Source organism: Pseudomonas sp. B22(2017), assembly GCF_002113105.1.
GTDB classification, from domain to species: domain Bacteria; phylum Pseudomonadota; class Gammaproteobacteria; order Pseudomonadales; family Pseudomonadaceae; genus Aquipseudomonas; species Aquipseudomonas asiatica.
In genome coordinates, this window is the sequence record NZ_NEJN01000008.1 from 56,066 (window position 1) to 169,984 (window position 113,919).

A 113,919-nucleotide genomic window follows, 5' to 3' on the forward strand; every position below is an offset into this window, starting at 1 on the left:
GGGGCGCTGCCCTGCAGCACCAGGTCGGCACCAAGGAACTCGCTGGCGCGCAGTTGCATGGCGCCGTTGAGGCGGGCACCGAAATAGCCGATGGCAGTGCTGGCCGCGACCGCCACCAGCAGGGCGAAGAACAGCACGCGCACTTCGCTTGCGCGAATGTCGCGCAGCAGCTGGCGCAGGGCCAGGCCGCACAGGCGGGACAGCGGCATGTGGGTCATCAGGCCTCCGCCGGGGCCACCAGGCGGCCCGCATCCAGGCGAATCTGGCGGCGGCAGCGCCGGGCCAGGCGTTCGTCATGGGTAACCAGCACCAGGGTGGTGCCGCGCTCCTTGTTCAGTTCGAACAGCAAGTCGCTGATGCGTTCGCCGGTGTGGCTGTCGAGGTTGCCGGTGGGTTCGTCGGCAAACAGCACTGCCGGTTGCGCGGCGAAGGCGCGGGCGATGGCCACCCGTTGTTGTTCGCCGCCCGAAAGCTGGCGCGGAGTGTGGCTCAGGCGCTTGCCCAGACCGACCCGTTCGAGCAGGGTGCGCGCGTGTTCGCGGGCATCGCGGCGGCCATCCAGCTCCAGCGGCAGCATGACGTTCTCCAGGGCATTGAGGCTGTCGAGCAACTGGAACGACTGGAACACGAAACCCACATGTTCGGCGCGCACCCGCGCGCGCTGGTCTTCATCCAGCGGCCCCAGGTCGTGGCCAGCAAGGATGACCTTGCCGGCACTGGGCTGGTCGAGGCCGGCGAGCAGGCCGAGCAGGGTCGACTTGCCCGAACCCGAGGCGCCGACGATTGCCAGGCTGTCGCCTTGGGCCAGGTCGAGGGACAGGGCGTGCAGGATGGTCAGGTCACCTTCCGCGCTGGGGACCACTTTGCTAAGGTTCTGCGCAACGAGAATGCTGGGGCCCATGGAGAATCCGATGCGAGTGTGGTGGTTGAGTGCCGGTCTGGCCCTGTATTGCCTGGCCCAGAGCGCGGCGGCGGGAACACTGCTGGTTGTCGGCGATAGTATCAGCGCCGGTTTTGGCCTGGATACCCGCCAGGGCTGGGTTTCCCTGTTGCAGACCCGCCTGCGGGACGAAGGTTTCGACGACAAGGTGGTCAATGCATCGATCAGCGGCGACACCAGTGCAGGTGGCCAGGCGCGGCTGCCGGCGCTGCTTGCAGCGCACAAGCCGAGCCTGGTGGTACTGGAACTGGGCGGCAACGATGGCCTGCGTGGGCAGCCGCCAGCGCAATTGCAACAAAATCTTGCCTCGATGATCGAGAGCTCGCGCAAGGCCGGTGCCAAGGTGGTGCTGCTGGGCATGCGCCTGCCACCCAATTATGGCGTGCGCTACACCACCGCCTTCGCCCAGGTGTATGAGCAGCTGGCGACGGAAAAACAGGTGCCGCTGGTGCCGTTTTTCCTCGAGGGGGTAGGGGGCGTGCCTGAGTTGATGCAGGCGGATGGCATTCACCCGGCCCAGGCCGCCCAGCAGCGCCTGCTGGAAAATGCCTGGCCGGCGATAAAACCCTTGCTGTGACGCTTTAAACGGCGCCGGCTTTCGGCTAATGTTGCGCCCCCCGTTTCGAGTGCCACCGATGCCGCGCCCTGCCTGGTCCCTGTATGCCTACCAACTGATCGAGCCTGATGAGCAGCTCGACCTGTTCGCCTGCCAGGAAATCCGCGTCCACCTCGTGGCCCGCCAGCTGGAGCTGGGCGTGCCGGCCGACCGCACTTTGTGCGGTGGCCTGCTGCCGGCGCAACCGCGCTGGTCGGGGGTGCCGCGCTCGATCTACCGCGATGGCCGCCTGTGCGACCTGTGCCGCGCCATCCTCGATGCCCAGCGGCGCGGCATGCGCCCGGTGTGGCCAGAGCTGCAGGGCGGCTGAACGCCGCACCTTTCATCATCTGAAACGCTTGCATGGCGCCAATGCCTCCCGCTTGCATCGGCGCGGGTGTACAATCGATTCTCTTGACCCACCTTTCGAAGGATTTACCGGATGTTGCCGCGCTTTCCTGCCGTCACCCGTAGCCTGTCCCTGGCCGCCCTGCTGGTAGCAGGCCCCGCTGCTGCGCTGGAGCTGCCACTGCCACCACCCGGTGAAGACATCATCGGCCAGGTGCATGTGATCAAGGCAAAGTACGAGGACACGTTCGCCGATATCGGCACTGCCAACGACCTCGGCTACCTGGAAATGATCGCCGCCAACCCGGGCGTGGACCCGTGGTTGCCAGGTGCCGGCACCGAGATCATCCTGCCGACCCGCTACATCCTGCCGCCTGGCCCGCGTGAAGGCATCGTCATCAACCTGGCCGAATACCGTATGTACTACTTCCCGAAAGGGCAGAACGTGGTGCATACATTCCCGCTGGGCATCGGTCGTGAAGGCTGGGGTTCGCCGATCGCCAATACCAAGATCACTGCCAAGACGCCAAACCCGACCTGGACTCCGCCAGCGTCCATCCGTGCCGAGCACGCGGCTGACGGCGACATCCTGCCGAGCGTGGTGCCGGCTGGCCCGGACAACCCGCTGGGGCCGTTCAAGTTCACCCTCGGCGTGCCGGGCTACCTGATCCACGGTTCGAACAAGAAGTTCGGCATTGGCATGCGTACCAGCCACGGTTGCTTCCGCATGCTCAACAACAACGTGCTGGAACTGTCGAAGATGGTGCCGGTGGGTACGCCGGTGCGCATCATCAACGAGCCCTACAAGTTCGGTATCAGTGGTGGCAAGGTCTATCTGGAGGCGCACACGCCGCTGGACGACCAGGGTAATCCGTCGGTGGTCGATAAACACACTGCTGTTATCAATGCCTTGCTCAAGCGAGAAGACCTGGCCAATAACCTACGCATGAACTGGGACATGGTGCGTGATGTGGTGGCCGCGGAAGATGGCATGCCGGTGGAAATTGCCGTACCGACCGAAAACCAGGGTGGTGCGCCAATGGTTTCGAGCATTCCGCCCGAACTGCAGTAAGGTAATTGCGACACACCCGGGCCTGCCTTAGTGCAGGCCTTTTCGTTTCTGCCTGGCGCGTTTGCCTTGTGCGCAGGCAATAAAAAAGCCGACCCACAAGTGGGTCGGCTTCATAACAATCCGTGAGGATTATTACTTGCGGCTGGCTTTGTCCAGCATACGCAGAGCGCGCTCGTTGGCTTCGTCAGCGGTCTGCTGAGCCTTCTGAGCGGCTGCCAGTGCGTCGTCAGCCTTACGGTAGGCTTCGTCAGCACGAGCTTGAGCGCGAGCTGCTGCGTCTTCAGTCGCAGTCAGACGAGCTTCGGTTTCTTTGGATACGCTGCTGCAACCGGTAGCCAGAACTGCGGCCAGAGCCAGAGCAGAGAATTTCAGAACGTTGTTCATCGTGTTCCCCTTCAAGGACTTTCTATTAAATAGCCATCTCTCGGAAAAGAGAAACTGGCCGGCGTACATAGTACCCATTACTTGTAGTAAGTAAACTGACTAAGCGCAAGAACTGCAAAAAAAATGTTGCCTGACGCCTTTTCGACAAGATTTGCGGCACGCTCCGTGAAAAAAACGTGCAGGGCTCGCAAGCGACTGTAGTACAGGAACTTTTTTGTTGAACTAAGGGTGACTCTAACTGTCTGCCAGCGTCTTAAGCCCTAGTACATCCGGTTGCTGCAGGGCGCGCGGTCAAGAATGGCATTTGGCTGCATTTTCGCCATTTTTAACCGCCACCACCTTGAGCAATCCTGCCTGCGGCGCCTACTATCTTGTGAGTGCCAGAAGATCCGAACGATTGCAATCGTCCAGTGGTCGAAGTGGGCAACAGGTGGCGTAGAGGATTCTGTGCCGGATAAACCACCATCGGTTAAGGTATGGGTCTGCCGAGAAGACCTGCGAGGAGTAGTGATGAGCGAAGCGCTGACCATCCATCATGACCAGGCCGGTCATCAGTTCGAGACCAGCGTGGACGGTCATCGTGCCTATCTGACGTACATGGACCTGGGCAAGCAGACGCTGGACATCTATCGCACCTTCGTACCCAACGCCCTGCGCGGCCGCGGGATTGCTGCCGCCCTGACCGAGCGGGCCCTGGAGTATGCTGAGCAGATGGGCTACACGGTGATTCCGTCCTGCTCGTACGTGGAACGCTACATGGAGCGCCAGCAGCGGCATTCGAGCAAGGTCTGATTCTGTATAAAAAAGCGGGGCCGCTTCGCGCCCCATCGCGACACAAGGCCGCTCCTACAGGAAATCGCATAACCCTGTAGGAGCGGCCTTGTGTCGCGATGGGGCGCGAAGCGGCCCCGCTCTTTTATTGCATCAGCCGCGCTTACGCTGCGGCAGCACATCCTTAAGCTTGGCACGCATGCTGCGCAGGGTCTTCTCGGTAGCCGACCAGTCGATGCAGGCATCGGTAATCGACACGCCATACTGCAGCTCGTCCAGGTTCTTCGGAATCGACTGGCAGCCCCAGTTCAGGTGGCTCTCGACCATCAGGCCGATGATCGACTGGTTGCCTTCGAGGATCTGGTTGGCAACGTTCTCCATCACCAGTGGTTGCAGGGCCGGGTCCTTGTTGGAGTTGGCGTGGCTGCAGTCGACCATGATATTGGCCTTGATCTTGGCCTTGGCCAGGTCCTGTTCGCAGAGGGCGACGCTGACCGAGTCGTAGTTCGGCTTGCCGTTGCCGCCGCGCAGTACCACGTGGCCGTACGGGTTGCCCTTGGTGGTGACGATCGACACGCCGCCTTCCTGGTTGATGCCGAGGAAGCGGTGCGGCTTGGATACCGACTGCAGGGCGTTGATGGCAACGGTCAGGCCGCCGTCGGTGCCGTTCTTGAAACCGACTGCCGAGGACAGGCCCGAAGCCATCTCGCGGTGGGTCTGCGATTCGGTGGTGCGGGCGCCGATGGCCGACCAGCTGATCAGGTCCTGCAGGTACTGCGGGGAAATCGGGTCGAGCGCTTCGGTGGCGGTCGGCAGGCCCATTTCGGCCAGGTCCAGCAGCAGCTTGCGGCCGATGTGCAGGCCATCCTGGATCTTGAACGAGTCATCCAGGTACGGGTCGTTGATCAGGCCTTTCCAGCCGACGGTGGTACGCGGTTTTTCGAAATACACGCGCATGACCAGGTACAGCGTGTCGGACACTTCCTCGGCCAGCACTTTCAGGCGCTCGGCGTACTCGTGGGCGGCCTTGATGTCGTGGATCGAGCAAGGGCCGACCACGACGAACAGGCGATGGTCCTTGCCGTCGAGAATATTGCGCACCACTTCACGGCCGGCAGTCACGGTCTGCAGGGCCTTGGCGCTGAGGGGGATTTCCTTCTTGAGCTGATCGGGTGTGATCAGGGTCTCGTTGGAGGCAACGTTCAAGTCATCGATCGGTAAATCAGCCATCGTGTTACTCGTCAGGTCACGGGTGCCGGCCGCCAACTATCCCCGTGCGGCCCAGCAGCAAGAATAATCGCAGCGGGGAGCCGAACCTTAGCGCGTTACAGGTGGCGCGACAATGGGCTGGGCCCAGTCCGTGTGGGGTTTTTCCGAGATGGCAGGTGTTTGCCGAGCATGGGCTGCCCAGCGCCGCGCAACCTGTGTAAAAAGAGGGCTAACATTTACCAGGAGATCGGCATGCATCCGCACACACCACGTATCGGCATCATCGGCAGTGGCGCCATCGGCGGCTTCTATGGGTTGATGCTGGCCCGGGCCGGCTTCGATGTGCATTTTCTTTTGCGCAGCGAGTACGAGGTTGTCCGCAAGCAGGGGTTGACCCTGGAAAGTGCCGAGCATGGCAAACTGCAGACAAAGGTGCAGGCCTATTCCAGTGCCGCTGGCATGCCGCCCTGCGACTGGCTGCTGGTGGGTGCCAAGGCCACCAGCAATGACCAGTTGGCGCCGCTGATCGTGCAGGCGGCTGCACCGGGCGCCAAGGTGGTGCTGTTGCAGAATGGTCTGGGCGTGGAGGAGCAGTTGCGTCCCGCCTTGCGCAGCGACATGCACCTGCTCGGCGGCCTGTGTTTCATCTGCGTCAACCGCCAGGCGCCCGGCGTGATTCGCCACCAGGCCCTGGGCGCGGTCAACCTCGGCTACCACAGCGGGCCGGCAAACGATGGCGGTGCCGCGCTGGTCAATGAGGGTGCTGAGCTGTTCCGGGCTGCGGGCATCGACTCGCAGGCCATGCCCGACCTGGCCCAGGCACGCTGGCAGAAGCTGGTATGGAATGTGCCCTATAACGGCCTGTCGGTGCTGCTCGGAGCCAGCACCACGCCGTTGATGGCCGACAGTAATGGCCGTGCCCTGATCCAGGCCTTGATGGCGGAGGTAGTACAAGGCGCGGCGGCATGTGGCCATGTGTTGCCCGAGGGATATGCCGAGCACCTGTTCCAGGTGACCGAGCGCATGCCCGACTACTGGCCCAGCATGTACCACGACCATGTCCACAAGCGCCCGCTGGAGCTGCAGGCCATCTATGCCGAGCCGTTGGCACAGGCGCGTGCGGCAGGCTGCCACTTGCCGCGCATGGAGATGCTGTATCAGGCGCTGGCTTTCATCGACCGGGGCGAACAGCCCCGCTGAGGGTGGCTCTGGCCCCGTCGGGGCGCTCCAGCCCGCATCGGCAGCGCGCCGGACGGCAAAGCGTGCGTCCGGCGCGCTGCTAAGCTGAAGCTTGCTCTGCCGCAGCGGCAGTCGAGGAGGTCGAATGATCCACTCCATGCTGTATGCCACCGACCTCGGTGTCTACGCCCCTTTTGTCATGCAACACGCGCTGGCGCTGGCGCGCACATTTGGCGCCGAGTTGTATGTGATCCATGCGGTGGAGCCCATGGGCCAGTTCGCTGAATCTCTCCTGCAGAGCTACCTGGATGAACAGACGCTCGACCAGTTGCACAGCCAGGGGGTGAATACGGTGATGGCCAATATCGAGCAGCGTGTGCTGGAAAACTTTCGCGACGAACTTGGCGAGGAGGCTGACCTGGCAGTGATCAAGGCAGTGCGGGTACGCCAGGGCGACCCAGCGCAGGTGATCCTCGACCAGGCACAGCGGCTGAGCGTCGATCTGCTGATTTTCGGTAGCCATAGTGCCGGCGCCGGCGTGGATGTGCCATTGGGGCGCACGGCGGTACGGCTGCTGCAGCTGTCGCCGGTACCGGTATACATGGTGCCGCTGGCGCAGCATTTGGGGCGTAGGAAAGCATGAAGATGGCCGTAGGCCATTTCGGGGTGGTATGTAACAAAATAGTTCTAGATTTATTTCCAGAACCACTAATATAGTTATATATCGTCGCCGCCTGCTGCCGCGGACTCATCGCTGAACCGAGGGAAACCTATGAAGCTTCAACAACTGCGCTACATCTGGGAAGTGGCGCACCATGACCTCAACGTCTCCGCGACGGCGCAGAGCCTGTATACCTCCCAGCCAGGTATCAGCAAGCAGATCCGCCTGCTCGAGGATGAACTGGGTGTTGAAGTCTTTGCCCGCAGCGGCAAGCACCTGACCCGCGTTACCCCGGCCGGTGAGCGCATCATCAATACCGCCGGCGAAATCCTGCGCAAGGTCGAAAGCATCAAGCAGATTGCCCAGGAGTTCTCCAACGAGAAGAAGGGCACGCTGTCCATCGCCACCACCCACACCCAGGCGCGTTATGCCTTGCCGCCGGTGATCAGCAACTTCATCAAGCAGTACCCGGAAGTGTCCTTGCACATGCACCAGGGTTCGCCCATGCAGATTGCCGAAATGGCTGCGGACGGTACGGTCGACTTTGCCATCGCCACCGAGGCGCTGGAGCTGTTCGGCGACCTGATCATGATGCCGTGCTACAAGTGGAATCGCTGCGTGGTAGTGCCGCAGGGCCATCCGTTGACCAAGCTGCCAAAGCTTACCCTGGAAGCGGTCGCCGAATACCCGATCGTTACCTACGTGTTCGGTTTCACCGGGCGTTCGAAGCTGGACGAAGCGTTCAACCACCGCGGCCTCACGCCGAAAGTTGTGTTTACCGCGGCTGACGCCGACGTGATCAAAACTTATGTGCGCCTGGGGCTGGGCGTGGGAATCGTCGCCAAGATGGCGGTGGACACCAAACTCGACAGCGACCTGGTGGCCCTGGATGCCAGCGAGCTGTTCGAAGCCAGCATTACCAAGATCGGCTTCCGCCGCGGCACTTTCCTGCGTGGTTTCATGTGCGACTTCATTGAGAAGTTCGCCCCGCACCTGACCCGTGAAGTGATGGCCAAGGCCATTCAGTGCCATAACAAGCAGGAGCTGGAAGACCTGTTCGAAGGCGTCGAGCTGCCGGTGCACTGATCTAGAATCGTACGGGGCCGCTTTGCGGCCCAATCGCCGGCAAGCCAGCTCCCACAGGATTACCATTGCCTGAAGGCTTGTGATGTTCCTGTGGGAGCTGGCTTGCCGGCGATTGGGGCGCGAAGCGGCCCCAGCTGTGTTATGCCTTGCTGATCAGGTTGCCCGCGTGCAACCCGCATTCCTTCTGCGTCGACTCTTCCCACCACCAACGCCCTTCGCGCTCATGCTGGTTTGGCAGCACCGGGCGGGTGCAGGGCTCGCAGCCGATGCTGATGAAGCCGCGCTCGTGCAGGCTGTTGTACGGCAGCTCCAGCATGCGGATATAACCCCACACCTCCTCGCTGGTCATCTGCGCCAGTGGGTTGAACTTGTACAGGGTGCGTTCGGGCGTGGAGAACGCGCTGTCGATTTCCACTGCAGCCACCTGGCTGCGGGTGCCCGGGCTCTGGTCGCGGCGCTGGCCGGTGGCCCAGGCGCTAACGGTGGCCAACTTGCGACGCAGCGGCTCGATCTTGCGGATGCCGCAGCACTCGCCGTGGCCGTCCTTGTAGAAGCTGAACAGGCCCTTTTCCTTGACGAACGGGTCGAGTTTGGCGCGGTCGGGGCTAAGGATTTCGATCGGCAGGTTGTACTGCTCGCGGACCTGGTCGATGAACCGGTAGGTCTCCGGGTGCAGGCGGCCGGTGTCGAGGCTGAACACCTTGACCTGCTTGTTCAGCTTCCAGGCCATGTCCACCAGCACCACGTCCTCGGCGCCGCTGAAGGAGATCCACAGGTCATCACCGAAGTGCTCGAAGGCAAGCTTGAGGATGTCCTGCGGGGACTTGTTGGCATAGGTCGCGGCCAGGGCGGCGACGTCGAAGGGTTGGCTCATCAGGCGGTTTCCATCTTGGCTGTGGCGCTGTGCGCTCGTAGTGAGGTGATGGTAACAAAAAATGCCGGGTTAGGCGGGCTTGGAGTCGGTGGCGCCTGCTCCCACAGGTACAGCACACATCTGCCAGTTGTGGGTGCGGGCGAGCCCGCGAAGCAGGCGTCGCCGATTACAAGCCCTGCAAGGTCTCCATCAACACCCGCACCTTGGCAATCGACTCTTCATATTCGGCCTGCCACTCGGAGTCGGCCACCACCGCGCCGCCGCCCCAGCAACTGACCTGCCCACCCTTGACCAGCAGGCTGCGAATGGCAATCGAGCTGTCCATCTCGCCGCGCACATCCACGTAGAGCAGTGAGCCGCAGTACAGCGCCCGGCGTGCCGGCTCCAGTTCATCGATTATCTGCATGGCGCGGATCTTCGGCGCGCCGGTGATCGAACCGCCGGGGAAGCTGTCGCCGATCAGGTCAAGGGCGTCCTTGTCGCTGGCCAACTGGCCGGTGATGCTGCTGACCAGGTGGTGCACGTTGGGGTAGCTCTCCAGGCTGAACAGCTCCGGCACCTTCACCGAGCCGATCTCGCAGGTACGCCCCAGGTCGTTGCGCAGCAGGTCGACGATCATCAGGTTTTCCGAGCGATCCTTGGGGCTGTGCAGCAGTTCCTCGGCATTGCGCATGTCTTCTGCCGGGTTGCTGGCGCGCGGGCGGGTGCCCTTGATCGGCCGGGTTTCCACCTGGCGCTGGCTGACGCGGATGAAGCGTTCGGGCGAAAAGCTCAGCAGGGCGCTGCCGTCGGCCAGTTGCTGGTAGCCGGAGAAGGGGGTGGGGCAGGCTTTGCGCAGGGCCTGGTAAGCGTGCCACGGGTCGCCCTGGCAGGGCGCGCGGAAGCGCTGGGTAAGGTTGATCTGGTAGCAGTCGCCGGCCTGGATGTAGCGCTGCACCTGGTCAAAGGCGGCCTTGTACTGCTCGGGCTGCAGGTCGCCGGCCATCGGCGCGAGTAGCTGGAAGCTGCCGCTTTCCGCGTTGTCGACACCTTCGAACAGGGCGATCAGGCGTTCCCGTTCGCTGTCCGGCAGGCTCGGGTGGAACACCAGTTGGCTGGTCGCGCACTGGTGGTCGGTCACCAGCGCCCAGGCATACAGCCCCAGTTGCGCGTCCGGCAGGCCAAGGTCGTCCACGGCCAGGCTGGGCAGGTGTTCCAGGCGGCGGCCGAAGTCATAGCTCAGGTAGCCGATCAGGCCGCCAGCAAACGGCAGCTCGCTGCCTGCGGGCAACTGCGCATGGCCCAGTCGTGCCAGGCCGGCGCGCAGGCGCTGGAGGAAGGTGCGGCCATCTTCGTCGGGCTGCGCTTGCAGGTGTTGCAGCGGCCAGGCGCTGAGCAGGTCGAAGCGCCCGCGTTCGGCGCCGGGGCGGGCGCTGTCCAGCAGGATCGCACCGGGGGCCTGGCGCAGGCGGGCGAAAAAGGCGGCAGGGTCGGGCTGGTAGGGCAGGGGGTGGAGCGTACAGGTCGGCATCAGTGTGGACGGCGATGTAAAAGCGAGGAGGGCGATTGTAGACCTGTGCAGGAAATGCGCCTAGCGCTGGGCGCGACATTCACCATTGTGTTTGGCGCCGGGGGCTGCTTTGCAGCCCATTCGCAGCACAAGGCTGCTCCTGCAGGAGATAGCGTAAACCTGTAGGAGCAGCCTTGTGCTGCGAATGGGCCGCAAAGCGGCCCCCCGGGTTGCTAGCGCGGATGCACGTGCCCGAACAAACCTTGCGATACTCGCACGCGCTGTACGGCATCTTCGCTGATGCCATCCTTGGCCAGTGCTTCCAGGTGCGCTTCGATGGCGTGGGTGCGCTGGGTCAGGCCGCAGTCGTTGGCGATCTGGATGTTCAGGCCCGGGCGGGCGTTGAGTTCGAGGATCAGCGGCCCCTTGTCCTGGTCCAGCACCATGTCGACACCGATGTAGCCCAGGCCGCACAGCTCGTAGCAGCCGGCCGCCAGCTTCATGAAACCGTCCCAGTTCGGCAACTGCACGCCATCCACCGCATTGGTGGTGTCCGGGTGCTTGCTGATGATGTTGTTCAGCCAGGTGCCGCGCAGGGTAACGCCGGTGGCCAGGTCGACACCCACGCCGATGGCGCCCTGGTGCAGGTTGGCCTTGCCGCCGGACTGGCGGGTCGGAAGGCGCAGCATGGCCATCACCGGGTAGCCCATCAGCACGATGATGCGGATGTCCGGCACGCCTTCGTAGCTGATGCTCTTGAAGATCTGGTCGGGGGTGACCCGGTACTCGATCAGTGCGCGGTCGCGGTGGCCGCCCAAGGAGTACAGGCCGGTGAGGATGCTCGAGATCTGGTGTTCGATCTCCTCGTGGCTGATGATCTTGCCCGATACCGTGCGGTAACGGTCCTCGAAGCGGTCGGCGATCACCAGGATGCCGTCACCGCCAGCGCCCTGCGCCGGCTTGATGACGAAATCGTTGCGCCCGCCGATGATCTGGTCGAGCTTCTCGATCTCTTTCTCGGTCTCGATGATGCCGTACATTTCCGGCACATGGATGCCGGCCGCCAGGGCGCGCTCCTTGGTGATGATCTTGTCGTCGACGATCGGGTACAGGTGGCGCTTGTTGTACTTCAGCACGTAGTCCGCGTTGCGCCGGTTGATACCCATGATGCCCCGGGCCTCCAGGGCTTTCCACGTCTTGATCAGGCCAAACATCAGGCGTCAGCCTTCTTCAGGAATGCCTTGAAGCGCACGAGCTCGGTCAGGCGGTAGCCGCGGTAGCGACCCATTGCCAGCATGAAGCCCACCAGGATCAGCAGCACGGCCGGGAAGGTGAACACGAAGTACACCAGCTCCGGCACCATCATCAACAGGTGCGCCAGGGAAGCGGCGAACAGGGTGCCGATGGCCACTTTCATGGCATGGCCGCCGCCACGCTCTTCCCAGGTGATGGACAGGCGCTCGATGGTCATGGTCAGGATCACCATCGGGAACAGCGCTACCGACAACCCGCGCTCCAGGCCCAGCTTGTGGCTGAACAGGCTGATGGCGGCAATCAGCACCACGACGAAGGTCAGTACCACAGACAGGCGTGGCAGCATCTGCAGCTTCAGGTGTTCCAGGTACGAGCGCAGCGACAGGCCCAGGGCGGTGATTACCGTGAACAGCACGATACCGAAGCCCAGCTGGGTCTCGCGGAAGGCCAGGGCGATCAGTACCGGGGTGAAGGTACCCAGTGTCTGCAGGCCGACCAGGTTGCGCAGCACCAGGATCACCAGCACACCGATCGGGATCATCACCATGATCATGAAGGTTTGCTGGGTCTGCAGCGGCAGGCCGTACAGCGAATATTCGAGGAAGTCGGCGTCGGTATTCTCGTCGGTCAGCTTGGCCAGACGGATGGCGTTCATCTCGCTGTTGTTCATGCTGAAGGTAACGTTGGCCTTCTTGCCGCCATCGACGGTGATCAGGTTGTCGTCACCGGTCCACCACAGCAGGCGATCGCTGGGCAGGCCCTGCTCGCCGGTGTCCGGGTTGAAGTACAGCCAGTCGGTACCGTTGAAGCTGCGCAGCCACAGTTCCGGGGTTTGCGGGGTGTCGGCCACCAGGCGGATGGTGTGCACCTTCTCCATCGGTACGTGGGCGATCGACAGCAGCAGGTCGATGACCTGGGCCTTCTTCATGGCCGAGGTGTCGCCGGCCAGCAGAAGCTTGACGTTGTCGTCGTTGAGGTTGTTGACCCGCTTGATGGTCTCGCTGACGAAGGTCTCGACGTCGGCCGAATGCTGGCGGATCGGCGCCATCAGGGCCTCGGCGGCGATCTTTTCGGGGCCTTCCACTGCCAGGCTGTCACGGAAGGTCGGGCCTTTGACCGTGGTCTTCTCGTTGCTGTAGCGCTTGGTCAGCACCAGGCGGTAGTAGAGGGTCTGGTTGCCGCTGGCGCGGCGGGCCGACCAGGTAACCTTGCGGTTGCCGTCGGCACGGTTGACGCTCACCCCGTAGTTGTTGGAGATGAAGCTCTCGTTGAGGCTGACGTAGTCGCGGTTCAGCGGTGGCACGAACATCTGCACCTTGACCGGGTCCTTGGTGCTGGCCACGAACTCGACCTTGGCGTCGATGTTCCACAGGTCGTCGGTTTCATCCTCGGTTACCGGGATGCCGAGTACGAAGATCTGATAAGCCGTGACCGCCACGCCCAACAGCACCAGCACGGTGATCAGGACTTTAAGATGGAGGGTAAGAGAGCGCATCGGGATTACTCTGCTTTGGGAGCGTCGGTGGCACAGGCAGGTTTGCCGGCCGCGTATTTAAGGCTTGGGTCGACCAGCGCGTCGAAGTGCTTGAGCGCCTCGGAGCCGATCAGCAGCGGGAACTGGAAGGCGCTGCGGTCGGTGAGGTTGACTTCGATGGTGCGCATGGCCTGGCCCATGCAGATTTCAAGTTCGATGACCGGGCGCGCGGTGTAGGCCTTGCCCGATTCAGCATCATAGTCGCCGGCCCGGCGCTTGATCTTGCTTACGCGTGCCAGCGGGCGTTCGATAGGGTGCGAATGGGCGGCGTCGATGGCCAGGTAGAAGCGCACCCAGCTTTCGCCGTTGCGCTTGAAACGCTTGATGTCGCGGGCGCTGAGCGACGCGGTCTTGGCGCCGGTGTCGAGCTTGGCGGCCACTTCCAGGTCCAGGTCGCCCAGGCGTGCATATTCGTTGAGACCGTACACGGTCTTGCCTGCGGCCTGGCCAAGGGCCGGCAGCAGGGTGAGGCAGAGCAGCAATGATGCGGGTGTAAGTCTCATATTCCTGGCGCGGTGCAGTGCAAGGTTCGGGGCTGTTTTCAAAGCCATGTTCAGAGCCGTGTTCAGGGCAAGGCGACTGGCAGCGACTGCGCAAGCTTCCTCGTTCATCTGTCAACAGCATGAATGGATGACAGACAGGCTATCCATACTCCATCGGAGGCGCGGCATTCTATCACGCCGGCGCCTTGACGCCAGCGGTGCGCGATCTGACAGCACCGGGCTGGCATTAGTTCGTTCTTAGACGATTGTCGACAATATTGATTTTGTCTTTGACTGCTTCGGTCTAATTCGCTAATTTCTGGCAAAGAGATTTTCAAGGTGTCGACAATATGCAGGACCTATCCACCCCCAGCCCGGTGCTGACAGACGAAACGGAAACCTTGTCCGAAAACGTCTTCCGGCGCATCCAGGCGGCCATCGTCAAGGGCGATATCGCCCCCGGCAGCAAGATTTCCGAGCCGGAGCTGGCGCGTACCTATGGCATCAGCCGCGGGCCGCTGCGCGAGGCCATCCACCGCCTCGAAGGCCAGCGCCTGCTGGTGCGCGTGCCGCATGTGGGGGCGCGGGTGGTGTCGCTCAATCATGCCGAACTGATCGAGCTGTACGAAATTCGCGAATCGCTGGAAGGCATGGCTTGCCGCCTGGCCGCCGAACGCATGAGCCAGGCCGACATCGACGAACTGCGCCGGGTGCTCGACACCCACGAGCGCGATGCCGCGTTCCAGGCCGGCCTGGGCTATTACCAGCAGGAAGGCGACTACGACTTTCATTACCGGATCATCCAGGGCAGCGGTAACCAGACCCTGGTCAAGATGCTCTGCGGCGAGCTGTACCAGCTGGTGCGCATGTACCGCATCCAGTTTTCCGCCACGCCCAACCGGCCGCGCCAGGCCTTTGCCGAACACCACCGCATTCTCGATGCCATCGCCGACCGTGACGGCGAGCTGGCCGAACTTCTGATGCGCCGCCACATCGGCGCGTCCAAGCGCAATATCGAGCGTCACTATCTGGACGCCCACAACAACAGCCCACGAGGTGAGAAATGACTGTGAAGAGCACCCCCGGTCAGCGTTTCCGCGACGCCGTTGCCGCTGAACATCCGCTGCAGGTGGTTGGCGCCATCAATGCCAATCATGCCCTGCTGGCCAAGCGCGCCGGCTTCAAGGCCATCTACCTGTCCGGTGGCGGCGTCGCCGCCGGTTCGCTGGGCCTGCCGGACCTGGGCATCAGCGGCCTGGACGATGTACTCACCGATGTGCGCCGCATCACCGACGTGTGCGACCTGCCGCTGCTGGTGGATGTCGACACCGGTTTCGGTGCCTCTGCCTTCAACGTCGCCCGTACCGTGCGCTCGATGAGCAAGTTCGGCGCTGCCGCCATCCATATCGAGGACCAGGTTGGCGCCAAGCGCTGCGGCCACCGCCCGAACAAGGAAATCGTCAGCCAGCAGGAAATGGTCGACCGCATCAAGGCCGCAGTCGATGCCCGTACCGATGACAGCTTCGTGATCATGGCGCGTACCGACGCCCTGGCCGTGGAGGGCCTGAACGCCGCCCTGGACCGCGCCGCCGCCTGCGTCGAGGCCGGTGCCGACATGATCTTCCCTGAAGCCATCACCGAGCTGCAGATGTACAAGACCTTCGCCGACCGGGTGAAGGCACCGATCCTGGCCAACATCACCGAGTTCGGCGCCACGCCGCTGTACACCACCGAGGAGCTGTCCTCGGTCGACGTGTCGCTGGTGCTGTACCCGCTGTCGGCGTTCCGCGCCATGAACAAGGCAGCCGAGAACGTGTACACCGCGCTGCGCCGCGACGGCACGCAGAAGAACGTGATCGACACCATGCAGACCCGCATGGAGCTCTACGATGCCATTGGTTACCACGCCTTCGAGCAGAGCCTCGATGCGCTGTTTGCCCAGAAAAAAGGTTGAGCCTGTGAGGGCCTCATCGCCGGCAAGCCGGCTCCCACAGGTACCGCACAAGGTTCGAGCCCTGTGCAGGACATTGTGGGAACTGGCTTGCCGGCGATAGGGCCGATACAGCCACCCCCGAATTAGCCAGAAAGAATCCATAACAAGTTCAAGAAAGGAGAAACACCATGGCCGAAGCAAAAGTACTCAGTGGCGCAGGCCTGCGCGGCCAGGTGGCCGGCCAGACCGCGCTGTCGACCGTGGGCCAGGCCGGTGCCGGGCTGACCTACCGCGGTTACGATGTGCGTGACCTGGCAGCCGGTGCCGAATTCGAGGAAGTCGCCTACCTGTTGCTGTACGGCGAGCTGCCGAGCAAAGCCGAACTGGCCGACTACAAGCGCAAGCTCAAGGGCCTGCGCGACCTGCCGCAAGCCCTGAAGGAAGTGCTCGAGCGCATCCCGCGTGACGCCCACCCGATGGACGTGATGCGCACAGGTTGCTCGGTGCTGGGTACCCTGGAGCCCGAACTGACCTTCGAGGCCCAGCGTGACAAGACCGACCGCCTGCTGGCACTGTTCCCGGCGGTGATGTGCTACTGGTATCGCTTCACCCACGATGGCGTGCGTATCGACTGCACCAGCGACGAAGACACCCTCGGTGGCCACTTCCTGCACCTGCTGCACGGCAAGAAGCCGAGCGAGCTGCACGTCAAGGTCATGAACGTGTCGCTGATCCTCTACGCCGAGCACGAGTTCAACGCCTCGACCTTCACCGCTCGCGTCTGTGCCTCGACGCTGTCCGACCTGTACTCCTGCGTCACCGCTGCCATCGGCTCGCTGCGCGGCCCGCTGCACGGCGGTGCCAACGAGGCGGCGATGGAATTGATCGAGCGCTTCCAGAGCCCGCAGGAAGCCACTGCCGAGCTGCTGCGCATGCTCGAGCGCAAGGACAAGATCATGGGCTTTGGCCATGCCATCTACAAAGAGTCCGACCCGCGCAACGAGGTGATCAAGGGCTGGTCGAAACAGCTCGCCGACGAAGTCGGTGACAAGGTGCTGTACCCGGTCTCCGAAGCCATCGACAAGACCATGTGGGAGCAGAAGCGCCTGTTCCCCAACGCCGACTTCTACCACGCCTCGGCGTACCACTTCATGGGCATCCCGACCAAGCTGTTCACCCCGATCTTCGTCTGCTCGCGCCTGACCGGCTGGGCGGCGCACGTCTTCGAACAGCGCGCCAACAACCGCATCATCCGCCCGAGCGCCGAGTATGTCGGCGTCGAGCAGCGCCAGTTCGTGCCGATCGAACAGCGCTGACAGGCCGTACCTGTGGGGGTCTGTTCCGGCCTCATCGCCGGCAAGCCGGCTCCCACAGGGACTGCACCAGCCTCAGGAGCAGTGCAATACCTGTGGGAGCCGGCTTGCCGGCGATGAGGCCGGAACAGCTGACACAGGGCTGCAACTAGAAAGCTATCCACGACCGTACCGTGACCGAGCCTGATAACGATATGAACACTGCATTCCGCAAGCACCTGCCAGGCACCGACCTGGACTACTTCGATGCCCGCGCGGCGGTCGAGGCCATCAAGCCCGGCGCCTACGATGGCCTGCCTTACACCTCTCGCGTACTCGCCGAAAACCTGGTGCGCCGCTGCGACCCGGCTACCCTCGACGCCTCGCTGGGCCAGCTGATCGAGCGCAAGCGCGACCTCGACTTCCCGTGGTTCCCGGCCCGCGTGGTGTGCCACGACATTCTCGGCCAGACCGCACTGGTCGACCTCGCCGGCCTGCGTGACGCCATTGCCGACAAAGGCGGCGACCCGGCCCAGGTCAACCCTGTGGTGCCGGTGCAGCTGATCGTCGACCACTCGCTGGCCGTCGAGTGCGGTGGTTTCGACCCGCAGGCCTTCGAAAAGAACCGCGCCATCGAAGACCGCCGCAACGAAGACCGCTTCCATTTCATCAACTGGACCAAGAAGGCGTTCAAGAACGTCGACGTGATCCAGCCGGGCAACGGCATCATGCACCAGATCAACCTGGAGAAGATGTCGCCGGTGATCCACAACGACCGTGGCGTGGCCTACCCGGATACCTGCGTCGGCACCGACAGCCACACCCCGCATGTCGACGCCCTGGGCGTGATCGCCATCGGCGTGGGTGGCCTGGAGGCCGAGAACGTGATGCTCGGCCGTGCCTCGTGGATGCGCCTGCCGGAAATCGTCGGCGTCGAGCTGACCGGCAAGCTGGCGCCGAACATCACCGCCACCGACCTGGTGCTGGCCCTGACCGAATTCCTGCGCAAGCAGAAAGTCGTCGGCGCCTACCTGGAGTTCCACGGCGAGGGTGCACGTGCCCTGACCCTGGGCGACCGCGCCACCATTTCCAACATGGCCCCGGAATATGGCGCCACTGCGGCGATGTTCGCCATCGACCAGCAGACCATCGACTACCTGCGCCTGACCGGTCGCGAAGAGCAACAGGTCAAGCTGGTGGAAACCTATGCCAAGGCCACCGGCCTGTGGGCCGACAGCCTGGGCGGTGCAGTCTACGAGCGCACCCTGAGCTTCGACCTGTCGAGTGTGGTGCGCAACATGGCCGGCCCGTCCAACCCGCATGCCCGCGTCGCCACCAGCGACCTGGCGGCCAAAGGCATCGCCGGCAGCTGGGAAGAAGTGCCAGGGCAGATGCCAGACGGCGCGGTGATCATTGCTGCCATCACCAGCTGCACCAACACCAGCAACCCGCGCAACGTGATTGCCGCAGGCCTGCTGGCGCGCAATGCCAACAAACTGGGGCTGGCCCGCAAGCCGTGGGTCAAGTCGTCGTTGGCGCCTGGTTCCAAGGCCGTGCAGCTGTACCTGGAAGAAGCCGGGCTGGAGAAGGAGCTTGAGCAGCTCGGCTTTGGCATCGTCGCCTTCGCCTGTACCACCTGCAACGGCATGTCCGGTGCCCTGGACCCGGTGATCCAGCAAGAGATCATCGACCGTGACCTGTACGCCACTGCCGTGCTGTCGGGTAACCGCAACTTCGACGGGCGCATCCACCCGTATGCCAAGCAGGCCTTCCTCGCTTCGCCGCCACTGGTAGTGGCCTACGCCATCGCCGGTACCATTCGCTTCGACATCGAGAAGGATGTACTGGGCGTGGTCGATGGCAAGGAAATCCGCCTCAAGGATATCTGGCCCAGCGACGAAGAAATCGACGCCGTGGTACGTGCCGCGGTCAAGCCGGAGCAGTTCCGCAAGGTGTACATCCCGATGTTCGCCATCGAGGAAGACCGTGGGCCGAAGGTGGCGCCGTTGTATGACTGGCGCCCGATGAGCACCTACATCCGCCGCCCACCGTACTGGGAGGGTGCCTTGGCCGGTGAACGGACCCTGCGCGGCATGCGCCCGCTGGCAGTGCTGCCGGACAACATCACCACCGACCACCTGTCGCCGTCCAACGCCATCATGCTCGACAGCGCTGCCGGCGAGTACTTGGCGAAGATGGGCCTGCCGGAGGAGGACTTCAACTCTTACGCTACCCACCGTGGCGACCACCTGACCGCCCAGCGCGCCACCTTTGCCAACCCCAAGCTGTTCAACGAAATGGTGCGCAAGGAAGACGGCAGCGTGAAGCAGGGCTCGCTGGCGCGTATCGAGCCGGAAGGCAAGGTCACCCGCATGTGGGAGGCGATCGAGACCTACATGGAGCGCAAGCAGCCGCTGATCATCGTCGCCGGTGCCGACTACGGCCAGGGTTCGTCCCGTGACTGGGCGGCCAAGGGTGTGCGCCTGGCCGGTGTCGAGGCGATCGTCGCCGAAGGCTTCGAGCGTATTCACCGTACCAACCTGGTGGGCATGGGCGTGCTGCCGCTGGAGTTCAAGCCGGGCACCGACCGCAAGACCCTCGGGTTGGACGGCAGCGAGACCTATGACGTGCTGGGCGCGCGTACGCCGCGGGCGACGCTGACCCTGGTGATCACCCGCGCCAACGGCGAGCGCCTGGAGGTGCCGGTGACCTGCCGCCTGGACACCGCCGAGGAAGTGTCGATCTACGAAGCCGGCGGCGTGCTGCAGCGCTTCGCTCAGGACTTCCTCGAAGCGACCGCCTAATTGCAGGGGGCCGCTTTGCGGCCCATCGCCGGCAAGCCAGCTCCCACAGGGATTGCACAATCCTGCAGCCAGGTGGGTTCCTGTGGGAGCTGGCTTGCCGGCGATGGGCTGCATGGCAGCCCTGGGTTTTCATGTCTATCAGACAGGACAGCACATCCATGGCTCATGTACCGCAAGTAAAAATCCCCGCCACCTACATCCGTGGCGGCACCAGCAAAGGCGTGTTCTTCCGCCTGCAAGACCTGCCCGAGCAGGCGCAGATCCCCGGCCCGGCCCGCGACGCACTGCTGCTGCGGGTGATCGGCAGCCCCGACCCTTACGGCAAGCAGATCGACGGCATGGGCGGTGCCACTTCGAGCACCAGCAAGACCGTGATTCTGTCGCAGAGCATCAAGCCTGAGCACGACGTCGACTATCTGTTCGGCCAGGTCAGCATCGACAAGGCCTTCGTCGACTGGAGCGGTAACTGCGGCAACCTCTCCGCCGCGGTCGGTTCGTTCGCCATCAGCAGCGGCCTGGTCGACCCGGCGCGCATTCCGCGCAATGGCATCGCCACCGTGCGCATCTGGCAGGCCAACATCGGCAAGACCATCATCGCCCATGTGCCGATCACCGAAGGTGAAGTGCAGGAAACCGGCGACTTCGAGCTGGACGGGGTGACCTTCCCGGCCGCCGAGGTGCAGCTGGAATTCCTCGATCCGGCGGCCGACGAAGATGGCGACGGCGGGGCGATGTTCCCCACCGGCAACCTGGTCGATGACCTCGAGGTGCCGGGTGTCGGTACGTTCAAGGCGACCCTGATCAATGCCGGCATCCCGACCATCTTCGTCAATGCGGCGGATATCGGCTACACCGGCACCGAACTGCAGGACGCCATCAACGGCGATCCGCAGGCGCTGCTGCGCTTCGAGACGATTCGCGCCCATGGCGCCGTGCGCATGGGCCTGATCGACAACGTCGACCAGGCTGCCGGGCGTCAGCACACACCGAAAGTGGCTTTCGTCGCGCCGCCGAGCACCTACACTGCGTCCAGTGGCAAAGCGGTGCAGGCAGGTGATATCGACCTGCTGGTACGGGCCTTGTCGATGGGCAAGCTGCACCATGCAATGATGGGGACGGCCGCGGTGGCCATCGGTACCGCGGCGGCCATTCCGGGCACGCTGGTCAACCTCGCCGCAGGCGGGGGCGAGCGCAGCGCCGTGCGTTTCGGCCACCCCTCGGGCACCCTGCGGGTGGGGGCCGAGGCGCGCCAGGTGAATGGTGAATGGACAGTGACCAAGGCAATCATGAGCCGCAGTGCTCGCGTGCTGATGGAGGGCTGGGTTCGCGTGCCTGGCGATAGCTTCTAACGCACCACTGGCGCTCGGCTTTAGTTCGTTGGGGCCGCTTTGCGCCCCTTCGCGGGCAAGCCCGCTCCTACACGGTTAGCGCGGTACCTGTAGGAGCGGCCTTGTGTCGCGAAGGGCTGCAAAGCAGCCCCGGCAATTCTGAAGGGAGCTGGATATGAGCGCCAACGTAGACCTCAACGCCCGCCCGGACTACGACCGGGTGCTGCAAACCCTCGCCGATTACGCCCTTACGTACCGGGTCGAATCCGCCGAAGCCCTGGACACCGCGCGCAACTGCCTGATGGATACCCTCGGCTGCGGCCTGCTGGCCCTGCGCTTCCCCGAATGCACCAAGTTGCTGGGCCCCCAGGTTGAAGGCACCGTGGTGCCCAACGGCGCCCGCGTGCCCGGCACCGCCTACCGCCTCGACCCGGTCAAGGCTGCCTGGGACATCGGCTGCACGGTGCGCTGGCTGGACTACAACGATACCTGGCTGGCCGCCGAATGGGCCCACCCCTCGGATAACCTTGGCGGAATCCTGGCCGTTGCCGATCACCTGTCGCAGAAGCACGTGGCCGCAGGTGAGGCACCGCTGCTGATGCGTGATGTGCTCGAAGCCATGGTCATGGCTCACGAGATTCAGGGCGTGATGGCGCTGGAAAACGCCTTCAACCGCGTTGGCCTCGACCACGTGATACTGGTCAAGGTGGCCTCAACCGCGGTGTGTGCCAGGCTGATGGGGGCCAACCGTGAGCAGATGCTGAGCGCTCTTTCCCATGCCTTCGTCGACGGCCAGGCGCTGCGTACCTACCGCCATGCACCCAACGCTGGTTCGCGCAAATCGTGGGCCGCCGGGGATGCTTCCAGCCGTGGCGTGCGCTTGGCCGACATTGCCCTGCGTGGCGAGATGGGCGTGCCTGGCGTGCTCACCGCGCCGCAGTGGGGCTTCTACGATGTGCTGTTCAGCCACACCAACAAGGACCTGGCGCTCAAGCCGTCCGAGCAGCAAGAGCTGCGCCTGCCGCAAGCCCTGGGTAGCTACGTGATGGAAAACGTGCTGTTCAAGGTCAGTTTCCCTGCCGAGTTCCACGCCCAGACCGCCTGTGAGGCTGCGGTAACATTGCATCCGCTGGTGCGTAACCGCCTGCACGAGATCGACCGTATCGTCATCACCACCCAGGAGTCGGCGATCCGCATCATTTCCAAGAGCGGTCCGCTGGCCAATGCCGCTGACCGCGACCACTGCCTGCAGTACATGGTGGCAGTGCCGCTGATTTTCGGGCATCTGGTGGCCGAGCATTACGAAGACGCCTTCCATGCCAACCATCCAAGCATCGACCGCCTGCGCGAGAAGATGGAGGTGGTTGAAGACCCGCGCTTCAGCCGTGAGTACCTGGAGGCGGACAAGCGCTCGATCGCCAACGCACTGCAAGTGTTCTTCAAGGATGGCAGCAGTACCGAGCAGGTGGTGGTGGAATACCCGATCGGGCATCGCCGGCGGCGAGGGGAGGGCATACCGTTGCTGGAGGCCAAGTTCAGGGAAAACCTGGCGACGCGGTTTGCGCGGCAGCGGTGTGGGGAGATCGTGGATGTGTGCAAGGACCAGCAGAAGCTGGAGCAGATGGCGGTGCACAGGTTTGTCGACCTGTTCGTGATCTGAGTCGGCCTGCACAGCGCTCAAGGCCTGTGCAACCCCTGTAGGAGCAGCCTTGCGCTGCGAAGAGGCCATTAAAGCTCAGGAGAGTCTGTCGCCTTGCTGGCCTCTTCGCAGCGCAAGGCTGCTCCTACAGGGATCTCGGCTGGTGCGGGCAAAACAAGAAAGCCCCGACATTTCTGCCGGGGCTTTCTTTTACATCTTTACAACTCAGCTTACGCCTGAACCACCGGGATCTTGGCGTTGGCTGCCGCTTCGCGGAACTCGGCGATCTGGTCGAAGCTCAGGTAGCGGTAAACGTCGGCAGCCATGCTGTCGATGTCCTTCGCGTACTGCATGTACTCTTCAACGGTCGGCAGCTTGCCGATGATCGAAGCGACAGCGGCCAGCTCGGCCGATGCCAGGTACACGTTGGTGGCGTCGCCCAGACGGTTCGGGAAGTTACGGGTCGAGGTGGAGACCACGGTCGAACCGGTCTGCACACGTGCCTGGTTACCCATGCACAGCGAGCAGCCTGGCATTTCCATGCGTGCGCCGGCCTTGCCGTAGATGCCGTAGTAGCCTTCTTCGGTCAGCTGGTGAGCGTCCATCTTGGTTGGCGGAGCCAGCCACAGACGGGTCGGGATGCCGCCCTTGACCTTGTCCAGCAGCTTGCCGGCAGCGCGGAAGTGGCCGATGTTGGTCATGCACGAGCCGATGAACACTTCGTCGATCTTCTCGCCCTGTACCGAAGACAGCAGGCGGGCATCGTCCGGGTCGTTCGGTGCACAGAGCACAGGCTCTTTCACTTCGGCCAGGTCGATTTCGATGATTTCGGCGTATTCGGCATCGGCGTCGGCCGACAGCAGCTCAGGCTTGGCCAGCCAGGCTTCCATGGCCTGGGCGCGGCGCTCCAGGGTGCGGGCATCGCCGTAGCCTTCGCCGATCATCCAGCGCAGCAGGGTGATGTTGGACTGCAGGTACTCGGCGATGGCCTTCTCTGGCAGCTTGATGGTGCAACCGGCAGCGGAACGCTCGGCAGAGGCGTCGGACAGCTCGAAGGCTTGCTCGACGGTCAGCTCGTTCAGGCCTTCGATCTCGAGGATGCGGCCGGAGAAGATGTTCTTCTTGCCCTTCTTCTCGACGGTCAGCAGGCCCTTCTGGATGGCGTAGTAAGGGATGGCGTGGACCAGGTCACGCAGGGTGATGCCTGGCTGCAGTTTGCCCTTGAAACGCACCAGCACGGATTCTGGCATGTCCAGCGGCATGACGCCGGTGGCGGCGGCGAAGGCCACCAGGCCGGAACCGGCCGGGAACGAGATGCCGATCGGGAAGCGGGTGTGCGAGTCGCCACCGGTACCTACGGTGTCAGGCATCAGCATGCGGTTCAGCCAGCTGTGGATGATGCCGTCGCCCGGGCGCAGCGACACGCCGCCACGGGTGCGGATGAAGTCTGGCAGGGTGTGGTGGGTGGTGACGTCGATCGGCTTCGGATAGGCCGCGGTGTGGCAGAACGACTGCATCACCAGGTCAGCGGAGAAGCCCAGGCACGCCAGGTCCTTCAGCTCGTCGCGGGTCATCGGGCCAGTGGTGTCCTGGGAGCCGACGGTGGTCATCTTCGGCTCGCAGTAGGCACCTGGGCGCACGCCCTGGCCTTCTGGCAAGCCGCAGGCACGGCCGACCATTTTCTGTGCCAGGGTGAAGCCCTTGCCCGAATCGGCAGGCTGCTCCGGCTTCTTGAACAGGTCGGAGGCGCCCAGGCCCAGTTCGGCACGGGCCTTCTCGGTCAGGCCACGGCCGACGATCAGCGGGATACGGCCGCCAGCGCGGACTTCATCCAGCAGCACTTCGGTTTTCAGCTCGAAGGTGGTGACCAGTTCGTCGCTGCCGTTACGGCGCACTTCGCCCTTGAACGGGTAAACGTCGATGACGTCGCCCATGGCCAGGTTGGTGCAGTCGAATTCGATCGGCAGGGCGCCGGCGTCTTCCATGGTGTTGTAGAAGATCGGGGCGATCTTGGTACCGAAGCAGAAACCACCGGCGCGCTTGTTCGGTACGTACGGGATGTCGTCGCCGAAGAACCACAGCACCGAGTTGGTGGCGGATTTGCGCGAAGAGCCGGTACCGACCACGTCACCGACGTAGGCAACCGGGTAACCCTTGGCCTTGACCGCTTCGATCTGGGCCAGCGGGCCGACCGAACCAGGCTGCTGCGGCTCGATGCCGTCGCGGGCCATCTTCAGCATGGCCAGTGCGTGCAGCGGGATGTCAGGGCGCGACCAGGCGTCCGGGGCAGGGGACAGGTCGTCGGTGTTGGTTTCGCCAGGCACCTTGAACACGGTCAGGGTGTACTTGTCGGCGATGGCCGGACGCGAGGTGAACCACTCGCCGGCAGCCCAGGATTGCAGCACGGCCTTGGCGTGAACGTTGCCGGCCTTGGCTTTTTCGGCCACGTCATGGAAGGCATCGAACATCAGCAGGGTGTGCTTGAGCTGTTCGGCCGCGACGGCGCCCAGTTCGGCGTCATCCAGCAGTGCGACCAGCGTTTCGATGTTGTAGCCGCCCTGCATGGTGCCCAGCAGTTCGGTGGCGTGCTTGCGGTCGATCAGAGGCGACTTGGCTTCGCCTTTGGCGACGGCGGAGAGGAAAGCGGCCTTGACATAGGCAGCTTCGTCGACCCCTGGCGGTACGCGGTGGGTGATCAGGTCTACGAGGAAGGCTTCTTCGCCGGCCGGCGGGGTTTTCAGCAGCTCGACCAGGCCTGCAGTTTGTTCGGCGTTCAGCGGCTGGGGCACGATACCCAGGGCGGCACGCTCTTCGATGTGTTTGCGGTAGGCTTCAAGCACAGTTATTTCCCTCATCAGTGGTCCCTAAAGGGGGTCCGGGACGCTCATCCAGCATTCAATGCACCCATGCGCTGCCACGGCTTTGTGGGCCGCCCAGCCAGAGTCGCAAAGAATCCTTACAGAAGCTGCTTTCAAAGTTTTACGCCAGCAGAACGGGGAGCTGATGAGGGCTGGCACGGGCATGCGAGGGATGCATGGCCCGGGCCAACGCCGTTCTACCGGATGAACTGTGCTCGTGACGCTTTGAAAACAGCTTCCAACGGACATTGTTGCCTTTGAAAAGGCGGGATGATTCTACGGCAAAAAAAGCCCGAAGGTAAGGCGGCGAAGATGACTTTAACGAGTGACCCTGGTTAGACAAAGGGCTAACATGGGTTCGTGTTCCATCGCCAAGCTGTTGTTTTTCATGTCCAACAAGTCCATCAAGACCCCTTGTGTCGGCCTGTGCTCCACGGTTTACGGAGACACGGTTTGCCGTGGCTGCAAGCGGTTTCACCACGAAGTGATCAGCTGGAACGGCTACGACGATGCGCAGAAGCGCGCCGTGTGGCTGCGCCTGGAGCAACTGCTGGTGCAGGTGATGATGGCCAAGCTGGAGGTGTTCGACAAAGGTTTGCTGCGCCAGCAACTGGAGCAGCGTTCCATCCGCTTTGTCGAGCAGCAGTCGGAATATTGCTGGGCGTACCAGCTGATTGCCCGCGGGGCGCGGATGATCCGTGACCTGGAAGCCTATGGCATGGTGCTGTTGCCGGAATTTCGCGACTGGGAGCTGCCGCAGTTGCGCGACGCCATCGACCGCGAGTTCTTCCTGCTGTCCGAGGCGCATTACCAGCGCTACATCGCCCCCGGTTTCCTGCGCGATGCCTTGGAGGCGGGGCAGGGCTGAAGCTTTGTTGGGGAAGCTGCCGGCCTCTTCGCGGGCATTGCCCGCGAATGGGCTGGTGCGTTTACCAAATCAGTCGCCGGTATATTCGCAACCGCTGGTGCAGGTTTCGTGGATGCGCACCTTCGACAGTTCCGGCAGCAGCGGCTTGACCTGGTCCCAGATCCACTTGGCGATCACTTCGCTGGTAGGGTTTTCCAGGCCCGGGATGTCGTTCAGGTAGTTGTGGTCCAGTTGCTCGTAGATCGGCTTGAAGACCGCCTTGATCTCGGCGAAGTCGCGGATCCAGCCGGTGTGCGGGTCGAGCGGGCCGGTCAGGTGCAGGCCGACCTTGAACGAGTGGCCGTGCAGGCGACCGCATTTGTGCCCGGCAGGGACGTGCGGCAGGCGGTGGGCCGACTCGAATGTAAATTCTTTAAAAATTTCCACGCTGTCATAACTCTGTGTGAATCAAGAATGCGCGCAGTCTACCAGCATGGCCGCTACAAGGCTTGCAGGCGTTCATGCAACCGCCCGGTGGCAATCAGCTCCAGCAACTCGTCGCCCAGCCGCTGGCTCTCGGCAATGGCCTTGTACCAGTAGCGCTTGCGGCCAGGCGCATCGCCCATGAAACGCTTGAAGTCATTGCGGTCGGGCAGCTTGCCGTAGGGCAGGGCCGCCAGGTACTGCGGCGAGGGCGTCATCAGCAGCACGTTCTGCAGGCGCGTGGCATCGCCCTTGCGCCAGGGCAGGGCCTTGTCGAACCAGCCGGGTACGACCTTGTCGGTGAAGTGCGGGTACAGCACCAGGTCGTCGCCGCGGTAGGGCAGGTCGAGGTGGTAGTCGAGCAGGCCGCCGTCGCGGTAGGTGCCTGCACCTGCGCCAGGGATGTCTTTCACGCCTTCCATGACCATGGGGATGGAGCCCGAGGCAAGCAGGGCATGGCGCAGGTTGGCCAGGTCCAGCGGCAGGCAGCGCGAGGGGAAGTCGGTCAGTGCGTCGAGCGGCGGCGTGGCGCGGCCGTCGTGCAGGATGATGCGCTCGAAGTGCCGTGCCAGGCGCGAGCGGCCGAGCAGGTTGCTGGCGATCACCGAACCCAGGCCGAGGCCCAGGCGGCCGCGATGATCGTGGGCGAGCTGGCCATGGCTCTTCACCACCAGGATGTTCAGGCGATAGTGCGGGTTGGCCAGCAGCTGGCCGTCGCGGCCTTGCAGCAGGTCATCGAGCATGTGTTGGCAGCTGCGGCTGATTTCGGCCGGGGTGACGCCCTTGGCGAAATCCTGCTCGGTGTACAGTTCGCCCAGGCGACGGATGCCTGCTACCGGGTCGTCGAGGCAGGCACTGGCAAAGCGCCAGGCGCCGATCGAGGCGCCGATCAGCGCACGTTGGCGTGGCGCCGACGGCAGCCACTCACCGAACAGCGCCAGGTCCAGGCCCTGGATGCCCAGCGGCTTCGGCCCGCCAGCCGCACCCGGCAGCACACCGACATCGGCCGCCTGCAGGCCGCGCTCGCGGACCTGCCGCAGGGCACGTTGGCCGGCCTTGAAGGTGAGGGCGGGGTATTTCATGTGAATGGCGCTCATGGCGGGTCTCTTGGGCGGCAGGCGAGTCATTGTAAAGGGTTCAAGGCATGCACAGGTATTTGTGCCATTGCCGAGGCCTGTGATGAACGGGTGGGAGCTGCGCTATCATGGCGCCAGTTGTTTTCAGGTTGAATTAAGGACCGGTGGTTAATCTTAACCCCGTAGACAACTTGTACAGTTCTCAGGAGAGAAGAACGATGAAACGCATGACTGCCCTGTTCACCGTAGCCGCCGCCCTTGCCCTGGGCGCCCATTCCGCCATCGCCAAGGATGTGCAGCCCGACGAAGTGGTCAAGCTGGTAGATGCCAAGACCGTCAAGTCGCTGGACGAACTCAAGGCCGCCGCCGTGGCCAAGCACCCAGGTGCCACCGTCACCGACTCGGAACTTGAAGATGAGTACGGTCGCTACATCTACAAGGTCGAGCTGCGCGACACGCAGAACGTCGAATGGGACGTGGCGCTGGACGCCAAGACCGGTGAAGTGCTGAAGGACGAGCGGGACAACTGATGATCCACCTACTGCGGCCGGCGCGCTACTTCGCGCTGGCGCTGCTGGCCGTGTGTTCCCTGGCCGTTGCCCGAGACCTCGATCAGGACGAAGCCCTGGAACTACGCCAGAAGGGCATCATCCTGCCGCTCGAGCATCTGCTGGAAACCGCCCTGGGGCGTCACCCCGGGGCGCGCCTGCTGGAGGCCGAGCTGGAAGAAGACGACAATCGCTACGAATACGAAGTCGAGTTGCTGACAGCTGAAGGCGTGGTGCGCGAGATCAAACTCGATGCCAGCAGCGGTGCCCTGCTAAAAGACGAGGAAGACGACTGAATGCGCCTGTTGCTTGTCGAGGACAATGTACCGTTGGCCGATGAACTTACCGCAGGCCTGCAGCGCCAGGGCTACGCCGTGGACTGGCTGGCCGATGGCCGCGACGCGGTGTACCAGGGCCAGAGCGAACCCTACGACCTGATCATCCTGGACCTTGGCTTGCCGGGCCTGCCGGGCCTGGAGGTGCTGGCCCAGTGGCGTGCCGCCGGCCTGGCCACGCCGGTGTTGATCCTTACTGCCCGTGGCTCGTGGGCCGAGCGTATCGAAGGGCTGAAGGCCGGGGCGGATGACTACCTGAGCAAACCCTTTCACCCCGAAGAGCTGCAGCTGCGCATCCAGGCGTTGTTGCGCCGTGCCCGTGGCCTGGCCAACCAGCCGACGCTGGAAGCGGCCGGCCTGCACCTGGACGAAAGCCGGCAGTGCGTGAACCGTGACGGCGTGGATATCCAGCTGACCGCCGCCGAGTTCCGCCTGCTGCGCTACTTCATGCTGCATCCGCAGCAGATCCTGTCCAAGAGCCACCTGGCCGAGCACCTCTACGACGGTGAAACCGAGCGCGACTCCAACGTGCTGGAAGTGCACGTCAACCACTTGCGACGCAAGCTGGGCCGCAGCGTCATCGAGACCCGCCGCGGGCAGGGCTACATCTACGCCGGGAGCGCCGCGTGAAGTCGATCCAGGCGCGCCTGAGCCTGGGCCTGGTGGCGGTGCTGGTGGTGGTCGGCCTGGTGCTTGCGCAGCTGACCCTGTGGTTGTTCGAGGTCGGCCTGCAGCGCTACCTGGAGAATGGCCTGCGCAAGGAAAGCGAAAACCTGCTGGTGGCCCTGGTGCGCGGGCCTTCGGGCCTGCAGCTGGATGAGCGGCGTATCTCGGCCGCCTACCAGCGGCCGTTTTCCGGCTATTACTTCCGCATCGATTTCGATAAAGGCACCTGGCGTTCCCGGTCGTTGTGGGATCTGGACATGCCCAAACCCGCCGCGCCGGGCCTTTCCGACAGCCACGAACTCGGCCCGGAAGGCCAGCAACTGCTTGCCCTGCGTGCCGACTACCGGCGCCTGGGCCAGGACATCTCGATCAGCGTGGCACAGGATTATTCACCGGTACGCGAAGGTTTCCGGCGCCTGCAGCAAATCGGCCTGGGCATGGGCCTGGTGGCGCTGATCCTGGTGCTGGTGTTGCAGCGCATCACCGTGACCCGCTCGCTGCGGCCGCTGGAGCGGGCACGCCAGCAGATCGCCCAGTTGCAGCAGGGCCAGCGCTCGCAGCTGGATGCCGAAGTGCCCAGCGAACTGGCGCCGCTGGTGGGGCAGATCAACCACCTGCTGAGCCATACCGAAGACAGCCTGCGCCGCTCGCGCAATGCCCTGGGCAACCTGGGCCATGCATTGAAGACGCCGCTGGCGGTGTTGCTGAGCCTGGCCTCCAGCGAGCGCCTGAAAGACCTGCCGGATGTTCGCGCGCAGATGCGCGAGCAACTGGAGCAGATTCAGCAGCGCCTGGCGCGTGAGCTGAACCGTGCGCGGCTGGCGGGGGATGCGCTGCCTGGGGCGCAGTTCGACTGCGACGTCGAGCTGCCGGGGCTGCTGGGGACACTGGGCATGATCCATGGCGAGGGCCTGCTGTTGGCCAGGGATGTGCCGCCCGGGCTGCTGCTGCCGTGGGACCGCGAGGACTTCCTGGAGCTGCTCGGCAACCTGCTGGACAACGCCTGCAAGTGGGCCGACAGCGAGGTGCGGCTGGGTATCGCGCCCTATGCCGAGGGCTATCAGGTGTGGGTCGATGATGATGGCCCCGGTATCCCCGAGGGCCAGCGGCAGCAGGTGCTGGAGCGCGGTTCGCGGCTGGACGAGCAGGTAGACGGGCACGGGCTGGGGTTGGGCATCGTGCGCGATATCGTCGAGGCCTGGGGCGGGCGCCTGGCGCTGCTGGATAGCCCGTTGGGCGGCTTGCGGGTAAGCATCGACTTGCCGCGCAAGGCTCGGTAATGCCGGGGGCGCTTTGCAGCCCATCGCCGGCAAGCCAGCTCTCATAGAACAACACATGACTCATTGGTTCGGCGAGGTTCTGTAGGAGCAGCCTTGTGCTGCGAAGAGGCCGGTACTGACAAAGCCTGTCTGTTGCTTGTACCGGCCTCTTCGCAGCACAAGGCTGCTCCTACTAAAGGACGCGTCAGACGAGCGATATTTGTTCTCTGCGCGACAGCGCAGCCCAAAAGGGCTGGGTAATCTCCCACAGGGATCGCGCCAACTTTTAGAATTTGAGCAAGACAGTTGCTCCCGCGCCACCCGCATCGACCTCAAGCCATGTGCAGGACCCTGTGGGAGCCGACAAGCATGACCCCATGGGCCGTATCACCACTGCAAAAAAATTGCAGTACAGCCGCATTTTTTTGAATTAGCCCAATCTCACCCCACCCGGCAAAATTCCCCCACGAAACCCTGTGGTTTCCATCTCTCCACGGACGGAGCCCCTTGTGCTATTGCGACCGCAATACGAGGCCCAGGCCACCTCGGCTGGGCTTTCTTTTTAACCAGAAAAAACTACAGATTCCGATTACCTACATGCCTGCCTCGCGTTTCGAAAGTCGTTTGCAGCGGCTGTTGCCAGCGCCCCTGAATATTCCCCCCAAAGAATGGTTGCGTGCCGGTATCGGCGCGTTGTTCGGCCTTTTCCTCGCCGGCTGGCTGACCAGCATGGCCTACGGCCCCAGCATTGCCTTGCACCTGCTCGGCCCGCTGGCGGCTTCGGCCGTGCTGGTGTTCGCCGTGCACTCCGGCCCATTGGCCCAGCCCTGGCCTGTGCTGGGCAGCTACGCCTTGGCCGGTGCGGTCGGCCTGGCCATGCGCCAGGGCTTCGGCCCGCAGCTGTGGGTTGCCGCTGCAGCCCTGGGTATCTCGATTCTGGTGATGTGCCTGCTGCGCTGCCTGCACCCGCCAGGCGGCGGGGTGGCGGTGAGCGCGGTGCTGGCCGACCCCGGGCTTACCGCCATGGGCGACCACCTGCTGGAGCCGGTGCTACTCAACGCGTTGATCCTGGTAGCGGTGGCGATCCTCTACAACCGCCTCACCGGCGTGCGCTACCCGAAAGGCGCGGTGCCGCGCAAGGACCTGCACCACACCCATGACCCGCTGCCCAGCGAGCGGGTCGGCATCCGTGGGGAAGACCTGGACCAGGCTCTGGAAGAACTGGGCGAGTTCGTCGATGTCACCCGTGACGAACTGGAACGCATCATCCTGGCCACCGAGCAACACGCCCTGCAGCGCAGCCTCGGCGGCATCACCGCGGCCTCGGTGATGTCCCGCGACGTGCAGTTCGCCACGCCCGACACTACCCTGGAGCAGGCCTGGAAACTGCTGGCCAGCCACCACCTGAAAACCCTGCCGGTGCTGCAGCAGGGCAAGCTGGTGGGAGTAGTCAGCCTCAGCGATCTGGTCGGCCCGGCCATGCAGCGTGGCCGCTTCAGTTGGCGTGGGTTGTTCGGCCGCAAGACGGTGCGCATGGAGCAGGTGATGAGCCGCCGGGTAATCAGCGTCAGCAGCCAGCACCCGCTGGAGCGCTTGCTGCCACTGCTGTGCGAACAGGGCCTGCATTGCCTGCCGGTGCTCGATGCCGACCAGTTGGTGGGGGTGATCACCCAGACCGATCTGATCGCCGGCCTCAAGCGCCAGTTGCTCAGCGAGGCCGAGGCTTCAGATAAGCGGGTCCCAGCGTTGTGACCAGTCGCTGGCGCCGGCGGCCACCAGCCGGCGCAGGATGGCGAAGGCCTGTTGCAGGGCTTCGCTGTCGCGTTTACGCGGGTACACCAGGAAGGTCGGGTAGGTGAATTCCGGCGCCTGCGGTACTCGTTCGAACACCCCGCTGTCCAGATAGGCCTGCACTACCCGCGTGCGGAAGTAGCCACTGCCGCCCTGGTCGAGTATGAACTGCAAGGCCAGCGGGCCCAGGTTGAAGCTCAGCGCCGGGCGCGCGCAGTCGGGCAGGGCGGCATCGTGCTGGCGACGGAAGGCTTCTCCCCAGTCGATATAGATGTACGGGTCCGGCTGGTCGACGCGGCGCACACGGATCAGCTTCTCCTCCATCAACTGCTCCACCTGCAGGCCCGGGCCGTAGATCGGCTGGTAGACCAGCGCGGCATCCAGCAGGCCCATCTCGACCTTGCGCAGCAGCGATTCGCCGTCGCTCACCTCGCTGCGGATGGCATGGCTGGGCAGTTCGCGGTGCAGGGCACCGACCCAGTCGAGCAGCATCGGGTTGCCCAGGCTCACCTCACCGCCCACGTGCAGCACTTGCTGGCAGCCTTCGGGCAGCGGCAGGTCGCGGCGCGCCGCTTCCCAGGTTTGCACCATCTGGTTGGCGTAACTGACGAATGCCTCGCCGTCGCTGGTCAGGCTGGCGCCGTTGCGGCTGCGCACGAACAGCTGGCAGCCCAGTTGCTGCTCCAGGCGCTGCACCCGCGCGGTGATCGCCGTTTGTGACACGAACAGGCGTTCGGCGGCGGCGACCAGGCTGCCGCAACGCACGATTTCCAGAAAGGTACGGGCCTGATCGATGTCCATGAGCTGCTCGGTGGCTGAAGGGGTGGCCTATTCTAGAGGCTTTGCACCGTTATGGGGCGTTTTTGCGTTGTCTGCAAATTTGCAGGTCGGTTGTGACTTTAGTCCCATGGCGGCGCGGGTGTAGCGGTCCATACTCAAGTTTCGCCCTTCAATAACAACAAGTACCGGGTTTCTTTCGATATGAGCTACCAGCACAGCTACGCCCATTCCATTTCCGACCCTGCCGCTTTCTGGGCGGAGCAGGCCGCGCACCTGGCCTGGCACCGCAAGCCAGCCCTCACGCTGCAAGAAAATGCCGACGGTACCCACCGCTGGTTTGCCGATGGCCGCCTGAACAGCTGCTACCTGGCCCTCGATCACCAGATCGAGCAGGGCCGTGGCGCGCAGCTGGCGCTGATCTACGACTCGCCGGTGACCGGTGTGCAACAGGCCTACACCTACCACCAACTGCGTGACGAGGTGGCGCGCCTGGCCGGGTTGTTGCGCCAGCTGGGGGTGAACAAGGGCGATGGCGTGATCATCTACATGCCCATGGTGCCGCAGGCGGCCATGGCCATGCTGGCCTGCGCGCGGATTGGCGCAGTGCACTCGGTGGTGTTCGGTGGCTTTGCCGCCAACGAGCTGGCCTTGCGCATCGACGACGCCCGGCCGACGCTGCTGCTGACGGCGTCCTGCGGGCTGGAGTTCGACCGGGTAATCGAATACAAGCCGCTGGTCGATCGCGCCCTGCAACTGGCCCGCCACCAGCCGCGCAACGTGCTGGTGCTGCAGCGCCCGCAGGCGCGTGCCCAGCTGCAGCCAGGCCGCGACCTGGACTGGCAGGCGGCATTGGCCAAAGCCGAGCCGGTGCCACCGGTGGAACTGGATGCGGGTGATCCGCTGTACATCATGTACACCTCTGGCACCACCGGCAAACCCAAGGGCATCGTGCGTGAAAACGGCGGCAATGCCGTCGCGCTGTGCTACGCCATGCGCCATATCTACGGCATGCAGGCCGGCGATGTGTGGTGGGGCATATCCGACGTGGGCTGGGTGGTTGGCCATTCGCTGATCGTCTATGGGCCGCTGATGAGCGGCTGCACCACGGTGTTCTACGAAGGCAAGCCGATCCGCACCCCGGATGCCTCGGCCTACTGGCGGGTGGTTGAGCAATACAAGGTCAACGCATTGTTCTGCGCCCCTACGGCCATGCGCGCCATCCGCAAGGAAGACCCTGAGGGCGAGCTGATCCGCAAGCACGACCTGAGCTCGCTGCGCCAGCTGTTCCTGGCTGGCGAGAAACTGGATTCCAGCACCCACGAATGGCTGGAACGGGTCAGTGGCAAGCCGGTGCACGACCATTGGTGGCAGACCGAGACCGGCTGGCCGGTCACCGCGCCATGCGTAGGGCTGGAAGGCAGTGCGGCGAAGCCCGGGTCGAGCAACCGGGCGGTGCCGGGCTATCACGTGCGCGTGCTGGATGACGAGGGCAACCTGCTGGGGCCGAACCACCAGGGTTCGATCGTCATCGCCTTGCCATTGCCGCCCGGGTGCAGCCAGACGCTTTGGGGCGACCACGAGCGTTACCTGCAGGCTTACCTGCGGACTTACCCGGGGTATTACCACACGGGTGACGGTGGCTACCTGGACGATGACGGCTTCGTCTACATCATGGGGCGCACCGATGACGTGATCAACGTGTCCGGGCACCGGCTGTCCACCGGCGAGATGGAAGACCTGGTGGCACGCCACCCGGCAGTGGCCGAGTGCGCGGTGATTGGCGTGCATGACGAGATCAAGGGGCAGGTGCCGTTGGCGCTGGTGGTGCTCAAGGACGGCGAGGGCATTGCCGAGGCGCAGTTGCTGGTGGACCTGGTGGGCAGCGTGCGTGAGGAGATTGGCGCGTTGGCGTGTTTCAACCGGGTGCGGTTGGTGAAGCGACTGCCCAAGACCCGCTCCGGGAAGATTCTGCGGGCGGTGCTGCGCAAGATTGCCGACGGGCAGGACTATGTGCCGCCTTCGACCCTGGATGACCCGGCGGTGCTGGGGGAGATCGAGGCGGTGCTGGCGGATTTGCCCAGGGCTGGCTGAGGGTTTGACCTTGCTGGCCTCTTCGCGGGTAAACCCGCTCCTACAGGGATGTCACAGGCCTTGAGAACTGTGCAATACCTGTGGGAGCGGGCGTGCCCGCGAAGAGGCCGGCCCGGGCAAAGCAGTTCTAGGGTCCTACCTGATGCAGCTGGCCCAACCGGCTGCGCGTACGCATCAGGTCGGCAAGCGGCCCGCCCAGGCTTTCTTCCAGTGGCCGCTTGCCGATCACCAGCACCTGCCGGTCCTGGTCATACAGCACATCCACCAGGTTGACGAAGCGCTGCTGCGCCGCCAGGGAACATTCCGACAAGTCATCCAGCCCATCGATGATCCACTCATCGTATTGCCCGGCCAGCACCAGGTAGTCGATCACTGCCGTGGCCTTTTCGCACAGGTCGTCAAAGCCCAGCACCACCCGCCGGCCGTCCACCGCCAGTGCGCGCAGCGGGCGCTTGTTCACTTCCAGCATCACCGGCTGCGGCTCGGGCACATTCAGCGCCTGGCGCTGCGCTGCATTGCCCGGCCAGACATAGTGGCCCCGGGTAAAGCGCTGATGTTCGCGGTTGGCCGGCAGGCTGCGGAAATCGGTATCGCCACCCACTTCCAGCACTTCCATCGCGCTGTTGATCAGGCGGATCACCGGCAGGAAGCGCTCGTGGTACAGCGGGTTTGGCAGCAGCCCTTCGGGTGCATAGTTGGACGTCACCAGCAGGAATACGCCACGGCTGAACAACGCATTGAACAGCCGTGTGAGCAGCATGGCATCGCCAATGTCGTGCACATGGAATTCGTCGAAGCACAGCACCTGGCAATCACCCACCAGCTCGTCGAGGGTCGCGCCCAGTGCATCATCCAGCGCCCGGTGGCGGTGCATGCCCTGGTGCAGGCGGGCAAAGAAGTCATGGAAGTGCAGTCGCAGCTTGGCCTGCACCGGCACGGCTTGGAAAAAGCCGTCGAGCAGCCAACTCTTGCCACGGCCCACCGAACCGTACAGGTACAGGCTGCGTGGCTGGCCTTGTTCGAGCTGCGCCAGCTGTTCGGCCATGCAGTGGATTACCCGGCGTTGGCCGTCGCTGAGTTGGTAACCGCGGCTGTGCGCCTTGTCCTCGAACCAGCCGAGCAGTTCGCTCTGGTTGGCGGCGGCGCCGCGCAGGCGTTGGCCAAGCTGGCGTAGCGGGGTAGGGATCCAGGCAGGCAAAAGCAAAGCTCCTTGGGCGATGGCAGGGCAGGGTGCAGCTTGCCCGAGGGCGGCCATTTTGACTAATACAGAAAGTGCGCGGCAATCATCGCCTGACGAGATAGGTTCGCCATGCAGGCGTACAGTAAAGGCTGGAACCGGTGCGAGGAGGGGCGAGCATGCACGCCGACTTTGATCTGCAGCGCTTCGTAGAGGCGCAGAACCCTGTGTATGACCAGGTGATGCAAGAGCTGCAGGCCGGGCGCAAGCGCAGCCACTGGATGTGGTACGTGTTTCCGCAGCTCGATGGCCTGGGCCACAGCGCCATGGCCGAACGCTATGCGCTGGCCGGTATCGACGAAGCCCGTGCCTACCTGGCTCATCCGCTGCTCGGCCCGCGCCTGCAAGCGTGCGTGACTGCGCTGCTGCAGCACCATGACAAGAGTGCCCGTGAAATGCTCGGCAGCCCTGACTACCTCAAGCTGCGCTCGTGCCTGACCCTGTTCGCCCAGGCCGCGCCCGGCAACCCGTTGTTCCAGCTGGCGCTGGTGCAGTTCTACGACGGTGAGCCGGACGCCCTGACGCTGGCCATGTTGCAGGGTTAGTTCAGGCCTTTTGCTCCAGTTGGCGCTCGATCATGTACTTCACTGCCAGCCGACGTTCTTTCAGGCGGCGCAAGTCTTCATCCTCGAAGTTGCCCGCCGAAATCGACTCGGCGGCCAGCACCTGATTGTCGATGTCCATGTATTCGTCCAGCAGACGGTCCAGTGCCTTGTCCTGCTGTCGGCGCTGCTGGACGATTTCGCGCGGGTAGTGCAAGTCCTGGTAAAGATCGTGGGAGACAGGCATGGGGTCCTCCTTGGTCAATGCAGATGGTTCATCTGATTGGAAGGGAGGAATGCGATTGTGTTGAAGCCAAGCGGGCGGAAAGCGACGGATGGTCGCCTCGCCAACCGCGAAAATGACTAACTCGCTGTTTTTTGGTAATTTTTTTTCATCAGGGGGTTCACAGACCGAAAGTTTGTTGTTAAAGTGCCGCGCATTCCAAGACAACAACCCAGTTGTCACTCAGTTGGAATTGTCAGAGCAGCAGATGCTGCATCCGATACAGGGGCGTCGCCAAGCGGTAAGGCAGCAGGTTTTGATCCTGCCATGCGTTGGTTCGAATCCAGCCGCCCCTGCCATTTTCTTGCTTCAAACGTATCTCGGTCCGGTGCTTGGAAATACAAGCGCTGGGCTTTGTCGTTTCCACAGGTTTTGCCGAAGGCTCTGTTCGGTCACCTGGCCGTTCCAAGCATCTCGTTCAGCAAGCGGGCCAGTTCATCGGCCTGTACCGGCTTCTGGATCACCAGGCTGCCCGGCAACTCCAGTCCCTGCAACTCTGCATAACCGGTAAGAAGCACCACCGGCAGGTGCGGGTAGCGCTCGCGCGCCGCCAGGGCCAGTTGCGCACCGTTGAACTCGGGCATGGCGAAATCGCTCAGTAGCAGGTCGATCTGCTCATCCAGCAAGGCCAAAGCCTGTTCGCCACTGTGCGCCTGGCGTACCTGGTAGCCGTACTGGCGCAACACATCACCAAGCATGTCGCGTACCAGATGGTCGTCATCCACCAGCAGCACGGTGCGATTACAACCGCTTTCGCTAGTCGAGTGGCTGAGCAGCGACGGCATCGGTTCGTTGACGGCTTCACCCTTGACTGCCGGCAGATACACGGCCACCTGCGTACCACGCCCCGGCGTGGTGTCGATGCGCACGCCACCCCCGGACTGTTTGGCGAAGCCGAATACCTGGGCCAGGCCCAGGCCCGAACCCTTGCCGATATCCTTGGTGGTGAAGAACGGTTCGAACACCTTGGCCAACACCTCTTCGCTCATGCCGCAGCCGGTATCGCGGATACTCAGCATCACGTACTCGCCAGGGTCCGGGTCTTCCGGGCGCTGTGGACGTGCGTCGATCCGGGTGTTGCGGGTCGACAGCGTCAGCTGGCCACCGTCGGGCATGGCATCGCGGGCATTGATCGCCAGGTTGAGAATGATCATTTCGGTCTGGGTCGGGTCGGTCAGGGCCTGCCACAAGGTTGGTTCCAGGTCCAGGCGCACCGAGACATTGCCGCCCAAGGTGCGGCGCAGCAACTCTTCCAGCCCGGCCAGGGTGCGGTTGAGGTTCAGCGCCACCGGCTCCAGGCGCTGGCGGCGGGAGAAAGCCAGCAACTGCGAGGTCAGCTTGGCGCCGCGCTCGCCGGCTTCGCGGATGTGCTTGAGCCGCGCACTGGCCTTTTCCAGGTCGGCTTTGGCCAGGTCGCGCTCAAGGAAGCTGGCGCCGGTGAGGATTACCGTCAGCAGGTTGTTGAAGTCGTGAGCCACACCGGCGGTAAGCTGGCCGACCGCTTCCAGGCGTTGCATCTGCTGCAGCGCGGCCTCGATGCGTTCGCGTTCGGCGATCTGCTCGCGCAGGCGGGCGTTGGCTTCGGCCAGGCCCAGGGCGGCTTCGCGCTCGCTGGTGATGTCGCGTGCCACCACGTACAGCAGGGTGTCTTCCGGCACCACCACCCAAGACAACCAGCGCTGCTGACCACCGGCATCCAGGATACGCCCGACAAAGCGGGCGCTGGTGCGACCATGGGCGAGGGCGGCCAGTTCGGTGAGCATCAGTTCCTGGTCATGCTCGGGCAGCAGGTGCAGCAAGGACGACTGGCTCAGACGTTCGCGGGACAAGCCCAGGCTGGCTTCCCAGGCGGGGTTCAGCGCGACTGGGGTCAGGTCCTTGTTGAGCACGGCCAGCAAGTCTTGCGACAGCTCCCAGGCACGGTCGCGTTCGCGGGTGCGGCGCTCGACCCTTTCCCCCAGCATTTCGTTGAGCTGGCGCAGTGCCTGGGTGGCCAGGCGTTGGGTGTGGATGTCCTGCAACACCCCGGAAAAGCGCACGCACTGGTCGTTGACGAACCGGCTCTGGCCGCTGCTGAGCAACCAGCGCGGTTCCAGGCCGTCGGGTTGGGCGATGCGGAATTCGACCCGATACAGGCCGCCACCTTCCGGGCACATGGCCTGTTCCACCGCCTCGCGCACCTGCGGCAGGTCGTCGGGGTAGATGCCGGCATAAAACACCTCGAGGCTCATTTCAGTATCGATGGGTAGACCGAACAGGGTCTTGCAGCGGTCATCCCACAACAACAGGCCTTCCTGCGGGCGCATGTCCCATGTGCCCATGCCGGCAGCGTCGATGGCAATGCGTGCACGTGCCTCGACGTCTGCCAGGGCCTCTTCGGCGCGGCGCCGGCGCTGGCGCTCCTGCACTTCGGTCAGGGCCCGGCGCACGGCCTTGGGCAGCAGAGGCAGGTTCTTCTTCAGCACATAGTCGGTGGCGCCCAGGCGGATCATTTCCACCGCATGTTCTTCGCCATAGATACCAGACAGGAAAATGAACGGAATGTCGGGTGCCAGGCGCTGGGCGATGGCCAGCACATCGGTGCCGGACGAGCCCGGCAGCACGCAGTCGCACAAGATCAGGTCGTAGTGGGCCTCGCTCAGGGCTTGCTCGACACCGGCATGGTCGAACACCAGCTGCGCCTGCACCTGCAACCCGCTGCGTTCCAGGCGCATCAGGGTCAGCTCGGCGTCCATCGAGTTGTCTTCGACCATCAGCAGTTTCAGCGGCGTTGGCTGCATCGTCGCGGGCACCTCAGATGCTGCCACGCCGGTTCAGGCGCAGCGAGCCGGGCGGTGGTTCGTTGAGTACCGCCCAGAATATCCCCAGGTCGGAAATGGCGGCGACGAATTCCTTGAACTCCACCGGCTTGACCACGTACGCGTTCACCCCCAGCTCGTACGCGCGCAGCAGGTCGGGCTCCTCGCGCGAGGACGTCAGCATCACCGTCGGGATACTGCGCAGCTCGGCGGTGGCGCGCACTTCCTTCAGCACCTCCAGGCCGTCGACCTTTGGCAGTTTCAGGTCCAGCAGCAACACGGCGGGGTTGCCATCGTCACGTTCGGCATAGGCATTGCGCCGAAGCAGGTAGTCGAGTGCCTCGGCACCGTCACGCAGCACGATGACCTCGTTGGCCAACTGGCTGCGCTCCAGCGCCAGGAGCGTCAGCTCCAGGTCCCGTGGGTTGTCTTCGACCAGCAGGATGGGTTTGAGCATGATGGTAGCGGTGCCTCAGGTAGTTGCGGGATGGCGCGGGAGGGTGAAGTGGAAGGTTGCACCCTGGCCAACCTTGCCATGGGCCCAGACCCGGCCGTCATGGCGTTCGATGATGCGACGCACGCTGGCCAGGCCGATCCCGGTGCCTTCGAAGTCTTCCATGCGGTGCAGGCGCTGGAACACGCCGAACAGTTTGTTGGCGTAGGCCATGTCGAAGCCCACGCCGTTGTCGCGAATGCAGATCTCGGTTTCGCCCGGGTGTTGCACGGCGCTGATGCCGATGCGCGCCGGGGTGCGCCCACGTGTGTATTTGATGGCGTTGGCCAGCAGGTTGTGCAAGGCCATGTTGATGAACGCCGGGTCACCGACCACCTTGGGCAACTGGGCGATGTCCCAGACAATTTCGCGGCTTTCGTAGTCGGGCGCCAGCTCGCTGCGAATGGCCTCGACCAAGGCGTTGAGGTCGACCTCGGACAGGCGCAGGGCCGAGCGGCCCATTTGCGAGAAGTTGAGCAGGTTGTCGACCAGGCTTCCGGCAAAATGCGCGGCTTCCTCGATGTGCTGCAAAAAACGCCTGCCGCGCTCGCTGAGGCTCTGGCCCTCGATTTCGCCGAGCAGTTCGGAGTAGCCGGCAATATGGCGCAGGGGGGCGCGCAGGTCATGGGACACGCTGTAGGAAAACGCTTCGAGCTCCTTGTTCGAGCGGCGCAGCTCCCCAGCCAGCTGCGCCAGTTCCTCGGCCTTGCGCAGGACAATGCCGAGCACTGCCGTGCGCAGCTCCTGCACGCCTTCGATGACCAGCGGGTGCCAGGGTTCACAGTAGCCGCGCAGTTTTTCCTGCCAGCTTTCGAAACTGTGCCGCGGGTCGAGGTTGCCCTGCGGCCCGACCTGTTTGTTCGGCTGCCCGGCCCAGTTCACCGTGCGCACCTGCTCGGGACGGAACCACAGCAGGTAGTGCGAGTGGATCTGCGAAATGGCCACTGCCAGCACACCGCCTGCATGGGCCGCGAGCTCGGGCAGTTCATCGATGTCGCGGCACAGGTTGTCGCTGTGGAACACGCTGTCTTCGCCACGCTGGGAGAGCCAGTGCACCAGGGCGTTTACCTGCGCGGCTGGAGGGGTCTTGCCGATCAGGTCGCAACGTTCGGCGGATATGACCGCGGCACCTTGGGCGCCGGCGAAGGCCAGCAGTACTTCGGGCAAGTCGCGCAGGCCGTCGCCGACACTGTCATGGTCGGCCATGGACGAGATCATGCGCACGATGTGCTGGCGCAGCTCCAGCAACTGGCGAGTGTTGGCGTGGGACTCGCGCGACTCGATCTGCAGCGACAGCACACTGGCCAGCAGTTCGCAGGCGGTACGGGTGCGCAGGTCCACCGGGCGTGGCTGTTCGTGGTGACAGGACACCAGCCCCCAGAGTTGCCCGTCGACCACGATCGACAGCGACATCGATGCCAGGGTACCCATGTTGCGCATGTACTGCAGGTGCACTGGCGACACGCTGCGCAGCGCGGCAAAGCTCAGGTCCAGCGGCTTGCCGGTGCGTGGGTTGGCAGCGGGCAGCAACGGCGAGGCCTGGTAGTTGGCATCCTCGATCACGCGGATGCGGTTGATTCGGTACAGCTCGCGCGCCTGGCGCGGTATGTCCGAAGCGGGGAAACACAGGCCCAGGTAGCTCGGGTAGCCCGGGTCGGCCACCTCGGCCAACACCTGGCCGTTGCCTTCGGCATCGAAGCGATAGGCCTTGACCCGGCCAAAGCCGGTGATGCGCTTGAGCTGCAGCACTGCTTGCTGCAGCAGTTCCTCGAGGCTGCCGGCCTGGTGCAGGCGGCCCACGAAGCTGCGCACCAGCGGGTAGTAGTCGCCTTGCCCGACAAGATCGGCCGGCAGGCGAGGGGGTTCGAATTCGGCGATCAGCACCTGGTCGTGACGATGGACCAGCAGGTGCAGGTTGCCACGATATGGAGCGACCTGGCGCAGGTGCACATCGCTGATGTGGAACGGAAAGACCTCGTCCTGCGGCAGGCGGGCCAGGTGCAGGCGCAAGTCGAAGGCACCGCTGACCAGTTCGGCGAACTCGCGACCTATCAGTTCACTGGCCGGTATGCCCAGCCAATGCTCGACATTTTCACTGGCCTGGAGTACCCGCATGTCGGTTTCGTCCAGCACCAGCAGAAAACCGTGGGGCTGGATGCTGCCAGGTAGCTGGATCGGCTCCTGGGCGCAGCGCTCGAGGGCTTGGGTGAGCGTGCTGTCTGCAATCATCTATGAAAACGCTCCTGTCGTGTCCTTCCATGCATGCCGCATGAGTCTAGGCAGGATGAAAGGGATACACCCTAACAGAATATCGGTCCGGATAACGGCCTTTGGCCATTTGAGGAGAATGTCGGCGATGCGTTCTGTGTTGTGCGGCTTTTTTTTAGTGGTAGCGCTTTTTGGCTAATACAAAAAAATGGCTCGATGCCAGCATCGTGATGCCACCTCGCTGCTACGCTCAAGGCAGCAGATATCGACAAGGATAATAAGGTGAAGGAGCGCTACCTGGCCGCCCTGTTGGGCCTTATGTTGAGCAGCAGCGCCATGGCGGCGGACTTCCTGGTGGAGGTACGGGTGCTGGTGCAGCGTGGCTGCATGCTGGTCAACCAGCCCCGCGATGCCGGGGCACAGGCGCTTGGGCGCATCGACCTGGGCGCTACTGCACGGCTGGATGGCCCTGGCGCGCCGCTCACCGGCGCGCTGTTGAGCCAGCGCCCGCCACGCCTGGAATGCAATCCCCACACCCCCTATCAGGTCCGCGTCGATGGTGGGCAGCATGGCGGCGTCGGCGAGTTGCGCTTTCTGGCCAGTGACGATGACACGGCCCGGCTCATCCCGTATCGCCTCTACCGCGACGCTGCCTGGCGCGAGCCGCTGGCGGTGAATGTGGCGCACTCGGCGCGGGTGCCGGACAGCGGCTCGGTCGAGCTGCCGTTGTACGCACGGATCGACAAGCTGGCCTGGGTACCGCCTGCAGGCCTGTACGCCGATCTGCTCAAAGTCACGGTCACCTGGTAGGGATGCAACCATGCTCAAGGACGCGACGCCATGAACCGCACCTCGATCCTGCTGCTTTCCCTGGGCCCGTTGCTGGTGCCCGGTGGAGCCGCGCATGGCACCAGCACCGGTTTCATCCAGGCGCGGCTGGTGATCAGCACCGCTTGCCAGATCAGCAGCAACGAGACGCAACCGGCAACGGTGGGTAACCCCGGCGTGATGGACTTCGGCGAGCGCGGACCGAACTGGGACCAGCCGCTGCGCAGCCGGGTTGATGATGTGAGCGGCGAAGGCAGCCTGCAGATCAGTTGTACGCCCGAGGTGCGGGCGTTCAACGTGCGCATCAACGGCGGCCTGAATGGCAGTGACGGCATACGGCGGCTGAGCAACGGCCGCGAGCTGATCCCCTACCAACTAGCGATCGACCCAGGTGGTAACAGCCGCTACGGCATCGGCCAGGCGCGTGCCTTCACCATCAGCAGTACCCGGCAGATCCCGATCCCCATCTACGGTGTGGTAATGGCGCAACCGCGTGCGCTGCCAGCCGGCCTGTACCGTGACACCCTGAGGGTGACCCTGGACTGGTAACGACACAAGGAGACTTCGATGCGAACGAACCTTTCACGCTGCATCCTCGCCGGTCTGGGGCTGATGCTGACTTACCAGGCGCAGGCCGCCACCACCGGGACTATCGAGTCGACGCTGACCTTGACCGCAGCGTGTCAGGTCAACGGCAGCTCAGCCACATCGGGGACCGACTTCGGTACCTTGGACTTCGGCACTCACGATGCCTTGTTCAACACCGCCGACGGCCAGGTAATCGGCGGCGGCGGTGGGGCGATCAGCATTCTCTGTTCGGCTGGCACGGTACCAGTCATCCGCGTGGGTGCAGGTTCCCACGATGGCCAGTCGGCCGGGGGCAGCCGTGCGCTGGCGGATGGCGTCGGCAACTTCGTGCCGTACGACTTCTACACCGATGCCGGGCGTACGCAGGTGTTGGCCATCAACGGCACCATCACCTTGCCGCTCAGCAGTGGTGTGGCCCAGACCGTCAACCTTTATGGCCAGGCGCGCGGCAAGGTCGGCCTGCCGGCGGGGGAGTACACCGACACAGTGTCCGTCGAGCTGTCGTTCTGAACCATGCGCAGCTGGCTGGCGGGCGGCCTGAGCGGCCTCGGCGTGCTGCTGGCCGCGCCTCTGGATGCGGCGACCACCAGCAGCTTCCAGGTGACGGCGCAGATCGTCGCCGGGTGCCTGGTGGTGGGCGGCGTGACCAGCTACGGGACGCTCGACTACGGCTCGCAGTCGGCACTGGCCACCGGAACTCTCGGCACCTCGTTGGGCGGTACCACGGTGACCTTCCAGTGCACCCCGGGCGTGGCCTTGAGCATGAGCGTGGATGGCGGGCAGAACAGTGCCAGTGGCACACGCAACCTCAAACGCACGGGCGGCACGCAGGTGCTGGCCTACCAGTTGTACCGGGACGCGGCATACAGCCAGAGCCTGGGGATCGGCCAGAGCGTGGCCGTGGGCTATACCGACCCGACGGCGATCAAGCTGCCGGTGTACGGGCGGGTTCAGCTGACCGGCACGATGCCGGCGGGGACTTACACCGATGTGGTGCAAGTGACGGTGACCTGGTGAATGCATCGGCACCAATGACCAGTATCCAAGGAGAGCTTCATGGGGGCAGGCGCGAAGTGGGCGCGAGGATTGATCGGGGTATCGTGGCTGGCGAGCCTGCCAGCCTGGGCGGCCACCTCGGTGCTGATCTGGCCGATCGACCCGGTGTTGGAGGCTGACCAGAAGGCTGGCGCACTGTGGCTGGAAAACCGCGGAACCGCACCGGCCAACCTGCAGGTGCGGGTGTTCGCCTGGCGCCAAGGTGATTACCAGGAACAGTATCAGGCACAGCGTGAGATCATTGGCAGCCCGCCGGTGGCCAACGTCGCCCCCGGGCAGAAGCAATTGATCCGCCTGACCCGCACCGGCCCCTCGCCAGTCGGCCAGGAGCAGGCCTACCGCATCATCATCGACGAAATCCCGCCCGCCATCCCGGTCGACAAGGCCGAGCCCGGCACCACCGCGGCGATCCGCCTGCAGATGCGCTACTCGGTACCCCTGTTCGTATACGGCGAAGGCCTGTGGGGCAAGGCAGGCCCTGAGGGCAAGCGCAATGCCGAGGGCGTCGGCAAGCCGCAACTCAGCTGGCGCGCGGTGACCGTGCAGGGCAAGCCGTACGTGGAACTGCGCAACACCGGCCCGGTGCATGCACGCCTGACTGATGTGGTGGTGCAGCAGGGCAGCCAGAGCAAACCACTGGCCGATGGCTTGCTGGGTTATGTGCTGCCGGGGGCCAGCATGCGCTGGCCGGCACCGCTAACACCGAGTGCCGGCAGTGTGCTGAAGGGGAGGGTAAACGGCCAGAGCAGCGCGGACGCCATCCGCCAAAGCCAATGAGCCTGCGCCTGAATGCCGCGCAGAGGCCGTGGAGAACCCGGCAATGGTTGGAAACCATGTGTGATGTGGCTGACCCACCGTTGGTGCCTGGGGCTTGCCCTGGTCGGCCCTGGCCTGGTGCTGGCCGACGACCTGCCGCCACCACCTACGGAGATGTCCGCTATCGCCGATGCCACGTTGTACCTCGAGTTGCTGGTGAACCAGGTGCCCAGGGCTGAGCTGGTACCGGTGCAGCAGCGCGCCGGGCAGTTGTACCTGGACAGCGAGGTGTTGCGGGCGGCCGGCGTCTCGCTGCCAGGCAACCCGCAGGGCGAGGTGGCCCTGGAGGCCATCGTGGGGATGCATGCCGACTACGACAGCCAGAACCAGCGCCTGCTGCTGCAAGTGCCGCCGGCCTGGCTGCCCGACCAGCAACTGGGCGACCGCAACCTGTACCCGGCCAGCGATGCGCGCAGCAGTTTCGGCGCCTTGTTCAACTACGACCTGTACCTGAACGACACCGATGACGGCGGCAGCTACCTGGCGGCCTGGAACGAACTGCGTCTGTTCGACAGCTGGGGTACGTTCTCCAGCACCGGGCAATGGCGCCAGTCGTTCAATGGTGCGCCGACCGACGACACGCGCCAGGGCTTCTTGCGCTACGACACTACCTGGCGTTTCACCGACGAGCAGCGCCTGCTGACCTACGAAGCCGGTGACCTGGTGACCGGGGCCTTGCCCTGGACCAGCTCGGTGCGGGTCGGTGGCCTGCAGTTGTCGCGCGATTTCGCTGTACGCCCCGACCTGGTCACCTATCCGCTGCCGGCGTTCTCCGGTGAAGCGACGGTACCGACCTCGCTGGACCTGTTCATCAATGGCTACAAGTCCAGCACCAGCGAATTGCAGCCGGGCCCCTACACGTTGACCAACGTGCCGTTCATCAACGGTGCCGGGGAGGCGGTGGTGGTCACCACCGATGCCCTTGGCCGGCAGGTGTCGACCACCTTGCCGTTCTACGTCACCAGCAGCCTGCTGCAGCAGGGCCTGGCGGATTATTCGGTAGCGGCCGGCAGCCTGCGGCGTGACTACGGGGTGCGCGATTTTGCCTACGGCCCCGGGGTTGCTTCGGCCAGCCTGCGCTACGGGGTCAGCGACGTCTTCACCCTGGAGACCCATGCCGAAAGCGCCGAATCGCTGATGCTGGGAGGCCTGGGTGGCAACATGCGGCTGGGCAACTTCGGTGTGCTCAATGCGGCGCTGGCGCAGAGCCGGCTCGACGGCGACAAGGGCCACCAGGTCGCCCTCGGCTACCAGTACAATAGCCAGCGCATCGGCTTCAGCTACCAGCGCCTGCAACGCCATGGCGACTATGCCGACCTGACCCGGGTCGACAGCCGGGACATACAGCTGAGCCAGCGCAGCGAACAGGTCACGCTGAGCCTGAACCTGAACGAATACGGCAACATCGGCGCCGGCTATTTCGATGTGCGCGCCGGCGACGGCACACGTACCCGGCTGATCAACCTGAGCTACAGCAGGCCGCTGTGGGGCAACAGCAGCGTTTATCTGTCGGCCAACCGTGAAGTGGGGGACAGCCAGTGGGCAGTGCAGGCGCAACTGGTGATCCCGTTCGACCTGCACGGCACCCTGGCCCTGGGCATGGAGCGCAGCCAGCAAGGCGAAACCCTGCAGCGGGTCAACTACAGCCGCGCGACGCCGGTGGGGGGCGGTGTCGGTTACAACCTGGGCTACGCCGCCGGTAGCGAGCGCGATGCCTACCGCCAGGCCGATGTCACCTGGCGCCTGCAGTCGGTGCAGTTGCAGGCCGGTTTGTATGGCAGCAGTGGAGAGATGACCCGCTGGGCCGACGCCAGTGGCTCGCTGGTTTGGATGGATGCCGGGCTGTTCGCTGCCAACCGTATCGACGATGCCTTCGTGTTAGTCAGCACCAGTGGTTACGCCGACGTGCCGGTGCGCTATGAAAACCAGGAGGTCGGCCGTACCGATGCCGATGGTCACCTGCTGGTGCCGTACAGCAGCGGTTACTACCGCGGCAAGTACGAGATCGACCCCATGGGCTTGCCGCCGGACATCCTCGCGCCGGAAGTGGAACAGCGGGTGGCGGTGCGCCGAGGCAGCGGCTACTTGCTGGAGTTCCCGCTCAGGCGCGTGCTGGCGGCCAGCGTCGAACTGGTGGACGCCGAACAGCAGGTACTCAAGCTGGGCAGCCGTGTCACCCATGCAGAAAGTGGCAGCCAGGCGGTGGTCGGTTGGGATGGCCTGGTTTATCTGGAGAACCTGACGCCGCATAACCGACTGCTGGTTGAGTTGCAGGGGGGCGGGCATTGCCAGGTGGCGTTCGACCTGCCTGAGTCGCAAGGCTCGATCCCGTTGATTGGCCCGTTGGTGTGCAAGTGAAGGCCTGCTGGCGTGGTTTGTGGGCATGCGCCTTGTTGTTGTGGGCGGGCTCGGCCTGGGCCAAGTGCACGTCAGTGTTGACTGCGCCGGCGGCGTTTGGTTCGCTCAACTCGACTCTGGTACGTGGCACGGTCCAGACAGCTTCCAGCACCAACTCTGGCCTGCAGTGCAACGGTTCGGTGATCAGCGTGCTCAGTAGCACCGACTCCTTCAAGATCAAGATCACCTCCACCACCAGCGGCCTGGTAGGGCCTACCGGGGATGTGATCCCCTACACGCTCTATGCCGACGCCACAACCAACTATCCGATCACCCGTGGCACCCCCTTCGAATTCAGGACCACCGGCATCCTCGACTTGCTCGGGTTGCTCAACGGTACACCGAAGAACGTGCCCATCTACATGCGCACGCAGGTGGGCAGCAACGTATCGGCGGGGCTATATCAGGAACTCCTCGATGTCGAGTGGACCTGGGACTATTGCGACGGGATTGGTGTTGGCGGGCTTTGCATAGGGCGAGACCAGGGCTCCGGTACCAGGACCCTGCTGGTAAGCATGACGGTGACCAACGACTGCCAGATCACCACGCCCAGCATCAACTTCGCCAGCGCGCCGGTGGTGGCGGGGTTCGGCACGGTGAGCCAGAGCCTGAGCGTGTCGTGCACCAAGGGCAGCAACTACACTGTGGGCCTGGATGACGGGCAGAACGTGGCCAATGGTCGACGGCGGATGAAGTCGGCGGCCAACAATTACCTGGCCTATGACATTTTCAAGAGCGCCGGGGCGGTGCGCTGGGGTTCGACAGGGGCTGCGCGACGGGCCAGTGCCGATGCCGATGTGAACCCTGGCACGGGGACCGGCACCGGTAGCCAGGTGTTCAACTACAACGCCAAGGTCTACACCGACCAGGCTACACCACCGGCTGCGACCTATACCGACAGCGTGATTCTGGATGTGCAGTTCTGAGCGCAGGATTGCTATCGGCCGAGGGACCTTGTGGGAGCGGGCGTGTCGAGGCGTCGAACCGCCGCGAACACCGGCGAAGCCGGTGCCATACACCGTATTGGATTCTTCGCGGGCACGCCCGCTCCCACAGGGGACGCGTCAGCCAGGGGCCTCAGCGCAAATCGCCAACCATCTTCGCCAAGGTCTCAAGCACCGCCCCGGCCAACGCCTTCGAACGTGCCCCCGACCACCCGGTGACGGCATCCGGCGCGTCGTCATGGTCCTTGAACGGCATTTCCAGGGTCAGTGACAGGCAGTCATGCGCCATCCCCACCGCATTGCAGGCCAGCGTCGTGTTGGCTTGCCCCGGTTCGTCGCGGGTATAGCCATGCACGGTCTGGAAGTCGCGGGTCAGGCTGCACAGGGTGCTGCGGAACTGCTCCTCCAGTTTGGCCAGACGCGGCGTGTAGCCCGGGTTGCCCTCGCAGGCCGCGGTGAACACATGGGGGATCTCTTCGTCGCCATGCACGTCGATGAACGCATCCACGCCGTGTTGCTTCATCTGTGCCTGGGCGAAGAAGACCTCGGGGCTGAGCTCGACGCTGGCGTCCTGCCAGGCACGGTTGAGGTCCTTGCCCTTGAAGTTGGTGCGCAGGTGGCCGAGGAAGGCACCGTCGGGGTTCATGTTGGGGATCAGGTACAGGTCGGCCTTGGCCAGCAACTGCCGGATCACCTCGTCGTTGGCCTGCAGGCGGTCGATCACGCCCTCCATGAACCATTCGGCCATGTGTTCGCCCGGATGTTGCTGGGCAATCAGCCACAGCTTGCGCTTGCCTGCGGCACCATCACCGGCACGCAGCAGGGGAATGTCGCGGCCCTGTACGCTGCGGCCACTGGCGAGCAATTCCACCCCCGGCAGTTGCCGTGCACGTTCGATCAGCTGGTTGTGACGAGCGCGCGGGTAGGGCTCGAAGTAGGCGAACCAGATGTGCGGCTGTTCGGCCTTTACCTCGAACGACAGCGCCGTGCCGTCGAACTGGCTGGGGACGCGGAACCAGGTTTGCTGGTCGTAGGAGGCCACGGCGTTGTAGCCGCTCCAGGCGTTCTTGTAGGAGGAACCGGAGGCATTGTCGAGGCTGAAGCGATGGACCTGGCCTGGCGTCAGCCCGCTGACCTTGAAGTGGAACCACTGGTAGTGGCCGCTGTGGGTGTCCGGGCGGATAGCCAGGTGCACCCGGGCCGGGTTGCTGGCATCCAGCACCTGAATGTTGCCGGAGTCGAAATCGCAGTCGATCTGCAGGGGGGACAGCGTCACTGTCATGTGCCGGGCTCCTTCTGGGGGCTTTGTTGTGAGGGTACTGTACACGGCTTGACAGGGTTGCTGTGCGAGATCAGGCGACGCGGGGGCGATCTCATATGTTTCCTACAGGCTATTTGAAGAACTGACTCGGCGTGATACCGAACTGGCGCTTGAACATGCTGGCGAAGGCACTGGGGCTGTCATACCCCAGCGTCCCCGCCACATCGATGATCCGCTCGCCCAGGGCGATCCGCTCCAGTGCCTGCATCAGCCGCGCCTGCTGGCGCCACTGGCCGAAGGTCATGCCGGTTTCCTTGCGGAACAGGCGCTGGATGGTCTTTTCGTCCACCCCCAGCTGCTGGCCCCAGTCGGCCACGGTGGCGTTATCGTCAGGCCGCTCGTGCAGCGCGGAGCAGATCGCCTGCAGGCGCTTGTCGCCGGGCTGCGACAGCTTCAGCGGCAAGGTCGGTAGCACGCAGATCTCGTCGAGGATCAGGCGCATCACCCGGGCTTCACGCGAGTCTTCGGCAAACGGCGCGGTAAAGCCTACGGAAGCCTTGATCAGCTCGCTGAGCAATGGCGAGATGCTGATCGCCTTGCTCTGCAGGGGCAACTGCACTGCCGCGTCGGCGCGCACGAACACACTGCGCATTTTCACATCGCCCACGCAGCGGATCGCGTGCACCTGGCCGCAGGGCATCCATACGCCGCGGCTGGGTGGCACGGTCCAGCGTTCGTTACCGGACTCGACGATCATCAGGCCTTTGGTGGCATAGATCAGTTGGTGTTTGGCATGGCTGTGGGGCTCGATGAACCAGTCGGTCGGGTAGTCCGTCGCACGGCTGCCCACCTCCCAGCTCCATTCATCCACCTCCACCAGCAATTCGTGCTGCGGCTTCAGCATTTCGACCTCTTGTACGGGCAGCCTGGCACGCCCACTTTAACAGCAGCGGCTGGGGCGGGCTTGCGAGCGGGTTGCCGGCAGCAGCGCGGTGGCCAGCCCCAGCAGCGGCAGGAACGAGATGATCTGGTACACCCACTCGATGCCATGCCGGTCGGCCAGTTCGCCAAGCCCGGCGGCGCCGATGCCGCTGATACCGAACATCAACCCGAACATCACCCCCGACACCATGCCGACCCGGCCCGGCACGGCCTCCTGGGCATACACCACCAGGGCGGCGAAGGCCGAGGACATCACCAGGCCGATGCCCACCGCCAGTACCGCCGTCCAGGCCAGGTTGGCGTAGGGCAGGGCGAGGGCGAATGGCGCCACGCCGAGGAACGAGACCCAGATCACCGCCTTGCGCCCGATACGGTCACCCACCGGGCCACCAGCGAAGGTGCCCAGGGCCACGGCCGCGAGGAACACGAACAGGTACAGCTGGCTGTGCTGCACGCTCAGGCCGAAATGCTCGATCAGGTAGAAGGTGAAATAGTTGGTGAACGAGGCGATGTAGACGAACTTGGCGAACATCAGCACGGCGATGACCGCCACGGCGCGCCACATGGCGCCACGCGACAGGCCGGGGGCCTGCTGGCCGGCGAAGGTCTTGAGCCGGGTCTGGCCGTGACGCACGGTCCAGCCGGTCACCCGCAGCAGCACGAATACCGCCAGCGCGGCCGCCAGCATGAACCAGGCGATGGCCGGCTGGCCGTGCGGAATGACGATGGCAGCGGTCAACAGCGGGCCGAGGGCCGAGCCGGTGTTGCCACCGACCTGGAAGGTCGATTGCGCGGTGCCAAAGCGCCCGCCGGAGGCCATCCTGGCCACTCGCGAGGCTTCGGGGTGGAAGGTCGCCGAGCCCACGCCGACCACCGCGGCGGCCACCAGCAGCATTTCATAGCTGCTGGCGAAGGCGAGCAGGGCGATGCCCACCAGCGTCACCAGCATGCCGGCCGGCAGCAGGTAGGGCTGCGGGCGCTTGTCGGTGTACAGGCCGACCCAGGGTTGCAGCAAGGACGCGGTCACCTGGTAGATGAGGGCGATCCAGCCGATCTGGGCAAAGCTGAGTGCGAAATCGCTCTTGAGCATCGGGTAGATGGACGGCAGCACGGCCTGGATCAGGTCGTTGAGCAGGTGGGCGAATGCCGCAGCGCCGACGATGCGGACCAGAAAGCCCTGGGGTTGGTCGGCAGGTGTGGTGGCGGCCATGGAGGCGGTGGAGGTCGTCATGGGCGATCTTCTTCTGGCGAAAGGGAACAAGGCATTTGCCGAAGAAGGGTAGCCAGTGCCCGGTTTGCCTGTCTCACGCCGAACAGGCAGCCACTGTCGCGTTTCGGACATATCCGTTGAGGCTGGGGCTTTATAGGGGCTGCTTTGCAGCCCTTCGCGGGCACGCCCGCTCCCACCGGAACCACGTATTCTGTGGGAGCGGGCGTGCCCGCGAAGGGCCGCAAAGCGGCCCCAATTTCACTGTCCCTGCCGCGCCACCCAGCGCAGCAATGCTGCAATCGGTACGCTGCGGTGAGCCTCGTGTCGGTAGGGCTTGCCCTCGGCGGTAAAGCGTTCGCGATAGCGGCTCAGCACCAGGCTCCGGCCATCGGCCGAAACCCGGGCCTCCAGTTCATGCAGCAACAGCGGTTGCCGGGCAGCGCCTTCCAGGCGCCTGAACAGCAGCATGGCGCCTTGGGCATCATTCTTCATGGGCACCCCCTGCGCAATCCACTGGCCAGGTGCCCGGCTCGCCGGCCTTGCCTTCTGCCACCCGGTTGCTGCGCCGCTGCGCGGTGTAGTCACGCATCGCAACGTAGTAGTCAGGCCAGGTGCGCAGCAGGTCGGTCAGTGGCAGTGCTTCGGCCCGTGCATCGACGATGCCGCCGGCCATGGCTACGTTGCCCATGGTTTCGACGGTATCGCTGTTGCCACCAAACGGGTCCAGTGCCAGGCCCAGCAGCGTGCCGGTGGCATCGCGCAGGTTGTGGGTGCCCAGCAGCGGCAGCTCGACGATGGGGCCAGAGGCGATGTTCCACACCCCGAAAGTCTGGCCAAAGTCCGAGCGATGCTGGCTCAGCCCCATCTTGCCAGACACGTCGACCAGCCCTGCCACACCCAGGGTGGTGTTGAAGATGAAGCGGGAGAGGCTGGTCATCGCCCGTTCGCCATTGCCCTGCAGCAGGTCGTTGACGAACACCTTCGGCTCACCGAAGTTGCTGGCAAAGTTGTGCATGCCCTGCCGGGCAAAACCAGGCAGCGCGGTGTAGCCCCGTGCGACGGGGGCCAGCAGATAGTCGTCGACCGTGCGGTTGAAGGCGAATACGGCGCGGTTGGCGGGCTCCGCCGGGTCACTGACCTGATAGGCGACATTGCCGCAGGCCGCCGTGGCTGGTGCACGTTGGCTGCAGCCTCCCGCCGCAAGCAGCGACAAGGCCAGCGCGGCTGAGCGCGCTGAGCGGGAGGCGGATGATGAACGGGACATAGATACATTCCTGGCAAGAACTGGCAGCGATGCTGCGCAGTTTTCTTTGCCTGGTAATGTCCGGATTGTCTCGGCGTCGACACTTTGTTTCCGGGTTGAAATATATGACGGCTACGTGGGGATGGCCTTAAAGTACGGCCTGATAACCTTGTTTTGCGGTGCTTTTTTGTGAGCCATTTGCTGATAGTCGACGATGATGTCGAGGTGCTCGACCTGCTGCAGAAGTTTCTCTGCCAGCATGGCTACGAGGTTGACGTGGCCAGGGATGGCAAGGCGCTGTGGCAGGCCGTCGAGCGGCGGGTGCCGGACCTGGTCATTCTGGATGTGATGCTGCCTGGCGACAGTGGCCTGGTGTTGTGCCAGCGCTTGCTGGCCGAGCACAAGGTGGCAGTGATCATGCTCACCGCCATGGGCGAGTTGAGTGACCGGGTGGTTGGCCTGGAGCTGGGGGCAGACGACTACCTGACGAAGCCGTTCGCCGCCCGTGAACTGCTGGCCCGGGTGAGGGCAGTGCTGCGCCGTGCCGGCGAAGCGGCCGGGAGCGTGGCGGGCCATGCCTGCGCGACCCTGGAGTTTGCCGGCTGGCGGCTGGATGTGGTGCGGCGCGAGCTGCGTTCGCCGGACAACGTCATGATCCCCTTGTCCAACGGTGAGTTCGAGCTGCTGCTGGTGTTCGCCGAACATCCGCGGCGGGTGCTCAGCCGCCAGCAGTTGCTGGACATGGCCCGTGGCGATGCCTACGACGCCTATGATCGCAGCATCGACGTCCAGGTCAGCCGGCTGCGCCGCAAGCTTGAAACCGACAACGGCAACGAGCCCTTGATCCGTACCCTGCGCAACGCCGGTTACCTGTTCACGCCCACGGTCGCGAAGCGATGAAGCTGCTCGCCAGGGTTCGCCAGGCCCTGCCACGGCCCAGGATCACCATTGCCCGCTGGATCGCGCTGACCACCCTGACGGCGATGCTGTTCCTGTTGCTGCTCAAGGGGCTGTTCAGCCTGTTGCTGAGTGTCTGGGCGCAGCCACCGCTGCTGGAGAGCGGGGTGATCGAGAAGGTTGCAGCGGTCACTCGCATCCTCGACGTCGCGCCCATGGCGCAGCGCGCCAACATCGCCAGTGCGGCGGGCGACGGCTCATACTCCGTGCGCTGGCTGCGCCGCCATGACGAAGCGGGCGTACCCGTGCTGGTCGATGCCGAGTTCAGCGAGGGCACGCCTATCCTGCGCGCATTGCTCAAGCGCCCGGATGCCAGGGTCGAGGCCTTCGCACCGTCCGACATGCCGGAGTACGCACCTGAACGTGGTTATGCGCTGATGATCGAGCTGACCGACAAGTCCTGGGTGCTGTTCCGTGCCACCAGCCGTAGCTGGGGCCTGGACGAACTGCCGCGCAACCTGATCATCCTCGGGCTGATGCTGGTTTCCAGCCTTGTCGTCGCGCTGCTGGCCACCCGCTACCTGGCCAAGCCGCTGGAACGCTTTGCCGAAGGTGCGCGGCGTTTTGGCAAGGACTTCAACGCCCCGCCCATTCCGGTGGTTGGCCCGCACGACCTGCGTCAGACCATTCTTGCGTTCAATGCCACCCAGGCGCAGCTCAAGCATTTTCTCAACGACCGCACCCAGATGCTCGCGGCCATCTCCCATGACCTGCGTGCACCGCTGACCCGCATGCGCTTGCGCGCCGAGTTCATCGACGATGCCCAGCTACAGGCCAAGTTGTTCAAGGACGTCGACGAGATGCAGGCGATGGTCGATGCGGCGTTGGGGTTCTTCCGTGATGACGTGCGGCTGGAACAGACGACCGTATTCGACCTCGGCGAATTGCTGCTGACCGTGGTGGACGACTTCAAGGATGCGGGGGTAGAGGTCGGCCTCAGCGGGCCGCGTCGCTGTGTGTATACGGGGCGGCCGGTGGGTATCAAGCGGGTGCTGGTCAACTTGATCGACAATGCAGCGAAATACGGCTGCGAGCCCACGGTGGTGTTGGCGGTAAACGCCAGGCAGATCGAGATTACCGTGCAGGATCGCGGGCCGGGCATCGCGCCGGAGCTGCACGAGCAGGTATTCGCGCCGTTCTACCGTATCGAAGGTTCACGCAACCGCAATACCGGTGGCGTGGGGCTGGGCCTGCCCGCAGCACGTGCCATCGTGCTGGAGCAGGGGGGCAGCATGTCCCTGGGCAACCGCCCGGGTGGCGGGCTGGAAGTCAGGATCATGCTGCCGCAGGGCTGATCAGAGCCCCAGTTCGCTGAGCCCGGGGTGATCATCCGGGCGCCGGCCCAGCGGCCAGTGGAACTTGCGCTCGGCTTCACTGATAGGGTGCTCGTTGATGCTCGAATGGCGGTTCTGCATCAACCCGTCCTCGGCAAACTCCCAGTTCTCGTTGCCATAAGCGCGGTACCACTGGCCACTGTCGTCGTGGTACTCGTAGGCATAGCGCACGGCAATGCGGTTGCCGGTGAAGGCCCAAAGCTCCTTGATCAGGCGGTACTCCAGTTCATGGTTCCATTTACGCGTCAGGAACGCCTCGACCTCGGCACGACCGCGCGGGAACTCGACGCGGTTGCGCCACACGGTGTCGATGGTATAGGCAAGCGCGACCTTGGCCGGGTCGCGGCTGTTCCAGCCATCCTCGGCCAGACGGACCTTTTCGATGGCGCTTTCGCGGGTGAAGGGCGGCAGGGGTGGGCGGGACATCGGGGTTCTCCTCAGTTCGATTGGCTGGTAGGAGAGTAGTAGCCGCTGGCTGAACAGAGAATGGGTGTGCCTGGCACATCATAATTGCAGTGCGTGGAACAATTGAGACCGCTCGAGATGGGGCAACTGTCTTGCTCAAATCTGAAAGCTTGCGCAATCCCTGTGGGAGCGGCCTTGTGTCGCGAAAGGGCCGCAACGCGGCCCCGGGATTTCAGCTGTGATGCATAGGTTGCCGGGGCTGCGATGCAGCCCTTTCGCCAAAGGCCGCTCCCACAGGGGGGGGCTCTATCAGGCTGGGTCGGCTGCGGTTTTCCCGGCAGCCTTGCTACGCCCGCCCAGCCACACCAGCAGCAGCCCGGCAGCCGCCAGCACGCCACCTGCCATCGGCACTGCCGCATAGCCCAGGCCCAGGCTGATCACCGCACCACCCAGCGCCGCGCCCACGGCATTGCCCAGGTTGAACGCGCCGACGTTGATCGACGAGGCCAGCCCCGGTGCTTCGATGGCGGCGATCATCACCCGCATCTGCAGCGGCGGTACCACGGCAAAGGTGAACATGCCCCACACCAGCAAGGCGATGGCGGCGCCGATGTGGCTGCCGAGCACCAGCGGCATCAGCAGCATGATCACTGCCAGTGCCGCGAGGAAGATCCGCGCCGCTCCATCCAGCGACCAGTCGGCCAGGCGGCCACCCAGGCTGTTGCCCAGGGTGAAGCCCACACCGATCAGCACCAGGCCGAGGGTGACGAAACTGTCCGAGGCGCCGGTCAGTTCGGCCAGTACCGGTGCCACGTAGGTGTACAAGGTGAACATGGCGCCGGCACCGAGCACGGTGGTGGCCATTGCCAGCAGTACGCTGGGGCGTGCGATGACCGCCAGCTCCTTGCGCACGTGCGGCACGCTGCCGCGTTCACCCTTGGGCAGGGCATACCACAGCGCGGCCATGGCCAGCAGGCCCAGCACGGCGGTACCGGCAAAGGCCATGCGCCAGCCAACCTGCTGGCCGATCCAGGTGGCGGCCGGCACGCCGCCGATGTTGGCGATGGTCAGGCCCATGAACATGGTGGCCACGGCGCTGGCCTGTTTCTCCTTGGGCACCACGCTGGCGGCCACTACCGCGCCAAGGCCGAAGAACGCGCCGTGGTTGAGGCTGGTGACCAGGCGCGAGGCGAGCAGGGTGTAGTAGTCCGGCGACAGCGACGACAGCAGGTTGCCGAGGGTGAAGATGGCCATCAGCGCCATCAGCGCGGCGCGCTTGCCGAAACGGCTGAACAGCAGGGTCATGATCGGCGCACCGACCATCACCCCGATGGCATAGGCGGTAATCAGCATGCCAGCGCTGGGGATGCTGACATCGACACCTTGGGCGATCACCGGCAGCAGGCCCATCGGGGTGAACTCTGTGGTGCCGATGCCGAAGGCACCGATGGCCAGGGCAAACAGGACGCGCCCGGCTTTCATTGCGCGTGTTCCTGTCATGGGGTGGCCTCCATCAGTTGGGCTTTTGTCTCATGGAACTGTGGCAATACGTATTCGGCGATTTCGCGCAGGGTTTCGTCCAGCGGCCGCACGTTACGCCGCAGGTGCAGGCCGATATGGTCGACGCTCGCCGCCCGCAGGGCGCCGAGTTCGGTCGCCAGCGCCTTGCGGCCGCCGCGGAAACCGAAGCGCCAGCGTTGCAGCGGTTCGTCGGGGTTGTCCGCCAGGTCCAGGTGGATGAAGCTGCTGTAAGGCTTGTTGCCCGCCACCGCGCGCCAGGCGGCGACCCGGTGCCGGTGGTCGTCCGCTGTGCCGGGGTAGGCCAGGCAGCCGTCCAGGTTGCTGCCGATCCATTCCGGGCTCTGCTGGGCCAGGCCGGCTACCAGCAACGGTAGCGGCGAAGCGGTGCTGGGTAGCACGGCCACCCCTTCGGGCAGGTGGCCGTTGGCACCATCACGCAGCAGCGCGACCTGTTCGCGGAATGTGTTGCCACGCCCCTCGAAATCCCGACCGAACAGTGGGTACTCCACCGGCCGGTCACCACTGGCCACGCCCAGCAGCAGGCGGTTGCCACTGAGGCGCTGCACGCTGTTGGCCGATTTCAGGGTCAGCAGCGGTTCGCGAATCGGCAGCACCACGGCAGCCGTGCCAAGCAGGATGTCGCGGGTTACCCCGGCCAGGTAGCCGAGGTAGGCAAACACCTCGAACACCTGGGCGGCGTCGCCGAACGACGGGTCGTACAGCGGCACATCGCGGACCCACAGGGCGCGGTAGCCCAGGCGGTCGGCCAGTTGTGCCAGTTCTGCGTGGCGGGCCAGGTCCGGCTCGCCGAACTGGCGGCCATCGCGGCGCCGCGCCTGGTCGCCGGCGGGCGTCCAGTCGTGGTCCAGCGGTGCTTCCAGGCCGATGCTGAAGCCGCCAGCGGTCAGGCGTTCGAGGGGCGTGGTCATGGTATCAATCCCAGATTGGCGCCAGGCCGTCAGGGCTGACTTCGCGGCCATTGCGTTCGAGCTTGGCGATGCGTGCCATGTCGTCGGCGTCCAGCTTCAGGTCACGGGCGAGCAGGTTGCTGGCCAGGTTTTCGCGCTTGGTCGACGACGGAATCACCGCGTAGCCCAGCTGCAGGGCCCAGGCCAGGGCAACCTGGGCGACGGTGGCCTTGTGCTTGGCGGCGATGTCGGCCAGAACCGGGTCCTTCAGCACCTTGCCGTAGGCCAGGGTCATGTACGAGGTGACGGTGATGCCTTGCTCCTTGAGGAACGCGGTCAGCTTGCCGTTCTGCAGGTAGGGGCTGAGTTCGATCTGGTTGGTGGCGATTTCGCCTTCTCCGACCACTTCGATGGCCTGGCGGGTCAGTTCGATGTTGAAGTTGGATACACCGATCTGGCGGGTCAGGCCCAGCTTCTTGGCTTCGGCCAGGGCGGCCATGTACTCGGGCAGCTCAACGCCGTTGCCTGGGGCTGGCCAGTGGATCAGCAGCAGGTCGACGTAGTCGGTGCGCAGTTTTTGCAGGCTGTCGCGCAGGCTGGGGACCAGCTTGTCGGCGGCGTAGTTTTCGACCCAGATCTTGGTGGTGATGAACAGCTCGCCGCGCTTGACGCCGCTTTCGGCGATGGCCTGGCCGACGTCGGCTTCGTTCTTGTAGATCTGCGCGGTGTCGATGACGCGGTAGCCAAGTTCCAGGGCCGACTTGACCGAATCGATGACGGCTTGGCCGGTTAGGCGAAAGGTGCCGAGGCCGAAGGATGGAACGCTCATGGATCTGCTCCTGGTGAGTGAGGGGGTGAGCCGAATCGAGCTTGGTCGCTCGGGTTCGATCGCTCTTCGTGTGGGGGAGCAGTGTGCGGCTTTGAGGGGGATTGATTAAGGTGGGGCGGGGCCAAGGTCATTTGACCGGGAGGCAAGAATAGGTCGCTGTGCCGTGACTGTTGCTGGGGGAATGCAGGATAAACCTGTACCGGCCTCTTCGCGGGTTCACCCGCGAAGAGGCCGGTACAGGAAAATGAAACGGCCCGCCATATAGGCGGGCCGTCTGGCATTGCAAGGTGACGATCAGCGCCGGCGGAACAGCGGCAGCGGCTCGTCGGTGGCAGCCTGGTAGGTCACCGAGAAGTCCTTCAGGCTTTGCAGCGCGTCTTCCGGGTCCTTGTCGGCACGGATGGCGAACGCGTCAAAGCCGCAACGGGCCATGAAGAACAGCTGGTCGCGCAGCACGTCGCCAATGGCGCGCAGCTCGCCCTTGAACTTGTAGCGGTCACGCAGCAGGCGCGCATTGGAGTAGTTGCGCCCGTCGGTGAACGCCGGGAAGTTCAGTGCGATGACCTGGAAGTGCTGCACGTCTTCGCCGATTTCTTCGGCTTCTTCGTCACTGTCCAGCCATATGCCCAGCCCGCCGTCACGGGCTTTGAGCGCATGGGCATGGTCGCGCCACATCTGCAGCGGGACGATGTAGTCGTCGCAGTTGGTCAGCTCGTCAAAGGACGTTTCCTTGGGCAGCAGATGCCAGGTTTCGTCGACGATCTGGTTGTTCTTAATGATTCGCTGCATAGACGCGTTCCTTGAAGGGGTCGATGCCGATACGCTGGTAGGTGTCGATGAAACGCTCTTCCTCGGTACGTTGCTCGACGTACACGGCGATCAGCTTCTCGATCACATCGGCCATGTCATCCTGGGCGAAGGACGGGCCGAGGATCTTGCCAAGGCTCGCGCCACGCGCGGCATTGCCGCCCAGCGACACCTGGTAGAACTCCTCACCCTTCTTGTCCACGCCGAGGATGCCGATATGGCCCACGTGGTGGTGGCCGCAGGCGTTCATGCAGCCGGAGATGTTCAGGTCGATCTCGCCGATATCGAACAGGTAGTCCAGGTCGTCGAAGCGGCGCTGGATGGATTCGGCGATCGGGATCGACTTGGCGTTGGCCAGCGAGCAGTAGTCACCGCCCGGGCAGCAGATGATGTCGGTCAGCAGGCCGATGTTCGGCGTGGCGAAGCCGTTTTCACGCAATTCCAGCCACAGGGCATGCAACTGACGCTGCTCGACGTCGGCAAGAATGATGTTCTGCTCGTGCGAGGTGCGCAGGAAACCGAAGCTGTAGCGCTCTGCCAGGTCGGCCACGGCGTCCAGCTGCTTGTCGGTGATATCGCCAGGTGCAACGCCGGTGGGCTTCAGCGACAGGGTCACGGCCACGTAGCCCGGGCGCTTGTGGGCGCGGGTGTTGCGCGAGCGCCAACGGGCGAAGCCTGGGTACTCGGCGTCCTGCGCGGCGTAGTCGACGTTGTCCAGGGCCAGGTAGGCCGGGTCGACGAAGTGGCGCGATACACGCTGCACTTCGGCTTCGGTCAGGGTGGTGCTGCCGCCGCGCAGGTGGACCATTTCGGCCTCGACCTTCTCGGCGAACACTTCCGGGGTAAGGGCCTTGACCAGGATCTTGATCCGCGCCTTGTACTTGTTGTCACGGCGACCGTAACGGTTGTACACGCGCAGGATGGCGTCGAGGTAGCTGATCAGGTCCTGCCACGGCAGGAACTCGTTGATGAACGAGCCCACCACCGGGGTACGGCCCAGGCCGCCACCGACCAGTACCCGGAAGCCCAGCTCGCCAGCGGCATTGCGCACCGGCTCCAGGCCGATGTCGTGCACTTCGATGGCGGCGCGGTCTTCCTGCGAGCCGTTGATGGCAATCTTGAACTTGCGCGGCAGGTAGGCGAATTCCGGGTGGAAGGTGGTCCACTGACGGACGATTTCGCACCACGGACGCGGATCGACGATTTCGTCTGCGGCCACACCGGCGAACTGGTCGGTGGTGGTGTTGCGCAGGCAGTTGCCGCTGGTCTGGATCGCGTGCATCTGCACGGTGGCCAGTTCGGCGAGGATGTCCGGGATGTCCTCCAGGGCCGGCCAGTTGAACTGCACGTTCTGGCGGGTGGAGATGTGGGCGTAGCCCTTGTCGTAGTCGCGGGCGATCCTGGCCAGGGTGCGGACCTGGGTGGCGTTCAGCTGGCCGTACGGCACGGCGACGCGCAGCATCGGCGCGAAACGTTGGATGTAAAGGCCGTTCTGCAGGCGCAGAGGGCGGAATTCTTCTTCGCTCAGCTCACCGGCCAGATAGCGGCGGGTCTGATCACGGAACTGCTTGACGCGGTCCTCGATGATCCGCTGATCGTACTCGTCGTATACGTACATAAAAGTCCTGTCTCAGGCATGCAGCTATTCGCGCGCACGGCCGCGCACTCCGCTTCGGAGCCGGGGAACGATAGCAGGTTGCGTTTATGCGCTAAAGTGATGTTTTTGCATATGAAAAGAACCAAATGGACTATGTGAGACTGACTGCCATTTGTGCGCTGGGCGTGGCTTGGCGTTTATAATCCGGCGTTTGCTTCGCAGGGATGTCAGCCCATGCTCAAGGCGTTGTGCCAAAGCTTGTGTCTTGCCTTGCCGCTGGCGGCAAGTGCGCAACCGGCTTCGGTGGTTTTCCTCAACCCGGGGCTGTCCACCGAAACGTTCTGGACCAGTTATACCCGCTTCATGCAGGCCGCTGCAGACGATCTGGGCATGACCCTGCACGTGGAATACAGCGAACGCCGCGCCGACCTGGCGCTGACCCAGGCCAGGGCGATCCTGGGCGGACCGCAGCGGCCGGATTACCTGGTCCTGGTCAATGAGCGGTACGTGGCGCCGGAGATCATCCGCCTGTCGCGTGGCACCGGTGTCAAACTGTTCCTGGTCAACAACGGCCTGACTGCCAGCCAGGCCCGTAGCATCGAGGCCCAGCCGGACAAGTATGCCGAGCTGCTGGGCACCTTGACGGCCAACGACGAGCAAGCGGGTTTTGAGATGTTGCACCAGATGGTCGCGCAATTGCCCCGCGACAGTGGGCCGGTGGACCTGCTGGCGTTTGCCGGGGTCAAGACCACCCCGGCCTCGCAGCTGCGCGAGGAGGGCATGCGCCGCGCCCTGGCCGACTTCCCCCAGGTGCGCCTGCGCCAGGTGGTATATGGTGGTTGGAGCCGCCAGCGCGCCTACGAGCAGGCGCAGCAACTGGTGGAGCGCTACCCGGCCACCCGCCTGGTATGGTCGGCCAACGACGAAATGGCCTTTGGTGCCATGCAGGCGTTCGAGGAGGCAGGGCGCAAGCCGGGGCGCGATGTGCTGTTCAGCGCCATCAACAGCTCGCCCGAGGCCCTGCATGCCCGTATCGACGGGCGTCTTAGCGTGCTGATGGGCGGGCATTTCACCCTCGGCGGCTGGGCCATGGTGATGCTGCACGATGATGCCCAGGGACTGGCGGTGAACCGCGACGGCCTGCGCGAGCATCGCATACCGGTGTTGCAGTCGATTGACCAGGCCAAGGCAACCCGTTGGCTGAAACTACTGGAACGGCCCGACTACGGTATCGATTTCCAGCATTACAGTGCCGAAGGGCGGCCGCCCGACTACCAGTACCCATTTCTGACATCACCGATCAATTATTGAAAGACCCTGCTTGAGGGAAGGGCATTGCTCGTCTTAACTGCTGGTGGTGAAGTGCATTCCCATAACCACTACAAGAGGCAATGCAATGGGAAACTCAACCAAGGTCCGCAAAGCTGACAGCAGCGTCGATGCCTGGGCGATCCTCTGCCTGATCATTCTGGTGGTGGTCACTGCCGTGTATTGGGTCAGCCACCAGTAGACTTGTATTCAAGACCGTGATGCAGCCAGAGCGCCTGCGGGAGGGAGTCCCGCAGGCGTTCTTGCTAGCGCGCAAGGTGCAGGGCCAATTGCACCAGGCCGATCAGTACGGCAATGAACACCAGGGTGAACAGCGTCCCCAGCGCAATGAAATGGCTGGCCTTGCCGTGGGTGAAGTCGCGGGCGCGGTTCTTGCCGCTTTGCACGCCGAAGGCGGCAGCGAGGATGCTGTGCAGCATCTGCCAGAAGGTAGGGGGCTTGCCCTGGCTGGAATCGTCCATGGTGGCTCCTGAGGAAATCAGAGGCAATCAGGGACAGTGTAGGTGGCTATTGGGGCTGCTGTGCAGCCCATCGCGACACAAGGCCGCTCCTACAAGGGATTGCATTCTCCTGTAGGAGCGGCCTTGTGTCGCGATGGGCCGCAAAGCGGCCCCAAGGGTCTTAGCTGTCGTAACCCAGGTTAGGCGCCAACCAGCGCTCGCTGACACTCACATCCTGGCCCTTGCGCGCGCTGTAGCGCTCGATCTGGTCCTTGTCGACCTTGCCCACCGCAAAGTACTGCGCCTGCGGGTGGGCAAAGTACCAGCCGCTGACCGCCGCTGCCGGGAACATCGCAAAGTGGTCGGTGAGGAACACGCCGCTCGGCCCGGTCTCACCGATGGCAGTGCCATCAAGCAGGCGGAACAGGGTTTCCTTCTCTGTGTGGTCCGGGCAGGCCGGGTAGCCGGGGGCCGGGCGGATGCCGCGGTACTGCTCCTTGATCAGCGCCTCGTTGTCGAGGTGTTCGTCGCGGGCATAACCCCAGTGCTCTTTACGCACCTGCTCGTGCAGCCATTCGGCACAGGCCTCGGCCAGGCGGTCGGCCAGGGCCTTGACCATGATCGAACTGTAGTCGTCGCCCTTGTCCTGGTAGGCCTTGGCCACTTCCTCGGCACCGATGCCGGCGGTAGTGATGAAACCGCCCACGTAGTCGGTAACGCCAGTGGCCTTCGGCGCGACGAAGTCGGCCAGCGACCAGTTGGGCTTGCCGTCCGGCTTGATGGTCTGCTGGCGCAGGTGGTGCAGCGTAGCCAGGGCCTGGCCGTCCTCGCCGTACACTTCGATATCGTCATCGGCAACCTGGTTGGCCGGCCAGAAGCCGAACACTGCGCGGGCGCTGATGAGTTTTTCGTCGATCAGTTTGTCGAGCATCTCGCGGGCATCCTTGTACAGCGCCGTCGCCGCCTCGCCGACCACTTCGTCGGTGAGGATGCGCGGGAACTTGCCGGCCAGGTCCCAGGAGATGAAGAACGGGGTCCAGTCGATGTACTCGGCCAGCGTGCGCAGGTCGATGTCTTCCAGCACCTTGACGCCGGTGAAGGAGGGCACCGCTGGCTGGTAGCCAGCCCAGTCGTACTGCGGCTTGGCGGCGATAGCCTGGGCGTAGCTCAGGCGCTCGGTGCGGGCACTGCGGTTGGCGGTGCGCTCGCGTACTTCTTCGTATTCCTGGCGGGTCTTCTCGACGAAGCCGGCTTTCAGCTCCTTGGACAGCAACTGGGTGGCAACACCTACCGCGCGCGAGGCGTCGGTGACATAGACCACGGCGTCATTGCTGTACTTGGGCTCGATCTTGACCGCGGTGTGCGCCTTGGAGGTGGTGGCGCCGCCGATCATCAGCGGCAACTGGAAGCCCTGGCGCTGCATTTCGCGGGCCACGTGGACCATCTCGTCCAGCGACGGCGTGATCAGGCCGGACAGGCCGATGATGTCGCACTTCTCGTCGCGGGCGGTTTGCAGGATCTTCTCGGCCGGCACCATCACGCCGAGGTCGACGATGTCGTAGCCGTTGCAGCCCAGCACCACGCCGACGATGTTCTTGCCGATGTCGTGCACGTCGCCTTTTACCGTGGCCATCAGGATCTTGCCCTTGGCTTCCGGCTTGTCGCCTTTCTCGGCTTCGATGAACGGAATCAGGTGCGCTACCGCCTGTTTCATCACGCGGGCCGACTTGACCACCTGGGGCAGGAACATCTTGCCCGCGCCGAACAGGTCGCCGACCACGTTCATGCCATTCATCAGCGGGCCTTCGATCACTTCGATCGGGCGGGCGCACTGCTGGCGGCATTCTTCGGTGTCTTCGACGATGAACGCGGTAATGCCCTTGACCAGCGCGTGCTCCAGGCGTTTTTCCACCGGCAGCGAGCGCCACTCTTCGTTTTCCACTTCCCTGGTTGCGCCGCCGCCCTTGTAGTCGTCGGCAATGGCCAGCAGTGCGTCGGTGCCATGCGGGGTGCGGTTGAGCACCACGTCCTCGACCTTTTCACGCAGTGCAGGCGGGATCTCGTCGTAGATCTCCAGCTGGCCGGCGTTGACGATACCCATGGTCAGGCCGTTCTGGATCGCGTGGTACAGGAACACCGAGTGGATGGCTTCCCGCACCGGGTTGTTGCCACGGAAGGAGAACGACACGTTGGACACACCGCCCGAGCTCAGGGCGTGCGGCAGGTGGTCGCGGATGTAGGCGCAGGCCTCGATGAAATCGACGGCGTAGTTGTTGTGCTCTTCGATGCCGGTGGCGACGGCGAAGATGTTCGGGTCGAAGATGATGTCTTCCGGCGGGAAGCCCACTTCATTGACCAGGATGTCGTAACTGCGTTGGCAGATCTCTTTCTTGCGCGCGGCCGTGTCGGCCTGGCCGACTTCGTCGAAGGCCATCACCACCACGGCAGCGCCATAGCGCTTGCACAGGCGGGCGTGGTGCTTGAACTGCTCGACGCCTTCCTTCATGGAAATGGAGTTGACGATGCCCTTGCCCTGTATGCACTTGAGGCCCGCTTCGATCACTTCCCACTTGGACGAGTCGATCATGATCGGCACGCGCGAGATGTCCGGCTCGCCGGCGATCAGGTTGAGGAAGCGGACCATGGCGGCCTGGGAGTCGAGCATCCCTTCGTCCATGTTGATGTCGATCACCTGGGCGCCGGCCTCGACCTGCTGCAGGGCGACTTCCAGGGCTTCGGTGTAGTTCTCTTCACGGATCAGCCGGGCGAACTTGGCGGAGCCGGTGATGTTGGTGCGCTCGCCGACGTTGACGAACAGCGACTGGCGGTCGATGGTGAACGGCTCCAGGCCCGACAGGCGGCAGGCCTTGGCGATTTCCGGAATCTCGCGCGGCTTGTACTTGGCCACGGCCTCGGCGATGGCCTGGATGTGGCCAGGGGTGGTGCCGCAGCAGCCGCCGATGATGTTGAGGAAGCCGCTGGCGGCGAACTCCTCGACCACCACGGCCATTTCCGCCGGGGTTTCGTCGTATTCACCGAAGGCGTTCGGCAGGCCGGCGTTGGGGTGGGCCGAGACATGGGTGTCGGCCTTGGTCGCCAGCTCTTCCAGGTACGGGCGCAGGTCCTTGGCGCCGAGGGCGCAGTTCAGGCCCACGGAAATCGGCTTGGCGTGGCGCACCGAGTTCCAGAACGCTTCGGTGGTCTGGCCCGACAGGGTACGGCCCGAGGCGTCGGTGATGGTGCCGGAGATCATGATCGGCAGTTCGATGCCGTCTTCCTCGAACACCTGCTGCACGGCGAAGATCGCCGCCTTGGCGTTGAGGGTGTCGAAGATGGTCTCGATCAGCAGCAGGTCGGCGCCGCCCTCGATCAGGCCGCGGGTGGCCTCGATGTAGTTCGTTACCAGCTCGTCGAAGGTGACGTTGCGGTAGCCGGGGTCGTTGACGTCCGGGGAAATCGAGCAGGTGCGGCTGGTAGGGCCGAGCACGCCGGCGACGAAGCGCGGCTTGTGCGGGGTTTCCAGGGTCTTGGCATCGGCCACCTGGCGGGCGATGCGCGCGCCCTCGACGTTCAGCTCGTAGACCAGCGACTCCATGCCGTAGTCGGCCTGGGAAATCTGCGTGGCGTTGAAGGTGTTGGTTTCGAGGATATCGGCGCCGGCATCCAGGTAGGCCTTTTCGATGGCGGCGATCACATCCGGGCGGCTGAGCAGCAACAGGTCGTTGTTACCCTTGACATCGCTTGGCCAATCGGCGAAACGCGTGCCACGATAGTCGTGTTCCTCGAGCCGGTAGCTTTGGATCATAGTACCCATGCCGCCGTCGAGGATCAGGATGCGCTCTTTGAGTGCGTTCTGGAGTGCTTGGAGACGAGCGCTGCGGTCGGACATAGGAACTACCTGGTCGGGCAAATTTCAGAAGGTGCAGAATCATAACAAAGCTGCGCGGTTTTTAGGCGTATCGCCCATTTGCATGAAAATGGCTCATGTTGGGCGGGCGTCGGCGAAGCAGGGCACCCAAGGACGACCAGGCAACAAATCGTGATGGCTTTCAATACCCAGGACTTTCCGCACATGGTGCATCGTATTCTTGCCGGCGTTTTCGCCCTGCTCATCAGCAGTGTGGCGTTCGGGCAAGCCCCCCAGTCGAGCCCGGCTATTTCCTACACCCGGGACATTCAACCGATCTTCACCGAGAAATGCGTGGCCTGCCACGCCTGCAACGACGCCGCCTGCCAGCTGAAGCTGGAAAGCCCCGAAGGTGCAGTGCGCGGCGCCACCAAGGTTCCGGTGTACCAGGGCGAGCGCAGCAAGGCAGTGCCCACCACGCGGCTGTTCTACGACGCCCACAGCGAGGGCGAGTGGCGCAAGAAGGGCTTCTACTCCGTGCTCGACAACCAGGGCAGCCAGGCCGCGCTGATGGCGCGCATGCTCGAGCTGGGGCACAAGACCCCGCTCACGCCAAACGCCAAGCTGCCCGAGGAAATCGTCCTGGGCCTTAACCGCAACAACATGTGCCCGTTGCCGCATGAGTTCGATGCCTATGCCGGCGCCCACCCCAAGGAAGGCATGCCACTGGCGGTGACCGGCCTGACCGACAAGGAATACGACACCATGCGCCGCTGGCTGGCCGCCGGTGCGCCGGTCGAGTACCAGCCGATCAAGCCAAGTGCGGCCGAAGCCAAGCAGATTGCCGACTGGGAAGAGCTGCTCAACCGCCCGGGTTCCACCGAGGCGCTGGTCGGCCGCTGGCTGTACGAGCACCTGTTCCTGGCGCACATCTATTTCGTCGGTGGCGAGCAGGGCCACTTCTTCCAGTGGGTACGTTCGCGTACACCGAGCGGCCAGCCGGTCGACCTGATCGCCACGCGCCGCCCCAACGACCCGCCGGGCACCGACTTCTACTACCGGTTGATCCCGGTGCAGGGCGTGATCGTGCACAAGACGCACATCACCTACCCGATGGGGCCGCAGAAGCTCAAGCGGGTCAAGCAACTGTTCTACGCCGGCGACTGGCATGCCACCGCGCTGCCAGGCTACGGCCCGCGCCACCGGGCCAACCCGTTCGAAACCTTCGAAGCGATCCCGGCCGTGGCGCGCTACCAGTTCATGCTGGATAACGCCGAGTACTTCGTGCGCACCTTCATCCGTGGCCCGGTATGCCGTGGGCAGATTGCCACCGACGTGATCCGCGACAACTTCTGGGCGTTGTTCCAGGAGCCGGCCCACGACCGCTACGTCACCGATGCCAAGTACCGTGGCGAGGCCACGCCGCTGCTGGCCATGCCTGGGCAGATCGATGACGTGGGCAGCGTGCTGAGCCTGTGGCACGCCTACCGTGACAAGCGCAACGAGTACGAAAAGCTGCGCCGCGAAGCCTATGCCGACATGCCGGCACCGGGCTGGGCGACGCTGTGGGCCGGTAACGACAACGCGTTGCTGAGCATTTTCCGCCACTTCGACAGCGCCTCGGTGACCAAGGGCCTGATCGGTGATGTGCCGCTGACCGTGTGGCTGTTCGACTACCCGTTGTTCGAGCGCACCTATTACCAGCTGGCGGTCAACTTCGATGTGTTCGGCAACGTCTCGCACCAGTTGCAGACGCGCCTGTACTTCGACCTGATCCGCAACGGCGCCGAGGTCAACTTCCTGCGCCTGATGCCGGCCGACCAGCGCAAGGCGATCCTCGGCGACTGGTACCAGAACAGCGGCAAGGTGAAGATGTGGATGGATTATGAAGACATCGACACCGACACCCCGAGCGGCATCCAGCTCGACCCGCGCAACCCCAAGCGCGACTTCGGCCTGAAGCTGTTGCAGCGTACCGGCAGCCTGAATGCCGCGCCTGACCCGATCAACCGCTGCCAGGGCGCGTTCTGCTCGCGGCCACAGGTGAGCGAAGAGTTCCGCAATGCCGAGCAGTCGCTCAGCCGCCTGGTGTCGCGCCCGGCTGCCGGGTTGAAGGTGATCAACCAGCTGCCCGAAGCGACCATGCTGCGCATCGAAGGGCAGGGCGGCCAGCGCCAGGTGTACAGCCTGCTGCGCAACCGCGCGCACAGCAACGTGGCGTTCCTGCTGGGCGAGGCGTACCGCTACCAGCCGGGGCTGGATACCCTGACCCTGTACCCGGGTGTGCTCAGCAGCTACCCCAACTTCATCTTCAACATCCCGACCAGGGATGTGCCGGAGTTCGTCGAGGACATGGAGTATGCGAAAGATGACCCGGCCAGGTTCGAGCGCATCGTCATGCGCTGGGGTGTGCGTCGCAGTCACCCAGAGTTCTGGCGCTACTTCCATGACCTGAACAGCTTCATCAAGGAGACCGAACCGGTCGAGGCGGGCGTGCTGGACATGAACCGCTACGAGAACCTCTGATCGGTTGGGCTGACCTTTCCGATTACCCTGCGGTCGGAACCGATGGGTGGTCCGGGGGCTGCTGTGCAGCCCAATCGCCGGCAAACCAGCTCCCACAAGGGCCGCACATGCCTGAAGGCTGCGCAGTACTTGTGGGAGCTGGCTTGCCGGCGATGGAGCGCAACGCGCTCCCCAAGGCCTCAATGCACCGGCAATTGCAGGGTTCTCCATGCTGTATTCGCTTCAAGCACTGCGGGCGTTCGCCGCCTGGGTGGTGGTCTGCCACCATTTCATGCAGATCTTCTTCGACTTCCAAGCCTCCGGCCCCATCGGCCAACTGCTCACTGACCGCGGCGCCGCAGGCGTCGACATCTTCTTCGTCATCAGCGGGCTGGTCATCTACCTGTCGACTTGCGACAAGGCCATCGAGCCTCGCCAGTTCCTGCTCAACCGGGCGCTGCGTATCGTCCCGGCCTACTGGTTCTACACGGCGCTGATGGCAACCCTGCTGCTGGCCTTCAGTCAATGGATGCCGCACCAGGCATTCACCTGGCACCACCTGCTGCTGTCGCTGCTGTTCATTCCGGCAGAAAACCCCGGTGGCTACGGCTTGTACCCGACCCTGAACGTGGGCTGGACGCTGAACTTCGAGATGTTCTTCTACCTGCTGTTCGGCCTGGCCTTCCTGGTGCGCCAGCGTCATCACCAGTTGCTGGTCACCGCCGCGCTGCTGCTGGCCAGCGAGATACTGGGCCGACTGGGCGTGCTCAGCCGCTTCTACAGCAACGACATCATCTACGAATTCCTGCTCGGCATCGGCCTGGGCGTGCTGCACCGTCGCGGGCTGATCCACCAGGGCCGCTGGCTGCCATTGGCATTGCTGGCGGTGGCAGGCCTTGCCATCTACCACCTGGACGCTTCCCGGCGCTTGCTGCACTGGGGCGTGCCGAGCGCAATGATCGTGCTGGCCTTCGTCGCCCTGGAGCCGGTGTTCCGCGGCAACCGGGTGCTCAAGGCGCTGGGCGACTGTTCGTATTCGGTGTACCTGGTCCATGTGCTGGTGCTGTACGCCGGCTGGTTCGCCAGCCAGCGCCTGCAGTTGAACCCGTACCTGGTGTTCGCCCTGTGCGTGCCGTCCATTGGACTAATGTCGTGGTTCAGCTACCAGTGGCTGGAGCGCGGCCTGTACCGGCGCATGCAGGCCTGGCTGGCGGCGCCACGGGGGCAGGCCCCTGAATATGCGCTTTCCCGAGTCAAATACTAGGACTTTGTTCGAAGGCCGGGTTGGCGTACACTTGGCCGCAAGTCTGTGAGGAACCTACATGAGCGCTATAACCATTACCGACGCCGCCCATGACTACCTGGCCGATCTGCTCTCCAAGCAGAACACGCCTGGCATCGGCATTCGCATTTTCATCACCCAGCCGGGCACCCAGTACGCCGAAACCTGCATCGCCTACTGCAAGCCGGGCGAAGAGAAGCCTGACGACACCGCCGTGGGTCTGAAGAGCTTCACCGCTTACCTGGACGCGGTCAGCGTGCCGTTCCTGGAAGACGCACTGGTCGATTATGCCACCGACCGCATGGGTGGCCAGCTGACCATCAAGGCGCCGAATGCCAAGGTGCCGATGGTCAACGAAGACAGCCCGATCAACGAGCGCATCAACTATTACCTGCAGACCGAGATCAACCCCGGCCTGGCCAGCCACGGCGGCCAGGTGAGCCTGGTGGATGTTGTCGACGACGGTATTGCCGTGCTGCAGTTCGGTGGTGGTTGCCAAGGCTGTGGCCAGGCCGACGTGACCCTGAAGGAAGGCATCGAGCGCACCCTGCTCGAGCGTATTCCCGAACTCAAGGGCGTGCGTGACGTGACTGACCACAGTCAGAAAGAGAACGCCTACTACTGAGGCAGACGCGGTCTGTTGCGTGTGGGAGCGGCCTTGCGTCGCGAAGGGCTGCGGAGCGGCCCCAGCAATATCAGCTTCGCCGCCAATACCCCGGGGGCTGCTACGCAGCCCTTTCGCGACGCAAGGCCGCTCCCACAACGACCGCACAACCTGGTCAGGCCTTAGCAACAAAGTGTTACTGTTTCAACCCCTGCGACAACAGGCCGCAGCCCGTATTCAAAGGGCTGCAGCCGATCCTTGCCTTCGTCGGGTAGAACCCCTCGGGGTGTCGTGCCAGAATGCCCCGGTTTTTCGACCGGCCCGTCCCGAGGGCCGGCACCTTCCCTGTAAAGGATGGTTTCATGAATGATCTATATACCCGGCGCGCAGTTGTCGCCGGGATGGGCGTTCTCGGGCTTGGCCTGCTGGCAGGCTGCAGCCCGGCCCGGGGGCTCGAGTTCAAGTACGGCAAGAACATGAGCAACGAAATCCTTGGGCGCAAGTTCAGCCTCAAGGACACCCAAGGCAATGTGCGCACCCTGTCGAGTTTCTACGGCAGCATGCCGATGATCTTCTTCGGCTTCACCCAGTGCCCGGCCGTGTGCCCGACCACCCTGGCGCGCGCGGCGCAAATCCGCAAGCTGCTGCGCGGCCGCGATCGCGACCTGTTCCAGGTGGTGTTGATTACCCTGGACCCGGAACGTGACACCCCCGAGGTGCTCGATGCCTACGTGAAGGCGTTCGACCCGTCGTTCACCGCGCTGACCGGCACCCCCGAGGAAATCGCCGCGGTGGCCAAGGAATTCAAGGTGTTCTACGAGAAAGTCCCGGCCGGTGATACCTATACCGTCTCTCACTCGTCCACCAGCTACGTCTACGATACGCGTGGCACCCTGCGCCTGAGCCTGGGCCATTCCCTTACCGCCCAGGAATGCGCCGAAGACCTGGTCACCCTGATGGAGATCTGCTGAATGTCGATGCAACCGATCAAGCGCGGCCTGGCTGCCCTGGTCCTGATGGGCCTGGCGCTGCCGGCCCTGGCCCAGACCACCGTAAGTGACGCCTGGGTGCGGGCGACCGTGCCGCACCAGCAGTCCACCGGTGCCTTCATGACCCTGACCGCCAGCAGCGACAGCAAGCTGGTGGGCGTGGCTTCGCCTGTGGCCAAGACCGTGCAGGTGCACGAGATGACCATGAACGGCGATGTGATGGGCATGCGTGAGGTCAAGGCGGTCGAGTTACCGGCCGGCAAGGCGGTGACCCTCGACCCGAATAGCCTGCATGTGATGCTGATGGGCCTGAACAACCAGGTGAAGGAAGGCGAGAAAGTGCCGCTGACCCTGACCATCGAAGATGCCAAGGGGGCCAAGGAAACCCTGGACGTGCAGGCCGAAGTGCGTGCGCTCAACGCCGAGGCGGGCGGCGGGCATGATCACATGCACATGAAGCACTGATCAGGCTGAACCCTTTGGGGGCTGCCAGGCAGCCCCCGGTTCAATCAGCTGCGAAACTTGGGCAGCGGTCTGTCCAGGGTCAGCGAGGTCAGGGTCTTGCGGACCTGGGCCTCATCAGCCTCCAGAGCCTTGAGGCTTGCGCGGATCTTGCCGGCGGCGGGCACGTCGCCCTGCCGGTCGATCCAGTCGGCTATCTCCTTGCAGGCACTGCTCAGGCAGGCCTGGCGCTGGTTCATCAGCGACAGGAGGGTGGTGAGCTCTCTTTCGGACATGGCAGGATCCTCCATTCAGCCTTGTCAGTGTAGCAGTGGCTGGCCGGCCTGCCTGAGGCCGGCTGTCGCAGCTCAGCCTTGCAGGCAGGCGCTGCGATAAGCCCCTGGCGTTACCCCGTAGGCCTGCTTGAACTGCCGGCTCAAATGGCTCTGGTCGGCAAAGCCCAGGTCGAACGCCACTTCCGAGGCCACCCAGCCACGCTTGAGCATTTCCCGCGCACGGGCCAGGCGCCGCTGTTTCAACCAGGCATGTGGCGGCAGGCCAGTGGCCTGGCGGAACACCCGGGCGAAGTGGAACGGTGACAGGTTGACCGCCGCCGCCAGGGCTTCGAGCGAGGGTGGGTCGGCCAGTTGGCTTTCCAGCAGCTCACGGGCGCGGGCCACTGCCAGCGGTTCGTGGCCAGGGGTGGCAGGATCGGCGCATTGCCCGTGCCGTTGCACCAGGGCCAGCACCGCCTGGCGCCAGGCGGTCTGCTGCTGCAGGGCACTGGCGCCGGCTTCGGACAGCTGGTGCAACTGGCTGAAGGCAAGCGCCAGGGCCGGGTCGTGGATCACGCTGTCCTTGAAGCTGGGCATGCCGTGGCGGCCCAGTTCCAGTTCGTCGAGCACCCCGGTTACCCGTTCATGTTCCGGGTAGAACCCACGGTAGCGCCAGCCCGCTTCGTGGGCGGTGGCACCGGTGTGCAGCTCGTCGGGGTTGATCAGCACCATGCTGCCGACCGGCGCCAGGTGCTCACTGCCGCGATGCCAGAAGCGCTGTGCGCCCGACTCGATCACGGTGAACACATAGCCTTCATGCACATGCGGGGCGAAGCGCTGCTGGAAATAACGCGCGTGCAGCATCTCGACGTCGCCCAGTGCCGGCGCCTGCCAGAGGTGTGTCTGTTCGCGCAGGGGCGTGCTCATGCCAGCCAGCTGCGCAAAAGGAAGAAGATCAACATGCTCACCAGCATGCTCAGCAACACGCTGCGGGTCAACAGCACCAGGGCGATGGCCACCAGCGAACCCAGCAGGTAAGGGTTGAGCAGGCTCAGGTTCAACTGATGCTCGGGCATGAAGATGATCGGGCCGCAGATTGCGGTGAGCATGCCCGGCACGGCAAAACCGAGGAACTGCCGGGCGTTGGAGCTCAGGCGCAAGGGCAGGCGCGGCTCCAGGAACGCATAGCGGTTGAGGAACACGATGGCGCCCATGGCAAGAATCAGGACCCAGGTCATGCGCGGGCTCCGGCGAATTTCTGGCAGACGAAACCGGCGCTCATGCCCAGCAGGCCTGCGGCCACCAGGGCGGTTTCCCAGTGCCAGTAGCTGAACAGCACCGAACAGAACAGCGACACCGCCACGCACACCAGCGTGGCCAGGTTGCGCACCAGCGGCGCGATCAGGGCGACGAAGGTGGCGACAATGGAAAAGTCCAGGCCGAGCTGGTCCAGGTGCGGAATGTTCTGCCCCAGCAGGATGCCGGCCAGGGTGAACAGGTTCCAGGCGACGTAGAAGGTCAGGCCCACGCCCAGGGCGTACCAGCGGTTGAACTGCTGCTGGTCGTACTGGCTGGTCAGGGCGAAGAACTCGTCGGTGAGCAGGAAGCCCAGGCCCAGCCGCCAGCGCAGCGGCTGGCTGGACAGCACCGGGCGCATCGTCAGGCCATACAGCAGGTGCTGCGAGGTCAGCAGCAGGGTGGTCAGCAGGATCGACGCCAGGTTGGCGCCGCCCTTGAGCATGCCGATCGCCACCAGTTGCGCGGCACCGGCGAAGACGATGGCCGACAGCCCTTGCCCCTCCCAGGCGCTGAGGTTGGCCTCGATGGCCATGGAGCCGGCCAGCAGGCCCCAGGGGGCGACGGCCAGGGACAACGGGAGAATGGCGATGGCGCCGTGGAGAAAGGCTTGGCGGGCGATGTGGGGCATGGTGGCTGCAGTGCGTGTACGTTGGCAGGCCAGCATGCCAGACGGGGCGGGGGATGGCTTGAACGATCTTGCTATGCCTGGGCACGGTCCCTTGTAGGAGCGGCCTTGTGTCGCGATGGGGCGCGCAGCGGCCCCGGCAATATCTGCGGCGAAGCTGAAATCCTGGGGCCGCTGCGCGCCCCATCGCGACACAAGGCCGCTCCTACACAGAAACCGCGTCCGTGTTACGGATGGCTGGTCAGGTGCTGCTGCGCCGTCACGCAGCCGTTGGTGTCCACGGCCTTCTGCAGCAGGCTCTGGCGGTGCTGCGGGTCCAGGTCGCCGAGCAGGCGGTATACCTCGGCCTGGTAGTCACGCTGGCGCCCCCACTGCATTTCCAGGCCTTGTGGCCGGTTGCGGTTGCAGGCCAGGTGCGTGGCCGGTTGCGGGTAGTAGGGCGCATACACGGTGGCCATGTTGGGGATGGCCTCCAGCGCAGTACGGTACTCGTTGCTGGCGTTGTAGGGAGGGCACCAGGTGGCGATGGCCGGCGCTGGTGCGGCAAAGCCCTGCCTGAGGCTGGCTTCGAGCAACGGGCAGGCGGCATCCGGGATTTGCGCGGCGGGCAGGTAGGTCATGTAGTACAGCGCCAGGCGGTACTGTGCGACCGGGTGGCCCAGCTCCACGGACTTTTTCAGCAAGGCGACCGCGGTCGGCAGGGTGTGGGCCATTGCCTGGCCCTGGCGGCTGAGCTCCGGGTCGCCGCCGATGGCCGTGCGCAGCGTGCTGGCGCCGTCGTCCTGGTTGTCGGCCTGCTCCAGCAGGGGCAAGGCCTGGCGGTAGAGCAGGTCGGCATGAGGGTCGATGCGCACTTCCAGCGCGTGCGCAGCCAGTGGCATCAGGGCGATCAACAGCGGGGGCAAGCGAAGCATGCGGCTCACAGGCAAGCTCCAGAGGGTGCCAGGTACTGATGGAAGGCTTCGATGTTCATGGCGGTCAAGCGTGCGCCTCGGGCAGATCGGAACGACGGCCTATTCTAGCCACCCAAGGGGCCTGGCCGAAAGACCACCCGGCAATTCTCAGACGAGCTTGATCGGCGTGACCTTGCGCTGGGCATGTTTTTCCTGGGCCAGGCCAAGCTTGGCGGTAATGACCTTGGCAAGGGCATTGTTGCCCAGGTCGTTCAGATGCAGGCGGTCGATGAACAGGTCGGCGCCGAACACCGGTGAGCTGCTGAGCATGCAATTCATGTCGTAGCAAGGCACCGGGTCGGCCTGGCTCTTGATACGGCGGAAGAAGGCCGAGTGCAATTGGCTGTCGAATGCGCCGTCCAGCAGCCGGTCGAAATTCGCCGGTTGCCGCTGAAGCGCATCCAGCATCGCCTCCTCGCCAGCGGGCACGCTATCCCGGCACCAGGGCAGCAACGGCTGCAGGATGAAGGTGAGGGTGGAATGGCTGTCTGCCAGCAGCCGGTCCCATTGGCGCAAGGTCCGACCAATGTTGTCGGCGGCTCGGGTGAGGCGCTTTTCCGGAGGCGACAGCGACCAGGTGGCAGGTATCGCGGCCGGGGGCGTGACCAACGCCTGACCGATGCGCCGCCACAGCGATTGCCGACGTGGCGTTGTCGTGGGCTGCATGCCTTCGCTGAAACTGTTGAGAAAGTCCTGATAGGCCTTGGCGTGCCGCGGGTCGTTCAGGTTTTCGAGGACTTCGCAGAGGGCTTCGTGTGCCAGGGTGTTGAGGCCGCTGAGCACCACCACATGGCCAAGCTGGCCAAGGCGGTGCTGGTGGGTCAGGAACATCAGCAGCTCCTGGCTCGCATTGAGCCCGCAGCCGGCCAGGCTCAGCCAGACTTCGCCAGTAAGCATCGACAGGTGCGAGGCCACCGTGTGTTCGTCGGAGCTGGCACCGATGCCCAGCGCCGCGGAACCGCCGACCAGCAGGTTGACACGTGATGCACCACCGCGTTCGGCCACCGAAAAACGCTTGCCGGCGCAATGGCTGTAACGCAGGCCAAGGGCATCGGTATTGATGGTGCCGGAGCGGTAGCCGGTTTCGTGCACACGCACGGTGTGCGGTGCACGCCGGCTGCCCAGCAGCAGAAAGCGCTGGTAGTCCTGTTGCAACGGCGAAGGTGAAGGGCTCGTGTCAATCGCAGTCATGGGTTCTCCTTCTCTCGCAGCGGGCACCGTGCATCACATTCAGGCCGCCAGCTCCCTGACGTTGTACAGCAGGCCGCCGGCGGCAATCAGCAGCAGGGCGACCCCTGAGGCCAGGCTGATCATGCGGTTGCTGCGTTGCGAGGCGATCTTGCCGATGGCGAAGATGTAAAGGCTGAGCACGGCAAAATCGATGGCCACCCACAGCAACGACAGCACCACCATGCTCTTGCCGAATGACTCGGTGATCTGGATGAACTGCGGGAAGAAGGCGATGAAGAAGATGATGTCCTTCGGGTTGGAGATGCCTACCATGAAACCTTGCAGCAGCCCGCCGCGGCCAGGCTTGGCGAGGTCGCTTGGCGCCTCGGTTGCAGGCGCCTGCAGGGCTTCCCGCAACGTGCCGACGGCGATGTAGCCGATGAACAGGCAACCCAGCAGGCTCATGGCGCTGAGCCAGGCCTTGTCGATGGCGGCGCTGGTGAGAATGATCCAGGCCGCTGCGCCGATCAGCACCAGTGATGCCCAGTTGGTGCCGACAGCGGTGAACATGGCCTTGCGTGAGCCGGAGGCGGCCGCGGTGTTGACGATCAGTGCCACCACCGGGCCGGGGGTGGCGATCAGTAGCAGGACAGTCAGGGCGTAGGTAGCGGTGAGTGCGGTATTCACGGTCAGGTCTCGATCAGTATGTCGGGTGTTGCCGGCTGTACGGCATGGGCGTGGAACGGGCAGCGGGACGGGTTGAGCGACCCTGCCTCCTGCAGTTGGTACTGCTTCCACTCGTAGTTGTCGGCATCGCCGAAGAAGCCAAGGGTGTCGGGCATGACGCCGTCGTTGTAGTGGTGCACGCGTTCGCGGATGCGTTCGCGGATACGATGGCCGCTTTCGGTGTTGACGTTGGCCACTTCGTCGAAGTTCGCCCGCGGGTTGATGACGAAGGTGATGTGTGGTCCCAGGTTGCGGCTTTTCATCTGCTGGTGGCCGGGGAAGTTCATGTTGATGAACAGCGGCATGCCGGCAAAGCAGAACGACCAGGCATTGTCGTCGGGGTCGGTCGGGATGCCCTGCGGCCAGGGATGCGGGTCGCGCGCGTGCACACCACGCAACACCTTCCAGGCCAGCGCCTGTTGCTCGGCCAGTGTGTAGTCGGCGGCGGTTTCGAGAAACACCACCAGTGGGCTGCCGATACGCTGCTTGGGTGGGATAGGTGCGACGGTGCGCACGTAGTCGGCCAGGCCCATGGCGATGTCATCGGCCAGTTGCCCGGCTCGGGCGAAGAGGATGTGGCAGGTTGCGCCGTTTACCGCCTTGCGGCCGAACAGGCAGGGAAACTCGGGGTTGGCGAGGACACTGCGAAAATGTTCTACGGCTTTGTAGGTCCAATGTCGCGTGTTGCGCACATGGTCAGCGGCCAGCTCTAGCGCATCCAGGCGATAGCAAGTTCCATAACCCGTCGACATGATTTCCCCAGGCGTAAATTTGATGAACGTTCAAGTCACATGCAGGCAGGATCTTGGTTATGTTTATTATTTACCTGCATTTTCCGAGACGTCCTTGACGTTGTAAAACGCGTGGAACTATGACCTACTATTAGTCTTACTCATGCTCGGGGCGTCGCCATGTCGGAACGGATTCAGGCTTTGCACGCGCTGCGTGCCTTCGAGGTAGCCTCTCGCTATGGCTCATTTACCCGTGCCGCGGAAGAGCTGGCCCTGACCCAGGGCGCCGTCAGCCACCACATCAAGACCCTCGAAGCCATGTTCGGCTGCGACCTGTTCGAACGCCGCGGGCCGAAGCTGGCCCTGACCGAGCACGGCCGCCTGCTGGCGCAGGAACTCAAGGTTGGCTTCAAGATCATCGAAAATGCCTGCGCCCTGTTGCGCCAGGACCGCTACGGCCTGCGTCTGAAGGCACCGTCCACGCTGACCGTGCGCTGGCTGCTGCGTGCGCTGGATGCGTTCAAGAAGACCGAGGACAACTGCAGCGTGCAGCTGTCCAGCGTGTGGATGGACATCGACAGCGTGGACTTCTATTCCGAGCCCTACGACTGTGCGATCCTCCTGGCCAACGGGCGTTTTCCCGCCGATATCGAGAGTTTCAAGCTGTTCGATGAATGGCTGATCCCGGTGTGCCACCCGGATTACATGGCCCAGGCGCAACCGGACCTTGCCGATCTGGCCCAGTGCGAATTCCTGCACCCGTCCCCTGACCGGCGCGACTGGCGGCGCTGGCTGGCTCGCATGGACGCGCTGGACATCAGCATCGACCACGGGCAAGTGTTCGATACCCTCGACCAGGGCATCTCGGCCGCACAGCAAGGCCTGGGTATTTCGGTGGTCGACCTGGTGCTGGCCAGTGCCGACCTGCTGGCCGGGCGCCTGGTTACGCCGTTCAAGCACGCGGTGGCCACCGGCGACGGCTATTACATGACCTGGCTCAAGGCCAGCCCCAAGGCGCGGCAGATGCACAAGCTGCGCGAGTTCCTGCTTGGCCAGGTGCCACCGCTGCCCTGCAAGGACATCAATTACCTGTACGGCTGAACACGCGTTCGAGCATGCGCCCGGCCGCCGGCAAGCGCCCGGCGCTGAAAATATTTCGGCAAACACCTGCTGGCCCCAACAAAATGCGCTGCGACGGTGCGTCAGCGGTAGAATCGCCGCAATCAGCACAACAAACGATTCAGAGGTCGACGCGGTGGAGTTGCAGCAGGGCTTTGTCCTGACCCGACATTGGCATGACGCGCCCGAAGGCACCTTCGTGGAGTTCTGGCTGGCCACCGACCAGGGGCCACGGCAGCTGCGCCTGGCGCCACAGGCATCGGTGGCATTCATCCCCCAGGCGCAGGAAGCGCACGCACGGGTGCTGCTGGCCAACGAAGCCGGTGTCGAGCTGCGGCCGCTGCAGCTGAAGGACTTTGACCACCGCCCGGTGCTGGGCCTGTACTGCCGCCAGCACCGGCAACTGATGCAGTTGGAGCAACGCCTGCGCACGGCCGGTATCGAGGTGTTCGAAGCCGATATTCGCCCGCCCGAGCGCTACCTGATGGAGCGCTTCATCACCGCCCCGGTGCAGTTCACCGGCCAACCGGATGCCCAAGGCGTGCTCTGCGATGCCCAGCTCAAGCCCCTGCCGGGTTATCGCCCGCCGCTGCGCCTGGTGTCGCTGGACATCGAGACCAGCGAGCGGGGCGAGCTGTACAGCATTGCCCTGGAAGGCTGTGGCCAGCGCCAGGTGTACATGCTCGGGCCGGCCAACGGCACGGCTGATGGCCTGGACTTCGACCTGCACTACTGCGCCGACCGCGCCGACATACTGGCCTGCCTCAACCTGTGGATGGCCGAGCACGACCCGGATGCAATCATCGGCTGGAACCTGATCCAGTTCGACCTGCGCCTGCTGCACGAGCACGCCAAGCTGCTGCGGGTACCACTGGCACTGGGACGCAATGGCGCGCCGATGACCTTGCGCAGCCATGCCGGTGGTGGCCACGTGTTCGCCGATGCCCCGGGGCGGCTGCTGATCGACGGCATCGAGGCGCTGCGCTCGGCGACCTGGAGCTTCCCGTCGTTCAGCCTCGAAAGTGTCGCCCAGACCTTGCTCGGTGAAGGCAAGGCCATCGATACGCCGTACCAGCGCATGGATGAAATCAACCGCCGCTTCGCCGAGGACAAGCCGGCGCTGGCGCGCTACAACCTCAAGGATTGCGAGCTGGTGACGCGCATCTTCGCCCACACCCGCCTGCTCGAATTCTTGCTGGAGCGGGCCTCGGTCACCGGCCTTGCGGTGGACCGCAGCGGTGGTTCGGTGGCTGCGTTCTGCCACTTGTACATTCCGCAGATGCACCGCCTGGGCTTCGTCGCGCCCAACCTCGGTAGCCGCCCCGACGAAGCCAGCCCCGGTGGCTTCGTCATGGATTCGCGCCCGGGCCTGTACGACTCGGTGTTGGTGCTGGACTACAAGAGCCTGTACCCGTCGATCATTCGTACCTTCCTGATCGACCCGGTGGGGCTGGTCGAAGGTTTGCGCCTGCCCGACGATGAACACTCGGTGGAAGGCTTCCGGGGTGGGCGTTTTTCCCGTAGCGAGCATTGCCTGCCGGCCATCGTCGAGCGGGTATGGCAGGGCCGCGAAGCAGCCAAGCGCGAGGGCAACGCGCCGCTTTCGCAGGCGCTGAAGATCATCATGAATGCCTTCTACGGGGTGTTGGGTTCGAGCGGCTGCCGCTTCTTCGACCCGCGCCTGGCTTCCTCGATCACCATGCGCGGCCACCAGATCATGCGCCAGACCCGTGCGCTGATCGAAGCCAGGGGCTACGAGGTGATCTACGGCGATACCGACTCCACTTTCGTCTGGCTCAAGGGCGCCCACGGCGAGGAGACTGCAGCACGCATCGGCCGTGAGCTGGTGGCCGAGGTCAACCAGTGGTGGCGCGAACACCTGCGCGAGCAGATGAACCTGGATAGCGCGCTGGAGCTGCAGTTCGAGGTGCATTACCGGCGCTTCCTGATGCCCACCATCCGCGGTACGGACGAAGGCAGCAAGAAGCGCTACGCCGGGCTGGTGCAGCGGGCCGATGGCAGCGAGCAGATGGTCTACAAGGGCCTGGAGTCGGTGCGTACCGACTGGTCGCCGCTGGCCCGGGAGTTCCAGCAGGAGCTTTATGGCCGGATATTCCGCGGGGAGCCTTACCAGGCGTATGTGCGCGATTATGTACGGCGCACCCTGGCGGGCGAGCTGAATGAGCTGATGGTGTACCGCAAGCGTTTGCGCCGGCCGCTAGTCGATTACCAGCGCAATGTGCCACCGCACGTGCGTGCGGCCCGGCTGGCCGATGACTACAACCGCCGCCTTGGCCGCCCGTTGCAATACCAGCGCGGCGGCTGGATCAGCTATCTGATCACCCTGGCGGGCCCCGAACCCCTGGAAAACCTGCAAGCGCCGGTGGACTACGAGCATTACCTGACGCGGCAGCTGCAGCCGGTGGCCGATGCCATCCTGCCTTTTGTTGGCGACAGTTTCGAAGGGTTGACCGGCCAGCAGCTGGCGCTGTTCTGAAGAGGTGGTACCTATCTAGCTTATCGCTTGGCAAGCCTGCGTCTAGTGTCGGGCCTTTTGATCAGCCCGAGGCGCAACAACGTGACTACACCCAGCCAGGAACAACCGCCAACTGCCGATACGCTGGCCATGGAGCAGGCCTATCAGGACAACCTCATCGTCAAGCGACTGCCCAGATGGATTCGCCGGCTGCGAATCGTATCGCTGACCGAGCAGAACATCCCGGCCAACGGTCTGTATGAATCGCAGCATGCTGCATTACGCGACGCGTTGAAAGACAGCCTGGCCTGTCGACAGTGGCTGGAAAAGGAGCTTGCGCGAATCGAGGGCATCGACCGTTTCGTCAAGCCGCTGCTTCAACACGCCATGCAGGAAGAATTCGGTACCACGGAAAATGTCGATGGCCTGTATTTCAGGCGCTGGTACACCTACACCGCTCCCAGCCAGGGCACCGTGTGGGGGCGCTACCCGGTGGTGGAAAAGGACTATTTCGACGTACCGCTGATCGAGGCGGCACTGGACAACTTCACGCCGGGCGAGGGGCGGAACGAACAGCACAAGGACAACTGCATCGTCGACAGCCTGTCGCAACGGCTCGCCGCACCAACCGCGCCAGCCTTCGCACGCTTGTGCCGCAAGCTGGATCTGGGCAGGCGCTATCAACAGCACCTGGACACCGTGCTCAAAGCGCCGAGCAGCCAGGCAAGCGGCTGGCGCAGCATGGCTTCGACGCTTGCCCAGCTTTACAGCTCGGTCATGCTGATCGATGCGTGCAAGGCCAAGAGTGATGGCGTACTGAACGCCGCTGAACTGGAACTGGTGGTGGACCTGTGCAAGCACGGACGCCCCGGCACGCTCTACGAATCGAAAGTGGTGGCCCGGCAACTGAAGGCGTTCGGCTGCGACTTGCAACAGATCGTGATACTCGATGTATTTCATGACAAGGTCAGCCGCAAGATCATTGTCTATATTCCCGATGACCCCCACGGTCCCTGGACCGCAAGCCCCGACCTGGAAAGCTTCACCCGCAAGGTCTTGGGCAAGCGTCTGCGAGACAAGCGCTATCAGGATTTCTTCAAACGCTTCGTACGCCGGCGCGACAGCCAGCAGTTCTTCTCCAGGGTTGCCAAGGAACTGGTGGGCGTCGCCGATTGGGCAACTCGGGAAATGGACCAGCACATGCGGGACTACCCGCTGCCGTTGTTCGCCCAACTTGCCGCCGCGCGCATTGCCCATATCAAGGACGATGCTGCGCTGATTGCAACGCCGGTGTCAGACCTTGACCGCAAGGCCCAGGAAGCCCATCGGCAAAGGTTGGTTGCCGAGGGTTGGACCCTGGCCACTGTGGCGGGCGTGTTCATCCCCGCACTCAATGCACTGCTGCTGGCGGTAATGGTCTGGGACCTGCTGGGCGAGCTGTTCCAGGCCGTTGAAGACTGGCGCGAGGGCGATACCAGCGCCGCAATGGAGCATGTGCTCAACGTGACCAAAGACCTGGCCGTGATCGGTGTCACCGCCGTGGTATGGCGGGAAGCGAGCCGGGCTTGGGCCGCATTGGACCAGTGGGTGCCAGCGCGCCTGGAAGACGGCAGCGAGAAGCTCTGGAATGGAGACCTGGTGCCGTTTCGCAGCGCTGCACCTCCCGCTGGGGAAATGGCCGATGCAATGGGCATCTACCGTGCCCAGGACAGAAGCTGGATGATCATGGACGGCCACAACTACGAAATCGTCCAGCGCGCAGATGAAGAGTGGCAACTGGCACCACGAGGTGGTCATGGACCTTTGTTGCGTCACAATGACGCCGGTGCCTGGCGGCTATGGACCGAGCAACCGGCCAGCTGGACAGACAAGCACAGGATGTTCCGCCGCCTTGGTGAGCGTTTCGCTCGCCTGGATGATGAACAGATTGACCAGGCCATGGCCGTCCATGCCCTGGATGCAGACCATCTACGGGCGCTGCATGTGTACGGCCGGCCACCTGAGGCCGAGCTGGTCGATACCGTGGAGCGCCTGCTGATCGACCGCCGGCTGCAAACCCTGCTGGACGATTTGAAGCTCGGGCGGGTGCCGGAGGACGCGCCATTGCTGGCGAAGGCCCGCGCCCTGCCTGGCGTCACCGAGCAGGGCGGGCCAGCATTGGCGGCGCAGGTCTCGGCAAGGCGGCGCCAGCTGTTTCAACAGGTGTATGACGGGCAGCAGGAGCCAGACGATGCGGCGGTGGCAACCTTGCGCAAGGCATTCCCGAGTCTGCATTGCCGAGCGGCGCGCGAGCTTGTGGGCGAGCTGTCGGCAGAAGGTGCGGAATTTCAGGCACTGGTCGGCGGCACAGTGCCGCTCCGGTTGGTCGAAAGGGCCAGGCTGAGCGTACTGCGCATACGCGTTGCGCGTGCCTGCGAGGCGCTGTTCATCGAGACGCCCCAGACCCTGGACCAGGCCAAGGTCGCGCTGACACTGTTGGAGACTCTGGATGTCAGGGAGACCAGGCCGCGCTGGCGGCTGTACGATGGCGGTAGCCCGCAGCCGATAATGACTACTGCTGGCGACGGGCAGAACTACAGGCTTGTGCATGACAACGGGCGGTTCGAGCTTGAGGACGCGTTAGGCCTCGAGCTGCGCGGCCCCGGCGAGCTGTTCGAGACCTTGGCGGAAGCGTTTGCCCCGGCCGATCATGCGGCACTCGGTATCACTGAACCCTACGCCCCGAGTTTGAGAGCAGTGTTGGCTCGGCAAATGCCTGGGCACAGCAGGGTACTCGCCCAGGTGTTGGGCAAAAACCCTCGACAGCCATGGATGCTGGCGCCAGTGCGCCTGGAGGATGGCAGGGTCGGATACCCGCTGGGCGGCTGCCAGGGATGCTTTGCCCGGTCTGCGTCTCGACCCCGGGCGTTCGAGGCGCGTCTGCGCGACCTTTACCCAGCGTACAGTGACGAGCAGATCGAAGCCTGGCTGACCACCTTGCATGCTTCGGGGCGTGATACCGACACCGAACTCGGTGTGCTCGAAGAGCAGGCCCGCAGGTTGAACGACCACTTGAAAAGCTGGGAGTGGCGAGGGTTGCTGAATCGCGATCGACCCGAGCGCAAGCGGTTTCGCAAAGCACTCATGCAATGCTGGCGGGAACGGGTGCCCGCTCAGGTTCTCGCTCAGCATGAACGTCTGACGGTAACTTGGCAGTTCAGCGCGTATGACCTGCGCTCATTGCCTGAATTGGGCCCACTCTTCAGCTTCCCGCACGTTACCGAGCTTTCCCTGCGCAGCCTGTTGCTGAAGGAGGTACCAGAGCAATTCCTGCTTTCATTCCCCAATCTGAGCTCGCTGGAACTGAGCTACAACAAGTTGCAACGTCTGCCAGAGAGCCTGTCGTTGCTCAATGACTTGCGCATACTCGACTTGTCCGGCAATCGCATCTCTCTGGACGAGTCCCAGGCTCAAGTGCTGGCGCAATGCAGCCGGTTACGCTACCTGAACCTTTCGCACAATCGCTTGAACATGACCTTTTCTGTGGCGCAGATGAACCAGTTGGCCGAACTGCGTTTGCGCAATGCCGGGTTGGTATTGCTGCCCGAGGGCATCACGGATTGTCAGACGTTGTACATGCTCGATGCTTCCAACAACTTCATCAATCTGTTGCCCCCTAACTTCATCCAGTCCCGGTTGTGGCGGGAAGGCTACGTGGCGCTGTCAGGCAATCCTGTGCTGCTGCAACAGGCTGAAGATGTGCAGGAGGCCTGGAACATTCCGGAGGACAGTTCAGTCCCTCACAGGTTTCGTTGGATGGACCGCCTGGACGGTGTGGAGCGCGAAAATCTGGGTATCCGCTGGAGCACTATCGAGCAAATGGATGGGGTGACGAACTTCATGCAACTGCTGAAACAGCTTACGCGCTCGCAAGACTTCACCCATCCTCGATATGGGGAAATGCTGGCCTCACGCGTTCTGGCCATGATGGAAAAGGTGGACAAGTCAGCAGCACTGGCCAATGAAATTTTCGCCCATGCACTGGTCGAGAACTGCGCCGACAATGCCACGGTGGTCTTCCAGCAGCTTGAAATCCGATGCCTTGTGTGGGACGCCGAGCAGGCTGCCCCCTCTGGCAGCCAGGAACAAGCCCTGGTGAAACTGGCGCGGCAGTTGTGGAGGCAACAGGAGGTTGACTTCATCGCCTTGCGCGAGGCTGAGGCTGCAGGTGCGGGCAATGAGTCGATCGAATGGGCGCTGGCCTACTCGATCCGCTTGCGCGAGGACCTGGGCCTCCCTGGCAACGCGCGGAGCATGCTACACGCGGGCATCCCGGACCTGGATGACGCTTCGGTGATGCGCGCGGCTGATCAAATCAGGCGTAACGAGACAGACCAATCGGTGGCAGTGTGGATGGTCCAGCAACCGTTCTGGAGAAATTATCTCGAGAAACGCTACGTGCGTGAACTGGAAGTGCCGCCAAGTTTTCAGAACCAGTTGGCAGAGGATGCCAATGCCGAGGACGCCGCCAGGTTGATGGCGGAAATCAGGCTGTGGACCGAGAGGACCGAGCTTCAACTGACCATCGAGGCTCTGCAACGGCCGGTATGACCAGGGCGCATTGGACTATGCTCAAGCTACAAGTGATAGAGGTACTTTTTCGGGCTCGGGACGGGGAGCGACCGCACTTGGTAACCGCCGGTTACTGTTCATTCAAACATGGAGGCCTTTTGCTGGTTTACGCTCGCTTGTCGGATCTTTCGCCCTGATCTGTAGTCTTCTGGTTTATCGAGAGAATAAGGAGATACGCATGCTCGTCCGGTCACTGACCCTCGCCACCTTGCTCGCGCTCGTCGGCCCTGTGTTTGCTGCCGACAGTGACGCGCCGCTGGCCAAGGAACTGGGCAAGGCCAGGCCCTTGGTCGTCATTGCGCCCAGCAGCGCCGACCCGACGTTGCGTGGGTTGAACGAGGCTCTCAAGGATCCGGCCACCCAGGCCGCCTTCAAGGAGCGAAACCTGGTGCTCTACAGCGTTGCCAACATGATGGGCAAGCGTGAGGACAAGAACCTGGAGCAGCAGACTACCATGGCCTTGATCCGCGAGTTGAAGCTGGGTGCCAGCAAAGGCACCAAGGTGATCCTGGTGGGCAAGGACGGTGAACGGCACATGCTCAAGGACGATGAGGAGGGCGGGGCCATTGACCCGCAGGTTATTTTCAAGGCGGTCGATGAGCTGCCTGCCAGCGAAAAAGCCATGACGGCGCCCGAACCTGTGGCTGCAGCGGCACCGGAAGCCAAGGCCAAAGACAGCAAGCCCGCCAAGCCCGCCAAACCTGCCGCGCCGCCCAAGCCGCTGGAAGACTGACCCTGCACGACGGCCCCGAGGCACCTTGGGGCCGTTGTGTATCCCACTGTATCTGCCCACGCTGCAGACCCATTCCCATACAAAACCGCACCCCGCGCGATACATCCACGACATACCGCAACGGCCTAATGGCTCCACATTCCAACCACAGTGGAGCGACACCATGACTCAAGTACGAAACACCCTCGGCCTGCTCGGCGCTGCCCTGATCGGCAGCATGGCTTTGAGCAGCAGCGCTTTTGCCGTCGAGCCGTTGGCCCAGGGTTACCAGCTGGCTTCGGCCAAGGTGGCAGGCGAGGGCAAATGTGGTGAAGGCAAATGTGGTGGCAGCGCAAAGGCCACCCAAGGCGAAGGCAAATGCGGTGAGGGCAAGTGCGGCGCCAGCGCCAAGGCCGGGGCCGAAGGCAAGTGTGGCGAGGGCAAGTGTGGTGATGCCTCGTTCGCCAAGACCGACAGCAACCACGACGGCAAGGTCTCTCGCGACGAGTTCCTGGCGGTGGCCAAGGACCGTGCCGGCGACTTCGACAAGATCGACAGCAACCATGATGGCTTCATCTCCGAACAGGAGGCGGCGGATCACCTCAAGGCGATCTACCAGGCTAATGGCAAGGCCATGCCCGAAGGATTGTTCAGCCACCTGACCGGCAAGTCCTGACCTTCTGCCCCATGAACCGCGCAACGCCCCTCCTGCTGGTCAGGCGGGGCGTTGTGCCTGTTGCGGAGACCTGTTCATGCACCCCACATCTTTGCCCCCTGCACCGTTACAGACCGGGCTTGGCCTGCGCCGCGGCCTGTTGCCGGAACTGCTGGCCATGGAGGCTGGCGCCGTGGACTTCCTGGAATGCGCACCGGAAAACTGGATTGCCGTGGGTGGTGCCTATGGCAAGGGCCTGGCGCAGTTGGCCGAGCGTTTTGCCATTACCTGCCACGGGCTGTCGTTGTCGCTGGGTGGCAGCGAACCGCTGGACCGCCATTTCCTTGGCCAGACCCGCCAGTTTCTCGATCGCCACCAGGTGCGCCTGTACAGCGAGCACCTGAGCTACTGCAGCGATGACGGGCACCTGTACGACTTGATGCCCATTCCGTTCACCGACGAAGCGGTGCACCATGTGGCCGCGCGGATTCGCCAGGCCCAGGAACACCTGGAGCGGCGTATTGCCGTGGAAAACATCAGCTACTACGCGGCGCCGTACCAGGCGTTGAGCGAACTCGATTTCATCCGTGCGGTCCTCGATGAGGCCGACTGCGACCTGCTGCTGGACGTCAACAACGTATTCGTCAACGCCTGCAATCACGGCTACGACGCCCGCGAATTCCTGGCGGGCTTGCCCCAGGCGCGGGTCACCGGCATGCACGTGGCTGGCCATTACGATGAAGCGCCGGACCTCAAGGTAGACACCCATGGGGCTGCGGTGAAGGAGGATGTGTGGGCGCTGTACGCGGTCGCCTGTAAGCGTTTCGGTGTGCAACCGACGGTACTCGAGCGTGATTTCAACTACCCGCCGCTGGTCGAACTGCTCGCCGAAACGGCGCGCATCCGTGCTGTGCAGCGTGCTTCTGGAGGGCATGCAGATGAATGAGACCTTGCGTGAGCAGCAGTACACCTTGGCCCGACACCTGCGTGACCCGCAGCGCCATGCGCCGCCGCCGGGCGTTGAGGCCCGGCGCCTGAAGGTTTACCGCGAGCTGTTCTATGGTGCTATCGAAGGTTTGCTGGCCGGCAGTTTTCCGGTGATGCGCCAGGCGTTGGGTGAACCGCGCTGGCATGCCCGAGTGCGAGACTTCTATGCCAACTATCGCAGCCAGACACCGTTGTTCACCGAGATTGCCGAAGCGTTCGTCGATTACCTGCAAGGCATCGAACTGGATGCACCCTGGCAGCTGGAGCTGGCGCACTATGAGTGGGTCGAGGCGCAGTTGTATCTGAGCGATGCGCAGGACCCGCCCCATGACCCGGCAGGCGACCTGCTGGAAGGGGAGCCACTGTTGTCGTGTGTGGCGCGGGTGTTGGCCTATCGCTGGCCGGTGGAGCGGATCGGGGCGGATTACCAGCCAGCGGTCGCGCCAGAGGCGCCGACCTTGTTGCTGGTTTATCGCGATGCGGGGCTGAAGGTGCGCTTCGCGCGCCTGGCGCCGCTGGCGTACCGGTTGCTGGCACTGGAACAGGGCAGTGGGCGGGCGCGGTTGCAGGCGTTGGGCGGTGCTGTGGAGGAGGGGTTGGCGTTGCTGGAGGGGCTGCGCGAGCAGGGGGTCATCATCGGTACATGTTGAATCGTGGTATTGGGGCGCTTTGCGCCCAATCGCCGGCAAGCCAGCTCCCACAGGTACAGCGCATGCCCAGAATCTTGCGCAGTACCTGTGGGAGCTGGCTTGTCGTGGCGACGAACCGCGGCGATGGGCTGCAACGCAGCCCCGGCGATATCACCTGCAGAACCGCCCTCTGAGCCAATGATCCAGGCTCAACCGCCCAGCCCCTTTCAGCAGCAGTGGCAGCAACGCCACCAGGTAGATCAGCGGCAGCTTGAAGTTGCCAAAGCCTTGGTCGGTAATCGCATAACCTTGGGCCAGTTCGGCCAGGCTCGACCAGTGCGCCGGCCAATGCACCGCGGCAATCGCCACCACGGTCACCACCATCAGCCCAAACGAGGCCAGCCGGGTACCCAGCCCCAACAATAGCAGTAACGGCAGGATCAGCTCCGCCCACATCGACAGCTGCCAGTTCAGCTCTGCAGGCAGCAGGTTGAAGGGGAACGGGAAGTTCGCCTGCAGGTCGGCGAACCAGTTGCTGCCATTGAATTTCTCCCAGCCGGATTCAAAAAACTCCCAGGCCAGAAACAGCCGCAATGGCAGGTCGGCGCTCCAGGTACCGAAGCGGTCGAAGGTGGTCAGGGTGCGGGTCAAGGTGGTCATGCTGGTTTCTCTCTTCAGGAAAGGGCACGGGCGTTACGGCGTTGCTGACGGGCCAGCTTGGCGGTGAGCTTGACGGCGATGGCGCTGAACATCAGGGCGAACGCCAGCGGGTACCAGCCGCCCATGGGGATGCGTTTGTAGAACGACAGGCAGAACACCGCGGCCAGTACCCACATGCCGGTACTGTGCAGGGCCTGCCAGGCACGGCCACCCAACAGGCGCATCGGGGCCTTGAACGAGGTGATGGTGAGCAGCAGCAGGAACAGGTAGCCGAGGGTGCCGGGCAGGCTGGAAGTAAACGTGCGGCCGGCCCAGAACAGCTCGGGGAATTGCTGGGCATAGCGGTAGATCAGTACGCCGTGCACGGTGTGGGAAAAGGCGAATGCCAACCCCAGATAGCGCCGTTCCTGGAGGATGCGGCGGCTGCTGGTACCAGGCAGCAAGGTCACCAGCGACGAGGCCAGAAAGGCCAGCAGGAATAGCGCGAAGGAGCTGCGCGCAGTGGCACGGATCGCACTGCGCAGGCCGTCCGGATCAGGTTGGCTGGCCAGGACCACGGCGGTCATCGCCAGGGTCAGGCCGGCGAGCGTGGCGAACAGCTTCCAGCCGGAGGGAAGGGTGAGGGGTTTCATCAGGGAGGCTCCCGGGGTGTGGTTGTGTGACCGGGAGTGTGTCGGGGTGGGGTATCTGCAGTGTGTCGGCGGTGGTGGGGTTGTGTATCGGATTGTAGAAGTCGCTCAAGCGCCGCAGTCCCTGTAGGAGCGGCCTTGTGTCGCGATGGGCTGCGAAGCAGCCCCAGGTTTTCAGCTTCGCCGCATGAATTGCCGGGGCCGCTTTGCGGCCCGATCGCGACACAAGGCCGCTCCTGCCTGAGATTGCCTTACTTCAGCTCGATCTGCGCGCACAGCCCGCCGCCTGCGCGGTTGCTCAGGGTCAGTCGGCCGCCCATGGCCTGGATCAGCTGATGGGCAATCGCCAACCCCAGCCCGGTGCCGCCGGTGCTGCGGTTGCGTGAGCCTTCCACGCGATAGAACGGCTTGAGCACTTCATCCAGTTCGCTACCGGGTATGCCTGGCCCGTTGTCGAGCACTCGGATCACGGTCAGGTCCCCTTCGCGGCATACCTCCAGCTCGGCAGCACCAGCAAACTTGAGGGCGTTGTCCACCAGGTTCACCAGCACCCGGCGCAGGGCATGCGGGCGGGTTTCCAGCAGGCTGCCGCTACTGCCATGGCGCTGCACCTGGGCGCCACTGTCCTGGTAGTCGAACACCAGGCTGTCGAGAAAGGCATCGAGGTTGACCCGGCACGGTGCTTCGGTGCTGGTGTCCATACTACGGGCATAGGCCACGCCTTCGCGCACCAGGTGTTCCATTTCACCCAGGTCGCTCCACAGCTTGTCCTTTTCCACCCCTTCGTCCATCACTTCGACACGCAGTTTCATGCGCGTGATCGGTGTTTGCAGGTCGTGGGAGATGGCCGCCAGCAACTGCATGCGTTCCTTGAGGTAGGCAGCGATACGCGCCTGCAGCGCGTTGAAGGCCACGGCGGCGTAGCGCACCTCGCGCGGGCCGCTTTCATCCAGCTGCACGCCAGGCTTGTCCGGGTCGAGATTGTCCACCGCGCGGGCCAGGCGGGTCAGCGGGCCGATCGCCAGGCGTACCGCCAGCCAGGTGCACAGCAACAGCACGGCCAACTGGATCAGCAGCACCACGGGCAGCCAACGTGCCACCGGGAGCGGCGACGGGGTTACGTCGATGGTCAGCGGAGCGCCATCGGCGAGGGTCAGGTGGGCCTGGAAGTGCGCATTCGGGCCGGGGATTTCCTGGAAGGAAAGGCGATAGTCGGCGCCAATGGCCTTGACGATCGAGTCCGCGGCCATGGGCGGGTCGCTGGTCGGCATGGCTTCGCCCGCCAGGCCCTGGTCCAGCCGGTAGCGGTAGGTACGCCGCTCCAGACGCGGCAGCCAGGCGGGGCGCTCGGCCGCGGGCAGGCGGTCGAGGATGGCCACCGAGGTGGCCACGTCCTGCTCCAGGGTGCTGAGCATCATCGAGCGGCTGCTGATGTAGCGCTCGTAGGCCTGCAGGCCGAACGACAGGCCGTAGGCCAGCACCAGGCCGGTGAAGAAGATAAGTGCCAGGCGCGAGGCCAGGGTACGTGGCCACTTCATGATGGTGACTCGAGCAGTTGCACCGGCAGCGAGAACACGTAGCCCTCGCTGCGCACGGTCTTGATGCAGCTGGGTTCGCGGGCGTCGTCACCCAGGCGCTGGCGCAGGCGGCTGACCAGCAGGTCGATGGAGCGGTCGAAGATGTCGGCTTCGCGGCCCTGGGTCAGGTTGAGCAACTGCTCACGGCTGAGCACCCGCTGCGGGTGGTCGAGAAACACCCGCAGCAGGCGGTATTCGGCACCGCTCAGGGCTACCAGGGTGCCTTCGCTGTCGAGCAGGTGGCGCGCGGTGGTGTCCAGCCGCCACTGGCCGAAGCCGAGCAGGCGGCTGCTTTCGCTGATGGTCAGGTTGGGCGGCAGCATGCGCGTGCGGCGCAGCACGGCGTTGATGCGGGCCAGCAGTTCGCGGGCCGAGAACGGCTTGGTCAGGTAATCGTCGGCGCCCATTTCCAGGCCGATGATGCGGTCGGTTTCGTCGTTGCGGGCGGTCAGCATCAGCACCGGGGTGTTGCGGTGCTTGCCGGCGCGCAGCTCGCGGCACAACAGCAGGCCGTCGTCGCCGGGCATCATGATGTCCAGAACGATCAAGTCGACGCTGTTGGCTTCGAGAAAGGCGCGCATCTGCCGGCCGTCGGCGACGATGCTGGTGCGCAGGCCGTTCTTCTTCAGGTAGTTGCCGACCAGTTCGCGGATTTCGCGGTCGTCGTCGACGATCAGGATGTGATCGACGTGTTCCATGCGCTGCGTTCCTGTTCAAGAGGGGATGGGCGCAGTGTACCGAGCGCGTTCGCGCTTGCCTGCGGGAGTTTGTATTGCAGTGTATCTGCCATGCGTACAGACACAGGAGGAAGCACATCACAGCTTCGGGCGACACATACGGGATACCTGGCCGGCGTGAAATGGCTCTCGACCGGGGAGCGCAACTCCCCACCCTCAAGCGTTACACAGGAGAGATGCCATGAACTTCAATACCTTCGCCCGTGCCAGCCTGCTTGCCGTGCTCAGCTTCGGCGCCATTGCCGCCCAGGCCTCCACCATGCCGATGGACGACAGCGGGGTCATGCAGTACCGCTATGGTGACCACCTGGATGTGAAGAAAGTGCTGTCGATACAGGATGACCAGAGCGACGCCTGCGGCCTGGTGAACACCCGCATGGACTACCTCGACTCCAAGGGCCAGCGGCAGAGCGTGCAGTACCGCACCTATGCCACCGGCGGTTGCCATGAGAATTGATCGCCGCTTGTTGTTGAAGGTTGGCGGCATTGCCCTGGCGCTGGCCGGCCTGGGTCTGGGCGGGCACCTGATGGCCCGCGACAGCTACGGTGCCATGCCGTCGCTGTCCGGCGCCAGCCAGTGGCTTAACTCGGCGCCGCTGGATGGCCCCGGGCTCAAGGGCAAGGTGGTGCTGGTGGACTTCTGGACCTGGGACTGCATCAACTGCCGGCGCAGCCTGCCGCATGTGAACGAATGGGCGCGGCGCTATGGCGACCAGGGCCTGGTGGTGGTCGGCGTGCACACCCCGGAGTACGACTACGAGCACGATGTAGGCACCTTGCGTGACAAGGTGGCCAGGCTGGGGATCGCTTACCCGGTGGCGGTGGATAACGACTACAAGGTGTGGAATGCCTGGGGCAACCAGTTCTGGCCGGCACACTACTTTGTCGACCGCAAGGGGCAGGTGCGCCATGTGCACTTTGGCGAGGGGGATTATGGTGGGCAGGAGCAGGTGATACAGGCGTTGCTGGATGAGAAAGGGTGAGTTGTCTGTGTCGGCTTCTTCGCGGGCAAGCCCGCGAAGAAGCCGACACCTGTCTGTCAGGTGAAACTGGCAAAGTGCGCCTGCATCCGCGCCGCATCCGCCTGGCGCCCGCTGAACAGCTCGAACGCCTTCACCGCCTGGAACACGGCCATGTTGCTGCCATCCAGGGTGCGGCAGCCCAGTGCCCGGGCGGCGCGCAGCAGTTCGGTCTCCAGCGGGAAGTAGATGATCTCCGCCACCCACAGGCGAGCATGCAGCAGCTCCACCGGCAGCGGCGTGCCCGGCAGCTTGGCCATGCCCACCGGCGTGGTGTTGACCAGCCCGTCCGCCTCGGCCAGGGCCGTGGCCAGGTCGGTGCCGACCACGGCGCGCCCGGCACCGAAATGGGCATTCAGGTTGTCCACCAGGGCCTGTGCACGGGCCACGTCCACTTCGAACAGTACCAGCCGCTCGACCCCTTCACCCAGCAGGGCATGGGCCACGGCCGAACCTGCGCCACCGGCACCCATCTGCACTACCTGGCGCCGTGCCACATCCGGCAGGCCACGGCGCAAGCCTTCGGCAAAGCCCAGGCAATCGGTGTTATGACCCACCCGCTTGCCGTCCTTGAGCACCACGGTGTTCACCGCGCCGATGCCGCGGGCTTCGTCCGACAGTTCGTCGAGCAACGGCAGGATCGCCTGCTTGAACGGGTAGGTGATGTTTAGCCCGGTGAAACCGGTGTGCTGGGCAGCGTCGAGCAGGCCGGGCAGGGCGCTGTCGTCCAGTTGCAGCTGGTCGGCATCGATCAGCCGGTACAGGTAGCGTAGCGCCTGGGCATCACCTTCGTGTTCGTGCAGGGCAGGGGTGCGCGACAGCTGGATGCCGCGGCCGATCAGGCCGGCGAGGATGGCTTGCTGGCTCATGCGCTGCGCTCCTGCAACATTTCGGCAAAGTGGCTGATGGCCATGCGATAGCCATGGCTGCCCAGGCCGCAGATGACCCCGACGGCGATGGACGATATGAACGACAGGTGACGGAACGGTTCGCGCTTGTGCACGTTGGACAGGTGCACTTCGATAACCGGCACTTCGCCGGCCACCAGGGCATCGCGGATGGCCACCGAGGTGTGGGTCCAGGCACCCGGGTTGATCACGATGCCGGCGCAGCGGCCACGGGCGGCATGGATCCAGTCGATCAGTTCGCCTTCGTGGTTGGTTTGGCGGAATTCGATTTCCAGGCCGAGGGAGTGGGCGGTGTCGGCACAACCCTGGGCCAGGTCGGCGAGGGTTTCGTGGCCGTACTGGGCAGGCTCGCGGGTGCCCAGCATGTTCAGGTTGGGGCCGTTGAGTACGAGAATAAGGGGCTTCATTACGGGCATCGCTTTGTTGTTGTTGGATGCTTCCTAGTTTTGTACCGCCTGGTTAGTTTAGTCAATTGGACTAAACCGCTGCACCCGGAAAGTGGGCGATTATCGAACCCTCAGCACGCGGACTGGATTACAAAATTGTAATTTTCCCGCCACCGCCCCGATAAGCGCGGCTTTCTACAGTCCCTCGGCAAATCTCGCCGACGAGGACCTGTTTCGTGCCCATCCCCCGTAAGACCGCCTTGCTCTGCCTGTTGCTGGCTGGCGCCGGCACTGCCCAGGCCAGCCAGAGCCTGAGCCTGCCCCAGGCGCTAGACGCCGCCTTTGCTCAGAACCCGGAGCTGGCCGCAGCCGGACGGGAAATCGGCATTGCCGATGGCGAACGGCGCCAGGCCGGGCTGATCCCCAACCCGGAGCTGTCCTGGGAGGTCGAGGACACCCGCCGCGACACCAGCACCACCACTGTCACCCTCAGCCAACCGCTGGAGTTGGGCGGCAAGCGCGGCGCACGCATCGCCGTGGCCGGTGCTGGCCAGGCCATTGCCCAGCTGGACCTGGAACGCCAGCGCAACGGCCTGCGCGCCGATGTGATACAGGCCTTCCACGCGGCCCTGCGCGCACAGACCGCGCTGGATTTGGCGCAGCAATCGCAGGCGTTGACCGAGCGTGGGCTGCGAGTGGTGCAGGGGCGGGTGACCGCTGGCCAGTCATCGCCCGTCGAGGCCACCCGGGCCCAGGTTCAGTTGGCCCAGGCCCAGGCTGAAGTGCGCCGTGCGCAAACCCAGCGCAGTGTGGCCTACCAGGCCCTGGCACGGTTGACCGGCAGCCCGCTGGCAAGCTTCGACCAGTTGCAGGCAACCAACCTGTCCCCCGGTGATGCACCCAGCGCCGATGCCCTGCTCGACCAGGTCGAGCAAACGGCCGAATGGCGCCTGGCCGCCGCCCAGGTCGAGCGCGGCGAAGCGTCCCTGGGATCGGAAAAGGCCCTGCGTATTCCCAACCTCACCGTCAGCCTTGGCAGCCAATACAGCCGCGAAGACCGCGAGCGGGTCAATGTGGTGGGCCTGTCGATGCCCTTGCCGCTGTTCGACCGCAACCAGGGCAACGTGCTGGCCGCGGCCCGCCGTGCCGACCAGGCGCGTGACCTGCGCAACGCCGTGGAGCTGCGCCTGCGCAGTGAAACCCGCAGCGCCGTCAGCCAGTGGACCACGGCCATGCAGGAAGTGCAGGCCTATGACCGCACCATCCTGCCTTCTGCCCAGCAGGCCGTGGACACCGCCACACGCGGTTTCGAAATGGGCAAGTTCGCCTTTCTCGATGTACTCGACGCCCAGCGCACGCTGATCGAGGCACGCGGGCTGTACCTCGAGGCGCTGGCCTCGGCGACCGACGCGCGGGCGCAGGTCGAGCGGATCTATGGCGACCTCGATGGGCTGAGCAACAAATTGAACAGCAGGAGCAACAATGACTAATCCACGCAAGATAGCCCTTCTGGCTGCCGCCATTGCCGCGCTTGGCCTGGGTGGCCTGGCCTGGACCGGCAACCTCGGCAACGCATCAAGCACTGAAGCCCGGCACGACGACCACGGCGAAGACACACATGGCCACGGCGAGGAACAGGCCGGCGAAGGTCACGAAGAAGAGGCGGGCAAGCTGCACCTGTCCATCGCCCAGATCGAAGCTGCCGGTGTGCAACTGGCCGATGCCGGCCCTCGTGAACTGGGCACCGCCATCAGCTTCCCGGGTGAAATCCGCTTCGACGAGGATCGCACTGCCCACGTCGTGCCACGTGTGCCCGGTGTGGTCGAGTCGGTGCAAGCCGAACTGGGCCAGGCGGTCAAGCGTGGTCAGGTGCTGGCGGTAATTGCCAGCCAGCAGATTTCCGACCTGCGCAGCGAACAACAGGCTGCCCAGCGCCGCCTGGAACTGGCGCGCCTGACCTTCCAGCGCGAACAGCAGCTGTGGCAGGAACGGATCAGCGCCGAGCAGGATTACCTGCAGGCCCGTCAGGCGTTGCAGGAAGCAGAGATTGCCTTGGCCAACGCCCGGCAGAAGGTCGCCGCCGTGGGCCCGGCCGGCGCCGGCAACCGCTATGAACTGCGCGCGCCGTTCGATGCAGTGGTGGTGGAAAAGCACCTGACCGTGGGTGAGGTGGTCGATGAGACCAGCAATGCCTTCACCCTGTCTGACCTGAGCCGGGTCTGGGCCACCTTCGCCGTCGCCCCGCGCGACCTGGACAAGGTGACCACCGGCCGCAATGTCACGGTCAGCGCGCCGGACCTGGGTGCCCGGGTCGAGGGCAAGGTCAACTACGTCGGCAGCCTGCTCGGCGAGCAGAACCGTGCCGCCACTGTCCGCGCCACGCTGGCCAACCCCAACGGCGCCTGGCGCCCTGGGTTGTTCGTCAACGTCGCGGTCAGCGTCGAACGCTTCAACGCCGCCGTAGTGGTACCGGAAAGCGCATTGCAATCCTGGGAAGAGCAGACCGTGGTGTTTGCCCGTACCGAGGAAGGCTTCGAGGCCCGCCCGGTGAAGGCCGGCCGCCGCGACGCCGGCCTGGTGGAAATCACCACCGGCCTTGCCGCCGGAACCCAGGTGGCCGCTGCCGGCAGCTTTGTCCTCAAGTCCGAGCTGGGCAAGGGCTCGGCCGAGCATAGCCATTGATCACGGGGACGCCTGCATGTTCGAACGCCTGATCCAATTCGCCATCGAGCAGCGCCTGGTGGTGATGCTGGCCGTGGTCCTGATGGCCGCGGTGGGTATCCACAGCTACCAGAAACTGCCGATCGACGCTGTACCGGACATCACCAACGTCCAGGTGCAGATCAATACCGCCGCGCCCGGCTATTCGCCGCTGGAGACCGAGCAGCGCATCACCTTCGCCATCGAGACCGCCATGGCCGGCCTGCCCGGGCTCAAGCAGACCCGCTCGCTGTCGCGCTCGGGCCTGTCGCAGGTCACGGTCATTTTCGACGACGGCACCGACCTGTTCTTCGCCCGCCAACTGGTCAACGAGCGCCTGCAAGTGGCGCGTGAGCAGTTGCCCGCCGGCATCGAAGCGGGCATGGGGCCGATTTCCACCGGGCTGGGTGAAATCTTCCTGTGGACGGTGGAAGCCGAGCAGGGCGCGCTGAAGGAAGACGGCACACCCTACACCCCGACCGACTTGCGGGTAATCCAGGACTGGATCATCAAGCCGCAGTTGCGCAACGTGCCCGGGGTGGCCGAAGTCAACAGCATCGGCGGCCATGCCAAGCAGTACCTGATTGCGCCGGAGCCCAAGCGCCTGGCGGCCTACAAACTCACCCTCAACGACCTGATCGCGGCGCTGGAGCGCAACAACGCCAACGTCGGCGCCGGCTACATCGAGCGCAATGGCGAGCAGTTGCTGATTCGCGCGCCAGGCCAGGTGGCGTCGGCCGAGGACATCGCCAATATCGTCATCTCCAGTGTCGATGGCACGCCAATCCGCGTCAGCCATGTTGCCCAGGTCGGCCTGGGCGAAGAGCTGCGCTCGGGCGCGGCCACCGAAAACGGCCGGGAAGTGGTGCTGGGCACGGTGTTCATGCTGATTGGCGAGAACAGCCGCACGGTGGCCCAGGCGGTCGCCGCCAAGCTGGTCGAGATCAACCGCAACCTGCCCAAGGGCGTGGTCGCGGTGACGGTGTACGACCGCACCAACCTGGTGGAAAAGGCCATCGCCACGGTGAAGAAGAACCTGGTCGAGGGCGCCATCCTGGTCATCGCCGTGTTGTTCCTGTTCCTGGGCAACATCCGCGCTGCATTGATCACCGCCATGGTCATTCCGTTGTCGATGCTGTTTACCTTCACCGGCATGTTCAGCAACAAGGTCAGCGCCAACCTGATGAGCCTGGGCGCACTGGACTTCGGCATCATCGTCGACGGCGCGGTGGTGATCGTGGAGAACGCCATCCGCCGCCTGGCCCACGCCCAGCAACGCCATGGCCGCATGCTGACCCGCACCGAGCGCTTCCATGAAGTGTTCGCTGCCGCCCGTGAGGCGCGCCGGCCGCTGATCTACGGCCAGCTGATCATCATGGTGGTGTACCTGCCGATCTTTGCCCTGACCGGGGTGGAGGGCAAGATGTTCCACCCTATGGCCTTTACCGTGGTCATCGCCCTGCTTGGTGCCATGATCCTCTCGGTCACCTTCGTGCCGGCGGCCATTGCCCTGTTCGTCACCGGCAAGGTCAAGGAAGAGGAGGGCCTGGTAATGCGCACGGCGCGTCGGCGTTATGCCCCGGTGCTGGCCTGGGTGCTGGGCCGGCGCAAGCTGGCATTCGCTGCCGCCGCTACCTTGGTGTTGTTGTCCGGGGTGATGGCCAGCCGCATGGGCAGCGAGTTCATCCCCAGCCTCAGCGAAGGCGACTTTGCCCTGCAGGCCCTGCGCGTGCCGGGCACCAGCCTGTCGCAGTCGGTCGACATGCAGCAGCGCCTGGAACAGGCGATCATCGCCCAGGTGCCGGAAGTGGAACGGGTGTTCGCCCGCACCGGCACCGCCGAGATCGCCTCCGACCCGATGCCGCCGAACATTTCCGACGCCTATGTGATGCTGCGTCCGCGTGAGCAATGGGGCGACCCGGGCAAGCCGCGTGATGAGCTGATCGCCGAGGTACAACGCGCCGCCGCCAGCGTGCCGGGCAGCAACCACGAGCTGTCGCAGCCGATCCAGCTGCGCTTCAACGAGCTGATTTCCGGTGTGCGCAGCGATGTGGCGGTGAAGCTGTTTGGTGATGACATGGACGTGCTCAACCGCACAGCCGCGCAGATCGCCAGCAGCCTGCAAGGCGTGCCTGGCGCGTCCGAGGTAAAGGTCGAGCAGACTACCGGCCTGCCGGTGCTGACCATCGATATCGACCGCGACAAGGCGGCCCGCCATGGCCTGAACGTGGGCGATGTGCAGGACGCCATTGCCATTGCCGTGGGTGGCCGCACGGCCGGCACGCTGTACGAAGGTGACCGCCGTTTCGACATGGTGGTGCGCCTTTCGGAAACCCTGCGCACCGATGTCGACGGGCTGGCCAGCCTGCTGATTCCGGTGCCGGCCAGTGCTGCTGCGGGTGCCGGGCAAATCGGCTTCATTCCGCTGTCGCAGGTGGCCACGCTGAACCTGCAGCTGGGGCCGAACCAGGTCAGCCGCGAGGACGGCAAGCGGGTGGTGGTGGTCAGTGCCAACGTGCGCGGGCGTGACCTGGGCTCGTTCGTGGAGGAGGCAGAACAGACGCTGATCCAGCAGGTGCAGATACCGCCGGGTTACTGGACCCGCTGGGGCGGCCAGTTCGAGCAGCTGCAGTCGGCGGCCGAGCGCCTGCAGGTGGTGGTGCCGGTGGCCTTGCTGTTGGTCATGGCGCTGTTGCTGATGATGTTCAACAACCTCAGGGATGGCCTGCTGGTGTTCACCGGCATCCCGTTCGCCCTTACCGGCGGGGTGCTGGCGCTGTGGTTGCGCGACATTCCGTTGTCCATATCCGCTGGCGTGGGGTTCATTGCCTTGTCGGGGGTGGCGGTGCTCAACGGGCTGGTGATGATCGCCTTTATCCGTAGCTTGCGGGAGGAGGGGCGCACGCTGCGGGCAGCGGTCGAGGAGGGTGCGCTGACGCGCTTGCGGCCGGTGCTGATGACGGCACTGGTGGCGTCGCTGGGGTTCATCCCGATGGCCTTGGCTACCGGGACCGGGGCCGAGGTGCAAAGGCCGCTGGCGACCGTTGTGATTGGCGGGATTCTGTCGTCCACCGCACTGACCTTGCTGGTGTTGCCTGCGTTGTATCAGTGGGCGTATCGGCGCGAAGAGGTGCAGGAGGGGTGAGCGTTTTGGGGCTGCTTTGCAGCCCATCGCGACACAAGGCCGCTCCTACAGGGGACCGCATCAGCCGCAAATTGACGCGATCCCTTGTAGGAGCGGCCTTGTGTCGCGATGGGCCGCAAAGCGGCCCCAAATTCTCAAACAGTACGACGAGCCCCAGCCCTTGCACCGTCGCCCCCAGCCTCATCATGCAACGAAATCCGCGAAGTCTCCGGCAACGCCAAACCACCCACCAAAGCCACCAGCGCAATCACCACCAGGTAGAACGCCGGTGCCAGGCTGCTGCCGGTCTGCCCGATCAGCCAGGTCGCCACCAGCGGCGCAGTGCCGCCAAACAGCGTATAGGCCACGTTGTAGGTAATTGCCGAAGCGGTATAGCGGGTGCGGGTGGGGAAGCTTTCCGACAGCAATGCCGCCGTGACCACGCCACTGCACAGCGCTCCCACTGCCAGCAGGATCACTCCCAGCAGTGCACCGGGCATCGAGCCGGAACTGGCCAGCCAGTACGCGGGGAACACGCACAGCATCACCCACAGGCAGGTAAAGCCGATGGTCTTGCGTCGCCCCACGCGGTCCGAGAACGCTCCGGCCAGCGGGCAGCCGACTGCGGCGAACAGCAGGGCCACGGTGGTTACCAGCAGCGATTGCGCGCGGGTCAGGTTGCCGACCAGTTGCAGGTAAGTGGCGAAGTAGGTGGTGAACATGTAGAACGACAGCGCGGTCAGCGAGATGAAAGCCCCCAGGTTGCGGATCGCCCGGCCATGGTTGCGCAGGGTTTCCTTGAGCGGCGAATGTTCATGCTCCTTGCCTTGGGCGATGGCTTCGCGGAACGCCGGTGTTTCTTCCATGCGCCAGCGCAGGTACAGGCCGACCAGCCCCAACGGCGCGGCGATCAGGAACGGGATGCGCCAACCCCATGCATTCATCGCCTCGGCCGACAGGCTGGCTTCCAGGCCATAAGCGATCACCGCCGCGCAGGCAAAGGCGGAAAAGGTCGACACCGGCACGAAGCTGCCATAGAAGGCGCGCTTGTCGTTGGGCGCGTGCTCCATCAGGTAGGCGCAGGCCCCGGCATACTCGCCACCGGCAGAAAAGCCCTGCAGGCAGCGCGCCAGGGTCAGCAGCGCGGGGGCTGCCAGGCCGATGCTGGCGTAGGTCGGCAGCAGGCCGATGAGGGTAGTGGAGCCGGCCATCAGCAGGATGGTCAGCGACAGGATGCGCTTGCGCCCCAGGCGGTCACCCAGCGCGCCGAACACGATGCCGCCCAGCGGGCGCAGGGCGAAGGCCACGGCGAACACCGCAAAGGTCTTGAGCAAGGCCACGCTGGCGTCTTCGCTGGCGAAGAACTGGCTGGCGATCAGGGTTGCGAGAAAGCCGTAGACGGCGAAGTCGAACCATTCGACGAAATTGCCGATGGCCGAGGCGGCGATCACCCGGCGCAGGGTGGCGGGGGATACCTCGTGAGGTGTGGGCATGCGAGTGCTCTCCGGTTCCATTGGCAGGCATGATGAAAGTGGCGCTGTCGTGCAGCGCCATCATTGTTGTGCTTGCCAGTAGATCGCCGGGTGCTGGAGGACGCTTTGTCGAGGGCGACCTCGGGATGCCTGATTCAACCGCGAGCTGTTCGCTTGGCACGGTCCGCTGTGGGAGCGGCCTTGTGTCGCGAAAGGGCTGCGCAGCAGCCCCTCGATTGCAGCTTCGCCACTGACATCGCCGGGGCCGCTTTGCGGCCCTTTCGCGACGCAAGGCCGCTCCCACAAGAGCCAATGCAGGCCGGGATGTTCATGCAAGACAGGCCATGCGCTCAGAAGCGCATGTCCAGCGCCAGTTCGAAGGTGCGCGGCGGCCCCATGTAGTACTGGCTGTTGTAGGCCTGCTTGGCATACACCTCGTCGGTCAGGTTGCGTACCCGCCCGGTGAGCGTGGTGTGTTCATCCAGCCGGTAGCGGGCGAATGCACCGAACAGGGTGTACGCCGGGGCCTTGAGGCTGTTGGCGTTGTCGGCATACACCGAGCCCACGTAGCGCCCGTCTGCCCCCACCGACCACGCCGGGGTCAGGCTGTAGGTCAGCCACAGGTTGGCGACGTTGGCTGGTACGTTCACCGGTGCGTTGCCCTTGCGCGATACCGACACGCCGTTGACCGCCTCGTTGAACTCGTCGTACTGCGCATCGACATAGGCATAGTTGGCCTCGGCCAGCAGCTTCGGCGTCACCTGCAGGCGCCCGGACAGCTCGACGCCGCGGGAGGTCTGCTGCCCTGCCTGGACCGTGAGGTTGGCGTCGTTGGAGTCGCGCACGGCAAAGTCCTTGCGCACGATCTGGTACAGCGCCAGCGTTGCCGCGCCGCGCCCGTCGAGAAAGTCGAACTTGCTGCCCACTTCCCACTGCTCGCCCTTGGACAGGTCGAACATCCCGACGTTGGAATAGGTCGCCGCCGCCAGCGAGCCTGCCGGCAGGTCGGCAGAGGTACTGTACTGCGCATAGACGCTGGCGGACGGGGTCAGCGCATAAGTCAGGCCGATACGCCCGGAAAGCGGTTCCCAGCGGCGTTCGAAGAACGCCGGTGAGGTTGGCGTAACCGCGCCGTAGTTGGTCACCTGCATGTCCAGGTAGTCGTAGCGCAGGGCGGTCAGCAGGGCCAGGCGTTCGGTGAGTTGCAGGCGGTTTTCGGCAAACACCGCGCGGTTGGTCACCTCGTGACGGCGTTGCTTGGTCAGGCCGGCATTCACCCCGGGGATGTCGTCGAAGCTGCCGGGGTCGAAGTGCTCGGCATCGACCACATCGCTCCAGCTGCTCGAGGTGGGGTAGAGGGTCTGGCGCATGCGCGAGTACTCCAGCCCCAGCGACCACTGGCTGGCCAGGCCGAACAACTGGTTGTCGTGGCGCAGCTCGATGCGGTCGCCCAGCAGGTTCTGGTCGTGGCGCTGCAGGTAAGGGCTGCTGCGTCGTACCTTGCCATCGCTGGTGTAGCTGTAGCGTTCGAGGTTGCGGTAGTCGCGCTGGGCGTTGTAGTGGTACAGCGTGTTCTGCACGCTGGTGCTGTCGCTGAGCTGGTAGTCGAGGATCGAGCGTAGCCAGCGTACCCGCTGCTCATAGCGGCCGTCGCCGACGTTGTAGTTTTCGAAGCGGCGGCTGTTGTCGATCTTCATCGTGCTGCGCCCGGGCAGGATCGGCGAGCCCCAGTAAGGGCTGTCTTCGCGGTCTTCCTGGTATTCCAGGGCCAGGGTGTGGGTGAGGTTGGGCGTGAGGTCGCTCAGCAACGAAAAAGCCAGGCTGTCTGTGTGCCGTTCGTTGCGGTCGATGTAGCCGTTGCCATGCCCGCGGCTGAAGTCCAGGCGCATGAAGTGGTGGGCATCGGCGGGGTTGCTGGCCAGAGCCTGGTTGATGCCGAACGCCACTTCGCTGTCGTCGAAGCTGCCATGGCGGATACGGCCGTCGATGGTCTGCTGATCGCGGCTGGCCAACTTGGTGATGTAGTTGATCGAGCCGCCGACCGCGCCGGCACCATGCAGGAACGACGATGGCCCGCCGATCAGTTCGACGCGGTCGAGCACCCAGGCATCCACTGGCCGGGTGGCGCTGCTGTAGCCCAGGTTGATGCCGTTGTACAACTGGGTGACCTGGTTCTGGGTGAAGCCGCGGTAGGCGACGAAGCCGCCAAAGCCCGGGTTGGCCGAGGCGTTGACGCCGGTCATGGCGTTGATCACGTCCTGGCTGTCCTTGGCGCCGCGCTCTTCGATCAGGCGGCGGTCCGAGACGCTGACCGAGGCTGGCGTTTCCCGCGCGGTGAGGCCCAGGCGCGAGCCAGTGCGGATCGGCTCGTCCAGTTGCACGCCGCTGGGGGCGTCGCGTTCACCGTCGATGGTGGTGGCGCTCAGTTCTACCGGGGCAGCATCCGCCCAGGCAACGTTGCAGGTGCCCATGAGGAGCACCAGGGAGGTTTTGCGAAGCATGTTGGTGTGTCTTCCACGCAAAGGTCATGGCTGACCGCGAGCGCGCGCAGTCAGGCGCGCCCGGCTGAGGTCAGGCGAAATGAGGTACGGCTGCGGGGAAGGTGGCAGGGGAGGCGCGGGGGTTGAGGGCGGGGCGTTGATAACGCGGCGGCGGTTGCGCCCAGCTGCGCACCACGATGGGCGAGGTTGCCACGGCTTGCGCCGGGGTGAACGACCAGCCGCTGCTGCTGAGCGGCACGGCCAGGCCGAACGAGGAGCACACCGGGCAATCGAGCTGGGCCATGTGCTGGTCGCCGCCAGCGCCTTCCAGGTCGATGGCTACGCCGTGTTCGCTGTTGATCGAGCAGAAACCGCCTTCCAGGCCGGCCAGGCGCAGGCCACCCATCTGGCCATGGTGCAGGCCACACAGAACCAGGCTGAACAGGACGCTGGCGTAGAGCGTCCAGGCGGTCAGCGTGCGGGTGTGCCGGGTGGTTTTCATGGCGGCGAATCTACCACCCGGACGAACGGTCGGGTAGTGCTTCGGCCTTGATATTTTTGCGGCGCTTTGCGCCCCGGGGTTCTGTCAGGCCGCACGCTCCAGTACATCCAGCAAATCGACGAACTCCAGCGCCAACTTGTGCCGCGGCGCCAGGTGCACCAGCGGCACCGAGGCATGGTGCGACTCACGCATCTTGATCGAATGGCTAAGGTATACCGGCAGCACCGGCATGCCCTCGCTGCGCAATTGCTCGACCAGGGTCTGGTGCAGTGCGGTGCGCCCGGCGAACTGGTTGACCACAACACCTTCCACCAGCAGCGCCGGGTTGTGGTCCTGGCGCAGTTCTTCGACCTCGGCCATGACGTTGCGCAGGGCCTGGCGCGAGAACCTGTCGCAGTCGAACGGAATCAACAGCCGCTCGGCCGCTACCAGCGCGCTGAAGGTATAGAAGTTGAGCGCCGGTGGTGTGTCGATGTAGATCCGCTCGTAGTCCTCGCCCAGCTCCACCAGCAGCTTGCGCAGCTTATTGATCTTGAACTTGCGATCCAGCTTGCCTTGCAGGTCGCTGAGGTCGGGGCTGGCGGTGACCAGGTGCAGGTTGCGGTAGCGGGTCTCGGTGATCGCCACCCGGTGCTTCTTGCCGGCAGCGGTGACCGGCGACAAGGTCTGGCGGAAGAAATCGGCGATGCCGGAAGGAATGGCGTCATTGACCAGCCCGGTCAGGTAGTAGGTGGCATTCGCCTGCGGGTCGAGGTCAACCAGCAAGGTCCGATAGCCTTCGGCGGCACTGGCTGCGGCCAGGTTGCAGGCGATGCTGGACTTGCCGACGCCACCTTTCTGATTGAAAACCACACGACGCATCAGACGTTCATCCATGAAGTGAAAATGTCAGGTTGGGGTCAATCCTATGACTGGAACAAGACAGTTTCATGACAATGAATGTTACAACCTGCCCATTCATTATTGTTTGTTCCGGCCCTTTCGCGGGCATGCCCGCGAAAGGGCCGGAACAGGCAAGCAAGGGCGCTCAGGCAACAACCACCCGATTGCGCCCCTCCTGCTTGGCCCGGTAAAGCGCCCGGTCAGCCTCGCTGAACGCATCCCCCGGTTCGCTCTCGGCCTCGCCATCCCAATGCGCCACCCCCAGCGACACCGTCACCGCGCCCACCGGCTCCACCGGCGTATCCTGCACCGTAAGCCGCAGCCGCTCGGCCACCGCTGCCGCAACGTCCAGGCTAGCCCCTGGCAGCAGCATCAGGAACTCCTCGCCGCCGGTGCGGCACAGCAGGTCACCCTCGCGGCAGCAGCGGCGCATCAGCTCCGCCAACCGGCGCAACACCTGGTCACCCACCTCGTGCCCGTGGCAGTCGTTTACCCGCTTGAAATGGTCGACATCCAGCACGATGGCCGCAAACGCCCGGCCTTCGGCTTCCAGCAGCGACAGGCTGAACTCCAGGCTGCGGCGGTTGCCCAGGCCGGTCAGCGGGTCGGTCTGGGCGTCGCGGTTGAGCCGACCGATACGTTCATGCAGCAGGTTCAGCCCGAAGAGCAGCGCGCGCTTCAACTCGGCCGCCTCGAAATACCAGGCCGGTACCCGATGCAGGCGTTCGGCAGTGCCGGCCCGATCCATCGAGCGGGCACCGGCGGCCAGCTGCCACAGCGGCCGAGCGATGGTCATGGCCAGCCACCACAGCAGCATGCTGCCCACGAGTGCCAACGGCGCGGAGGTGCCGACCACGTTGAGGATCAGATGGCTCAGTGGCATCACCGTCTGGGTCAGCGGCTGCTGCGCCACCACGCCCCAACCGGCGCTGGGCACGGTGGCGTATCCGGCGAGCATTTCCACGCCGAGGCTGTTGGTCAATTGCCGGGTACCATTGCCCAGGCCCGCCAGCTGGTCGATCAGTGCATTGCCCTCAACCACCGTACCCACCCGCTGACTGTCGGGGTGGTACAGCAGACGGCGGTTGCGGTCGACCACGTACAGGTAGGAACCGTCCTTGTAGAAATGCTCGCCCAGCAGGCTGTTGAGAATGTTGCGTTCACGCAGGTACAGGCTGCCGCCGACATACCCCAGGTAGCGGCCGTTGCTGTCGTAAATGGGTTGCGACAGCGCCACCACCAGGTTGTTGGCCGCCGAAATGTAGGGCGTCGACACCAGTGGGCGGCGCGCCTGTAGCGCTTCCTGGACACCGGGAGAATGCATGTGCTTGCCGACCAGGTGCCGCAAGGGGGCGGGAGAAATCGCCAGCAGCACCCCGTTTGCATCGATCACGAACGTGGAATTGAAGGCCATGCTCTGGCTCAGGACACGCTCGGCCTCCGCCTGCAGGGCGACGGCGTCACCCAGCTGGCGGCCTTGCACGCCCGCGCTGAACGACAGCTGTTGCAAGGCGTTGTCGATAAAAGTCTCGGTAATGCTGGCCAGCTTCATCGCATACACCCGGTTGGCTTCCAGGGCGTGGTCGATCAGCAACTGGCGTTGCACCCGGTAGCTGGCGAAATAGCTGGCGCACAGCATCACCACGGCGGTAAGGGCGCAAAGCACCAGAATGAGTGTGCGTAGATCCAGGCGCAGTCCGTGCTTGGTGTGTGGCAATCCTGACCTCGAGTGATCAAAAACCGGCTACGAAATGTGGGCAACATTACGCGTTATGGGCGCAGTGGGGAACTGCGTTCAGGAGCCTGCGTTTTCCAGCGCGTCCAGCTCGTCTTCAACCTGTTGCATGCGCTGCTGCGCCAAGGCCTGCACCTTTGCGTCGCGGGCCGATTCGCGCATCAGGGCAGTGAGCTTCTCGCTCAGGCGTTTGCCGGCCTCGGTGTCTTCCAGGGCGCGGGCCTTCGCCGGGTCCTGGGTGGCCTCGACGATGGTGGCGAACTCGGCATCGCTGAAGTTCTTTTCGCTGTACAGGCGGAACAGGTCCTGGCGCTGGTCCTCGACCGTCAGGTGCTTGCGCAGCACGCCCTGGATGGTCGCCTGCGACAGCTGCGGGTGCGTGCGGCCGAGCAGCACGGCCATGCGCTCGATGTTGTGCGTGTAGGCATCCTGCAGCGGCAGCTGGGCCAGGATCTGTTCTTCGCGGGAGGGTTTCTGGTCGCAGGCGGTGAGGGCTGCAGTCAGCAGCAGGGGCAACAGCAACTTCTGGAGGCGAGGCATGGTGTGGCCTGGTTGGGCAGTGAGTACTGCCGATTATACGGCAGTTGTGGTCGCCTGATGGATTTTGCGGGCCGCTGCGCGGCACCAGGATTTTTCAGGCAACGCGATACATCAGAACCCACCCCCCAACGGCCATTCCACCGCCAAGCGTATCTGGTCCCCATCCAGCTCCGCCTGTGCCGTATTGCCCCGATGCACGTTATGCCGCAGCGAAAACGTGGTGCCTTTGGCCTTGCCGCTCTGCACCACATAGCGTGCCTCCAGGTCGCGCTCCCAATGCTTGCCCCCCTTGCCATACCCCAGGTAGGCATACCCTCCCGCAGGGTCGACATGGCTGCCGTCGATATCGAACCCGCGCACGTACAACGCCGTCAGGTTCAACCCCGGCACGCCGTAGGCGCCCATGTTCAGGTCATAGCGCGCCTGCCACGACTTTTCGTTCGGCGCGTTGAAGTCCGACATCTGCACCGCGTTGGCAATGAAGATCGCCCCTCGCGTCACGTAGTCGAACGGTGTGTTGCCGTCCACCTGCTGCCAGCCCAGGCTGAAACCGTGCGGCCCATGGTCGTAACGCGAGACAAGGCTCCAGGTGGTGTTGTCGATGCGCCCGGACAGCGCCTTGCCGGTGTCGGTGGTGCGGTACAGGTTGAGGTCGAGGGTGAGGCTGCGTCGCTCATCCAGGGCATGGCTTAGGGTGCTGCCCAGGTAATGCTGGTTCCAGCTGTCCTGGTAACGTGAGGTGTACAGGCTACCGCTGAAGGCGGCGCCGGGGTTCCACACCACGCCGGCCAGGTCGAAGCTGTTGCCTTGGCGGCCATTGGAGTAGTTCACCACGAAGCCTTGATCGTGGCTGGAAGCATTGCGGTCGGCGTTTTCGTTGAAGTGCCCGGCCACCAGCCTGAGGTGGTCGAACTCGGTGCTGTCAAGGAAGAACCCGGTCGCTGTCTCGGGTAGCAGGCGGCTATCGGATGAACTGAACACCGGGGTCTTGACCCGTTGCTCGCCGTAGGACAGCACGGTATTGGACACGCGCAGTTTCAATGCCGCGCCGGCACGGCTGTATTCGTTCTTCGGGTGCCCCTCGTTATCCACCCCGAGCAAGCGTGCCTTGCCCACGCGCCCGCCGCCGCTGTCGAGTTGCACGCCCAGGTAGGCGTGGGCGTCGACCCCGACACCGATCAGCCCCTGGGTGAAACCGGACCGGAAGGTGCCCATCAGGCCATAGGCCCATTCCTCGGCCTTGCCGCTACGTTCATTGCGTGGCTTGTAGGCGTTGCGCCCGGCACTGTTGCGCCCGCCATGCTTGTAGTCGCGTTGGTCGAATACGCTGCGGTTGAGCAGGCTCCAGCGGCCATCCTCGACAAAACCGTTGCTTTGCGACTGGGCGGAGTCGGCCAGCGCAGGGGGCGCGAGCAGGGCGCTGGCGAGCAGCAGGGCGACAGGGCGCGGCATGGGCAGAACTTCCTGTTCAGGGGGCGCGCAAACGCAGGATGTGCGCGCCGTCGAAGGGGTCGATGAGGTAGTGGGCGCGCACGCCGAAAGTGTTCAGCAGGCGCTCGGGGGTGAGCACCTCCAGCGGTTTGCCGAGGGCGACCAGGCGGCCTTTGTCGAGCACCGCGACGCGGTCGCAGGTGAGCGCCTGATTGAGGTCGTGCAGGGCCACCAGGGTGGTCACCGGCAGGGCCTGCACCTGTTGCAACAGGCTCAGCTGGTGCTGGATATCCAGGTGGTTGGTCGGCTCGTCCAGCAGCAGCACCTGCGGCCGCTGTGCCAGGGCTCGGGCGATGTGCACCCGCTGGCGCTCGCCCCCGGACAGCGACCCCCAAAGGCGTGCGCGCAGGTGCAAAGCGTCGAGGTCGGCCAGAGCCTGCTCGACGATCGCGCGGTCTTCCCCGGAGAACGGCGCCAGCGCCGACAGCCAGGGGGTACGGCCCAGGGCAACGGCATCGAACACGCTGATCGCATCGAGGGTGTCGGCCTGCTGTTCGACCAGCGCCAAGGCCTGGGCGACACGGCGGCGGGGCAACCGTGCCAGCGGTTCGCCCAGCAACTGCACGCTGCCGTTGCCTGGCTTGCGCAGCCCGGCCAGCACCTTCAGCAGCGAGGACTTGCCGGAACCGTTGGGGCCGACGACGCCCAGGGTTTCACCGGCGACAACGCTCAGTTCGATATCGCTGAGCACGGTATTGCCGGCCAGTTGCAGCCCCAGGTGCTGGCAACTCAAGGGGGCCAGCTGTAGCGCCGTCATGACCGTCATGGGCGCCCCCGGCGGCTGACCAGGATCAGCGCGAAGACCGGTGCGCCGAGCAGCGCTGTGACTACGCCCACGGGGATCACCTGGCCAGGGATCAAGATGCGCGACAGGATGTCGGCGGCAATCAGGAACAGTGCCCCGCCCAGTGCGCTGGCGGGCAGCAGGCGGCTGTGCCCGGGGCCGAGCAGCAGGCGCAGGGCATGGGGGATCACCAGCCCGACAAAACCGATGGCGCCGACGATGGACACCATCACCGCGGTCACCAGCGCCGCGCAGCTGATCAGCAGCAACTGGGTACGCCACACCGGGATGCCCAGCGACGCCGCCGAGTCGGCACCGAAGGTGAAGGCATCCAAGGCACGGCGATGCCACAGGCACACCAACAGCCCGAACAGTACAACTGGCACGGCCAGCCACACCGAAGGCCAACGTACGCCACTGAGGTTGCCCAGCAGCCAGAACAGGATGCCGCGCGCCTGCTCGGCGGTGGCCGACATGGTGATGAGGAAGGCGGTAAGGGCGTTGAACAGTTGCGAGCCGGCGATCCCGGCAAGGATCACCTGGGCATTGTTGCTGCTGGGGCCGGCTGCCCGGGCCAGCAACAGTACCAAAGCGAACGCTGCCAGGGCACCGATGAACGCGCCGCCGGACATGCTCAACGCCAGGCTGCCGAAGCCCAGCAGGCCCACCAGCACCGCACCGGTCGAGGCGCCGGCAGACAGGCCCAGCAGGTAAGGCTCGGCCAACGGGTTGCGCAACAGTGCCTGGAGGATCACGCCGCAGGTGGCCAGGCCGGCGCCGCAGGCCGCGGCAACCAGGGTGCGGGGCAGGCGGTAGTTCCAGACGATGCCGGCGTCGATCGGGTCGACCGGGTAGCCGGCCTGCCACAGGTGGTTGGCCAGTACCTGGCCGACCACGCCGGGCGACAGGTTGGTTTCGCCGATGGCGGTGCCGGCCAGCAGGGCCGCCAACAGGGCGGCCAGGGCAACGGCGATGCAGGGTAGCAGGCGCATCATCACTGGGCTGCTTTGCCGCTGGCGAAGGCGGCGGCCAGCGTCTGCAGGCCGCTGAACAAGCGAATGCCGGCCTGCATGGCG

The 113,919-nt window shown here is 64.2% G+C and carries 103 protein-coding genes and 1 tRNA gene (2 of these 104 only partly in view); 49 read left to right on the top strand and 55 right to left on the bottom strand.

The genetic code is table 11. The annotated features are described in order from the left end of the window. Both CAG18_RS17100 and CAG18_RS17105 read right to left on the bottom strand, forming a co-directional pair. A protein-coding gene (locus CAG18_RS17100; RefSeq protein ID WP_085721242.1) for an ABC transporter permease crosses the window boundary here: on the bottom strand, positions 1–218 show its beginning. 2,290 nt of this gene lie to the left of the window's left edge; the window shows 218 of its 2,508 coding nt (coding positions 1–218); the start codon lies at positions 216–218; the stop codon falls past the left edge of the window. Continuing rightward, entirely contained in the window at positions 218–901 is a 684-nt protein-coding gene (locus CAG18_RS17105) for an ABC transporter ATP-binding protein (protein ID WP_003259775.1), read from the bottom strand. Before CAG18_RS17105 ends, CAG18_RS17100 begins: the two co-directional genes overlap by 1 nt. A 10-nt stretch (positions 902–911) precedes the next feature. Here CAG18_RS17105 and CAG18_RS17110 point away from each other — a divergent pair, with 10 nt between their 5' ends. The 3 genes from CAG18_RS17110 to CAG18_RS17120 all read left to right on the top strand — a co-directional run bounded on the left by CAG18_RS17110 (position 912) and on the right by CAG18_RS17120 (position 2,955). Further along, positions 912–1,517, top strand: a complete 606-nt coding sequence (locus CAG18_RS17110; protein WP_015269709.1) for an arylesterase — start codon at positions 912–914, stop codon at positions 1,515–1,517. Positions 1,518–1,575: 58 nt separating this feature from the next. Then, a complete protein-coding gene (locus CAG18_RS17115) occupies positions 1,576–1,866 on the top strand; it encodes a hypothetical protein (RefSeq protein WP_013971899.1) in 291 nt (96 codons plus the stop codon). A 111-nt stretch (positions 1,867–1,977) separates the two neighbouring features. Beyond that, on the top strand, positions 1,978–2,955 hold the full coding sequence (locus tag CAG18_RS17120; protein WP_003259779.1) for a L,D-transpeptidase family protein: 978 nt from the start codon (positions 1,978–1,980) through the stop codon (positions 2,953–2,955). Between the two features lie 132 nt (positions 2,956–3,087). On the opposite strand, the gene oprI is transcribed toward CAG18_RS17120, so the two are convergent. Then, on the bottom strand, positions 3,088–3,339 hold the full coding sequence (gene oprI / locus CAG18_RS17125) for an outer membrane lipoprotei OprI (RefSeq protein WP_003259780.1): 252 nt from the start codon (positions 3,337–3,339) through the stop codon (positions 3,088–3,090). A gap of 510 nt (positions 3,340–3,849) precedes the next feature. Here oprI and CAG18_RS17130 point away from each other — a divergent pair. Then, positions 3,850–4,131, top strand: coding sequence for a GNAT family N-acetyltransferase (locus tag CAG18_RS17130; RefSeq protein WP_003259781.1), 282 nt, complete (start codon positions 3,850–3,852; stop codon positions 4,129–4,131). Between the two features lie 132 nt (positions 4,132–4,263). On the opposite strand, the gene CAG18_RS17135 is transcribed toward CAG18_RS17130, so the two are convergent. Next, positions 4,264–5,340 (bottom strand): 3-deoxy-7-phosphoheptulonate synthase, encoded by a 1,077-nt coding sequence (locus CAG18_RS17135; RefSeq protein WP_013971901.1) that lies wholly within the window; start codon positions 5,338–5,340, stop codon positions 4,264–4,266. Positions 5,341–5,571: 231 nt separating this feature from the next. On the opposite strand from CAG18_RS17135, the gene CAG18_RS17140 reads away from it, so the two are divergent. The 3 genes from CAG18_RS17140 to cysB all read left to right on the top strand — a co-directional run bounded on the left by CAG18_RS17140 (position 5,572) and on the right by cysB (position 8,245). After that, on the top strand, positions 5,572–6,519 hold the full coding sequence (locus CAG18_RS17140; RefSeq protein ID WP_085721243.1) for a putative 2-dehydropantoate 2-reductase: 948 nt from the start codon (positions 5,572–5,574) through the stop codon (positions 6,517–6,519). A 124-nt stretch (positions 6,520–6,643) separates the two neighbouring features. Next, positions 6,644–7,141 carry a universal stress protein gene (locus tag CAG18_RS17145; RefSeq protein WP_015269711.1) on the top strand — a complete coding sequence of 166 codons (498 nt, stop codon included), beginning with the start codon at positions 6,644–6,646 and terminating at the stop codon, positions 7,139–7,141. Positions 7,142–7,270: 129 nt separating this feature from the next. Then, on the top strand, positions 7,271–8,245 hold the full coding sequence (gene cysB, locus CAG18_RS17150) for an HTH-type transcriptional regulator CysB (protein WP_013971904.1): 975 nt from the start codon (positions 7,271–7,273) through the stop codon (positions 8,243–8,245). A 139-nt stretch (positions 8,246–8,384) separates the two neighbouring features. On the opposite strand, the gene CAG18_RS17155 is transcribed toward cysB, so the two are convergent. From CAG18_RS17155 to CAG18_RS17175, 5 genes are all read right to left on the bottom strand, one after another. Beyond that, positions 8,385–9,119 (bottom strand): phosphoadenylyl-sulfate reductase, encoded by a 735-nt coding sequence (locus tag CAG18_RS17155; protein ID WP_015269712.1) that lies wholly within the window; start codon positions 9,117–9,119, stop codon positions 8,385–8,387. Positions 9,120–9,285: 166 nt separating this feature from the next. Beyond that, positions 9,286–10,629 carry an aminodeoxychorismate synthase component I gene (gene pabB, locus CAG18_RS17160; RefSeq protein ID WP_085721244.1) on the bottom strand — a complete coding sequence of 448 codons (1,344 nt, stop codon included), beginning with the start codon at positions 10,627–10,629 and terminating at the stop codon, positions 9,286–9,288. A 212-nt stretch (positions 10,630–10,841) separates the two neighbouring features. Further along, positions 10,842–11,822: an alpha-L-glutamate ligase-like protein gene (locus CAG18_RS17165; RefSeq protein ID WP_085721245.1), complete on the bottom strand. Its 981-nt coding sequence runs from the start codon at positions 11,820–11,822 to the stop codon at positions 10,842–10,844. Continuing rightward, a complete protein-coding gene (locus CAG18_RS17170) occupies positions 11,822–13,357 on the bottom strand; it encodes an inactive transglutaminase family protein (RefSeq protein WP_013971908.1) in 1,536 nt (511 codons plus the stop codon). Before CAG18_RS17170 ends, CAG18_RS17165 begins: the two co-directional genes overlap by 1 nt. Positions 13,358–13,362: 5 nt before the next feature. Then, positions 13,363–13,899 carry an ATP-dependent zinc protease gene (locus tag CAG18_RS17175; protein WP_023662146.1) on the bottom strand — a complete coding sequence of 179 codons (537 nt, stop codon included), beginning with the start codon at positions 13,897–13,899 and terminating at the stop codon, positions 13,363–13,365. A 329-nt stretch (positions 13,900–14,228) separates the two neighbouring features. On the opposite strand from CAG18_RS17175, the gene CAG18_RS17180 reads away from it, so the two are divergent. From CAG18_RS17180 to prpD, 6 genes are all read left to right on the top strand, one after another. Then, positions 14,229–14,945 carry a GntR family transcriptional regulator gene (locus CAG18_RS17180; RefSeq protein ID WP_013971909.1) on the top strand — a complete coding sequence of 239 codons (717 nt, stop codon included), beginning with the start codon at positions 14,229–14,231 and terminating at the stop codon, positions 14,943–14,945. Then, positions 14,942–15,832, top strand: a complete 891-nt coding sequence (gene prpB, locus CAG18_RS17185; RefSeq protein ID WP_085721246.1) for a methylisocitrate lyase — start codon at positions 14,942–14,944, stop codon at positions 15,830–15,832. Before CAG18_RS17180 ends, prpB begins: the two co-directional genes overlap by 4 nt. A gap of 167 nt (positions 15,833–15,999) precedes the next feature. Next, entirely contained in the window at positions 16,000–17,127 is a 1,128-nt protein-coding gene (prpC, locus tag CAG18_RS17190) for a 2-methylcitrate synthase (RefSeq protein WP_013971911.1), read from the top strand. Between the two features lie 191 nt (positions 17,128–17,318). Further along, a complete protein-coding gene (gene acnD / locus CAG18_RS17195) occupies positions 17,319–19,907 on the top strand; it encodes a Fe/S-dependent 2-methylisocitrate dehydratase AcnD (protein WP_085721247.1) in 2,589 nt (862 codons plus the stop codon). Positions 19,908–20,065: 158 nt separating this feature from the next. Next, complete coding sequence (gene prpF / locus CAG18_RS17200) at positions 20,066–21,256, top strand: 2-methylaconitate cis-trans isomerase PrpF (RefSeq protein WP_054572632.1); 1,191 nt, start codon at positions 20,066–20,068, stop codon at positions 21,254–21,256. Between the two features lie 154 nt (positions 21,257–21,410). Further along, entirely contained in the window at positions 21,411–22,895 is a 1,485-nt protein-coding gene (gene prpD, locus CAG18_RS17205) for a 2-methylcitrate dehydratase (RefSeq protein WP_085721248.1), read from the top strand. Between the two features lie 209 nt (positions 22,896–23,104). Here prpD and acnB read toward each other — a convergent pair whose 3' ends face one another. Further along, positions 23,105–25,714 (bottom strand): bifunctional aconitate hydratase 2/2-methylisocitrate dehydratase, encoded by a 2,610-nt coding sequence (acnB, locus tag CAG18_RS17210; protein WP_085721249.1) that lies wholly within the window; start codon positions 25,712–25,714, stop codon positions 23,105–23,107. Between the two features lie 406 nt (positions 25,715–26,120). Here acnB and CAG18_RS17215 point away from each other — a divergent pair, with 406 nt between their 5' ends. Then, complete coding sequence (locus CAG18_RS17215) at positions 26,121–26,600, top strand: DUF1289 domain-containing protein (RefSeq protein WP_015269719.1); 480 nt, start codon at positions 26,121–26,123, stop codon at positions 26,598–26,600. 69 nt (positions 26,601–26,669) lie between these two features. Here CAG18_RS17215 and queD read toward each other — a convergent pair whose 3' ends face one another. Both queD and CAG18_RS17225 read right to left on the bottom strand, forming a co-directional pair. Then, positions 26,670–27,026, bottom strand: coding sequence for a 6-carboxytetrahydropterin synthase QueD (gene queD, locus CAG18_RS17220; protein WP_015269720.1), 357 nt, complete (start codon positions 27,024–27,026; stop codon positions 26,670–26,672). A 53-nt stretch (positions 27,027–27,079) separates the two neighbouring features. After that, positions 27,080–28,159, bottom strand: coding sequence for a patatin-like phospholipase family protein (locus CAG18_RS17225; RefSeq protein ID WP_085721250.1), 1,080 nt, complete (start codon positions 28,157–28,159; stop codon positions 27,080–27,082). Between the two features lie 197 nt (positions 28,160–28,356). Here CAG18_RS17225 and CAG18_RS17230 point away from each other — a divergent pair, with 197 nt between their 5' ends. The 5 genes from CAG18_RS17230 to CAG18_RS17250 all read left to right on the top strand — a co-directional run bounded on the left by CAG18_RS17230 (position 28,357) and on the right by CAG18_RS17250 (position 32,698). Further along, positions 28,357–28,668: a PepSY domain-containing protein gene (locus tag CAG18_RS17230; RefSeq protein WP_015269722.1), complete on the top strand. Its 312-nt coding sequence runs from the start codon at positions 28,357–28,359 to the stop codon at positions 28,666–28,668. Then, a complete protein-coding gene (locus CAG18_RS17235) occupies positions 28,668–28,982 on the top strand; it encodes a PepSY domain-containing protein (RefSeq protein WP_013971918.1) in 315 nt (104 codons plus the stop codon). The genes CAG18_RS17230 and CAG18_RS17235 overlap by 1 nt, the downstream gene beginning before the upstream one ends. Continuing rightward, positions 28,983–29,651, top strand: coding sequence for a response regulator transcription factor (locus CAG18_RS17240; RefSeq protein WP_013971919.1), 669 nt, complete (start codon positions 28,983–28,985; stop codon positions 29,649–29,651). It begins immediately after the preceding gene. Continuing rightward, positions 29,648–30,967 carry a sensor histidine kinase gene (locus tag CAG18_RS17245; RefSeq protein ID WP_085721251.1) on the top strand — a complete coding sequence of 440 codons (1,320 nt, stop codon included), beginning with the start codon at positions 29,648–29,650 and terminating at the stop codon, positions 30,965–30,967. Before CAG18_RS17240 ends, CAG18_RS17245 begins: the two co-directional genes overlap by 4 nt. Positions 30,968–31,543: 576 nt before the next feature. Beyond that, the gene (locus tag CAG18_RS17250; protein ID WP_061550533.1) at positions 31,544–32,698 is read left to right on the top strand and encodes an HPP family protein; all 1,155 of its coding nucleotides are present in this window, start codon (positions 31,544–31,546) and stop codon (positions 32,696–32,698) included. Here the strand turns inward: CAG18_RS17250 and CAG18_RS17255 are convergent. Then, the gene (locus CAG18_RS17255) at positions 32,672–33,538 is read right to left on the bottom strand and encodes a LysR family transcriptional regulator (RefSeq protein ID WP_015269725.1); all 867 of its coding nucleotides are present in this window, start codon (positions 33,536–33,538) and stop codon (positions 32,672–32,674) included. The two genes, CAG18_RS17250 and CAG18_RS17255, sit on opposite strands and share 27 nt — an antisense overlap. Positions 33,539–33,718: 180 nt before the next feature. Here CAG18_RS17255 and CAG18_RS17260 point away from each other — a divergent pair, with 180 nt between their 5' ends. After that, positions 33,719–35,608: a propionyl-CoA synthetase gene (locus tag CAG18_RS17260; RefSeq protein WP_085721252.1), complete on the top strand. Its 1,890-nt coding sequence runs from the start codon at positions 33,719–33,721 to the stop codon at positions 35,606–35,608. A 127-nt stretch (positions 35,609–35,735) separates the two neighbouring features. Here CAG18_RS17260 and zapE read toward each other — a convergent pair whose 3' ends face one another. Further along, positions 35,736–36,806, bottom strand: a complete 1,071-nt coding sequence (gene zapE / locus CAG18_RS17265; protein WP_015269727.1) for a cell division protein ZapE — start codon at positions 36,804–36,806, stop codon at positions 35,736–35,738. A 158-nt stretch (positions 36,807–36,964) separates the two neighbouring features. Here zapE and CAG18_RS17270 point away from each other — a divergent pair, with 158 nt between their 5' ends. Next, on the top strand, positions 36,965–37,390 hold the full coding sequence (locus tag CAG18_RS17270) for a DUF1810 domain-containing protein (protein WP_003256418.1): 426 nt from the start codon (positions 36,965–36,967) through the stop codon (positions 37,388–37,390). A gap of 1 nt (position 37,391) precedes the next feature. Here the strand turns inward: CAG18_RS17270 and CAG18_RS17275 are convergent, their stop codons facing one another. Beyond that, entirely contained in the window at positions 37,392–37,634 is a 243-nt protein-coding gene (locus CAG18_RS17275; protein ID WP_013971925.1) for a DUF465 domain-containing protein, read from the bottom strand. 260 nt (positions 37,635–37,894) lie between these two features. Between CAG18_RS17275 and CAG18_RS17280 the strand changes: the two genes are divergently transcribed. After that, a tRNA-Gln gene (locus CAG18_RS17280) sits at positions 37,895–37,969 on the top strand. A gap of 93 nt (positions 37,970–38,062) precedes the next feature. Here the strand turns inward: CAG18_RS17280 and CAG18_RS17285 are convergent. Genes CAG18_RS17285 through CAG18_RS17295 form a run of 3 tightly spaced genes read right to left on the bottom strand, consistent with a single transcriptional unit; the run spans position 38,063 to position 43,190 of the window. After that, positions 38,063–40,450 carry a hybrid sensor histidine kinase/response regulator gene (locus CAG18_RS17285; protein ID WP_085721253.1) on the bottom strand — a complete coding sequence of 796 codons (2,388 nt, stop codon included), beginning with the start codon at positions 40,448–40,450 and terminating at the stop codon, positions 38,063–38,065. A gap of 13 nt (positions 40,451–40,463) precedes the next feature. Then, complete coding sequence (locus tag CAG18_RS17290) at positions 40,464–40,925, bottom strand: response regulator (protein WP_054573130.1); 462 nt, start codon at positions 40,923–40,925, stop codon at positions 40,464–40,466. A 15-nt stretch (positions 40,926–40,940) separates the two neighbouring features. Then, complete coding sequence (locus tag CAG18_RS17295) at positions 40,941–43,190, bottom strand: ATP-binding protein (RefSeq protein WP_085721254.1); 2,250 nt, start codon at positions 43,188–43,190, stop codon at positions 40,941–40,943. 261 nt (positions 43,191–43,451) lie between these two features. Between CAG18_RS17295 and CAG18_RS17300 the strand changes: the two genes are divergently transcribed. The 7 genes from CAG18_RS17300 (at position 43,452) to CAG18_RS17330 (ending at position 49,780) form a co-directional block, all read left to right on the top strand. Beyond that, positions 43,452–43,979: a spore coat U domain-containing protein gene (locus CAG18_RS17300; protein ID WP_085721255.1), complete on the top strand. Its 528-nt coding sequence runs from the start codon at positions 43,452–43,454 to the stop codon at positions 43,977–43,979. Between the two features lie 30 nt (positions 43,980–44,009). Then, a complete protein-coding gene (locus tag CAG18_RS17305) occupies positions 44,010–44,546 on the top strand; it encodes a spore coat U domain-containing protein (RefSeq protein ID WP_054573132.1) in 537 nt (178 codons plus the stop codon). Positions 44,547–44,564: 18 nt separating this feature from the next. Beyond that, complete coding sequence (locus tag CAG18_RS17310) at positions 44,565–45,095, top strand: spore coat U domain-containing protein (RefSeq protein ID WP_054573133.1); 531 nt, start codon at positions 44,565–44,567, stop codon at positions 45,093–45,095. A 3-nt stretch (positions 45,096–45,098) separates the two neighbouring features. Next, on the top strand, positions 45,099–45,602 hold the full coding sequence (locus CAG18_RS17315; protein WP_054573134.1) for a spore coat U domain-containing protein: 504 nt from the start codon (positions 45,099–45,101) through the stop codon (positions 45,600–45,602). A gap of 39 nt (positions 45,603–45,641) precedes the next feature. Beyond that, complete coding sequence (locus CAG18_RS17320) at positions 45,642–46,418, top strand: molecular chaperone (RefSeq protein WP_015269735.1); 777 nt, start codon at positions 45,642–45,644, stop codon at positions 46,416–46,418. 63 nt (positions 46,419–46,481) lie between these two features. After that, positions 46,482–48,815: a fimbria/pilus outer membrane usher protein gene (locus CAG18_RS17325; protein ID WP_256573381.1), complete on the top strand. Its 2,334-nt coding sequence runs from the start codon at positions 46,482–46,484 to the stop codon at positions 48,813–48,815. Continuing rightward, positions 48,812–49,780, top strand: coding sequence for a spore coat U domain-containing protein (locus CAG18_RS17330; RefSeq protein WP_085721256.1), 969 nt, complete (start codon positions 48,812–48,814; stop codon positions 49,778–49,780). Before CAG18_RS17325 ends, CAG18_RS17330 begins: the two co-directional genes overlap by 4 nt. A 151-nt stretch (positions 49,781–49,931) precedes the next feature. On the opposite strand, the gene CAG18_RS17335 is transcribed toward CAG18_RS17330, so the two are convergent. The 5 genes from CAG18_RS17335 to CAG18_RS17355 form a co-directional block, all read right to left on the bottom strand. Next, complete coding sequence (locus CAG18_RS17335; protein ID WP_015269738.1) at positions 49,932–51,080, bottom strand: M14-type cytosolic carboxypeptidase; 1,149 nt, start codon at positions 51,078–51,080, stop codon at positions 49,932–49,934. Positions 51,081–51,189: 109 nt separating this feature from the next. Continuing rightward, the gene (locus CAG18_RS17340) at positions 51,190–51,963 is read right to left on the bottom strand and encodes a helix-turn-helix transcriptional regulator (RefSeq protein WP_085721257.1); all 774 of its coding nucleotides are present in this window, start codon (positions 51,961–51,963) and stop codon (positions 51,190–51,192) included. A gap of 36 nt (positions 51,964–51,999) precedes the next feature. After that, entirely contained in the window at positions 52,000–53,232 is a 1,233-nt protein-coding gene (locus CAG18_RS17345; RefSeq protein ID WP_015269740.1) for an MFS transporter, read from the bottom strand. Between the two features lie 237 nt (positions 53,233–53,469). Then, a complete protein-coding gene (locus CAG18_RS17350; protein WP_085721258.1) occupies positions 53,470–53,703 on the bottom strand; it encodes a hypothetical protein in 234 nt (77 codons plus the stop codon). Next, positions 53,693–54,475 (bottom strand): VacJ family lipoprotein, encoded by a 783-nt coding sequence (locus CAG18_RS17355; protein WP_054572709.1) that lies wholly within the window; start codon positions 54,473–54,475, stop codon positions 53,693–53,695. The genes CAG18_RS17350 and CAG18_RS17355 overlap by 11 nt, the downstream gene beginning before the upstream one ends. 168 nt (positions 54,476–54,643) lie before the next feature. Between CAG18_RS17355 and CAG18_RS17360 the strand changes: the two genes are divergently transcribed. Both CAG18_RS17360 and CAG18_RS17365 read left to right on the top strand, forming a co-directional pair. Next, the gene (locus CAG18_RS17360; protein ID WP_054572708.1) at positions 54,644–55,354 is read left to right on the top strand and encodes a response regulator; all 711 of its coding nucleotides are present in this window, start codon (positions 54,644–54,646) and stop codon (positions 55,352–55,354) included. Then, a complete protein-coding gene (locus tag CAG18_RS17365) occupies positions 55,351–56,706 on the top strand; it encodes an ATP-binding protein (protein WP_085721259.1) in 1,356 nt (451 codons plus the stop codon). The genes CAG18_RS17360 and CAG18_RS17365 overlap by 4 nt, the downstream gene beginning before the upstream one ends. Here CAG18_RS17365 and CAG18_RS17370 read toward each other — a convergent pair whose 3' ends face one another. From CAG18_RS17370 to CAG18_RS17395, 6 genes are all read right to left on the bottom strand, one after another. Further along, on the bottom strand, positions 56,707–57,171 hold the full coding sequence (locus CAG18_RS17370) for a nuclear transport factor 2 family protein (RefSeq protein WP_085721260.1): 465 nt from the start codon (positions 57,169–57,171) through the stop codon (positions 56,707–56,709). A 288-nt stretch (positions 57,172–57,459) separates the two neighbouring features. Further along, the gene (locus CAG18_RS17375) at positions 57,460–58,632 is read right to left on the bottom strand and encodes an MFS transporter (RefSeq protein WP_085721261.1); all 1,173 of its coding nucleotides are present in this window, start codon (positions 58,630–58,632) and stop codon (positions 57,460–57,462) included. 14 nt (positions 58,633–58,646) lie between these two features. Continuing rightward, positions 58,647–59,600, bottom strand: coding sequence for a TIGR03571 family LLM class oxidoreductase (locus CAG18_RS17380; protein ID WP_085721262.1), 954 nt, complete (start codon positions 59,598–59,600; stop codon positions 58,647–58,649). Positions 59,601–59,604: 4 nt separating this feature from the next. Beyond that, a complete protein-coding gene (gene dkgB / locus CAG18_RS17385) occupies positions 59,605–60,408 on the bottom strand; it encodes a 2,5-didehydrogluconate reductase DkgB (RefSeq protein ID WP_061550519.1) in 804 nt (267 codons plus the stop codon). 294 nt (positions 60,409–60,702) lie between these two features. Further along, positions 60,703–61,197, bottom strand: a complete 495-nt coding sequence (locus CAG18_RS17390; RefSeq protein ID WP_013971943.1) for a DUF934 domain-containing protein — start codon at positions 61,195–61,197, stop codon at positions 60,703–60,705. Then, positions 61,181–62,833 (bottom strand): nitrite/sulfite reductase, encoded by a 1,653-nt coding sequence (locus CAG18_RS17395; RefSeq protein ID WP_085721263.1) that lies wholly within the window; start codon positions 62,831–62,833, stop codon positions 61,181–61,183. The genes CAG18_RS17390 and CAG18_RS17395 overlap by 17 nt, the downstream gene beginning before the upstream one ends. 213 nt (positions 62,834–63,046) lie before the next feature. Here CAG18_RS17395 and CAG18_RS17400 point away from each other — a divergent pair, with 213 nt between their 5' ends. Beyond that, positions 63,047–64,123 carry an ABC transporter substrate-binding protein gene (locus tag CAG18_RS17400; protein ID WP_085721264.1) on the top strand — a complete coding sequence of 359 codons (1,077 nt, stop codon included), beginning with the start codon at positions 63,047–63,049 and terminating at the stop codon, positions 64,121–64,123. Between the two features lie 263 nt (positions 64,124–64,386). Here CAG18_RS17400 and CAG18_RS17405 read toward each other — a convergent pair whose 3' ends face one another. Both CAG18_RS17405 and metH read right to left on the bottom strand, forming a co-directional pair. After that, on the bottom strand, positions 64,387–64,602 hold the full coding sequence (locus tag CAG18_RS17405; protein WP_003256398.1) for a DUF2970 domain-containing protein: 216 nt from the start codon (positions 64,600–64,602) through the stop codon (positions 64,387–64,389). A 160-nt stretch (positions 64,603–64,762) separates the two neighbouring features. Beyond that, positions 64,763–68,470 (bottom strand): methionine synthase, encoded by a 3,708-nt coding sequence (gene metH / locus CAG18_RS17410; RefSeq protein WP_085721265.1) that lies wholly within the window; start codon positions 68,468–68,470, stop codon positions 64,763–64,765. Between the two features lie 183 nt (positions 68,471–68,653). On the opposite strand from metH, the gene CAG18_RS17420 reads away from it, so the two are divergent. The 5 genes from CAG18_RS17420 (at position 68,654) to CAG18_RS17440 (ending at position 74,273) form a co-directional block, all read left to right on the top strand. Next, positions 68,654–70,954 carry a fatty acid cis/trans isomerase gene (locus CAG18_RS17420; RefSeq protein WP_085721266.1) on the top strand — a complete coding sequence of 767 codons (2,301 nt, stop codon included), beginning with the start codon at positions 68,654–68,656 and terminating at the stop codon, positions 70,952–70,954. A gap of 208 nt (positions 70,955–71,162) precedes the next feature. Further along, positions 71,163–72,197 carry an acyltransferase gene (locus CAG18_RS17425; RefSeq protein WP_054572707.1) on the top strand — a complete coding sequence of 345 codons (1,035 nt, stop codon included), beginning with the start codon at positions 71,163–71,165 and terminating at the stop codon, positions 72,195–72,197. A gap of 58 nt (positions 72,198–72,255) precedes the next feature. After that, positions 72,256–72,840: a Fe-S biogenesis protein NfuA gene (gene nfuA, locus CAG18_RS17430; protein ID WP_003250416.1), complete on the top strand. Its 585-nt coding sequence runs from the start codon at positions 72,256–72,258 to the stop codon at positions 72,838–72,840. Positions 72,841–73,181: 341 nt separating this feature from the next. Then, positions 73,182–73,790 (top strand): SCO family protein, encoded by a 609-nt coding sequence (locus CAG18_RS17435; RefSeq protein WP_024086651.1) that lies wholly within the window; start codon positions 73,182–73,184, stop codon positions 73,788–73,790. Beyond that, positions 73,791–74,273 (top strand): copper chaperone PCu(A)C, encoded by a 483-nt coding sequence (locus tag CAG18_RS17440; protein WP_015269749.1) that lies wholly within the window; start codon positions 73,791–73,793, stop codon positions 74,271–74,273. A gap of 44 nt (positions 74,274–74,317) precedes the next feature. Here the strand turns inward: CAG18_RS17440 and CAG18_RS17445 are convergent, their stop codons facing one another. The 8 genes from CAG18_RS17445 to CAG18_RS17480 all read right to left on the bottom strand — a co-directional run bounded on the left by CAG18_RS17445 (position 74,318) and on the right by CAG18_RS17480 (position 80,049). Further along, positions 74,318–74,545 (bottom strand): hypothetical protein, encoded by a 228-nt coding sequence (locus CAG18_RS17445; RefSeq protein WP_003260451.1) that lies wholly within the window; start codon positions 74,543–74,545, stop codon positions 74,318–74,320. A gap of 72 nt (positions 74,546–74,617) precedes the next feature. Further along, positions 74,618–75,451 (bottom strand): AraC family transcriptional regulator, encoded by an 834-nt coding sequence (locus CAG18_RS17450; RefSeq protein ID WP_015269750.1) that lies wholly within the window; start codon positions 75,449–75,451, stop codon positions 74,618–74,620. Further along, on the bottom strand, positions 75,448–75,762 hold the full coding sequence (locus CAG18_RS17455; protein WP_046615691.1) for an AzlD domain-containing protein: 315 nt from the start codon (positions 75,760–75,762) through the stop codon (positions 75,448–75,450). Before CAG18_RS17455 ends, CAG18_RS17450 begins: the two co-directional genes overlap by 4 nt. After that, positions 75,759–76,451: an AzlC family ABC transporter permease gene (locus CAG18_RS17460; protein ID WP_013971958.1), complete on the bottom strand. Its 693-nt coding sequence runs from the start codon at positions 76,449–76,451 to the stop codon at positions 75,759–75,761. The genes CAG18_RS17455 and CAG18_RS17460 overlap by 4 nt, the downstream gene beginning before the upstream one ends. Before the next feature lie 224 nt (positions 76,452–76,675). Further along, on the bottom strand, positions 76,676–77,371 hold the full coding sequence (locus tag CAG18_RS17465) for a hypothetical protein (RefSeq protein WP_015269752.1): 696 nt from the start codon (positions 77,369–77,371) through the stop codon (positions 76,676–76,678). A 138-nt stretch (positions 77,372–77,509) separates the two neighbouring features. Beyond that, positions 77,510–78,592: a hypothetical protein gene (locus CAG18_RS17470; RefSeq protein ID WP_015269753.1), complete on the bottom strand. Its 1,083-nt coding sequence runs from the start codon at positions 78,590–78,592 to the stop codon at positions 77,510–77,512. A 39-nt stretch (positions 78,593–78,631) separates the two neighbouring features. After that, positions 78,632–79,258, bottom strand: coding sequence for a LysE family translocator (locus tag CAG18_RS17475; protein WP_015269754.1), 627 nt, complete (start codon positions 79,256–79,258; stop codon positions 78,632–78,634). Between the two features lie 2 nt (positions 79,259–79,260). Beyond that, complete coding sequence (locus tag CAG18_RS17480; protein ID WP_015269755.1) at positions 79,261–80,049, bottom strand: YqcI/YcgG family protein; 789 nt, start codon at positions 80,047–80,049, stop codon at positions 79,261–79,263. A 159-nt stretch (positions 80,050–80,208) separates the two neighbouring features. On the opposite strand from CAG18_RS17480, the gene CAG18_RS17485 reads away from it, so the two are divergent. From CAG18_RS17485 to CAG18_RS17515, 7 genes are all read left to right on the top strand, one after another. Next, on the top strand, positions 80,209–81,129 hold the full coding sequence (locus tag CAG18_RS17485) for a LysR substrate-binding domain-containing protein (protein ID WP_003260436.1): 921 nt from the start codon (positions 80,209–80,211) through the stop codon (positions 81,127–81,129). 154 nt (positions 81,130–81,283) lie between these two features. Further along, the gene (locus tag CAG18_RS17490) at positions 81,284–83,644 is read left to right on the top strand and encodes a DNA polymerase II (RefSeq protein WP_085721267.1); all 2,361 of its coding nucleotides are present in this window, start codon (positions 81,284–81,286) and stop codon (positions 83,642–83,644) included. Positions 83,645–83,725: 81 nt separating this feature from the next. After that, a complete protein-coding gene (locus CAG18_RS17495; protein WP_085721300.1) occupies positions 83,726–88,213 on the top strand; it encodes an NEL-type E3 ubiquitin ligase domain-containing protein in 4,488 nt (1,495 codons plus the stop codon). A 199-nt stretch (positions 88,214–88,412) separates the two neighbouring features. Continuing rightward, positions 88,413–88,967, top strand: a complete 555-nt coding sequence (locus tag CAG18_RS17500; RefSeq protein ID WP_015269758.1) for a DUF4174 domain-containing protein — start codon at positions 88,413–88,415, stop codon at positions 88,965–88,967. A 163-nt stretch (positions 88,968–89,130) separates the two neighbouring features. Then, on the top strand, positions 89,131–89,622 hold the full coding sequence (locus tag CAG18_RS17505; RefSeq protein ID WP_013971966.1) for a hypothetical protein: 492 nt from the start codon (positions 89,131–89,133) through the stop codon (positions 89,620–89,622). A 76-nt stretch (positions 89,623–89,698) separates the two neighbouring features. After that, positions 89,699–90,547 (top strand): DUF692 domain-containing protein, encoded by an 849-nt coding sequence (locus CAG18_RS17510; protein ID WP_015269759.1) that lies wholly within the window; start codon positions 89,699–89,701, stop codon positions 90,545–90,547. Then, positions 90,540–91,238 carry a DUF2063 domain-containing protein gene (locus CAG18_RS17515; protein ID WP_061302695.1) on the top strand — a complete coding sequence of 233 codons (699 nt, stop codon included), beginning with the start codon at positions 90,540–90,542 and terminating at the stop codon, positions 91,236–91,238. The genes CAG18_RS17510 and CAG18_RS17515 overlap by 8 nt, the downstream gene beginning before the upstream one ends. 150 nt (positions 91,239–91,388) lie before the next feature. Here CAG18_RS17515 and CAG18_RS17520 read toward each other — a convergent pair whose 3' ends face one another. From CAG18_RS17520 to CAG18_RS17535, 4 genes are all read right to left on the bottom strand, one after another. Then, positions 91,389–91,877 carry a DoxX family protein gene (locus CAG18_RS17520; RefSeq protein ID WP_054572705.1) on the bottom strand — a complete coding sequence of 163 codons (489 nt, stop codon included), beginning with the start codon at positions 91,875–91,877 and terminating at the stop codon, positions 91,389–91,391. A 14-nt stretch (positions 91,878–91,891) separates the two neighbouring features. Continuing rightward, complete coding sequence (locus CAG18_RS17525; RefSeq protein ID WP_013971970.1) at positions 91,892–92,509, bottom strand: ferric reductase-like transmembrane domain-containing protein; 618 nt, start codon at positions 92,507–92,509, stop codon at positions 91,892–91,894. A gap of 248 nt (positions 92,510–92,757) precedes the next feature. Then, on the bottom strand, positions 92,758–94,044 hold the full coding sequence (locus CAG18_RS17530; protein WP_085721268.1) for a HAMP domain-containing sensor histidine kinase: 1,287 nt from the start codon (positions 94,042–94,044) through the stop codon (positions 92,758–92,760). Then, on the bottom strand, positions 94,041–94,781 hold the full coding sequence (locus CAG18_RS17535; protein WP_003250463.1) for a response regulator: 741 nt from the start codon (positions 94,779–94,781) through the stop codon (positions 94,041–94,043). Before CAG18_RS17535 ends, CAG18_RS17530 begins: the two co-directional genes overlap by 4 nt. A gap of 220 nt (positions 94,782–95,001) precedes the next feature. On the opposite strand from CAG18_RS17535, the gene CAG18_RS17540 reads away from it, so the two are divergent. Continuing rightward, the gene (locus CAG18_RS17540) at positions 95,002–95,277 is read left to right on the top strand and encodes a DUF2790 domain-containing protein (protein ID WP_054572704.1); all 276 of its coding nucleotides are present in this window, start codon (positions 95,002–95,004) and stop codon (positions 95,275–95,277) included. Then, on the top strand, positions 95,267–95,803 hold the full coding sequence (locus CAG18_RS17545; RefSeq protein ID WP_235891300.1) for a thioredoxin family protein: 537 nt from the start codon (positions 95,267–95,269) through the stop codon (positions 95,801–95,803). The genes CAG18_RS17540 and CAG18_RS17545 overlap by 11 nt, the downstream gene beginning before the upstream one ends. Before the next feature lie 56 nt (positions 95,804–95,859). On the opposite strand, the gene CAG18_RS17550 is transcribed toward CAG18_RS17545, so the two are convergent. Continuing rightward, positions 95,860–96,708: a shikimate dehydrogenase gene (locus CAG18_RS17550; RefSeq protein WP_015269766.1), complete on the bottom strand. Its 849-nt coding sequence runs from the start codon at positions 96,706–96,708 to the stop codon at positions 95,860–95,862. Beyond that, positions 96,705–97,154 (bottom strand): type II 3-dehydroquinate dehydratase, encoded by a 450-nt coding sequence (aroQ, locus tag CAG18_RS17555; protein ID WP_013971975.1) that lies wholly within the window; start codon positions 97,152–97,154, stop codon positions 96,705–96,707. Before aroQ ends, CAG18_RS17550 begins: the two co-directional genes overlap by 4 nt. A 215-nt stretch (positions 97,155–97,369) precedes the next feature. Between aroQ and CAG18_RS17560 the strand changes: the two genes are divergently transcribed. From CAG18_RS17560 to CAG18_RS17570, 3 genes are read left to right on the top strand one after another with little or no spacing between them, the layout of a single operon-like run. Next, a complete protein-coding gene (locus CAG18_RS17560; protein ID WP_085721269.1) occupies positions 97,370–98,623 on the top strand; it encodes a TolC family protein in 1,254 nt (417 codons plus the stop codon). Beyond that, positions 98,616–99,815, top strand: a complete 1,200-nt coding sequence (locus CAG18_RS17565; RefSeq protein WP_085721270.1) for an efflux RND transporter periplasmic adaptor subunit — start codon at positions 98,616–98,618, stop codon at positions 99,813–99,815. The genes CAG18_RS17560 and CAG18_RS17565 overlap by 8 nt, the downstream gene beginning before the upstream one ends. Before the next feature lie 16 nt (positions 99,816–99,831). After that, the gene (locus CAG18_RS17570) at positions 99,832–102,978 is read left to right on the top strand and encodes an efflux RND transporter permease subunit (RefSeq protein ID WP_085721271.1); all 3,147 of its coding nucleotides are present in this window, start codon (positions 99,832–99,834) and stop codon (positions 102,976–102,978) included. A gap of 134 nt (positions 102,979–103,112) precedes the next feature. Here the strand turns inward: CAG18_RS17570 and CAG18_RS17575 are convergent, their stop codons facing one another. The 10 genes from CAG18_RS17575 to CAG18_RS17625 form a co-directional block, all read right to left on the bottom strand. Then, positions 103,113–104,450: an MFS transporter gene (locus CAG18_RS17575; RefSeq protein ID WP_023662525.1), complete on the bottom strand. Its 1,338-nt coding sequence runs from the start codon at positions 104,448–104,450 to the stop codon at positions 103,113–103,115. Between the two features lie 329 nt (positions 104,451–104,779). Then, positions 104,780–106,930 carry a TonB-dependent siderophore receptor gene (locus CAG18_RS17585; protein WP_085721273.1) on the bottom strand — a complete coding sequence of 717 codons (2,151 nt, stop codon included), beginning with the start codon at positions 106,928–106,930 and terminating at the stop codon, positions 104,780–104,782. Between the two features lie 70 nt (positions 106,931–107,000). Next, positions 107,001–107,411 (bottom strand): DUF2946 family protein, encoded by a 411-nt coding sequence (locus CAG18_RS17590; protein ID WP_013971980.1) that lies wholly within the window; start codon positions 107,409–107,411, stop codon positions 107,001–107,003. An 84-nt stretch (positions 107,412–107,495) separates the two neighbouring features. Next, positions 107,496–108,272, bottom strand: a complete 777-nt coding sequence (locus CAG18_RS17595) for a ParA family protein (protein WP_085721302.1) — start codon at positions 108,270–108,272, stop codon at positions 107,496–107,498. 166 nt (positions 108,273–108,438) lie between these two features. After that, the gene (locus tag CAG18_RS17600; RefSeq protein WP_015269773.1) at positions 108,439–110,010 is read right to left on the bottom strand and encodes a sensor domain-containing diguanylate cyclase; all 1,572 of its coding nucleotides are present in this window, start codon (positions 110,008–110,010) and stop codon (positions 108,439–108,441) included. 78 nt (positions 110,011–110,088) lie between these two features. Then, positions 110,089–110,568 carry a hypothetical protein gene (locus CAG18_RS17605; protein WP_085721274.1) on the bottom strand — a complete coding sequence of 160 codons (480 nt, stop codon included), beginning with the start codon at positions 110,566–110,568 and terminating at the stop codon, positions 110,089–110,091. A 111-nt stretch (positions 110,569–110,679) separates the two neighbouring features. Next, on the bottom strand, positions 110,680–112,020 hold the full coding sequence (locus CAG18_RS17610; protein ID WP_015269774.1) for an OprD family porin: 1,341 nt from the start codon (positions 112,018–112,020) through the stop codon (positions 110,680–110,682). A gap of 16 nt (positions 112,021–112,036) precedes the next feature. After that, the gene (locus tag CAG18_RS17615; protein ID WP_015269775.1) at positions 112,037–112,825 is read right to left on the bottom strand and encodes an ABC transporter ATP-binding protein; all 789 of its coding nucleotides are present in this window, start codon (positions 112,823–112,825) and stop codon (positions 112,037–112,039) included. Continuing rightward, positions 112,822–113,838, bottom strand: a complete 1,017-nt coding sequence (locus CAG18_RS17620) for an iron ABC transporter permease (RefSeq protein WP_015269776.1) — start codon at positions 113,836–113,838, stop codon at positions 112,822–112,824. Before CAG18_RS17620 ends, CAG18_RS17615 begins: the two co-directional genes overlap by 4 nt. Further along, positions 113,838–113,919, bottom strand: the 3' portion of a protein-coding gene (locus CAG18_RS17625) for an ABC transporter substrate-binding protein (RefSeq protein WP_015269777.1). The gene runs 929 nt beyond the window's last position; 82 of the gene's 1,011 nt are visible here — the last part of the coding sequence; its start codon lies off the right edge, out of view; the stop codon is at positions 113,838–113,840. The genes CAG18_RS17620 and CAG18_RS17625 overlap by 1 nt, the downstream gene beginning before the upstream one ends.

Bases quoted from the DNA above. Each gene is read 5' to 3' on its own strand.
- CAG18_RS17165 (WP_085721245.1), bottom strand. From the start codon at position 11,822: ATGTTTGGCCTGATCAAGACGTGGAAAGCCCTGGAGGCCCGGGGCATC.
- CAG18_RS17570 (WP_085721271.1), top strand. From the start codon at position 99,832: ATGTTCGAACGCCTGATCCAATTCGCCATCGAGCAGCGCCTGGTGGTG.
- CAG18_RS17515 (WP_061302695.1), top strand. From the start codon at position 90,540: ATGAATGAGACCTTGCGTGAGCAGCAGTACACCTTGGCCCGACACCTG.
- acnD (WP_085721247.1), top strand. From the start codon at position 17,319: ATGAACACTGCATTCCGCAAGCACCTGCCAGGCACCGACCTGGACTAC.
- CAG18_RS17585 (WP_085721273.1), bottom strand. From the start codon at position 106,930: ATGCTTCGCAAAACCTCCCTGGTGCTCCTCATGGGCACCTGCAACGTT.
- CAG18_RS17480 (WP_015269755.1), bottom strand. From the start codon at position 80,049: ATGTCGACGGGTTATGGAACTTGCTATCGCCTGGATGCGCTAGAGCTG.
- nfuA (WP_003250416.1), top strand. From the start codon at position 72,256: ATGAGCGCTATAACCATTACCGACGCCGCCCATGACTACCTGGCCGAT.
- CAG18_RS17315 (WP_054573134.1), top strand. From the start codon at position 45,099: ATGCGCAGCTGGCTGGCGGGCGGCCTGAGCGGCCTCGGCGTGCTGCTG.
- prpB (WP_085721246.1), top strand. From the start codon at position 14,942: ATGACTGTGAAGAGCACCCCCGGTCAGCGTTTCCGCGACGCCGTTGCC.
- CAG18_RS17285 (WP_085721253.1), bottom strand. From the start codon at position 40,450: ATGCAGCCAACGCCGCTGAAACTGCTGATGGTCGAAGACAACTCGATG.
- CAG18_RS17260 (WP_085721252.1), top strand. From the start codon at position 33,719: ATGAGCTACCAGCACAGCTACGCCCATTCCATTTCCGACCCTGCCGCT.
- CAG18_RS17445 (WP_003260451.1), bottom strand. From the start codon at position 74,545: ATGTCCGAAAGAGAGCTCACCACCCTCCTGTCGCTGATGAACCAGCGC.
- CAG18_RS17175 (WP_023662146.1), bottom strand. From the start codon at position 13,899: ATGAGACTTACACCCGCATCATTGCTGCTCTGCCTCACCCTGCTGCCG.
- CAG18_RS17590 (WP_013971980.1), bottom strand. From the start codon at position 107,411: ATGAAAACCACCCGGCACACCCGCACGCTGACCGCCTGGACGCTCTAC.
- CAG18_RS17230 (WP_015269722.1), top strand. From the start codon at position 28,357: ATGAAACGCATGACTGCCCTGTTCACCGTAGCCGCCGCCCTTGCCCTG.
- oprI (WP_003259780.1), bottom strand. From the start codon at position 3,339: ATGAACAACGTTCTGAAATTCTCTGCTCTGGCTCTGGCCGCAGTTCTG.
- prpD (WP_085721248.1), top strand. From the start codon at position 21,411: ATGAGCGCCAACGTAGACCTCAACGCCCGCCCGGACTACGACCGGGTG.
- CAG18_RS17140 (WP_085721243.1), top strand. From the start codon at position 5,572: ATGCATCCGCACACACCACGTATCGGCATCATCGGCAGTGGCGCCATC.
- CAG18_RS17170 (WP_013971908.1), bottom strand. From the start codon at position 13,357: ATGCGCTCTCTTACCCTCCATCTTAAAGTCCTGATCACCGTGCTGGTG.
- CAG18_RS17370 (WP_085721260.1), bottom strand. From the start codon at position 57,171: ATGTCCCGCCCACCCCTGCCGCCCTTCACCCGCGAAAGCGCCATCGAA.
- CAG18_RS17535 (WP_003250463.1), bottom strand. From the start codon at position 94,781: ATGGAACACGTCGATCACATCCTGATCGTCGACGACGACCGCGAAATC.
- CAG18_RS17215 (WP_015269719.1), top strand. From the start codon at position 26,121: ATGTCCAACAAGTCCATCAAGACCCCTTGTGTCGGCCTGTGCTCCACG.
- CAG18_RS17420 (WP_085721266.1), top strand. From the start codon at position 68,654: ATGGTGCATCGTATTCTTGCCGGCGTTTTCGCCCTGCTCATCAGCAGT.
- CAG18_RS17595 (WP_085721302.1), bottom strand. From the start codon at position 108,272: ATGCGTCGTGTGGTTTTCAATCAGAAAGGTGGCGTCGGCAAGTCCAGC.
- CAG18_RS17275 (WP_013971925.1), bottom strand. From the start codon at position 37,634: ATGCCTGTCTCCCACGATCTTTACCAGGACTTGCACTACCCGCGCGAA.
- CAG18_RS17340 (WP_085721257.1), bottom strand. From the start codon at position 51,963: ATGCTGAAGCCGCAGCACGAATTGCTGGTGGAGGTGGATGAATGGAGC.
- CAG18_RS17460 (WP_013971958.1), bottom strand. From the start codon at position 76,451: ATGCCCCACATCGCCCGCCAAGCCTTTCTCCACGGCGCCATCGCCATT.
- CAG18_RS17615 (WP_015269775.1), bottom strand. From the start codon at position 112,825: ATGACGGTCATGACGGCGCTACAGCTGGCCCCCTTGAGTTGCCAGCAC.
- CAG18_RS17400 (WP_085721264.1), top strand. From the start codon at position 63,047: ATGCTCAAGGCGTTGTGCCAAAGCTTGTGTCTTGCCTTGCCGCTGGCG.
- pabB (WP_085721244.1), bottom strand. From the start codon at position 10,629: ATGCCGACCTGTACGCTCCACCCCCTGCCCTACCAGCCCGACCCTGCC.
- CAG18_RS17390 (WP_013971943.1), bottom strand. From the start codon at position 61,197: ATGCAGCGAATCATTAAGAACAACCAGATCGTCGACGAAACCTGGCAT.
- CAG18_RS17500 (WP_015269758.1), top strand. From the start codon at position 88,413: ATGCTCGTCCGGTCACTGACCCTCGCCACCTTGCTCGCGCTCGTCGGC.
- prpF (WP_054572632.1), top strand. From the start codon at position 20,066: ATGGCTCATGTACCGCAAGTAAAAATCCCCGCCACCTACATCCGTGGC.
- CAG18_RS17510 (WP_015269759.1), top strand. From the start codon at position 89,699: ATGCACCCCACATCTTTGCCCCCTGCACCGTTACAGACCGGGCTTGGC.
- CAG18_RS17530 (WP_085721268.1), bottom strand. From the start codon at position 94,044: ATGAAGTGGCCACGTACCCTGGCCTCGCGCCTGGCACTTATCTTCTTC.
- CAG18_RS17540 (WP_054572704.1), top strand. From the start codon at position 95,002: ATGAACTTCAATACCTTCGCCCGTGCCAGCCTGCTTGCCGTGCTCAGC.
- CAG18_RS17180 (WP_013971909.1), top strand. From the start codon at position 14,229: ATGCAGGACCTATCCACCCCCAGCCCGGTGCTGACAGACGAAACGGAA.
- cysB (WP_013971904.1), top strand. From the start codon at position 7,271: ATGAAGCTTCAACAACTGCGCTACATCTGGGAAGTGGCGCACCATGAC.
- CAG18_RS17310 (WP_054573133.1), top strand. From the start codon at position 44,565: ATGCGAACGAACCTTTCACGCTGCATCCTCGCCGGTCTGGGGCTGATG.
- CAG18_RS17525 (WP_013971970.1), bottom strand. From the start codon at position 92,509: ATGAAACCCCTCACCCTTCCCTCCGGCTGGAAGCTGTTCGCCACGCTC.
- metH (WP_085721265.1), bottom strand. From the start codon at position 68,470: ATGTCCGACCGCAGCGCTCGTCTCCAAGCACTCCAGAACGCACTCAAA.
- CAG18_RS17365 (WP_085721259.1), top strand. From the start codon at position 55,351: ATGAAGCTGCTCGCCAGGGTTCGCCAGGCCCTGCCACGGCCCAGGATC.
- CAG18_RS17105 (WP_003259775.1), bottom strand. From the start codon at position 901: ATGGGCCCCAGCATTCTCGTTGCGCAGAACCTTAGCAAAGTGGTCCCC.
- CAG18_RS17335 (WP_015269738.1), bottom strand. From the start codon at position 51,080: ATGACAGTGACGCTGTCCCCCCTGCAGATCGACTGCGATTTCGACTCC.
- CAG18_RS17135 (WP_013971901.1), bottom strand. From the start codon at position 5,340: ATGGCTGATTTACCGATCGATGACTTGAACGTTGCCTCCAACGAGACC.
- CAG18_RS17375 (WP_085721261.1), bottom strand. From the start codon at position 58,632: ATGAAAGCCGGGCGCGTCCTGTTTGCCCTGGCCATCGGTGCCTTCGGC.
- CAG18_RS17405 (WP_003256398.1), bottom strand. From the start codon at position 64,602: ATGGACGATTCCAGCCAGGGCAAGCCCCCTACCTTCTGGCAGATGCTG.
- CAG18_RS17435 (WP_024086651.1), top strand. From the start codon at position 73,182: ATGAATGATCTATATACCCGGCGCGCAGTTGTCGCCGGGATGGGCGTT.
- CAG18_RS17565 (WP_085721270.1), top strand. From the start codon at position 98,616: ATGACTAATCCACGCAAGATAGCCCTTCTGGCTGCCGCCATTGCCGCG.
- CAG18_RS17610 (WP_015269774.1), bottom strand. From the start codon at position 112,020: ATGCCGCGCCCTGTCGCCCTGCTGCTCGCCAGCGCCCTGCTCGCGCCC.
- CAG18_RS17620 (WP_015269776.1), bottom strand. From the start codon at position 113,838: ATGATGCGCCTGCTACCCTGCATCGCCGTTGCCCTGGCCGCCCTGTTG.
- CAG18_RS17425 (WP_054572707.1), top strand. From the start codon at position 71,163: ATGCTGTATTCGCTTCAAGCACTGCGGGCGTTCGCCGCCTGGGTGGTG.
- CAG18_RS17485 (WP_003260436.1), top strand. From the start codon at position 80,209: ATGTCGGAACGGATTCAGGCTTTGCACGCGCTGCGTGCCTTCGAGGTA.
- CAG18_RS17440 (WP_015269749.1), top strand. From the start codon at position 73,791: ATGTCGATGCAACCGATCAAGCGCGGCCTGGCTGCCCTGGTCCTGATG.
- CAG18_RS17605 (WP_085721274.1), bottom strand. From the start codon at position 110,568: ATGCCTCGCCTCCAGAAGTTGCTGTTGCCCCTGCTGCTGACTGCAGCC.
- CAG18_RS17345 (WP_015269740.1), bottom strand. From the start codon at position 53,232: ATGACGACCTCCACCGCCTCCATGGCCGCCACCACACCTGCCGACCAA.
- CAG18_RS17550 (WP_015269766.1), bottom strand. From the start codon at position 96,708: ATGAGCCAGCAAGCCATCCTCGCCGGCCTGATCGGCCGCGGCATCCAG.
- CAG18_RS17120 (WP_003259779.1), top strand. From the start codon at position 1,978: ATGTTGCCGCGCTTTCCTGCCGTCACCCGTAGCCTGTCCCTGGCCGCC.
- CAG18_RS17505 (WP_013971966.1), top strand. From the start codon at position 89,131: ATGACTCAAGTACGAAACACCCTCGGCCTGCTCGGCGCTGCCCTGATC.
- CAG18_RS17155 (WP_015269712.1), bottom strand. From the start codon at position 9,119: ATGAGCCAACCCTTCGACGTCGCCGCCCTGGCCGCGACCTATGCCAAC.
- CAG18_RS17235 (WP_013971918.1), top strand. From the start codon at position 28,668: ATGATCCACCTACTGCGGCCGGCGCGCTACTTCGCGCTGGCGCTGCTG.
- CAG18_RS17250 (WP_061550533.1), top strand. From the start codon at position 31,544: ATGCCTGCCTCGCGTTTCGAAAGTCGTTTGCAGCGGCTGTTGCCAGCG.
- CAG18_RS17305 (WP_054573132.1), top strand. From the start codon at position 44,010: ATGAACCGCACCTCGATCCTGCTGCTTTCCCTGGGCCCGTTGCTGGTG.
- CAG18_RS17325 (WP_256573381.1), top strand. From the start codon at position 46,482: ATGTGGCTGACCCACCGTTGGTGCCTGGGGCTTGCCCTGGTCGGCCCT.
- CAG18_RS17320 (WP_015269735.1), top strand. From the start codon at position 45,642: ATGGGGGCAGGCGCGAAGTGGGCGCGAGGATTGATCGGGGTATCGTGG.
- CAG18_RS17130 (WP_003259781.1), top strand. From the start codon at position 3,850: ATGAGCGAAGCGCTGACCATCCATCATGACCAGGCCGGTCATCAGTTC.
- aroQ (WP_013971975.1), bottom strand. From the start codon at position 97,154: ATGAAGCCCCTTATTCTCGTACTCAACGGCCCCAACCTGAACATGCTG.
- CAG18_RS17545 (WP_235891300.1), top strand. From the start codon at position 95,267: ATGAGAATTGATCGCCGCTTGTTGTTGAAGGTTGGCGGCATTGCCCTG.
- CAG18_RS17575 (WP_023662525.1), bottom strand. From the start codon at position 104,450: ATGCCCACACCTCACGAGGTATCCCCCGCCACCCTGCGCCGGGTGATC.
- CAG18_RS17520 (WP_054572705.1), bottom strand. From the start codon at position 91,877: ATGACCACCTTGACCCGCACCCTGACCACCTTCGACCGCTTCGGTACC.
- CAG18_RS17355 (WP_054572709.1), bottom strand. From the start codon at position 54,475: ATGTCCCGTTCATCATCCGCCTCCCGCTCAGCGCGCTCAGCCGCGCTG.
- CAG18_RS17240 (WP_013971919.1), top strand. From the start codon at position 28,983: ATGCGCCTGTTGCTTGTCGAGGACAATGTACCGTTGGCCGATGAACTT.
- CAG18_RS17255 (WP_015269725.1), bottom strand. From the start codon at position 33,538: ATGGACATCGATCAGGCCCGTACCTTTCTGGAAATCGTGCGTTGCGGC.
- CAG18_RS17225 (WP_085721250.1), bottom strand. From the start codon at position 28,159: ATGAGCGCCATTCACATGAAATACCCCGCCCTCACCTTCAAGGCCGGC.
- CAG18_RS17470 (WP_015269753.1), bottom strand. From the start codon at position 78,592: ATGACTGCGATTGACACGAGCCCTTCACCTTCGCCGTTGCAACAGGAC.
- CAG18_RS17290 (WP_054573130.1), bottom strand. From the start codon at position 40,925: ATGCTCAAACCCATCCTGCTGGTCGAAGACAACCCACGGGACCTGGAG.
- CAG18_RS17270 (WP_003256418.1), top strand. From the start codon at position 36,965: ATGCACGCCGACTTTGATCTGCAGCGCTTCGTAGAGGCGCAGAACCCT.
- CAG18_RS17350 (WP_085721258.1), bottom strand. From the start codon at position 53,703: ATGAAGAATGATGCCCAAGGCGCCATGCTGCTGTTCAGGCGCCTGGAA.
- CAG18_RS17295 (WP_085721254.1), bottom strand. From the start codon at position 43,190: ATGATTGCAGACAGCACGCTCACCCAAGCCCTCGAGCGCTGCGCCCAG.
- CAG18_RS17395 (WP_085721263.1), bottom strand. From the start codon at position 62,833: ATGTACGTATACGACGAGTACGATCAGCGGATCATCGAGGACCGCGTC.
- CAG18_RS17450 (WP_015269750.1), bottom strand. From the start codon at position 75,451: ATGAGCACGCCCCTGCGCGAACAGACACACCTCTGGCAGGCGCCGGCA.
- CAG18_RS17115 (WP_013971899.1), top strand. From the start codon at position 1,576: ATGCCGCGCCCTGCCTGGTCCCTGTATGCCTACCAACTGATCGAGCCT.
- CAG18_RS17455 (WP_046615691.1), bottom strand. From the start codon at position 75,762: ATGACCTGGGTCCTGATTCTTGCCATGGGCGCCATCGTGTTCCTCAAC.
- dkgB (WP_061550519.1), bottom strand. From the start codon at position 60,408: ATGAGCGTTCCATCCTTCGGCCTCGGCACCTTTCGCCTAACCGGCCAA.
- prpC (WP_013971911.1), top strand. From the start codon at position 16,000: ATGGCCGAAGCAAAAGTACTCAGTGGCGCAGGCCTGCGCGGCCAGGTG.
- CAG18_RS17110 (WP_015269709.1), top strand. From the start codon at position 912: ATGCGAGTGTGGTGGTTGAGTGCCGGTCTGGCCCTGTATTGCCTGGCC.
- CAG18_RS17380 (WP_085721262.1), bottom strand. From the start codon at position 59,600: ATGACCACGCCCCTCGAACGCCTGACCGCTGGCGGCTTCAGCATCGGC.
- CAG18_RS17145 (WP_015269711.1), top strand. From the start codon at position 6,644: ATGATCCACTCCATGCTGTATGCCACCGACCTCGGTGTCTACGCCCCT.